Genomic DNA, 97,292 nt, shown 5'->3' with positions numbered 1-97,292 from the left:
AAGCCGATGATCTGTTCTTCGGAAAACCGCTTCTTCACGTCCAATCTCCTTCGGATGGGGGATTGGACTCCAAACCGCGGTGCTACTCAAAAGTGGGGGAACGTCGCAGGCAGAACAGCCCGAGGCGTTGCATGCACGCACGTTGGTCGTATAGCTCGTTCCATGGGCAGTGATCACTATCGAAGTGGATGCCGTATTCACTACCGTGCAGGTAGAGCCACTCAGGCAGTACTGAAAGTCGTAGCTGCCGCTCCCGACGACGCTGACCACGACGCATCCAACTCGTATGAGTAGGGAGGGCGGATGTCAGGGTCGTATGTTTCGTAAATGGTGGCAGACAATCCCGTTGGCGTCGGGGGGATATGGAGCACGTTGACGCTGCCTGTGGTGCTCCAGCCGCTGCAGCCACCGACGTTGCAGGCCTGCACGTGGTAGCCGTAGGTGCCGTTGCCCTTGCCGCTGATCGCCCGACTGGTGGCGCTGCCGGTGTGGATCGTGGCCCAGGCGCCACCATTGATCTGCTCCTGCAGGGTGTAGCTGGTGGCCGTGCTCACGGCCGTCCAGCTCACCGTGTAGCTGCCGGTGGTGCTGCTGGATGGCGCACTTACGCTGGGCGCGGTAGCTGGTGGGAGATTTACCACGACGGTACCGTTGGTACTCCACGAGCCGCAACCGCCCGCATTGCAGGCTTGCGCTCGGTAGCCATACGTCCCGTTGCCCTTGCCGCTGATCGCACGGCTGGTCGCGCCACCGGTCTGGATCGTGGCCCAGGCGCCACCATTGACCTGCTCCTGCAGGGTGTAGCTGGTGGCCGTGCTCACCGCCGTCCAGCTGACTGTGTAGCTCCCCGTATTGCTGCTAGCGGGTACGCTGACGGTGGGGGCACTGGTAGGCGGGAGGGCTACCACCGTGGCAACTGTCGCGCTCCAGGGACCACAGCCGCCCACATTGCAGGCCTGCACGCGGTAGCCGTAGGTCGCATCGGTCTTGCCGCTGAGCGCACGGCTGGTCGCGCTACCGGCCTGGATCGTCGCCCAGGTGCCGCCGTTGACCTGCTCCTGTAGCGTATAGCTGGTGGCTGTGCTCACGGTCGTCCAGCTCACCGTGTAGCTGCCGGTGCTACTGGCCGGTGCGCTGATTGTCGGGGCACTGGCTGGCGGATACGTCACCACCGTGACACTCGTCGCGCTCCAGGGCCCACAGCCAATGCTGTTGCATCCCTGCGCCCTATAGCCATAGGTGCCATTGCCCTTGCCACTGACCGCACGGCTGGTGGCGCTGCCGGTCTGGATCGTCGTCCAGGCGCCCCCGTTGATTTGCTCCTGTAGGGTGTAGCTCGTGGCGGTGGCCACCGCCGTCCAGCTGACCGTGTAGCCACCCGTATTGCTGCTGGCGGGCACGCTGACGGTGGGGGCGCTAGTGGGTGGGAGGGTCACCACCGTCGTGCTCGTGACACTCCACGGCCCACAACCGCCACCGTTGCATGCCTGCACGCGGTGGCCGTACGTGCCGTTGCCCTTGCCGCTGGCCGCCCAGCTCAGGCTGGCGCTCGTTTGCACGGTGCTCCAAGCGCCCCCGTTGAGCTGTTCCTGCAGGGTGTAGCTGGTCGCCCCACTGATACCCGTCCAGCTTACGGCGTAGCTTCCGCTGGTGCTCGTCGCCGGAGCGGTCGGCGTGGCGAAGGCGCCAGTGGTAACGGGGATGGTGCCGAAACGGTCAAACCACGCCACGCCTTCTTGGACAGGCAGATACTGCACCCGCAAGCCCGTGCCCAATACGGCATTGGCGGGGACCGCGATGGCCACCGCCGCACTGCCACCGGGCGGAATATCCGGTATCGCGGCGCGCGTCAGGTCGTTCGTGACGATCTTGCCGGATGCGTCGACCAGGTGGTCACCAAGATGGACCGGATACGATCCGGACGAGGTAAGCGTCACCGTGCCCTGGTTGGTGATCTCAACGGTTGCCTCGATGGCCTGAGCATCGGCCGAGAGCGTGGGTCCTGCTACCAAGCGCAGGGTTACGTTCACTTCGGAAGGCAGAAGAATCCGGGTGTCCCGCACGTTCTTGGCGATGAGCTTGCGGCCGAGGTAGATGAAATCGGTCGCGGCGTACGCCCCAGTGTCGATCTGGTACAGCAACTGCCCAGCCTGGGTGTAGAAGTAGTAGGTCGGGCCACCGCTGGCCGGCGACTTCATCACCCGCCGGCCGGCTGCGTCGTAGCTGTAGCTGGCCAGCCCATCGATCTGGGTCAGCTGGTTCTTCTGGTCGAACTGCAGTGTGCTGCCGTTCTTGCTGGTGACGTTGCCGCGGTTGTCGTAGCCGAAGCTGCTGCTGCCCGCGCCGGTAATGCTGGCCAGGCGATTGAGCGCGTCGTAGTTGTAGGTGAAGGTCGCGCCGTTGCCGATGCGGCTCTTGATATTGTTGAGCGGGTCGTAGCTGTAGCTCTCGGTGCCCCACAGGTTGCTGGCCGTGGCGCTGGTCAGCCGGTTGAGGTCGTCGTAGCCGAAGCTCTTGGTGCGGTGCCCGTCGACCAGGTCGGTGACGCCGGTGATGTTGCCGTTGGCGTCGTAGGCAAAATCCTCGCTGAGGTTGAGCGTGCTGCCCAGGCCATAGCTGAAGTTGCTCAGCAACTGACGGGCGTTCTGTTCGGCCAGGTACGTGGCGCCATTGCCGTAGCTGAAGGACGCCACTTCGCCGTTGGGGAAGTAATCGATGCCGCTGGCGAAGGCGCCCACCCGGGTGGCACGGCCCAGCGCATCGGGGGCGTAGGCGACCGCGGTGCCATCGGGGTAGGTCAGGCTCGCCAGGCTGCCGTAGGCATCGTGGGCGTAGCCGACCGTCCAGGCGTTCTGGCCGGTCAGCTGCAGGGTCTCGCCGGTCAGCTGGCCGAGCTTGTTGCGCGTGGCGCTCCAGGTGCTGATGCCCGACACCGCGCTCTTGAGGTTGCCCAGCGCGTCGTAGCCATAGGTGGTGCTCTGCGTGCCCGAGGGCGGGGTCAGCGTGAGCAGCCGGTTCATGGCGTCGTAACTGCGCACGGTCTTGCCGGCATCGGCCACCTGCTCCAGGCCGCAGCCCGTCCCCGTGAGGCTCAGGCCCGCGGCACTCCAGGCCAGGTTGTTGGCGCCGTCGTAGGCCATCACCTCGCTGCCGCTTTCCGGCTCCGTGGTGCGACACAACCGGTGGTAGCTGTCATAGACCAGCGTCTTGGTGACGTCGCCGCTCAGCCCATTGAACGAACCGTACTGGTGGATCGCGGTCGGGTTGCCGTAGAGGTCGCGGGCGATCGTCTGGGTGACCCCGGCGGGCGCCTGGACCTGGATCACCGCCTCGTAAGCCGGCTGGTCGAACACCTGGTAGCTGGTGGTCGTGACCTTGCCCTTGGGGTCGGTCACCTGCTTGCGGGCACCGGACAAGTAGCTGGTCGTGGTCGTGAGGGTGCCCAGTTCGGAGGTTTGCTGCGTGCGTGTCAGGCGGCCCAGGACGTCGTAGGTGTGGGTGGCGCCGGCCGTGATCGCACTCAGGTCCGGGCTCCCGGCCACCGGGTAGGAACTGAAGGTGGTCAGGCCTCGGAAGTCGTAATCGCTGCGCACGTTGCTGTGCGAGGCGGCATCCCCGTTGATGTAGGTGTCGGTGAGCACCGGCTGCAGCTCGGCGTTGAAATAGGTCACCTGACGCTGGTCACCCTTGGCGATCGTGCGCCGCCAGTGGTTGGCGCCCACGCCACGCTCGGCACCGGTCACGAAGTCGTAGCTGAAGGTCTTCGGATACCAGGCCTGCTCGTCGCCGCTGGGATAGGTGATGCGGGTCAGGCGGCCCACCCCATCGTAGCTGTAGGCGGTGGTCGCACCGGCTTGGTCGGTGATGCTCGCGATCTGGCCGAAATCGTCCACCACCAGGCTTTGCGACCGGCCATCGGGATAGCCGATCGCCTGCGGGATGCCGCGCTTGTAGCTACCCAGGGTGGTGGTGTGGCCATTGCCGTCGGTGAAGCTGGCCAATTGCCCTTGCGCGTTGAAGCTGTAGCTCATGAGCTTCTGGCCGAAGTGCCAGCGCTCGGCCAACGTATCGTTGGTCGTGTTGTAGACGTTCTTGTCCACCACCTCGCCGGTGGTGAGGTTGGTCACCTGGGTCGGTAGGCCCAGCACCCACAGCGTGGGGTCGTTGAGGTAGTCGGTCTGCTCCTCGACCGCACCTTGCCCGGCAATGGAGCTGTAGCGCTTGGCCCGGGTCACCTGCGCATAACTGTTGAACGCTTCCGCCAGCCATGAATAGGTGTCGCCATCTTGGAGAATCTGGCGCTTGTTAAGCGGCGAGTATTTCGTGTTCTGATCAGGATTGACTATCGCTCCCTGCAGGTTTGTACCAGCGATAGGCAAGGGTGAGGTATTCGGCGGCGCATAGCCGCTGATCTCGGATCGCAGAAGCGTCGAACCAACCGCGCCTGTGTAGTAGTCCGTGCGCACCAGCTGGCTTTCGGTGTAGTCGAACTTGTTACTAAAGGTGTAGCGTTGCGTGCTCCCGTCAGGGTTGGCCACATCCGTATAGACCGTACCTACGCAACCAACCGAAAAACAATCAACCCAGCCTTCCTGTGTCGGTGAGTAGCCATAGGACCACGTCCGCGTCGGCGTGCCCGCACCGGACACCGTTTCCTGTGTAATGGAGAGGCCCCACCACAAGTATGGAATGCCCGCATAACTGCCCGGAGTGCTGGGGTCATTGTTTAGGGCGCCACTGCATGCCAGCGGCACATAGGAACGCGCGTGCCGGGTTGGTTGGACCGTGAATGTTCCTGTCAAGCCGGAGGGGTGGATGATCGTGCCGCTAACCGGGCTTAGAACGCCGGGTACCGTCGGCCTCAGGCAGCTCGAACTCCCCGCATCTCCGCTCAACGATGCCCGATCGAGCAAGGCGAAGTCGAAACGCCACTGGCTGGAATCCGGCAGCACGACAGCGGTGAGAGTCGTATTGTCGCTGCTGTAGGCATAAGTCCAGGTCCGTGGTGAGCCCGAGGCCGGCTGCAGGGTCACGCTCTGGACTCGGTGGGTACCCGCGACGTACGTAAGGCTCAACGCGCGCCCATCACTGGCAGTGATGGCGGTCAAGTATCCGTCGGCGTCGTAGCTGTAGTTGAGCGTATTGCCGAACCGATCCTGGACTTTAGTCACCAACAACACGCCCAGGCTTCGAACCATGACATCCGTGGTGGTTGCAGCATGCGCGGTATTCGAACCCGTCAGGACAGTGATGAGCGTCTCGATAACCTCATCCAAGCGCGCCATTTGGGTGTCAGAAGAGCGCCTCACGCTCGCGGTACCGTCATACAGATGCCGGGCCATTTCCGGTGCAGGGCGATAGACCAGCTCGTTGAACCAGTACTTCGTACCGTCGGGCGACTCGCCCAGGAAGCCCTCGCCCGGCTGGCCGTTCGCCGTACTCGGAAGGCAACTGAACCGCCAGTGGCTCTTGGTGACTACCGGATAAGTGCTTTTGGTGCCGGCATCGACGCTGGCGAGCAGGTCCTGGCTCCCTTCACCGGGAAGCACCAAGTGGTATCCCTTCCACCACTCGCTGGGATCCCATTCCACGAGCGCCGGATCGCCAAGGTGTCTGATAACGGTCGGCGGTGCAGTGAAATTCGAGCACCGGGTATTTACGTCGGCGTAAGGGTCGATGCCTTGCGCTAAAGGATCGATCTGCCATCCATTGACCGCCTGCACATGTCCGGTAACCTCGTTGTAGTACCACATCGATACGCCCGGATCAGTGGCCGTCGGAGGGGTTCCCGCCGTGAAACTTTCCAAATGCGGAACGAGCAGCTCCCAGTCGGCAAACACTCCTTCCGCATGGGGAATGACCGGTCGGTTGCCATCGGCGTTGAACTGACGCACCAACTGCAGCAGCGGACCATTGCCCGGCAGGCTGATGTCAGTCTGCGTAAAGGACAGGGAGCCGTCGTACAGACTGATGTTTTCGCCAAAGGGATGCTCGCCAAGAGGTTGGATGTCCTCATTGACGTGGATGAGCTTCCTGTATTCGTCTTCTGGCATATCGGTGGCATGCAGAATGCCGATGCCAAGTACGATCCAGGCAAAACACACACAGTGGGACCCACCGTCCCTGTGGCAAACGCGACATATCCCTGTTCCCCAAAGGCCGCCGCGTTGCGCGGCGGATAACGCGAGTTCAACGCCGCTCGGGGGAGCTGTCAAGTGTCGTGCGCAAAAGCGAAGGGTGAATTACCCCTTCACGCGGCGCGCGATCGCCTCGCCGAAGCTCTGCGTGTTGCCCTTGCCGCCCAGATCCGGCGTGACGTGATCATGGTCGTGGGCCATCGTCTCGCGGATGGCGTTGCGCAGGCGGGTGCCCTTCTCGACCATGCCCAGGTGGTCGAGCATGTCGGCGGCGGCCAGCAGCAGCGCGCAGGGATTGGCGATGCCCTTGCCGGCGATGTCCGGCGCCGAGCCGTGCACGGCCTCGAAGATGGCCGCGTGCTCGCCGATGTTGTCGCCCGGGGCCAGACCCAGGCCGCCGACCAGGCCGGCGCACAGGTCCGACAGGATGTCCCCGAACAGGTTGGTGGTCACGATCACGTCGAACTGCTCGGGGCGCATCACCAGCTGCATGCAGGCGTTGTCCACGATCATCTCGTTGAACTCGATCTGCGGGTAGTCCTTGGCGATCTCGCGCGCCACGTTGAGGAACATGCCCGAGGCCGTCTTGATGATGTTCGCCTTGTGCACGGCGGTGACCTTCTTGCGGCCCTTCTTCACGGCCATCTCGAAGGCATAGCGCACGATGCGCGCGCTGCCCTTGCGGGTCACGCGGATCATGGAGGTCGCCGTCTCGCCGTCCTCGGACACGCTCTGGCCCTCGGCAAGATAGGCACCCTCGGTGTTCTCGCGCACCGTGATGATGTCGATGTCCTGGTAACGCGCCTTGGTGCCCGGGAAGCTGTGCGCCGGGCGCACGTTGGCGTACAGGTCGAAATGCCGGCGCAGGGTGACGTTGATCGAGGTGAAGCCGCCGCCGATCGGCGTGGTGAGCGGGCCCTTGAGCGCGACCTTGTGCTCGGCGATCCTGTCGAGCGTGGCCTTGGGCAGCAGGTCGCCGTGCTTCTCCAGCGCCACCATGCCCGCGTCGACGAAGTCGTAAGTCAGGCCGCAGTCCAGCGCGTCGAGCACGCGCAGCGTGGCGGTCATGATTTCCGGGCCGATGCCGTCACCCGGGATCACGGCGATGGTGTTGCTCATGTAAAGCTCCTTGGGGACTGGTCGCGCGTGCGGCGGGGGCGGGCGCACGCCAAAGAGCGCCATTATCGCCGATGCGGCCACCGACCCGCAGCAGGCGGCATGCGCCGGGCGTTGCAAATCGTCGCACGGAGCGTTGCGGATCTTCGCACCGACCATGCCGGAGGACTCCGGTGGAACGCTGTAGGAGCGAGCATGCTCGCGATGCCTTTCGCTCCGGAGCGCGGCTGAGCCAGGAGCATCGCGAGCAAGCCCGCTCCCACAGGGGGCGCCAGGTCAGGCGTGGTCGGTGCAGGCAGTGCCGCCGGCCTGGCCGCCCTCCAGCTGGTCCAGAAAGTCGACCGCGCGGCGCAGGTGCGGGATCACGATCGAGCCGCCGACCACCAGGCCCACGCTGAAGGTCTCGAAGAATTCCTCGCGGGTGACGCCGGCTTCCTTGCACTGCGCCACGTGGTAGCTGATGCAGTCGTCGCAGCGCAGCACCATCGAGGCGACCAGGCCGAGCAGCTCCTTGGTCTTCACGTCCAGCGCGCCGGGCTTGTAGGTCTGCGTGTCCAGCGCGAAGAAGCGCCGCACGACCTGGTTGTCCTCGGCCAGGATGCGCTCGTTCATGCGCTGGCGGAACGCGGTGAACTCCGCCACGCGGTCCTTGCTCCCGGTCGCGTCGCTCATGCCGGCTCGCCCAGCAGTTGCTTCAGCTTGCCGCTGCGGTCGGCGGCGACCAGGTCGTCGTAGCCGCCCACGTGCTGGTCGTTGATGAAGATCTGCGGCACGGTGCGGCGACCGCCGCTGCGGCGGAGCATCAGGTCGCGCTGCGCCGGATCGGCATCCACGCGAACCTCGTTCCACTGCAAGCCCTTGGATTTGAGCAGGTTCTTCGCCGCCACGCAGTAGGGACACACCGCCGTGGAATAGACCTCGATCTTGGGCATTGCTGGTACTCCGGAAAACCTCAAGGATGGCCGGTGAGATGGGCGCCCGCGGCCCCATTGCAAGCCAACGGACGATGAACCGACGTCGCCGCCGGCGGTCCTCACTGATGTATTGTCGCCCACCTATGGCCATGGCACCACGACCCGCCCCCCGCCTGCTGACCGCACTGCTCGCCGCCAGCCTCGCCTTCGGCGCCGGCGCGCAGGAGGACATCCGCCTGCCCGACCTGGGCAGCTCGGCCGACGCGCTGATCTCGCCGCAGGATGCCCAGGACTACGGCGCCGCCATGCTGCGCCAGATGCGCTCGATGGACATGGTGGTGGACGATCCCCTGCTGGACGACTACCTGAACGACCTAGGCTACCGTCTGGTCGCGGGCAGCGACCGTCCGAAGGACCATTTCGCCTTCTTCGTGGTGAAGGACGACGAGATCAACGCCTTCGCCGCGCCCGGCGGCTACATCGCGGTCAACTCCGGCCTTATCGCCATCACTCGCAGCGAGAGCGAGCTGGCGGGCGTGATCGCCCACGAGATCGGCCACATCACGCAGAACCACCTGCAGCGCGCGTTCGAGGACTCCAAGAAGGACGCCCCGCTGATGGCGCTGGTGCTGCTGGGCGCCATCGCCGCCGGTGCGGGCTCGCACAGCGGCGACTCGCCGATGGCGGTGCTGGCTGCCGGCCAGGGCCTGATCGCGCAGCGCTCGATCAACTTCACCCGCAAGGACGAGGTCGAGGCCGACCGTGTCGGCATCCAGACCCTGGCCAACGCCGGTTTCGACCCGCGCGCCATGGCCAGCTTCTTCGAGCGCATGCAGGACACGCTGCGCGCGGGCGCCGGCGGCACCGACGTGCCCGAGCTGCTGCAGACCCACCCGGTGACGCTCTCGCGCATCAGCGACGCCAAATCGCGCGCGGATGCCCTGCTGGAGGCGCAGAAGCTGCGCCCGAGCGGCTCCACCCTGGTGCGCAGCCAGTGGGAAAAGACCACCGCGCCGATCCCCTACGTCAAGGACCCGACCGCCCTGCTGGGCACGCAGGTGCAGGGCGGCCTCGACACCTACGCGCTGATGCGCGAACGCACCCGCGTGCTGGCCGGGGACCCGTCCAAGCTGGCGCACTTCTACAGCGCCAGCTTCGGCACGCCCGGCTTCGACACGCCCGCGACCCGTTACGGCTACGCCCTGGCGCTCACCCGCAGCGGCTTCGGCGCGCAGGCGATCGAACAGCTCAAGCCCCTGCTCGCCGCGCATCCGGACAATCTGGTCCTCGGCCTGGCAATGGCCGACGCGCAGCTGCAGGACGGCCAGCGCCCCGCGGCCCTGGCCCGCTACGCCGCGCTCAACGCCCGCTCGCCGGGCAACCGCGCGGTGGCCCTGGCCTACGCCAAGGCGCTCACCGCCGGCGGCGACAAGGACCAGGCGATCGCCGCCGCCGGCCTGCTGCGCCCGTTGCTGGACAAGGCCGACGAGCCGGACATCTACCGCAGCTACGCCCGCGCCAGCGACAAGGCCGGCGACAGCGTCCGCGCGGGCGAGGCCTATGCGGATGCCAGCTACCTCTCCGGCCGTCCGTTCGATGCGATGGAGCAGCTCAAGCGCCTGCTCAGGCGCGACGACCTGGACTACTACGCCCGCGCCCGCATCCAGGCGCGCATCGCCGACCTCACCCCGCTGGTGCTGGAACTGCGCAAGCGCAAGGTGCAGACCGCCGACAATCCGGACGGACGCAGCCAGTAGCCGGGCCACCGGATGCCGGCAGCGGACCGGAAGGGCCGGTAGCGAGCGGATCCCGCGCGTCGACCGGCCGGCTCGGACGGGCTAGGCCGGACGCGCGGCGCCGAGTGTCATCCAGACGTAACATTGCCCCGCTGCAATACGCCCGTCACAGGCCAGGCGCAAACGCGTGCAAAAGCGCATCCTCATCGTCGAAGACGAAGCTTCCATCCGCGACATGGTCGCCTTCGCGCTGCGCAAGGCGGACATGGAGGCGGTCCCGGCGGCCGACGCCCGCGCCGCGCAGATCGCGATCGCCGAACAGGTACCGGACCTGATCCTGCTGGACTGGATGCTGCCGGGCACCAGCGGCCTGGAACTGGCGCGGCGCCTGCGCAAGGAAGAGCTCAGCCGCGAGATCCCGATCATCATGCTCACCGCCCGTGGCGAGGAGATGGACCGGGTCAACGGCCTGGAAGCCGGCGTGGACGACTACGTGGTCAAGCCCTTCTCCACCCGCGAGCTGATCGCGCGGATCAAGGCGGTGCTGCGGCGCAGCCAGGGTGACGACGGTACCGGCGTGGTCGAGCTGGGCGGCCTGCGCATCGACGGCCCCGCGCACCGCGTGTTCGCCGGCGACGAAGCGGTGCCGATCGGCCCCACCGAATACCGCCTGCTGTATTTCTTCATGACCCATCCCGAGCGCGTCTATACCCGCGCGCAGTTGCTCGACCACGTATGGGGCGGCAGCGTGTACGTGGAGGAGCGCACGGTGGACGTGCACATCCGCCGCCTGCGCAAGACCCTGGAACCGTGGCAGCTGGACGGCATGGTGCAGACGGTGCGCGGCTCGGGCTACCGTTTCTCGACGAGCGTGTGAGGCGACTCGACGGCGTCACCTCGCCGCGCCATCCTCAGCGCTCCGCCGTCCGGATCGACCGCATGAACCGCGCCCGCCGCCTCGCCCACGTCCTGCTCGACCTGCGTGCCGCCGCGGACAGCCTGCCCGACGCGGTCGTGCTGCTGGACGAGAGCTGGCGGGTACGCTGGTTCAACCGCGCCGCCGAGGCGCTGCTGGGGCTGCGTCGGCCACGGGACCGCGGCGTGCTGCTGGTGGACCGCCTGCAGGGCTCGGAACTCGCCGGCTGGCTGCGCAGCGGCGCACGCGCACCGTTGCGCGACATCCCGGCGCCCGGCCAGCCGGACGGCCGCCTCGACGTCTCGCTGCAACCCTTCGGCTGGCGCCAGCGGCTGCTGCTGGCGCACGACATCAGCCCGCTGACCCGGCTCGAGCAGATCCGCCGCGACTTCGTGGCGAACGTGTCGCACGAGTTGCGCACGCCGCTGACCGTGATCCACGGCTACCTCGAGCTGCTCGACCCGGAGGACGTGCCGGCGCTGGCGCCGGTGCTCGGCGAGATGCGCGCGCAGTCCAAGCGCATGGGGCAGATCGTGGAGGACCTGCTGACCCTGTCGCGCCTGGAGACGCAGGAGCACGTGGTCGACGAGCGCGTGCCGATGGCCGGCCTGCTGGCCACCCTGCGCAAGGAGGCCGAGGCGCTCAGCCAGGGCCGCCACCGCATCACGCTGGAAGCCACCGCCGGGCTGGACCTGCTCGGCTCGCCGAAGGACCTGCACAGCGCCCTGTCCAACCTGGTCAGCAACGCCGTGCGCTACACCCCAACCGGCGGCAGCATCACCATCCGCTGGCAACGCAGCCCCGAGGGCGCCACCTACGCGGTCAGCGACACCGGCTACGGCATCCCCGCCAATCACCTGGCACGGCTGACCGAGCGGTTCTACCGGGTCTCCTCCAGCCGCTCGCGCGAGACCGGCGGCACCGGGCTGGGCCTGTCCATCGTCAAGCACGTGCTCAACCTGCACCAGGCCCGCCTGAGCGTCGAAAGCACCCCCGGCCGGGGTTCCACCTTCGCCTGCCATTTCGGGCCGGAACGGCTGCTGGCACCCGAGAACTAGGCGCTCCCCGGCCCCGCCGCCCGCCTTTCCCGCCCCGCGTGCGGCCCGCGGGCGGCGGACCGGGGCTGAAGCGGACCCGACCCGCGTGCGACCCTCCCCGCTGTACTCCGCCGCCGCATCGGCCAGAATGGAGCCATGGCCCGCAAACTGCCGCTTCCCGCCACCGCGATCGCCGACCTGTCCGCGCCGGAGCTGTACCTCAACCGCGAGCTGGCCGCACTGGAGTTCAACTTCCGCGTGCTCGCCATGGCGCGCGACGCCCGGGTGCCGTTGCTGGAGCGGTTGCGCTACCTGAGCATCGTGGCCAACAACCTCGACGAGTTCTTCGAGGTGCGCGTGGCAATGCTCAAGCACCACCACAGCTACGGCTCGGCCGCACCGGGTCCGGACGGCCTGCCTTCAGGCGAGGTGCTCACCCGCATCCGCGCCCGCGTGCTGGACCTGGTCGCCGAGCAGTACGCCACCTGGCAGGAGCAGCTCAAGCCGCAGCTGGACGCCGAGGGCATCCGCTTCCTCACCCGCCACCAGTGGAACGCGGTGCAGCGGCACTGGCTGCAAGGCTACTTCGAGCACGAGGTGCTGCCAGTGCTTTCGCCGCTGGGGCTGGACCCGGCGCACCCGTTCCCGCGCATCCTCAACAAGACGCTCAATATCGCCGTGGTGCTGCAGGGCCGCGACGCGTTCGGCCACGAGGGCCACATGGCGCTGGTGCGCGCGCCGCGCTCGCTGCCGCGCATCGTGCGCCTGCCGGACGAGGTCGGCGGCGACGGCCACAACTTCGTGTTCCTGGCCGAGCTGCTGCAGGCCTTCGTCGACCTGATGTTCCCCGGCTTCAAGGTGGCCGGCTCCTACCAGTTCCGGGTCACCCGCAACAGCGAGCTGATCGTGGAGGAGGCCGAGGTGGAGAACCTCGCCCGCGCGCTCAGCGAGGAACTGCTCGGCCGCGGCTACGCGCGGCCGGTACGGCTGGAGATCGCCAACGACTGCCCGAAGGCGATCACCGCCATGCTGGTGGCCAACTTCGAACTGGAGGAATCGGACGTCTACCGCTGCGACGGCCCGGTCAACATCATCCGCGCCGGCAGCATCTACGACCAGGTCGACCGCCCGGAACTCAAGTTCGCGCGCTTCGTGCCCTGCCTGCCCGCCGCGATCGGCCCCGGCACCAACCTGTTCGAGGTGATCGGCGAGCACGACGTGCTGCTGCACCATCCCTACGAGAGCTTCGCCGCGGTGGTCGACCTGCTGCGCCAGGCGGCGGCCGATCCGGGCGTGCTGGCGATCAAGCAGACGCTCTACCGCGCCGGCGAGGACACCCCGCTGGTCGACCTGCTGGTGGAGGCCGCGCGCAACGGCAAGGACGTCACCGTGGTGATCGAGCTGCGCGCGCGCTTCGACGAGGCGGCCAACATCCGCCTGGCCACCAAGCTGCAGGAGGCCGGCGTGCAGGTGGTCTACGGCGTGGTCGGCTACAAGACCCACGCCAAGATGATGCTGATCGTGCGCCGCGAAGCGGGTGCGCTGCGCCGCTACGTGCACCTGTCCACCGGCAACTACCACCAGGCCAACAGCCGGATGTACACCGACATCGGCCTGATGACCGCCAACCCGGAGATCGGCGAGGACCTGCACAAGGTGTTCCAGCAGCTTTCCGGCCTGGGCTCGGTGATCAACCTCAAGCGCCTGCTGCATTCGCCCTTCACGCTGTACAGGAGCGTGGTCGCCAAGATCGAGCGCGAGACGGCACATGCGCTGGCCGGCAAGCCCGCGCGCATCGTCGCCAAGCTCAACGCGCTGAACGAGGCGCACGTGATCGAGGCGCTGTACCGCGCCTCGCAGGCCGGCGTGGAAATCGACCTGATCGTGCGCGGCGCCTGCACGCTGCGCCCCGGCCTGCCCGGCATCTCCGAGCGCATCCGCGTGCGCTCGATCGTGGGCCGTTTCCTCGAGCACAGCCGGGTGTACTGGTTCGCCAATGACGGCCAGCCGGAGACCTACTGCGCCAGCGCGGACTGGATGGAACGCAACCTGATGCGCCGCGTGGAGGTCGCCTTCCCCATCCTCGACCCGGCGCTGGCCCGGCGGGTGTTCGACGAGACGCTGGCCAACGGCCTGGAAGACAACACCGAGGCCTGGCTGCTCGGCGGCGACGGGCGCTACACCCGCGCCACGCCCGGCGAGCGCCCGCCGCACAGCGCGCAGCAGACCCTGCTCCGGAAGATCTGCGGCTGATGCGCTCCCTCCGCCTCCGTTCCTGCCACGCAGCCGCCCGCGTCCGCGCTCCGTCCTGCGGCAGGCAGGGCGCCGCCCGTGGCAGAATCGCCGCCCGCCTGCCTGGAAGCCCCGCGTGACTGCCGAGCCCGTACCGATCAAGGATGGCGAACTGATCGCGGCCGTCGACCTGGGCTCGAACAGCTTCCACATGGTGGTCGCGCGCATGGAGCACGGCGAACCGCGCGTGATCGACCGCCTCCGGGACAGCGTGCGCCTGGCCGCCGGCCTGCGCTCGGACGGCACGCTGGATGCCGCCCACCGTGCACGCGCGCTGGCCTGCCTGGCGCGGTTCGGCCAGCGCATCGAGGGCCTGCCGTCGAGCAACGTGCGCGCGGTGGCCACCAACACCGTGCGGCGCCTGGCTTCGCCGCACAGCTTCCTGGGTGCGGCCGAGGCGGCGCTCGGCCATCCGGTGGAGATCGTCTCCGGCCGCGAGGAAGGCCGCCTGATCTTCCTCGGCGTCGCCCACGACCTGCCGGCCTCGCGCGAGCCGCGGCTGGTGATCGACGTGGGCGGCGGCAGCACCGAATTCATCATCGGCCGGGGCCTGGCACCGCTGCATACCGAAAGCGTGCAGGCCGGCTGCATCGCCTCCACGCTGCGCTTCTTCCCCGGCGGACGGCTCACGCCCAAGCGCTGGCAGCGCGCACGCAGCGAAGTGGGCGTGCTGCTGCAGCAGTTCGCCGAGGACTTCCGCGAATCCGGCTGGCAGGAGGTGTACGGCTCCTCCGGCAGCGCCAAGGCCATCGACGCGGTGGTGCAGGCGATGAGCCTGACCGACGACGGCGTCACCTCCGACGCCCTGGCCGAACTGCGCGAGACGATCCTCGAACAGGGGCAGATCGACCTGCTGCGCCTGCCCGGCCTCACCGAGGAGCGCACGCCAGTGTTCGCCGGTGCCGTGGTGATCTTCGAGGCGGTGTTCGAGGCACTCGGCATCGACCACATGCGGGTGTGCGAAAGCTCGATGCGCGAAGGCCTGCTGTGGGACCTGCTCGGCCGCGCCGGCGGCAGCGACCCGCGCACCGACAGCATCGACGCGCTGGCCACCCGCTACGGCGTCGACCGCGCCCAGGCGCGCCGCGTCGAGCAGACCGCGCTGCTGCTGTTCGACCAGGTCGCCCGCGCATGGAAGCTCGACGCCGAAGCGCGCGAATGGCTGTCCTGGGCCGCGCGCGTACACGAGATCGGCCTGGCAATCGCGCACAGCCAGCACCACCATCACGGCGCCTATATCCTGCGCCACGCGGACCTGGCGGGCTTCTCGCGGCAGGAACAGCAACTGCTGGCCGCGGTGATCGAGGCGCACCGGCGCAAGCCCGCCAAGGCGCTGATCTCGGTGCTGCCGCAACGCTACCGCGCGCTCGCCCGCTACATCACCGCCCTGCTCCGCCTGGGCGTGCTGTTCCGCCGCGGGCGCCGTGCCGAGTCGCTGCCACCCCTGAAACTCGGCGCCACCAGCCACCGCCTGCGCCTGGCCGTTCCCGCCGCCTGGCTGGACCAGCATCCGCTCACCGAGGCGGACCTGGAACAGGAACAGGGGCCGATGGCGGAACTGGGGTTGACGCTGGAGATCCAGCGCGTGTGAGGGTTTCGCCTGTCGGCGCACCGAGGGGCGGTGGATGCCCTGGCGAGCAGTTCTCGCAGTGCTCGCTTGTGGGCTTACCGTTCTCGTGTGGGCTGCCGCAACCGGGCTGGCCCGGTGGCTGTCGCCACCGCGTGCTCGGCAGGAGCGAGCTTGCTCGCGATGCGCTTGCTCTTTTCGCTCCGCTAGGGCGCTTGATGGGGCGTGTCGTTCTTCCGTGGCCTCTCCGCGACCGGGCTCGCCTGCGGCGGGCTTCCGCCGGCCTGCCGGCCGGCGGGTCACTTCTCTTGCGGGCCCAAGGAGAAGTCACCAAGAGAAATGGCCTGGGGCAACTCGATGGGGGACACGAGCTAGGTACCCGTGCGCCTTGCCGGGCGAGGCGGTCGCTTCCAGAGGAGCTACCGCGGCGACCCGCGAGCGCTCGATGACCGAGGCCATGGACCGGCTCGCTGCGCATCGCGCCTGCGCCTTGCCGGGCATGCCGGTCGCTTCAAGAGGAGCTAGCCGCGCCCCCGCGAGCGCTCGGGAACCGAGGCCATGGACCGGCTCGCTGCGCCTCGCCCACCCTCAGCCTCCACGCGGCAGGGCGCCACCCTGGCCCCGGTTCCCGAGCGCCCGCGGTGTAGCCGCTATAGCTCCTCTGAGAGCCGGGCGCACCTTGCTGGCCCCGACGGCCTCTAGCTTTTGCCTCACCCCGGGCTCACCCAGGCCGTCTCTCCTGGTGACGAAAGCCCGCCGCAGGCGAGCCCGCTCGCGCAAGCGCCCCACAAGAACGAAACGCCCGCAAGCAAGCCTCCAGCGAAGCGCAAAGAAGCGAAGCGCAAAGCCACGAGCATCGCGAGCAAGCTCGCTCCTACGGCACGGCGTGCGGCGAGCACGATGGCAAAGCATCGCGAAACCACCGGAGTGGACGAAGCCCGCCGCAGGCCAAACCTGGAAGCCGCCTCGCACCACCCGGGGCCACAACTCACACGCGCCCCGCGTATCATTAAGAGACATCCGACCAGGACCGCCCCATGCCCCGATTCCTGCTGGCCCTCCTGCTCCTCCTGCCGCTCGGCGCCGCGGCCCAGGCGGCAGCGCCGTCGAGTGCCGCCGGAACGCCGCCCGCGCCGGGGCCGAAGGTGCTGCTGCACACGAGCTTGGGGGACATCACGCTCGAGCTGTATCCGGACAAGGCACCCAAGAGCGTGGAGAATTTCCTGCAGTATGTGCGCGAGGGCTTCTACGACGGCACGGTGTTCCACCGCGCGATTCCCGGCTACCTGGTGCAGGGCGGCCTGTACACGCGCGACCTGCAGCCGCGGCGCACGCACCCGGCGATCGCCAGCGAGGCGGACAACGGCCTGTCCAACCTGCGCGGCACCGTGGCGGTGGCGCGGGGCGCGGACCCGAATTCGGGTACGGCGCAGTTCTTCATCAACCTGGTCGACAACCGCCGTCTCGACTACGCCGGCAGCCAGAGCGGGCTGACCTGGGGCTACGCGGTGTTCGGCAAGGTGGTCGACGGCATGGACGTGGTCGACAAGATCGCCGCGCTTCCGACCCGTGCGCAGGGCCCGTTCGCGGCCGACGTACCCAACCCGCTGCCGGTGATCGAGAGTGCCCGCGTGATCGGCGAGGAGACGCCCGCCACCGCGGCCAGCACGGCCGCCCCGGCGCCCGCCGGCTCGGCCAGGCCGGCCAAGGCCGGCAGCGCGACGAAGCCGGCCGTCCGCGCCAAGGGCGGATGATGGCCAGCCTGTTCATCGCCGATCTGCACCTGGACGACAGCCGTCCGCACATCACCGACCTGTTCGAGCGCTACCTGGCCGGCGACGAGGTGCGTGGAGCGGATGCCCTGTACATCCTCGGCGACCTGGTCGAGGCCTGGATCGGCGACGACGACGACGCCGAACTGCCTGCGCGCATCGCCCGCGCAACCCGCGCCGTGCGCGCGGCCGGCGTGCCGGTGTACTTCATGCCGGGCAACCGCGATTTCCTGCTCGGCCAGGACTACGCCGCCCGCGCGCGCTTGACCCTGCTCGAGGACGGCGTGGTGCACGAGCTGTACGGCCAGCCGACCCTGCTGATGCACGGCGACACGCTGTGCACCGACGACGTCGCCTACCAGGCCGTGCGCCGCCAGGTGCGCACGCCGGAATGGAAGGCGAACATCCTGGCGATGCCGCTGCAGGCCCGCCGCGCCTTCGCCGCCAAGGCACGCGCCGACAGCCGCGCGCATACCGGCAGCACCATGGAGTCGATCATGGACGTCAATGCCGAGGCGGTCGCCCGGGCCATGCGCGAAGCCGGGGTCACCCGCCTGATCCACGGCCACACGCACCGTCCGGCCATCCACGACTTCGCGCTCGACGACCGGCCGGCACAGCGCATCGTGCTGGGCGACTGGTACGAGCAGGGATCGGTGCTGCGCGTGGAGCCGGACCGGCTCGAGCTGCGCGGCCTGCCACCGGGATAGCTCGACCGCATGGCTCGTACCATTTCCACCCGGTAGAGCGGACTTGCCCGCGATGCCTTCGCGCTCGCACACGGCACGCCGGAGCAGGGCATCGCGAGTGATGCCCGCTTCGACCCGTACGACGGGCACCGGAAGTGGTTCGAGGGCCACGGGCAGTTCTGCCGCCACGCGATCGCGCCGCGGATAGAATGCGCACGAGCGGATCCCGGCCTGCGCGCCGGCCGCTCCGACGCAGGGAGGGTCCCGCATGCGCCTCCGCCGATCGCTGCCGTTCACGCTCGCCTTGCTGACCGGGTGCGTGAGCACGCCGCGGCATCCGGCGCCGCCGGCGCTGATGGATGCGGCGGTACCGGACGGCCTGTCCACGAACGTGCGCCTGCTCAGCATCGACCGCCGGCATTTCCTGCAGGAATCGCCGGTGCTGCTGCGCGACATCCGGCGCGCTGCGGACGGCAGCCTGGACATCCTGGCGCTGTCCGGCGGTGGCGCGGGCGGCGCCTTCGGTGCCGGTGCGCTGGTGGGGCTGAGCCGCGCCCATGCGCGGCCGACCTTCGAGCTGGTCACCGGCGTCAGCGCCGGCGCGCTGATCGCGCCCTTCGCCTTCCTCGGCCCGGACTGGGACGCCCGGCTGACCGCCGCCTTCACCGGCCAGGCCAGCGCCAGCCTGCAGCGCTCCCCGCTGATGAGCGTGGCCAGTCGCCTGCTGTTCCCGCAGGGCTTCGGCCGGCACGATCCGCTGGCCGCGCTGGTCGATCGCTACGTGAGCGACGCGATGATCGCCGCGGTGGCGCGCGAGCGGGCCCGGGGCCGGCGGCTGATCGTGGCCACCACCGACCTGGACAAGCAGGAGACCGTGCTGTGGGACATGGGCGCGATCGCCGAACAGGGCAGCGAAGCGGCGCGCAAGCTGTTCCGCGACGTGCTGGTGGCCTCGGCCAGCGTGCCGGGCGTGTTTCCACCGGTGCTCGTCCCGGTACACGAGGGCACGCGCCACTACCAGGAGATGCACGTCGACGGCGGCGTCACCACGCCGCTGTTCGCCGTGCCGCTGATCGCGCAGATCCTGCCCGCCGACCTCACGCTGCTGCGCGGCGCGCACCTGTACGTGATCGTCAACGGCCAGCTGGTGGCGGCGCCCGCGACCACGCGCCTTAGCACGGCGGCGATCCTGGAGCGCAGCTTCTCCGCGCAGACCACCTACAAGACGCGCGAGACGCTGGCGCTCACGCTGGGCTTCGCCGATCGCTACGGGCTGGGCCTGCGGATCAGCGAGATCCCGGGCGACTACCCCTTCGGCAGCTTCATCGACTTCCGCCCGCAGCACCTGCGCGCGCTGTTCGACTACGCCGCCGCCTGCGCAGCGCAGGGGCGACTGTGGATGACGCCGGAGCAGTCGCTGCACCGCAACCTGGACGCCCCACCGCCCTCCCCCGGCGGCACCGTCGCCTGCCCCGCGCCCGCGCCCTGAGGCCACGCCTCGGCTACCATTGACGTTTCGCTTCGCACTCGAGGGAAGGACTATGCAGCTCGACCAGGTCAAGGCCGTCATCACCGGCGGCGCCTCCGGACTCGGCCACGCGGTGGCGCAGCATCTCGTCGCGCACGGCGCCAGGGTGGCGCTGTTCGACGTCAACGAGGAGAAGGGCCAGCAGGCCGCGCAGGCGCTGGGCGCCGCTGCCCGCTTCTACCGCACCGACGTGACCTCGGAAGACGGCGTGGTCGCCAACGTGGCTGCCGCGCGCGAGGCGATGGGCGGGCTCAACGTGGTGGTCAATTGCGCCGGCATCCTCGGCTCCGGTCGCGTGCTGGGCAAGGAAGGCCCGATGCCGCTGTCCAGCTTCGCCGGCACCGTCATGGTGAACCTGGTCGGCAGCTTCAACGTGGCCAAGGCCGGTGCGGCGCTGATGCAGTCCAACGAGGCGGGCGAGGACGGCGAGCGCGGCGTGATCGTCAACACCGCCTCGGTCGCCGCCTACGAGGGCCAGATCGGCCAGGCCGCCTACTCGGCCTCCAAGGGTGGCGTGGTCGGCATGACCCTGCCGATGGCGCGCGAGCTGGCCCGCTTCGGCATCCGCGTGGCGACCATCGCCCCCGGCATCTTCTGGACCCCGATGGTGGACGGCATGCCGCCACAGGTGCAGGAGTCGCTCGGCGCCTCGATCCCGTTCCCCTCGCGCCTGGGCAAGCCGGAGGAATTCGCGCAGACGGTCGCCTTCATCCTCGGCAACCGCTACATCAACGGCGAGACCATCCGCCTCGACGGCGCGGTGCGGTTGCAGCCGAAGTAGCCATCGCCATGCCGGCTACGTCGCTCCTGCTGGGCAGCCTGCTGGCCCTGGCCGCTCCCGCGATGCCGCACGCCCATGCCTATCGCGAGGTGACGGCCCATGCGTTGAAGGCCTGCGTGTTCCAGCCGGGTTCCCCCGCCAGCGCCCCGCGCGCGGCGGTGCTGCTGCTGCACCCGGGCGGCTGGCGCGCCGGCGAGGCGGCCTGGGAGTTCGACGAGGCCCGTCGCTTCGCCGCGCTCGGCCTGGTCGCCGTCGCCGTGGATTACCGCTTGGCCGACGGCGGAAGCGGTCCGGTGGACGCACTGGCCCACACCTGTGCCGCCTTCGCCTGGACACGGGCCCACGCCCGCGCGCTGGGCGTCGATCCGTCCCGCATCGCCGGCTACGGCGAATCGGCCGGCGGCCAGCTGGTCCCCGCCGCGGGCGTGGGGCTGTGCCCCGGCCGCACCTCCACCGCGCGGCCGCACCTGATGCTGCTGGCGTCGCCGCTGCTGGACACGACCCAGCCGATCTACGCCTCGCTGCTGTGCACACCCGCCCGGGCGGCCGCCTACTCGCCGCTGGCGCACGCCGGCGCGATGCCGCCGACGCTGGTGGTGCAGGGCGAGGCGGACAACGTCGCGCCCGCCGCGGCCGCCAAGGCCTTCTGCGCCAAGGCCAGCCACGCGGGGGGCACCTGCCGGCTGGCGCTCTATCCGAAGCTCGGCCATCTGCTGACGCGCGATCTGCTGCGCCAGGAAGCCGACATCGATCCGGACCCGCAGGCACTCGCCGACGCCGGACGCCGCCAGCGCCGTTTCCTGGCCGAACACCGATTACTCACCAACGATCCAGCCGCCAAGGCGACTTCCCCATGAAAGCTTCCGACGTCAAGAAAGGCAACGTGGTCGAACACGACGGTACCGTCTACCAGGTGCGCGACATCGAGCGCAGCGCGCCCACCGCGCGCGGCGGCAACGTCACCTACCGCTTCACCATGTATTCGATTCCGGGCGGCCGCAAGTTCGATCTCAGCCTGCGCGCCGATGACGACCTCAAGGAGATGGACCTGGTCCGTCGCGCGGCCCACTTCTCCTACATGGACGGCGAGACGTTCGTGTTCATGGATGCCGAGGACTACACCCAGTACCCGCTCGGCCCCGAGCTGGTGGGCGACAACGCCGGCTACGTGGTCGAGGGCGTGGAGGGCTACTACGTGCAGCTGATCGACGACGCGCCAGTCGGCCTGCAGGTGCCCACCAGCGTGATGCTGACCGTGGTCGACACCGCGCCGGAGCTCAAGGGGGCGAGCGCCACCAAGCGCACCAAGCCGGCGCGCCTCAACACCGGGGTCGAGATCCAGGTGCCCGAGTACATCACCAACGACGAAAAGGTCTGGGTCAACACCCTGACCGGCGAGTTCGCCGGCCGCGCCTGAGGCCGCACGCGCGTCCCTGCGCCCGACGGCAGGCAGCCGCTACGTCCTGCCTGATCAAGCGGGCGTAAATTTCGGGCGGGCGCACCGGCAAGCGGACGCGGCCCGTCGCGTTGCGTTCAACTGGGCTCGGGCAGAATCACGGCTCCCCAACCCTGCGATACGGCCATGCCCGCCGCCAGCGTCTATTCGCTACGCGCCAACGTCCTGGAGAGTCTGACCCGGACCAAGCGCCCGGACGTTCCGCTGAGGGTGGTGCTGCGCAACACGCTGGCGGTGGTGCTGCCGCTGGCGATCGGCATGGCCAGCGGCCACACCGCGATCGGCCTGGGCATCGCCGTCGGTGCGCTGGACACGATGTTCTCGGACCAGCCCGGCCCGTACCGCCAGCGCGTGTGGCAGCTGCTGCTGGCCTCGCTCGCGGCGGGCCTGGCCGCGTTGACCGGCTTCCTGATCGGCGGGCACCTCCCCTCGATCCTGCTGGCAAGCGCGATCGTAGGCTTCGGCGGCGGCCTGCTGGTCGTGTTCGGCACCGACATCGCACGCGTGGGCATGACCAGCATGATCCTGCTGGTGGTGACCGCTGCCACGCCCACCTCGCTCGCGGGCGCTGCGGCCGGGGCGGCGCTGATCTTCGCCGGCGGCCTGCTGATGATGCTGTTCTCGGTGGCGGCCTGGCCGCTGCAGCGCTACCGGCCGGAGCGGCACGCGCTGGCCACGGTCTACCGCGGCCTGGCCGCGCTGGCCCGCCAGCGGGGCCAGGACGACGAGGACGAGCCCGCCCTGAGTGGCGCGATGACCACCCTGCAGCAGACCCTGCTCGGGCGCCACCATGCCCGCGGCCGCGCCATGGAGGCGTTCGGCGTGTTGCTGGAACTGGCCGAACGAATCCGGCTGGAGCTCACTGCGCTCGCGGGCGGCGCACCGGACGCCGGCATCTCGCCGCGCTTCCGCAACCGCACCGCGCGCGTGCTCGACCAGATCGCCGAAGCGCTGGAGGAAGGTTCCTCGCCGCGCGGCGCCGAGCGTGCGCTGCGCGCATTGCAGGCTGCCGAGCCGCAGGCCGCACAGGCCCACGCGCAGCATGCGCTGCACGTCCACGCCCTGGCCGGCCAGCTCGCCGCCGCCGTGCGCAACGCCAACTGGGCCGGCGCGCGCGGCGAACAGCGCGCCGAGGCGGCCGACCTGCGGCTGCCGGCGTCGTTGCGGCAGAGCTCGGCGCGTGCCGTGCTGCTGGCCAACCTCACCCCGCATTCGGTGGCGTTCCGCCACGCGGTACGTTCGGCGATCGCGCTGAGCCTGGCGCTGGGCCTCTCGCGCGCACTGCACCTGCCGCACGGCTACTGGCTGCCGATGACGGTGGCGATCGTGCTGCGGCCGGACTTCGCGGCCACCTTCAATTTCGGCCTGCTGCGCGTGGTCGGTACCGTGCTCGGCCTGCTGCTCACCACCGCGCTGCTGTGGGTGATTCCCGACCAGGCGTGGGCGCACCTCGCCCTGATGGGCGTGCTGTGCCTCGCGTTCCGCTACCTCGCCACCGCGCACTACGGCATCGCGGTGGCGGCGCTGACCGGTACCGTGGTGGTGCTGCTCTCGTTCGAGGGCGTGGACCCGGGCGCCGCGGTGATGGATCGCGTGGTCAACACGGCGCTCGGCAGCGGGATGGCGCTGCTGGCCTACGTGCTGTGGCCCACCTGGGAGCGGGGCCGCGCGCGCGCCGCGCTGGCCGACATGCTGGAAGCCTACGCCGACTACCTGCGCGCGCTCGGGCGTCCACAGCGACGCGACGCGCACCGGGAAACGCGCACCGCCGCCCGCACCGCGCGCACCAATGCACTGGCCTCGATCGAACGCATGCGCGCGGAACCGGCCACGCCGCCCGCGCTGCTCGACCTGGCGCAGGCGCTGTTCGCCAACGGCAATCGCCTCGCGCGCACGGCGATGACGCTGGAGGCGCTGCTGCAGGACCGCAGCAGCCTGCCGGAGCAGAGCGAGGTGAGCGCCTTCATCGACCACGCCGCGACCGCGCTGCACACGGTCGCCGGTGCCCTGCGCGAGCAGCATGCCGCCGCCGGCCTGCCGGACCTGCGTACGCTCCAGCGTACGCTCGCCACCCTGCTGGCGATGTCCGAGGACCTGGCGGGCGCCGACCAGGTCGCCCGCCTCACCGACCGCCTGGTGGACAACATCAACACCCTGGCCCACGTGGTCGGCCGCTGCCCGCAGGACGCGGCCGCCCAATCGGCGGGGCGGCACGTGCACCCGTAGGCGCCCCCCGCAAGGCCGCACGGTATTTTCCGCTGCCCCCTCCCGCCTTCGGTGTCGAGGAGCCCGGTCACGGGGCAGTCATCGCGGCGGGACGCACGCGGTGATACATCGCCCGCCCACCGCAGGGACCGTGTCGATCCCCACAACCCACCGCATCGGGGTGCGGAGGCGTCCCTGCCTGGCCCACTGGCACCGAACCGGGAGGTCCGCGGCGTCCAGCGGAACCTGCAGCGGGCTTCCGAGGAGGTTGGGGATGAAACGGTTGGCAAAGACGCTCCTTTACCTGGTCGCCAGCACGCTGGCCATGCCGGCCTTCGGCGCGCACTGGCGCGCCAGCGTCGGGGCCCAGGGCGAGAACATGGGACGGCAGGCGATGGCGTTCCTGCCCAACGAGATGTGGATCCATGCGGGCGACACGATCACCTGGACGTTCGACAGCAACGAGATCCACACAGTCACCTTCCTGGTGTCCGGCCAGATGCGTCCGCCCTTCCCGGTCGGCTGCCCGCCGGGACCGCCGCCGGGCATCACCCCCAGCGGATCGAGCGTCGACGGCGCCCACTGCGTCAACACCGGCCCGCAGGTGGCAGGCCAGAGCTACACCGTACGGTTCCCGGTCGCCGGCAACTTCAAGCTGGTCTGCCTGGTGCACAGCGACATGACCGGCGTGGTGCACGTGCTGCCTCCGGGGATGCCGCTGCCGTACGACCAGGCGTACTACGACCGCCTCGCCAACGACATGCGCCACGCGCTGCTCGCAGGCATGGATCGCAGCCTCAACGACCCGGATGCCCAGCAGCTGTTCGACATGCGCGACCACGAGGCCGGCAGCCCCCGTGGCTTCCGGCACCGCGTGATCGCCGGCTGGGGCGTGATCGGGGCGACGCCCGGCGGCCACGTGAACCTCGCGGTCATGCGCTTCCATCACCCGGTGATCTACGTGCGCGCGGGACAGACCGTGGAATGGGACAACGCCGACCCGACCACCCCGCACACGATCACCTTCGGCGCCGAGCCCCTCGACCCGACCGTCCCGTCCGGCAACGTGAGCACCGACGCGGACGGGGCGCTGCACGCGGTAATGCATTCGCGTTCGGACAACGTGAGCTCGGGCTTCATCGTGGCCGAGCCGCAGGAGCGGACGGGGCTGGCGCAGACGCCACCCGGCACCACGCGTTTCCGCGTCACCTTCACGCAACCGGGCCTCTACCCCTACGTCTGCGCACTGCACGAGGAGCTGGGGATGCACGGCGAGGTGATCGTGACCAAGTAGGCCGTCCGGCAACGCGTCCAGGGACGGACTCGTCGGCGGATGCGCGCGGCAGGGCAGCAGCCTGGGCATCCGCCGGGCGCGATCCGCCGCGGAGACGCCGTGCCGCCGGATAAACCTAGCTGGTGTGGTCGAGGATGATCTTCCAGCCGGCGGCCGTCTTTTCCCACAGCAGCGAGAACACGCCGTCGTCCCCTGGCGCCGTGCCGTGTTCCTTGCGATCGAGGTGGAAACGGCCGGTCACCACCGCGTAGCGCACCTCGCCGTCATGCCCGGGCAACAACCGCACCTCGAGGACGGCATAGGTGAGATGGCCCATCTGCGCCGGCGACGCGTAGTGCTTGCGGTAGCTGGCGAGGATGGCGCGGTAGCCCTTGCGTACGCTGGAACCGATGAAGGTGGTGTCGGGCGAGTCGGCGTACGCGCGCATGAAGGCCGCCACGTCGCCCCGGTTCCAGGCGGCCTGCTGGTCGGCCAGCACCTGCCGGATCGCCGCCTCGTCCCGGTCGTGCACCGGCCGGGCCGCGGCGGGCCCGGCGAAAGCGAGCAGCAGCGAAACGACCCACGCGAAGCGATTCCCGGCCATCGCACACCCTCCCGTTCATGGAACAGGTGGCGAGCGTACGCCAGGCTCAGGCGCGGTGATAGGGATGGCCGGCCACGATCGCGGCGGCCCGGTAGAGCTGCTCGACCAGCACCAGCCGCACCAGCATGTGCGGCAGCGTGAGCGGGCCGAGCGACCAGCGCTGGTCGGCGCGCGCCAGCACCTCAGGAGCGTGGCCGTCGGGACCGCCGATCAGGAAGGCCAGGTCGCGCCCGGCCATGCGCCAGTTCGCCAGTTGCCCGGCCAGCTCCTCGCTGGACCAGACCTTGCCGCGCCCGTCCAGTGCGACCACGTGCATATCGCGCGGCACGGCGGCGAGGATGGCCGCGCCCTCCTCCTGCATCGCGCGCGCGTCGTCGCGGCCCTTGCCCCGTGTACCCGGCCTGAGTTCGACCAGTTCCAGCGGCAGCTCGTGCGCGAGTCGCTTGCGGTATTCGGCGAAGCCCTCGGCCACCCAGCCGGGCATGCGTTCACCGATGGCGATCACGCGCGCGCGCATGATCAGACGATGGAAGCGGCGCGCAGCGCCGTGTTCGCCGCCTCTCCCCCGTCCTTGATCGAACGGGAGCGAAAGGGCTGAGGGGCGGGGCTCGCCGCGGGATTCATCCGGAGAATGCTTCCACAAACATCACGCGCTTCGTAGGGGGCAGGTCGCAAGAACGGCTCCTCCCCCTCGCCCCGCCGGGGGAGGTAGCAAAGCTTCGCGCTTCGTGGTGAGTGGATCGCACGGCCCCCCTCACCCGGCCCTCCCGAAAGGGAGGGGAACAACAGCGTGCGCAGGGCGTCAGCCGGCGTTCGCCGCATCCATGCCCGGCTCGCGGTCGCCCACCGTCCACAGCCGCTCCAGGCCGTAGAACTCGCGGATGCGCGGCAGCATGACGTGGACGACCACGTCGCCCAGGTCGACCAGCACCCACTCGGCTTCCTGCTCGCCCTCGACGCCCAGCGGCATCACGCCCGCCTTCTTGGCGAACTTCACCACCTCGTCGGCGATCGACTTGACGTGGCGGGCGGAGGTGCCCGAGGCGATCACCAGCAGGTCGGTGACCGAGGTCTTGCCGCGGACGTCGATCTCGCGGATGTCCTTTGCCTTGAGTTCTTCCAGCGCATCGATCACGTGCTTGCGCAGTTGGTTGGCATCGACCGCTTTCCTGGCGGCGGCGGAAGACGGACTACGAAGGGGCGTACTCAAGTGGAAGTGCCTCGGACGGACGTAGGGCGCGACATGGCGCCAGCGCAGTATAACCGCCTCGCCTCAAAGGCACGTCAAGCCAGCGCGTGGCGGGCCTCGACGTACTCGTCCATCAGCACGCGTACGAGCTCGGCGGCCGGCATCGGGCGCACCCGCCCGGCGGCCTGCCCGCACCACTCCGACAGCAGGTCGCCGCGGCCGGCGGCCGCGGCGGCGCGGCGCAGGGGCGCGGTAAGCGCGTTCAGCACCGGATAGGGCGGCAGCTCGCCCGCGAACGGCGCCATCGCTTCCACGAAGCGGTTGCGCAGGCCGCGGGCGGCGCGCCCGGAAAAGCTGTAGATAGTGCCCACGCGATGGTCCTCGGCCTGCGCCAGGTCACGTTTCCAGGCCTCTGCAGCGGCCGACTCCGGACAGGCGAGGAAGGCAGTGCCGAGCTGGCTGGCATCCGCGCCCAGTATTTCGGCGGCGAGCATGCCGCGGCCGTCCATGATTCCGCCGGCGGCGATCACCGGGATGTCCAGCGCCGCCACCGTCGCCGGCAGCAGCGCGAACAGGCCGACCAGCGCCTCCTCGGGCGCGTGCAGGAAGGTGCCGCGGTGCCCGCCCGCCTCGGCGCCCTGCACGCATACCGCGTCGGCGCCCTGCTCGGCCCAGGCGCGCGCTTCGGCCACGGTGGTGGCAGTGCCCACCACGCGGATGCCCAGGGCCTTCAGTTCGCGCACCCGCGTGCGGTCCAGCAGGTCGAAGGCGAAGCTCGCCACCGCGGGGCGCGCCTCGCGCAGCGCAGCCAGCTGCTCGGAGAACACCGGCGCCCAGCGCGCGGGACGCTGCGTGCGCACGTCGAGGCCCTCGCGTTCCATCAGCGCGTCGAGGCGTGCGCGGACCGCATCCACGCGGGCCTCGTCCACCTCGAAGGCATCCGGCAGCACGAACAGGTTGATCGCGAACGGCCGGTCGGTGGCCGCCCGGATCTGCGCGGCCTGGTCGAGCAGTGCCTGCGGTTCGAGGTAGCCGGCCCCCAGCGACCCCAGTCCACCGGCACCGCTCACCGCAGCGACCAGTGCGGGGGTGTTCGATCCGGACATGGGCGCCTGGATCAACGGATGCGCGACGCCCAGCGGGTGCAGGAAGGTGGACGGCATGTGCGGCCTCCGGCAGCGTGGACCGCCATTGTGCCGCGATGGCGCGTGGACGTCCCGAGGACGCGGAGGGAGCGGGAGGCCCCTCCGCGCCCAGCGTGCTCAGTGGCCTTCGGCGTCCGTCGTCTTGTCCTGCATGTCCTTGGCGCCGGCAGACATCGCCGCGTGTCCGCCCGACTTGCCGGGGGCCATCGCTTCGCCCGGCTTCATGCTTTCGTGATGCATGCCCTGCTGCTTCATGGCCGCGTGCTTCATGGCCCCGTGCTCCATGGCCTGAGGTTGCATGGCGTCCTTGTGCATGGCGTCCGTGGCCATGGCCTGACCGGCAGGCATCGCATCCTGCGCGAAAGCCGGCGCAAGGCCGGTGAGGGCGAGCGCGGCGGCGAAGGCCAGGGCGGCGTGGGTGCGTACGTTCATGGGCTGATCCTCGAATGGAAAGGGGCGGATGCATCGCGCATCCACCCCTTCCTTCGCCGGACCGGACCGGCGGGTTACGCGGCGCGCGAAAGCAGGCGGCCGCCCATCGCGGCATTGGCCGCCACTACCAGGCCGACCGCCAGGGCGTGCATCAGCAGGTCGGTGGCCGCCGCGTCGAAGGCGTGGCAGATCTCCAGCAGGCTGGCCGAGGCGGCCGCGCTGGCCAGGCCCACCAGCACGGCGGTCAGCACCGGCCGCAACGGGCAGGCGCGGCGCAGCAGGACGATCAGCAGCGCGGACAGGGGGATCGAGAAGCCGAGGATGAAATACAGGCATTCGCCGGCCTCGTGCGCCGTAGCCACGTGGGTGGCCGGGGCGACCCACTGGCGCAGGCAGCCCAGGCCGCTGGCGCCGATCCACAGCAGCGCCGGCGGCAACGGCAGCCACGCCCAGGCGGTACGGCGCCCGGGCACGCCCAGCGCGAACGCAGCCCAGGCCGCCGCCACCGCGGTGAGCACGGCGCCGAGCCCGGCCCAGCCCAGGTCCGGCGCGCCGGCCCAGCGCGCGAGCATCGGTGCCGCGCCGTAGCGGGCGAACAGGGCCAGGGCGATGGCCGCCACCACCGCGAGCCAACCCAGCGTGCGCAGCCACGGCGGCCACAGCCGGCGCACCGGCGCCAGCTCGGCGCCGAGCGTGGCGATCAGGCGGTCGTGGGCGTGCGGGTCGGCCATCGGTCTAGTCGTCTCCGTGGAAATGGCCGCGCAGGGCCCTGAGCGCGCGGTGCAGGTTGACCTTGAGCGCGCCCGTGGAACGGCCGGTGCGGGCGGCCGCCTCGTCCAGCGACAGCTCCTTCAGCCCCAGTTGCTCGACCGCCTCGCGCTGGCCCGGCGGCAGCGCCGCGACCGCCGCGCGCAGCCGTCGCGCCTGCTGGGTGCGCTCGCTTGCGGTGCTGGCGTCGCCGGCCTCGGCGTGCGCGGCCAGCGCCACCTCGTCGCCGATCTCCCGCTGCGCCTGGCGCCCGCTGCGACGCAGGCCGTCGATCGCACGCCGGCTCGCCAGCGCGGCCAGCCAGGCATCATAGGAACGCGCCGGGTCGTAGGTGTGGCGCACACGGTGCACGGTCAGCAGGGTCTCCTGCACCACGTCGTCGAGCTGGTCGTAGGCCACCCCCTGGCGGCGCGCGACGGTGCGGATCAGGGCCACCGAGTCGGCGAGCACGCGCTCGTAGGCCCGCCGGTCGCCAGCCTGTGCGGCAGCCATCCATGCCGCGCGGCGGCGTTCGGGTGCGTCGCTGGCGCTGGCAGGTTCGGCTGGCACGGCCGGGTCGACGCTCGCCCAGGGAAAGGAGCGATCATCTAGAACCATCGGCCCGGTGGCGGTCAAGCCCGGCATGGCGGCGGCGTCGGTCATGCCGGGTATTCGCCGCATCGGGCGGCGGGGTTACGGAGCAAGCTCGCGGCAACTCGCCCGCGCCCGCATGCCCGCGTAACCGGCGGCCATCCCGCGTCGAATACCTGGCCACATGCCTGCGGAATCGCCCCAATGCTGCTGCTGATCCTTGCCTACCTGGGTGGCGTCCTGACCATCCTCAGCCCCTGCATCCTGCCGGTGCTGCCGTTCGTGTTCGCCCGCGCCGACCGCCCGTTCGCGCGTAACGGCCTGCCCATGCTGCTGGGCATGGCGCTCACCTTCGCACTGGTCGCCACGCTGGCGGCGGTCGGCGGCGGCTGGGCGGTGCGCGCCAACCAGTACGGCCGTGCCATCGCGCTGGTGGTGCTGGCGCTGCTCGGCCTGACCCTGCTTTCCACGCGGCTGGCCGAATGGCTGACGCGGCCGTTCGTGGCGCTGGGCAACCGCCTGTCGCAACGGTCGGAGGGTGAGGGTTCGGTATGGTCGGCCGCCGGCCTGGGAGTCGCCACCGGCCTGCTGTGGGCGCCCTGCGCCGGCCCGATCCTCGGCCTGCTGCTGACCGGCGCCGCGCTCAACGGCGCCAGCGTGCAGACCACGCTGCTGCTGCTCACCTACGCCGCGGGCGCCGCCACCTCGCTGACGCTGGCGCTGCTGATCGGCGGCCAGGTGTTCACCCTGATGAAGCGCTCGCTGGGCGCCGGCGAGTGGGTGCGCCGCGCGCTCGGCGCGCTGGTGCTCGCCGGCGTGGCGGCGATCGCGCTGGGCCTGGATACCGGGCTGCTGACGCGCGTGGCGCTGGCGAACACCGGGGGGCTGGAGCAGAAGCTGGTCGACGCGGTGCGCCCGAAGCCCGCACCGCAGCCGGCGCATCGTGCCGGCACGCCGCTGCCGGTGGAAGGCGAGCTGCCGTCGCTGGCCGGCGCCACCGGCTGGCTCAACTCGGCGCCGCTCACCGCGCAGGCGCTGCGCGGCAAGGTGGTGCTGGTCGACTTCTGGACCTACTCCTGCATCAACTGCCTGCGCTCGCTGCCCTACGTGCGCGCCTGGTACGACAAGTACCGCGACCACGGCCTGGTGGTGATCGGCGTGCACGCGCCGGAGTTCGCCTTCGAGAAGGAACCGGCCAACGTGGCGCGCGCCGTGAAGGAACTGGGCGTGGACTACCCGGTCGCGCTCGACAACGACTACGCCATCTGGCAGGGCTTCGACAACGAGTACTGGCCGGCGCACTACTTCATCGACGCGCAGGGCCGCATCCGTTCGCACCACTTCGGCGAGGGCGACTACGCGCAAAGCGAGGACATCCTGCGCCAGCTGCTCACCGAGGCCGGGCAGACCGCCCTGCCTAGCGGCTACGTGCAACCCGGCGCCGGCGGTGCGCAGGCAGCCGCGTCGGACGACGCCACGCGCTCGCCCGAAACCTACGTGGGCTACGCCCGTAGCACCCATTTCGCGGGGGGCGATGTGGCCCACGACGACGCCTGGGACTACCGCGCGCCGGCGGCGTTGCCGCCCGGCCAGTGGTCGCTCGACGGCCGCTGGAGCGTGCACGCGGAGAACGCCGCCCTCGAGCGCGCCGGCGGGCGCATCGTCTACCGCTTCCGGGGTCGTGACCTGCACCTGGTGCTCGGCCCGGGCCCGGACGGCAGGCCGGTGCGCTTCCGCGTCACCCTGGACGGCAAGGCGCCGGGCGACGACCGCGGCATGGACATCGACGCGGACGGCAACGGCACGGTGACCGAGCAGCGCCTGTACCAGCTCGTGCGGCAACGGCACGGCAGCGGCGAGCACGTGTTCGAGATCACCTTCCTCGACCCGGGCGTACGCGCCTACGCCTTCACCTTCGGCTGATCTTCGGAGGTTCCCATGACTCGCATCGACGAGCTGATCGCGCTGGAACGCCGTCGCTTCCTGCGCGCCACGTTGGCCGGCGGCGCTGCGATGGCGCTCGGTGGCCTGCTGATCCCGCGCCTGGCGGCGCGCGGTACGCCGCCGGCGCGCCCGGCCGCAGCCGCCGGCGCCGACGTGCTGCTGGCGTGCTTCGCCGACGACGGCCGTCGCCTGGGCCCCTGCCACGTGCGCAAGCTGGTGCTCAGCGACGCCCAGTGGCGCCAGCGCCTGTCGGCAGCGGCGTACCAGGTCATGCGCCACGACGGCACCGAGCTCGCCTTCAGCGGTCCGCACGAGAAGCCGGCGATGCCCGGCCTGTACCGCTGCGTGGCGTGCGACACCGCGCTCTACGATGCCGCCACGCAGTTCGACTCCGGCACCGGCTGGCCGAGCTTCTGGCAACCCATCGCGAAGGAGAACATCGTCGAGAGCATCGACCACATGTTCGGCTGGGTCCGCACTGCCGTCAGTTGCGCCGGCTGCGACGGCCACCTCGGGCACGTGTTCGACGACGGCCCGGCGCCCACCGGCCTGCGTTACTGCATGAATTCGGTGGCCCTGCGCTTCGTGCCGCGTACCGGCTGAGCCTGGCCGACGCGCGCTACAGTTCCTTGCGGTAGACGACGAAGCCGGAACGATCGGCCACCTTGTCGTAGAGGGCCATGGCGGCGGCGTTGCTCTCGTGCGTCTGCCAGTAGGTGCGCGAGCACCCCGCCGCACGGGCACGCTGGTAGACCGCTTCGATCAGCGCCCGCCCCACGCCCCGCCCGCGGGCGGACGGCACGGTGAAGAGGTCCTGCAGGTAGCAGCTCGGTTCGATGCGGATGGTGCTGCGGTGGAACAGGTAGTGAGCCAGGCCCAGCAGTTCGCCGTCGGCGTCGGCCACCAGCGCGTGTACCGGCTCGTACGCGTCGAAGAAGCGCGACCAGGTCATGGCGGTGACCTGCTCGGGCAACGCCGTGGCGCCCGTGCGACCGTAGAAGGCGTTGTAGCCTTCCCACAAGGCCAGCCAGGCCGCATGGTCGCCGCGGACCAGTTCGCGCACCACGACCGGTGGGCTCATCGCGGCTCCTGTGGATGGCGCTGGCGGTACGGGGCCAGCAGCGCCGGGGCATCGAACAAGCCATCCGGCAGCAGGTAGCGCGGCTCGCGGCCCGCCGCCAGCAGGTCGCGGATGCGGGTGGCCGAGATCTCCAGCGGCGTCACCTCCAGTTCGATCACCTGGCCCGCCGGCCGAGCATGCAGTTGGCGAGGGTCGGCGACATGCCGGCCGGCGATCTCCGCGGCCAGCTCTGCCGGCCAGCCGCGCGTGACGCCCGGACGCGAGAGCACGCCGATGTGCGCCGTCTCGAACAGGGCGCGCCAACGATGCCAGCCCGGCAGGCCGGCGAAGGCATCGGCGCCGAGCAGCAGGACGATCGGCCGATCGCCCTCCTCCGCACGCAGATCCGCCAGCGTGTCGACGGTGTAGGACGGGCCGCCGCGCGCCAGCTCGCGCGTATCGAGCGTGAGCCGGGGCTGGCCGCGCAAGGCCGCGCGCAGCATGGCGACGCGCGTGGTGGCGTCGGCGATCGGCGGCGGCCGGTGCGGCGGGATGCTGGCAGGGACCAGGCGCACCTCGGCGTCCAGCAGCTCGGCCGCCTCCCACGCCACGGCCAGGTGGGCGACGTGAACCGGGTCGAAGGTGCCGCCGAGGATGGCTAGCGGGCGCATGCTCTGGCTCCCCCGCCCCTGCGTGGAGAGGGCCGGGACGAGGAAACGCGCCGCGTCGGGGCTGCGCGGCTGTTGCGGGCAGGATGGGAGGCTGTCGCGAGCTCCCGCTCCATGGCCCGCCCCTCCTCCCGCGAGGGAGCGGGAGCCCGGGCTGCCGCGCTCATGCAAGCGCCCCGGCGGCGCGCGGCTCGGCGATGGCAGCGACCAGCCGCTCGGCTTCCCGCCAGGGATCGCCCTGCTCACGGCCCTTGGCCATGCGGTCGATGCGCGAAGCGCGTGCCAGGCAGGCGAGCCAGTGCTCGCGCGGTGCACGGCGCAAGGCCTTGCGGAAGAGCTGCTCGCGCGCCGGCCACAGCCGCTCGGCGCGCGCCTGCGCCGCGAAGTCGCGCGCATTGGCCAGACGCAACGCGAGCTGCAACTGGTTGACCAGCCAGCCCATCAGCGGGATCAGGTCCTCGCCTTCGCCACGCAGGCCGGCGAGGATGCGCAGCGCGCGGCCGCCGTCGCCCCCGAAGGCGGCATCGGTCAGCTTGAAGGCGTCGTAGCGGGCGCTGTCGGCCACCAGGCTCTCCATCTCGGCCGCGTCGATCCGGCCGCTGCCGTGCAGCACCGCCAGCTTGTCGATCTCCTGCGCCGCCGCGAGCAGGTTGCCCTCGACCCGCTCGGCCAGCAGGGCGGCCGCGTCGGGCGTGGCCGCCAGGCCCCGGGAGGCCAGCCGCGCGCCGATCCACGACGCCCACTCCTGCGGCCTGGGGGCGTTGAACACCACCATCGTGCCGGCGGCATCCACCTGCTTGGTCCACGCGCCTTCGTGCTTGCTGCTCCATTCGACCGCGGTGATCAGCAGGGTCACGTCCGGCGGCGGGTCGGCGCAGAACGCGCCGATCGCCTTGGCGCCCTCGACGCCGGGTCGCCCGGTCGGCAGGCGCAGGTCGAGCAGGCGGCGGCTGGCGAACAGCGACATGCCGGCGGCGGAGCGGGCCAGGTCGTCCCAGTCGAAGTGCTGGCCGGCCTCGAGCACCTCGCGCTCGGCATAGCCCAGTTCGCGGGCGCGGGCACGCAGCGCGTCGGCCGCCTCGAGTACCAGCAGTTCCTCGCCGGCCAGCAGATACACCGGCGCCAGGCGATCGGACGCCAGCACCTTGCTCCACTGGGCCGGGGACAGCAGCATGTCAGCCGGCGCTGGACGCCGCGGCCGGGGCAGCCTGCGGATGCTGCGCCGCCGCCTGCAGGCGGAACAGGATCGCCTGCACCATGTCGTCGTTGAGGCTGCGGCGGATCTCCTCCACCTGCGCCTCGTTGCCGACGGTATTTCTGGCGTCGTAGCTGTAGGAGCGTGACATGTCGATGCGCTGCTGCGGCACCAGCGGCTGGCCGGCGCCGTCGTCCACCTCGAAGCGCACCTGGTAGTTCACCGCGTACTCGGTCACGCGGGCGCCACCGCTGACGCTCAGCATGTCGGTGCTGAACTGCGCCACCGGGATCTTGAGCTCCGCGATGCCGGGTCCGCCCTCGTCCTCCAGGGTGACGCCCGAGCTCTCCAGCGCCCGCGCCAGGTTGCGCTGCAGGTCGCCGCCGCCGTTGACCGACAGGTGCATGCGCTGCATCGAGGCCGGCAGCGCGGCGCTCTGGCGCAGGTGGAAACCGCAGGCCGACAGCACCAGGACGGCGGCGAGCAGCGGGGCGCGGAGCAGACGGTTCATGGGCTCATCCTGCGACGATGTTGACGATCTTGCCGGGTACCACGATCACCTTGCGCACGGTCTGGCCTTCCAGGTGCGCCTGCACCTGCGGTTGCGCGCGAGCCAGCGCCTCGGCCTCTTCCCTGGACGCGTTGGCCGGCAGCTCGATGGTAGCGCGCAACTTGCCGTTGACCTGCACGGCCAGGGTCACCGAGTCGCGCACCAGCGCGGCCGGGTCCGGCTGCGGCCAGGGTACGTCCTCGAGCACCGTCTGCGGATGGCCCAGCACCTGCCACAGGGCATGGCAGACGTGCGGCACCACCGGGTTGAGCAGCAGCACCATGGTCTCCAGCGCCTCGTGGCGCACGGCCCGACCCTGCTCGCTCATATCGCCGAACCTGCCGACCGCGTTGAGCAGCTCCATCAGGGCGGCGATGGCGGTGTTGAAGGAATGGCGGCGGCCGAGGTCGTCGCCGACTTTCTGGATGGTCTCGTGCACCTGCCGGCGCAGCGCCTTCTGGCCGGCGTCCAGCGCGGCCGGATCCACCACCGGATGGTCGGGCTGCGCCGCGTGCGTGGTCACCTCGCGCCAGAAGCGGCGCAGGAAGCGGGCCATGCCTTCGACGCCCGCCTCGCTCCATTCCAGCGACTGCTCCGGCGGGGCGGCGAACATGGAGAACAGGCGCACCGTGTCGGCGCCGAACTTCTCCACCATCGCCTGCGGGTCGACACCGTTGTTCTTGGACTTGGACATCTTCTCGGTGCCGCCGATCTGCACCGGCTGGCCGTCCGATTTGAGCCGCGCGCCGATCACGCGCGCGCGCTCGTCGCGCTCGATCTCCACGTCCGCGGGATTGATCCAGTCCTTCGAGCCGTCCGCGTTCTCGCGATAGAACGTCTCGGCGATCACCATGCCCTGGCACAGCAGGTTGGTCGCCGGTTCGTCCGAGCGCACCAGGCCCGCGTCGCGCAGCAGCTTGTGATAGAAGCGGAAGTACAGCAGGTGCAGGATCGCGTGCTCGATGCCGCCGATGTACTGGTCCACCGGCAGCCAGTAGTCGGCGCGGGCGTCGACCATGCCGTTCGCGCCCGGGCTGGTGTAGCGCGCGTAGTACCAGCTCGACTCCATGAAGGTGTCGAAGGTGTCGGTCTCACGCTCGGCCGGGCCACCGCACTGCGGACAGGTGCACTTGCGCCACTGCGGATCGGCCTTGATCGGCGACTGCACGCCCGAGAATTCCACGTCCTCGGGCAGCACCACTGGCAGCTGGTCCTCCGGTACCGGCAGCGCGCCGCAGCTGTCGCAGTAGATCACCGGGATCGGGCAGCCCCAGTAGCGCTGGCGGCTGACGCCCCAGTCGCGCAGGCGCCAGTTGACGCGGCGCTGGCCCTTGCCCTCGCGTTCCAGCCGGTCGGCGATGGCCTCGAAGGCCTGCGCGAAATCGAGCCCGTCGTAGTCGCCGGAATTCACCAGCGTGCCGCGCTCGGTATACGCCTCGTCTTCCTGGATGCGCCGCTCGAATTCCTGCACCGTGCGCAGCGCCGCCGACATCGCGACCGCATCGGTCCGCGCGCCTTCCAGCGCATCGCGCATGGCGTCGGCGCGCACGCCGGCCTTGAGGTCGTGGCCGATCTCGGCCAGCGCATCGACCACGCCACGATCGACGATCACCATGCGGATCGGCAGCGAGTACTTCTGCGCGAACTCCCAGTCGCGCTGGTCGTGGCCGGGCACCGCCATTACCGCGCCGGTGCCGTAACCCATCAGCACGAAGTTGGCCACCCAGACCGGGATCGGTTCGCCGGTGATCGGATGGATCGCGCGCAGGCCGGTGTCCATGCCGCGCTTTTCCTGGGTCTCCAGCTCGGCCTCGGAGACGCCGCCGTGCTTGAGTTCCTCCAGGAACGCGGCCAACCGATCGTTGCCCTGCGCCGCCTTCAGCGCCAGCGGGTGCTCGCCGGCGATGGACACGAAGGTGACGCCCATCAGCGTGTCCGGCCGCGTGGTGAACACGCTCAGCGGCTCGGCCTCGCCTTCCACGTCGAAGTGGATCTCCAGCCCCTCGGAGCGGCCGATCCAGTTGCGCTGCATGGTCTTGACCGCGTCCGGCCAGCCCGGCAGCGTGTCCAGGCCGTCCAGCAGTTCCTGCGCGTAGTCGGTGATCTTCAGGAACCATTGCGGGATCTCGCGCTTCTCCACCAGCGCGCCGGAGCGCCAGCCGCGGCCGTCGATCACCTGCTCGTTGGCCAGCACGGTCTGGTCGACCGGGTCCCAGTTCACCACCGCGTTCTTGCGGTACGCCAGGCCCTTCTTCATCAGCCGCGTGAACATCAGCTGTTCCCAGCGGTAGTACTCCGGGCGGCAGGTGGCGAACTCGCGCGTCCAGTCGTAGGCGAAGCCCATGCGTTTCAACTGCTCGCGCATGTGCTCGATGTTGCGGTAGGTCCACTTCGCCGGCGCGGTGCGGTTCTTGATCGCGGCGTTCTCGGCGGGCAGGCCGAACGCGTCCCAACCCATCGGCTGCAGCACGTTCCTGCCGTTCATGCGCTGGAAACGGCTGATCACATCGCCAATGGTGTAGTTGCGCACGTGCCCCATGTGCAGCGCGCCGGAGGGGTACGGCAGCATCGAAAGGCAGTAGAACTTGGGCCGCGAGGGGTCCTCCTTCACCTCGTAGGCGCGCTGCGCGCTCCAGTACTGCTGCGCGGCGGCTTCCACCGCCTGCGGCTGGTAGCCCTGCTCGTTCGAAGCCTGTTCGTGGGAGTCCTGCATCTGTCGGTGCCGTTGCTGTGGGGGATTCGCGAGGCGACCTGGGACCGTCGCGGCGATGAACCCGTCAGCCTAGCCGAGCGTCCGGCTGGCGCCAAGACGGGGAGCGGAAACGCCTGCCCCGTAGGAGCGAGCTTGCTCGCGATGCCTATGGACGATCCCCAGGCAAAAAGCATCGCGAGCAAGCTCGCTTCTACATGAGGCGGATCATGGGGGAGGCGGGGTCATGGGGGGCAGGCGTGGGCCTGCCCGGCAGCCACCGGGCCGGCCACCTGGGCGATCTGCTGCGCCAGGCGCGCCAGCGCGTGCTGATGGCCCTCGACCAGCGCGTCGTAGCCGGCACCCACCGGTTCGCGGATCTGGCTGGTGCAGGCGAGGGTCGCATCGCCCTGCAGCAGGCGCAGGCTCCAGGCCGCATCGATCAGGGCATAGTCGCCCGGGGCGGAATCGAAGCGGCGCAGGTCGACCTTGATGCGCAGCCGCGGCCTGCCGTCCATCGGCAGGCCGGTCACGTCCCGCGCGTGCAGCGCCTGCGCCAGGTCGGCGGACAGCGCGCCGCGCACCTCGTCGGCCAGCGGCGCGATCCAGCGCTCGGCACCCAGCGGTGCCGCGCCCTGCCCGCCCTGGCGGATCACCAGTTGCGGCTGGTCCGCCTGGGCCGGGATGCCGACCGGCATCAGCTCGAACCCGAACGGCGCCGGGGCCACGCCGTCTGCCGGCGAGGCCGGCGCCGGCGCGATCAGCGTGTAGTAGTGCACCGGCGCGGAGGCGCAGGCGGCCAGCCCCAGCGCCAGTGCGCCGGCGAGCAGGTGTGGCGTGCGGATCATGGCTTGCTCCCTTGCCTGGCGGGCGGCGGCGTCTCACGGGCGGGCGGCGCATCGTCCGGCCGGCCGCGGATCAGCGCCTCCGGATGCACGCCCAGGTAATCGGTCAGCGCGCGCAGCGAACGGGCCATGCGCTGCAGTTCCTGCAGGGTGCTGCCCAGGTTCTGCTGCAACGGCGAGTCGGCCGAAAGCGCATGGTCGGCGTTGCCCAACGTGCGCTGCGCACCCTTGAGCGTGCCACGCAGTTCCGGCAGCACGCCGGCATTGACCTGCTCGAGGGTGCGATCCAGCTGGCCCAGCGTGGCATCCAGGTTGCGGCCGATGCTGTCGAACGGGATCTTCTGCACCTTGGTCACGATGTCGGCCAGTTGCTCCTGCAGCTTGTCGAAGCTGCCCGGGGCGGTGGGCACGTCGACCGGCGTGGCATGCACGTCGAAGGCAGCCTTCGGCGCCTTGGGCACGAAGTCCAGGGCGATGTAGAGCTGGCCGGTCAGCAGGTTGCCGGTCCGCGCCTGCGCGCGCAGGCCGTGCGCCACCAGCGGGCCGAACATGCGGCCCAGGTCGACCCGGCCCTCCCTGGTGCCGGCCTGCGCGGCGAGCTTGTCGTAGGCGCGCCCGAGCCGCTGCGGGTAGATCACGGCACCGACGGTGACCGGGAAGTGCTCGTCCTTCGCCTCGTAATCCATGTTGATCGACACCACGCTGCCGATGTTGACGCCGAGGAACTCCACCGGCGCGTCCACCGTCAGACCGCGCAGCGACTGGTTGAAGCGCATGCGGATGTAGCGCGGCGGGCCGTCCGGCGGCGCCATCGCCGTGGTCTCGTCCTTGAACAGGGTGAAGTCGGCGTCTTCCGGCGCGGGCGTGGCGTCGTGCGGCCCGCGCGGCTCCTCGAAGGCCACGCCGCCGGCGATCACCGTGGCGAGCGACTGCGTATTGAGCTTGAGCCCGTTGGCGCCCAGCGACACGTCCACGCCGCTGGCATTCCAGAACCGCGTCGAGCGGGTGACGAAGCGGTCGTTCGGCCCGTCGATGAAGATGTGCAGCGAGACGCCCTTGCCGTCCCTGTCCAGTGCGTAGGACACCACCCGGCCCACCTGGATGCGCCGGTAGTACACCGGCGAACCGGTGTCCAGCGAACCGAGGTCGTCGGTGTGCAGCACGAAGCTCTTGCCCGGCTCCCCGTGCAGCACCGCCGGCGGGGTTTCCAGGCCCTTGAAGTCGTACTTCTCCTCCCTGGAGTCGCCCACGTCGGCGCCGATGAAGGCACCCGAGAGCAGCGTGTCCACGCCCGACACGCCGCCCAGGCCGATGCGCGGGCGCACCACCCAGTAGCGCGTGCCGCGGGTGGCGAAGCTCTCGGCGCTCTTGTTCAGCGCCACCGTGACACGCACGCGGCGACGGTCCTCGGAGAGCTCCAGATTGGTGACCTTGCCGATCACCACGTTCTTGTACTTGACCGGCGTCTTGCCCGCTTCCAGGCCCTCGGCGGTCTGGAAGGTGATGGTGATCTCCGGCCCCGCCTGCAGCCAGGCATGCACCACCAGCGACAGGCCCACCAGCGCCGCCAGCACCGGCACCAGCCAGATCAGCGACAGGCTGAAGCGCCGCCGGCGCACCACCGGTTCGGGCAGGTCCTCGCGCGGAGGCGGGGTTTGCTCAGTCATCGTCGGGGCCATCCCACATCAGTCGGGGGTCGAAGCTCATCGAGGCGAACATCGTAAGTATCACGGTCAGGCCGAAGAACACCACGCCCGGCAGCGGCTCCACCTGACTGAAGAAGCCGAACCGCACCAGCGCGGTGAGCAGCGCCACCACGAACACGTCCAGCATCGACCAGTAGCCGATGAACTCCACCGCGCGATAGAGCTTGGCGCGCTGGCGCAGCGCCCAGGTACTGCCGCGCTGCGTGGTGATCAGCAGCGTGCCGAGCACCAGGAACTTCATCATCGGCACCACGATCGAGGCGCTGAACACGATCACCGCCAGGCTCGGGGAACCCTTCACCCACAGCTCCACCACTCCGCTGATGATGGTGTTGTCGTCCACGTCGCCCAGGCTCACCGTGCGCATGATCGGCAGCACGTTGGCCGGGATGTACAGCATGAACGCCGCCAGCAGCAGCGCCCAGGTGCGCCCGATGCTGTCGCGCTTGCGCCGGTGCAGCGCCGAGCCGCAACGCGGACAGCTCGCCTCGGCTGCCGCCGGCTCGTGGGATACCAGGCCGCACACGTGACAGCCGATGACGCCCAGTTCGTGCGCACGCGGCGCCCGGCTCATGCCTTGCGCTCCGTCATGTCCCACAGCGTGCGCAGGTCGATGCCGGAGAACACGGTGATCAGGAACGTGAGCGCGCCGTAGGCCCAGATGCCGGGATCCGGCTGCACCTCGAAATACGCGCGTGCCTTGACGATCGACACCATCGCGCCGAGCACGAACACCTCGGTCATGGTCCACGGCTGCAGGTGATAGAGGGTGCGCATGATGAAGGCGAAACCGGGCGCGCGCCGGCGGCTGCGCGCGAACAGCAGCACCCAGCCGAGCATCAGCATCTTGTTCAGCGGAAAGAAGAACAGCGTGGCCGCAGCGAGCACGGCCACCACCTGCGCGTCCTGCCGCCACATCATGATGATCGTGCCCCACAGCGTGGCGCTGCTCTGCCGTGCGCCCAGGCCCAGGGTCACCACCGGCCACACGTTGGCGATCAGGAACACGATCAGCGCGGTCAGCACCAGCGCCAGCATGCCCTCCGCGTTCAGCACGCGGTAACGCGCCAGCACGGCGCCGCAGCGCACGCAGCGCACCTCCTCGCCGCGCGCCAGCGGGCGGCAGCGGTGGACGGTATCGCATTCCTCGCACACCAGCAGGCGCCCGGCCGTCGCGCACGCCTGCGCCTGCGCCGCAGGCGACTGCGGCGGCCTGCGGGCCATGCCCTGCTGTGCCGTGCTCATCGGGCCATTCTCTCAAATCGCGCGCTGGCGCGGGCGCGTCGCAGGCCACTTGATATGCTGCGGGGCGCCCCGATGTGAAACGTCCCTGCCAGGAGAGCTCCACGTGACTGCTGCCGCCCAAGCCCATGTGTTCGACGTCGACACGGCCAACTTCGAAGCCGAGGTGCTGCGCGCCTCGCTGACCACGCCGGTGCTGATCGATTTCTGGGCCACCTGGTGCGGGCCCTGCAAGACGCTCGGCCCGATGCTGGAGAAGCTGGCCGCCGAGTACAACGGCGCGTTCCGCCTGGCCAAGGTCGACGTCGACAAGAACCAGGAGCTGGCCGCCATGTTCGGCATCCGCTCCATTCCCACCGTCATGCTGGTCAGGGACGGGCAGCTGGTCGACGGCTTCGCCGGTGCCCTGCCCGAAGGGCAACTGCGCGAGTTCCTGTCCCGCTACGTTCAGCCCGCGGAAGACGCTCCTGCGCAGGAGGAACCCGAGTCGATGGCGTGGGAGGACCCGGCGCAGGCGATCAACCGCCTGCAGCAGGAGATCGCGGCCCAGCCCGACCACGCCGAGCTCAAGCTCGACCTCGCGCTGGCGCTGATGCGCAACGGCCAGGCCGAGGCGGCCGAAGCCGAGCTCGATGCCCTGCCGGCCAACCTGGCCACCGACGCCCGGGCCGTGCGCCTGCGCAGCCAGCTGGACCTGGCCCGCGCGCTGGACGGCGCGCCGGCGCTGGCCGAACTGCGCCAGCGCGTGCAGGCCGACCCGGCCGACTGGGCCGCGCGCGACCTGCTCGGTGTGCGCCTGCTGCTGGAGGACGACCCGGCGGCCGGTCTGGAACAGTTCCTCACCATCCTGGAAAAGGCCCGCGACTGGAACGAAGGCCAGGCGAAGAAGCGCCTGCTCGCCGCCTTCGCGACGCTGGAGGACGCCGAGCTGGTCGGTCGCTACCGGCGCCGCATGGCCTCGCTGCTGTTCTGAACCCGCCGCGGCTCAGCCCACGCGCCACAGCCGGCGCGCCTCCGCCGCCACCAGTTCGGGGAACTCCTCGGGGAAGAACAGCCGCGCGCCCGCGACCTGGCGCACGCCCAGCGACCGGCCGAGGTGGCGGTCCAGGTAGGCGGCCCCGGCCGGCGAGAATATGTCGTCGCCGGTACCCCAGAGGATGCAGGCCGGCGCCCTGCACCGCTGCAGTTGCGGCGCGATGCCGGCCAGCCCGTGCCGCTCCAGCCCGATCAGATGGGCGTGGTCCGCTCGGGATGGCGCACCAGCGGCGCGAGATAGGTGTCGCTGGTGGCGTCGGCGAGCCGCTCGGGAAAGGTATAGGTGAGGCCGCCCAGCCCGTCCGGCGCGCGGGCCAGCGCCTTGTCGGCCAGCCAGCGGGCGAGCCGGCGCCGTACGAACACCCCCTCGTGGGCCATGCGGATCACCGGCCGCATCGCTGCCGGCGGGCATTCTCCCGGTATCGCAGTGGGTGAGCAGCAGCGTGCGCACGCGCCCGGGATGCCGCGCCGCCAGCAACTGGGCCACGGCCCCGCCGCTGTCGCTGGCCACGAGGTCGAAGCGCTCGACACCCAGGCGCTCGAGCAGCGCCAGCAGCATCGTCACCTGCGCGTCGGGCGTGACGGCCTGCCCTGGCCGCACGCGGGTGTACCCCGGCCCCAGCAGGTCCGGCGCGATGCAGCGCCGCCTCGCCCCGTCCCCGCTCGACGCAGGCGATCTCGCCCTGCGAGGTGGGCACGAACCGGCGTTCCGCATGGAACACCGCCGCGTCGAGCGGGCGCGCGGCCGGCGCCGAGTCCGCCCGCGGCAATCACGGCCGTCCACCGGAGAAAGGTCCCGCGCTGCATGCCGGTGGCCTCCGTCGGAAAGCCGCATCCTCGCTGCCGCACATCATCCACTCAGTGACCCGCCGCATCACGCCGCGATGACCTTCGGGGTCATCGCCGCGGGTATCGCATGTGCCTATCATCCGGTGCCCGTCGACTCACGCGCGCACCATGACCTTGCCAAGCCCCTCTCCCACCCCGGCCGGCATGCTGCTGCGCGAATGGCGTACGGCACGCCGGCTGAGCCAGCTCGCGCTCGCCCTGGACGCCGGCCTCTCCCCGCGGCACCTGAGCTGCATCGAGACCGGCAAGGCACAGCCCAGCCGCGGCATGCTGGCGCGCCTGGCCGACGCGCTGGACATGCCGCTGCGCGAACGCAATGCGCTGCTGGTGGCCGCCGGCTACGCGCCCAGCTATCCGGAAACGGCGCTGGGTACGCCCGCTCTGGCGCAGATCCGCCGCGCCATCGAATTCACGCTGGCGCAACAGGAACCCTATCCGGCCTTCCTGCTCGACCGTCACTGGGACGTGCTGGCGGCCAACGACGCCGCGCAGCGGGTGAACCGCTTCGTGATGCACGGACGGGCGAGCGCCCACGCCAACATGCTGCGCCAGTTCTTCGATCCCGCGGACCTGCGCCCCGCCGTCGCCAACTGGGAGGAGGTGGCCGGCGAGCTGATCCGCCACCTGCACAACGCGGTCGCCGCCGCACCCTCCGATGCCAAGGCGCGCGCGCTGCTGGAGGAGGTGCTGGCCTACCCCGAGGTGCCGCCGCGCTGGCGCAGCCGCGAGCCGGGCGCCGCGGCCTCGCCGCTGCTCACCACGGTACTGCGTCGCGACGGGCACGAGCTGCGCTTCTTCTCCACCATCACCACCTTCGGCACGCCACGCGACGTCACCCTGGACGAACTGCACATCGAGTGCTGCTTCCCGGTGGACGACGCCACCGCCCGCCTGTGCCGGCAGCTCGCGCAGGAGGACGCCGAGGCCCCCGCCGCCTGACGCCCGCGCGGGCCCTTGTCCAGAACATACGCATGCGTATGCTTTACCGGCCCCCGCCCGGAATCCCCGCATGCGCGCCCGCACCTTCCGCCACCTCCTCAACTTCTGGCCGCCCTTCCTCTGCAACGGCATCCGCGTGCTGGAGCTGAGCGACGACTGGAGCCGCGCCCACGTGGTGCTGCGCCTGCGCCCGTGGAACCGCAACTACGTGCGCAGCCAGTTCGGCGGGAACCTGTTCGCCATGACCGATCCGTTCTGGATGCTGCTGGCGATGCACCGGCTGGGCAGCGACTACTACGTGTGGGACAAGGCCGCGGCGATCGACTTCGTGGCGCCCGGGCGCGAGGACGTCCATGCGTCCTTCCACCTGACCGAGGCCTTGGTGGACGAACTGCGCACGGCCGCAGCCGACGGCGGCAAGGTGCTGCGCTGGTTCGAAACCGACGTGGCTACCGCGTCCGGCGAGGTCGTCGCACGCGTGCGCAAGCAGCTCTACGTGCGCCTGAAACCCCAGGCGCGCCAATCCTGAGCGTCGCTGCCGCCCCACCACCCTCCTACAGTTAGGGGGAGCCACGCCTACAATGGTCCTTTCGCCCTACGGACGATGGCCATGCCCCGCCTGCGCCTCAGACGCTACCTGCTCACCGGCCTGCTCACCTTCATTCCGCTGTGGGTGACCTGGACCGTATTCAAGTTCGTACTGGGCTTCCTGGCCGGCATCGGCGCGCCGCTGGTGGCCGCAGCGCTCGGTGTGCTGGCGCTGGTGGCGCCGGATACCGCCAGCGCATTGGGCAGCGCCTGGTTCACCTCGCTGCTGGCGCTGCTGATCACGTTGCTGGCACTGTACCTGCTCGGCTTCCTGGCCAGCCGCATGATCGGCCAGCGGCTGCTGGACGCCTTCGATGCGCTGCTGCAGCGCATCCCGCTGGTGCAGACCATCTACGGCGGCACCAAGAAGCTGATGACGGTGCTGCAGCAGAAGCCCTCGGGCGTGCAGCGCGTGGTGCTGGTGGACTTCCCGCACGCAGGCACCAAGGCGATGGGCTTCGTCACCCGGCTGATGACCGAGGACGGCACCGGCCGCGAGATGGCCGCGGTGTTCGTGCCGACCACGCCCAATCCCACCGGCGGCTTCCTGCTGACCCTGCCGGTGACGGCGCTCACCCCCACGGACTGGACCATGGACCAGGCGATGGCCTTCATCATTTCCGGCGGCGCGGTCTCGCCCGACACGCTGCCCGCCGCCCTGCCCCGCGACGAGAACCGCGCATGAACCTGCGTTGCCTGCTGCCCGCCCTGCTGCTGGGTGCAATCCTTCCGACCCGCGCCGCAGCCGGCCAGTGGACCACGCCCGCCGAGGCGGCGCAGTTCCGCACCACGCCGAGCTACGCCGACACGCTGGCCTACCTGCAGCGCCTGCAGGCCGCCGCGCCGGGCAAGCTGCGCCTGGAAACCTTCGGCACCACGCCGGAGGGCCGTCCGATGACCGTGGTGATCGCCAGCGCCAACGGCACCTTCTCGCCCGAGGCCGCGCGCGCCGCACACAAGCCGGTGGTGCTGGTGCAGGCCGGCATCCATCCGGGCGAGATCGAGGGCAAGGACGCCGGGCTGATGCTGCTTCGCGACTACGCCGTCAGCGGCAAGCGACCGCACCTGCTCGACCACGCCGTGCTGGTGTTCATCCCCGTGTTCAGCGTGGACGGCCACGAGAACACCAGCCCGTACCATCGCATCAACCAGGACGGCCCGCAGGAACAGGGCTTCCGCGGCCAGTCGCAGTACCTCAACCTCAACCGCGACTACGTCAAGGCGGACGCGCCGGAGATGCGCGCGTGGCTGAAGCTCTGGCAGCGCTGGCTGCCGGACTTCCTGGTGGACGTGCACACCACCGACGGCGCCGACTACCCCTACGACCTCACCTGGTACACCGAGGACCCGCACAAGCTCGACCCCGGCGTCGCCGCGTGGCAGCGCGCGCTGATGGACGCGACGATCCCCGCCTACGAGGCGCGTGGCCATCTCGCCTCGATCTACCTGGAGTTCAAGGACGGTCGCGACCCGCGCAAGGGGATCGTCAACTTCGGCTCCGGTCCGCGCTTCTCCACCGGCTACGCGGCGCTGCAGAACCGCCCGGCGCTGCTGATCGAGACCCACATGCTCAAGCCCTACGGGGTGCGCGTGCGCGCAGTCCACGACCTGGTCGGGATCCTGCTGCAGCAGATCGGCCGGCACCCGCAGGCGCTGCTGGATGCAACCAGGGCCGCCGACGCCCGCGTGGTAGCGCGCGCGCAGGAACCGTCGGCGCAGGTCCCGCTGACCTTCAAGCCGGACCCGGTTTCCACGCCGTACGCGCTCAAGGGCTACGCGTTCACGCTGAGCCCCAGCGAGGTGTCCGGCGCGGACTGGATCCGCTACGACCGGACGCGGCCCCGTACCTACACCATCCCGAACTGGAACGGGTTGCTGCCGGAGATCTCGATACAGCCGCCGGCTGCCTACGCGATTCCCGCCCAGTGGACCGTGCTGATCGACCGGCTCGATGCCCATGGCATCCGCTACCGGCGCCTCGCACATGCGGCGACGATCCGCGCGCAGGGCTACCAGCTCGACCAGCCGCAATGGGCGCAGCGGCCCTTCGAGGGCCACCTCTTGCTGCGCAGCTTCGAAAGCCGCGCCGTGACGCGCGAGGCCACGCTGCCGGCCGGCTCGGTGATCGTGCCGCTGGACCAGCGTGCCGCCAACGTGGCGATCGAACTGCTGGAGCCGCAGGCGCCCGACTCGATGCTGCGCTGGGGTTACCTCGACGCCATCTTCGAGCCCAAGGAATACGGCGAGCCGCGGGTGCTCGAGAAGCTGGCCCGCGAGATGCTGGCAGCCGACCCGGCGCTCGCGGCCGACTTCCAGCGCCGGCTGCACGACGACCCGGCCTTCGCCGCCGACCCCGGCGCGCGGCTGATGTTCTTCTTCCAGCGTTCGCCCTGGTACGCCGCCCAGGGCGTCGGCGCCTACCCGGTGCTGCGCCTCGATGCCGCGACATGGAAGACGCTGGCCACGGAGCCGGCCCGCCCGTGAGGCACGGGGTCAGCCGCCCAGGTACTTGGCCAGCTTGGTCAGCAGCGCGCCCGGGTTGATCGGCTTGGCCAGGAAATCCACCGCACCGGCGGCGAGGCTGCGGATGACCGTCTCGCGATCGCTCTGCCCGGTGAGCATGATGATGGGGATGGTGTCGAACTCGCCCGGCTGCTTGAGCCGGCGGGTGGTCTCCACGCCGTCCTGGTCGGGCAGCATGTAGTCCATCAGGATCAGCGACGGCCGGATCTTGCGCAGCAGGTTGAGCGCCTCGGTTCCCGAGCCGGCCAGCACCACCTCGTACCCCTCCCGCTCAAGGATCCTGGCCACCACCTTCTGGCTGAACTCGTCGTCGTCGACCACCAGCACCCGCCGGCTGGGCCCCGCCACCTGCCTGAGGAGCGTCTGCGCCTGCCCGAGCTGCGAGGAGGATTCGCGCTGCAACTGGCTGGTCCAGCGGCGCAGCGGCTCGATGGCCACGCGGCCGGACTCCACCAGCGGGCCGATCTCGGCCGACACGAACGCCTTGAATTCCTTTTCCAGCTTCTGCACGTCGCGCACGGCCATCGCGTCGCTCAGCTCCCCGCGCGAGATCCGCCCGAGCAGTTGCTCGATCGCCGCGCCCAGCCGCTCGCCGTTGCGCGCCAGTTGTTCGGCGGCCGATTCCACCTGCCGGCCACCCTGGGTGAGGTGCTGGTCCAGCGTGCGGCCGAACTCGTCGAGCTGGCGCGCATAGTCGCCGAGCTGGCGTTCGCTGAAGGACATCCCGCGTGACTGCTTGAGTTCGCGCAGCGCCACGTGGATGGACATCGGCAGGCGGCTGCCGTCATAGGGGGAGGGCCAGAACAGCACGTAGTCGTCGAAGTACTGCTTGCGGCACAGGTCGAACGCGGTCTTCACCTGCTCGCGGGTGCAGAACACGATCGTGCGGTGGCTGTGCTGCTGCGCGGTCGCGCCGAAGCGGTACAGGCCCAGGTAGTAGCTCTGTGCGTTCTCGATGCGGTTGAAGACCAGCAGCAGCACGTCGGGGCGCACCCGCTCGAAGTCCTCCACGTAGCGGTCGGGGTCGAAGGAGACGGTGATGTTCGGATAGTCGGCGGCCAGTTGCGAACGCAACGCTTCGGCTTCGGCGCGCTGGTCCGAGGCGATCAGGATCTTGCCGTCGACCTCGACGTTGCTCATGGCACGGCCTCCGCGTCGTGGTTGAGCGTGCGGTAGTCCGCCGGCCACCGCTCCAGCCAGGAGGAGATGGCCGACGCCGGCAATGGCCGGGCGACCGCCCAGCCCTGGGCGTGGCTGCAACCGGCCTTGCGCACGAAGGCCCAGTCCTGCGGGCTCTCCACGCCCTCGGCGATGCAGTTCATGCCCAGCCGGGCGGCCATGCTCGCGCTCGCCTCCACGATGGCGGCGTGCACCTGGTCGCGCGCGGCGTCGTGCACGAAGCTGCGGTCGATCTTCAGCTCCACGAACGGCAAGTCGCGCAGTTGCGCGAACGAGGCGTGTCCGGTGCCGAAATCGTCGATGGACACGGCGAACTTCTTGAGCTGCAGCCGGGTGAGCGCGCTCAGCGTGGCGGTGAGGTCGCGCATGAAGCGGCTCTCGGTGACTTCCCAGACGATGTCCGAGGCGGTCAGCCCGCTGGCCTTGACCAGCTCCAGCAGGCGCTCGACCACCGCCGGCTCCTGCAGCGTCTCCATCGAGAGATTGATCGCCAGCGGCAGGCGGATGCCCTGCCTGCGCCAGGAGCGCAGCTGCTCGGTGGCGAGCAGGATCACGCGGTCGGTCAGCGCGTCGATCAGGCCGTAGTCCTCGGCCAGCGAGACGAACCGCTCCGGGTAGATCAGCCCCTCGGCGGGATGCCGCCACCGGACCAGGCATTCCATGCCCGTCGGCTCGCCATCGGCGATGCGCACCTGCGGCTGGTAGTGCAGGATCAACTGGCCCTGCTCGATCGCCTGCGCGAGTTCGGCGTGACTGTAGGTCGGCGGCGAGGACGGCGCGCGCTGCTCCGCGCCGCCGCCGGCGCGGCCCGTCTGGCCGCTGGCCAGCAGCGTGGCGAGCCGACTCGCATCGACCGGCTTTGGGAGGCTGCCCAGGATGTTGAGCTTCAACGCGCGCGCCAGCTTGGTGGCCGCCTGCAACAGGCGTGCGCCCTCGCCGGTGACCAGCACCAGCCCACCCTTCCAGCGGGCGTTGCCCAGCGCCTCGATGAACTGGATGCCGTCCATGTCCGGCATGGCGAGGTCGCAGACGATCACCTGCGGCGCCGTCTCGCCGAGCACCTCGGAGAGCGCGTCGCGGGCATGCGCCGTGCCGGTGGCCTGGAAGCCGTGGCGCGCGATCGCTTCCACCAGCAACCGGCGGCTGAAAGCGTCGTCGTCGACGACCAGAATGCGTGATGTGGTCGCGGCCGCCGTCATGGCTGCCGGTCCAGGCTGAGCGCGATGTCCTCGCTGACGAGCTTCCATTCCTCCTCCAACTGGTCGAGCACCGACACCATCTCCATTCGCGTCGCCTGATCGGCGCCGCACAGGCCTTCGATTTCTTCGCACAGTGCACCCATGCGCGCCGCGCCCACCGAGCGGGCGGACGACTTCAGCCGATGGGCCAGGGAACGTGCATCACGCCACGCGTCTGTAGGCGCCAGCGCGTGCAGGGAGTGCATAAGCCGCGCCGCGCCCTGGCTGAACTCGTTCAGGAAATCGGCGACCACCTCGGGCTCGTCGCCCACCAGCTGTTGCAGCACGCGGACGTCCAGATGCCCGGACGCGGCCTCGTCGTCGCGCACGGATGGCTCGTGGCCGGAGGCGGCCCGCGCGGGTGAGGCAGACAGCAGCCAGCGGGTCAGGACCTCGCGCAGGCGCTCCAGCTCGACCGGCTTGGTTACCACGTCGTCCATGCCCGCCTCGAAGCATTTGGCTTCGTCGCCGATGATCGCGTTGGCGGTGAAGGCGATGATCGGGATGCGCGCCAATCCCCTGCCCGCCTCCTCGCTGCGGATCGCACGCGCCAGCGTGTAGCCGTCCATCCGCGGCATGTGCAGGTCGGCCAGGATCGCGTCGTAGCCGCCGCGCCGCCACGCCGCCAGTGCCTGCTCGCCGTCCCCGACCAGGTCGCCGTGGACGCCCAGGCGGTGCAACTGGCGCTGGATCACCCGCTGGTTGATCTCGTGGTCCTCGGCGATCAGCAGCCGGATGCTCTCGCCGACGAAACAGGCCTCGCTTTCCGGCGCCAGTGGCGCGGGCGCGGCCGGCCGCTGGCCCAGGGCGGCGGCCATCGCTTCCTCCAGGCCGCGCATGTTGAACACCGCGCGGCCGAGCAGCACCACGCCGGCATCGACGAGCCCGCCCGCCTTTCGCTCGCCCGGCGACCAGACCACCTGGGGCAGTTCGCGTTCGCAGGCGACCGCCGCCATGCGCCGAAGCTGCCGCCAGTCGTCCGCCCCCGGCCCGCTGAGGATGAGGGGCTGCGCATCGGCCGTGGCGGCGTCGGGATCCCGCGCTTCGTCCAGCCAGCGCGCCATGTCCTCGCCGCACGGGAAGGTCTCGTACGGCAGTTGCATGGCCTGCAGGCAGGCCGCGGCGTCGGCGCAGAACGCCACATCGGACGAGACCACCAACGCACGCGAGAGGCCCTCGCGGCGGGCAACCGCCGCCGGCGGATTCCACCGTCCCCGGCCGAACCGCAGCGCGATCGTGAACACCGTGCCCTGTCCGGGCAGGCTGTGGCAGACGATCTCGCCCTCCATCAGCTCCACCAGGCGCTTGCAGATCGACAGGCCGAGCCCGGTGCCGCCGAAGCGCCGCGTCGTGGCACCCTCGCCCTGGGTGAACGGATGGAACACCCGCCCCAGCACCTCCTGGGTCATGCCGATGCCGTTGTCGCGGATCTCGAGCATGACCTCCGCGCTCGCGTCCGGGTGCAGGTGCGCATCCACCCGCACGTCGACGCGGCCGGCGACGCCCGAACGCCCGGCGGAGAACTTGATCGCGTTGCCGATCAGGTTGTGCAGGATCTGCCTGACCCGGACCGGGTCCGCGAGCACCGTGGCGGGCGTGCTCGGCGCCACGAAGGCGCGCAGCTCGACCCCCTTCGCCTCGGCGACCGCGACGTGCGTGGCGCACACGGCCTCGACCATCCGGTCCAGGTCCACCGGCTGCATTTCCAGGTCGAGCTTGCCCGCCTCTATCTTGGAGAAGTCGAGGATGTCGTCCAGCAGGTCCAGCAGCGTGGAGGCGGACTGCTGGATGGTTTCGACCATCTCGCGGTCGCCACGCGGCAGGGAGCTCTGCAGCAACAGCTCGGACATGCCCAGCACGCCGTTCATGGGCGTGCGGATCTCGTGGCTCATGGTCGCCAGGAACGCCGACTTGGCGCGGCTGGCCTGCTCGGCCTCCATGCGCGCGCGCAGCAGTTCGTGCTTGGCGGCGAGTTCCTCGCGGACGTCGCGGATGATGGCCGCGTAGTGGGTTTCGCCGCGCAGCTCGTACGAGCCGACCGACACCTCCAGTGCGCGCGGCTCGCCGTCGACGGCCAGGCCTTCGAACGCGCCCTTCAGCAGCAGCGGTTCGCCGGTGGCGCTGGCCACCCCGTCCCGCCACAGGTCGGCACGGCAGATCTGCTCGAACAGGCCCGGGATGAGTTCGTTGAGGTCACGGCCGATCGCGCCGCTCACCGGCATGCTGAAGACCGCGGCGACCGCCGCATTGGCGCTGGTGATGATGCCGTCGCGGTCGATGGTGATCACGCAACTGGGAATGTTCTCCACGATCGCGCGGATCTGCTCTTCCTTGTTGCGCAGGAGGAGGTTGGTGGCGTAGAGCGCATCGGTGCGCTGCTCGACCCGCTCCTCCAGCTCCGCGTTCAGCTCCTCCAGCCGCAGCCGCGCCTCGCGGCGTTCGGTGATGTCGCGCGTCACCGCCACGTAGAACGGCGCCTGGTCGGCGGAATGGATGTACTGCACCGCCATCTCGACCGGCAACCGCGAACCGTCCCGGCGCAGCAGCTCGGTCTCCAGCCGGTGGCCCTTCTCCGGGCGGGCGGCGGCCGCGGCCAGCAGAGCGGTCGCCTGCGGCCGGGCCGCGGCGTCCTGCAGGTCCAGCAAGGTCATCGAGAGCAGTTGGGTGCGCGTGTAGGCGCTTTGCCGCAAGGCGCCCTCGTTGACGTAGAAGATCTGCAGCGAGTCCGGGTCGAAGCTGAAGGTCGCCTCGGCGATCGCATCCAGGGTGCTCAATGCCTGGTTGGCGGCGCCCTGGATGCGCCGACGCTCGGAGGTGTCCTCCACCACCGTGAAGATGCGCGGGGGATGCTCGCCGTCGGGGTCGATCACCGAATAGGTCACGTGCACCCAGAAATCGCCGCCGTCGGCGCGGCGCAGGCGCTTGTCCAGGGAGCCGGCCGCGGCCTCGCCGCGCAACAGCCGCTGCAGCAGCGCGCCGTCGCGCTCGCGGTCCTCCGGATGGGTCCAGTCCGACCAGGACTGCGGGGCGTGGACGTGGTCGACGCCGCAGCCGACCATCTCCAGCAGGCGCCGGTTCGGCAGCGTGACCCTGCCGCCCTCCAGATGGGCCATGCCCACCGCGGCCTGCTCGAAGGCCACGCGCAGCCGCGCCTCGCTCTCGCGGAACGCCGCTTCGGCGGCGTAACGGTCGGTCACGTCGATGATGCTTCCGATCAGTTCGACCAGCTCCCCTTGCTCGTCGCGGACGGCGTGCAGGTGATCGGCGACCCAGGCGTAGCTGCCGTCGGCACGACGCAGGCGGTACTCGTAGGACCAGCGGTCGTCCGCGCGCAGCCTTTCGTTGAACTCGGCGAACACGCGCTCGGCGTCGTCGGGATGCACGTGTTCGGCCCACCACGTGCTGCCGGGAAGCCCGTCGTCGAACCGATGGCCGAACGGATCCACGGTGGAGGACAGCCACACCGGCTCGAGCACCGCGTCGGGCGAGGGTCGCAGCACGTAAACGAACACCGGCAGCGACTCCAGAACCTCGCGCTGCCGCTGCTCGACGCGCGCCAGCTCGCGCGTGGCCGCCTTGACCCGCGTGAGGTCGGTGATGGTGCCCACCCAGCCGGGCTCGTCGCCCCGCTCGTCCATCGAGCGCAAGCGCACCGCCTGGATCAGCGCGTGGATCTCGCTGCCGTCCGCATGCCGCATCCGGCACTCGGCGACGAAGCTGTCGCTGCTGTCGCGGGCGGTGAACCACGCTTCGCGGAAGCGCTGGTAGTCCTGCGGATCGATGGCATGCAGCCAGCCGTAGGTGAGGTCTTCCGAAGCATGCCGACCGGTCAGCACGTCCCAGTGACTGCTGATGTAGCGGCACGCGCCTTCGCCGTCGGTCTGGAAGATCACCACCGGCGCGGCCATGCAAAGCGTCTCGAACAGGCGCCGGCTGCGGGCCAGTGCGAACTGGATCCGCTTGTGCCGGGAAATGTCCTCGATCGACACCACCACGCGCAGGTCGGAACCGCTGCCGAAGCGTGCCGCCCGCAACTGCATCCAGATCGGATCGGGCTCGTCCTCGCTGGTGTAGACGTACTCCAGTTCGAAGGTCTGCTCCTGCCCCTGGATCACGCCGAGCAACCCGGCATGGATGTCGCGCGCCGCCGGATGGGTCGACAGCGCGATCTTCTCCAGCCAGTTGGATCCCACCACGGCGCGTGGCCGGTCCCGGGTCGCCGGGTGGCCCTGCTCCCACGCGCGGTTGGTCGCCAGCACCATGCCCGTGCGGTCGAGGATCGCGATGCGCGAGGACAGTGCGCCGAGCGCCGCGCGGCTCAGCAGGTCGCTGTCGCGTCGCGCCTGCCGGTCCTCGATCTGCCGCGACTCGTCGCTGGCGAAGCCGACGTAGATCTCGCGTCCCTCGAACGGCACCGAGGTGATGAACACGAACACCGGCAGTTCCCTGCCGTCGCGCCGCCGCAGCCTTACGTGCAACTGCTGCGGCCCCTGGGTCCGGATGGCCTGCCGCAGGCGCTGCCACCGCTCGCCGCTGAGGTCGGGGTGGATGCGCGTGAGATCGAGTCGCTCCAGCTCGTCGCTGCTGTAGCCCAGCAGCCTGGCCGTGGCCCGGTTGGCGCGCAGGCCGCGGCCGTGCTCGTCCAGCCAGAACACCGAGACCAGGGATTCCTCCAGGGTGTGGTTGGCCAGCGTGAGCGCGCGCAGCATGTCGCGCCGCTCGGTCACGTCGGTGAGCATGGCATCCACGCAGTTGGTGGCGCGGCCGCCGGTATGGACCACGCACAGGCGCTCGTGGATCCAGCGCTCGCGACCGGACACATCGACGATGCGGAACTCGTGCTGATGCACGCCGGTTTCGGCGACGGTCTCCCAGGCGTTGCCGACGCGCTCGCGGTCCGCTTCGTGCACGAAGCGGAGCACGTCGTCGGCCGACCGGATCGCGCCGGGCTCCACGCCCAGCAGCGCATGGGCCCCCTGGCTGACGAAGAACACCGGCCGGCCCTCGTCCGCCTGCCAGCGGTAGGCCATGCCGTCGAGGTTGGAAAGGATCGAGCGCAGCCGCGACTCGTTGTCGCGAATTTCGGCGGTCTGCCGCTGCACCAGCTCTTCCATGGTGCCGGTGATGCGGCGCAGCTCCTCCTCCGTCTGCACCTGCTCGCTGATGTCGCGCGAGGTCACCAGCGCGCGCCGCACCGAGCCGTCGGCATCGCGCAACGGGGCAGCATACACGTCGCGCCAGCGCCGCTCGCCGGCCAGGGTGATCGCACCCCGGAACCGGCTGGCGTGGCCGGCGATCACGCTGGCCAGCGCCTGCTCGGCCAGCTCGCGGTACGGCGGCGACCAGCGCTCGAGCCAGCGCGTCCCGAGGACCTCCTCGCGCGACGTCGCGCCCAGCAAGCGCAGGGCAGCGGGTGAGACGTCCTGGATCACGCTGTCCAGCCCCACTACCGTGATCGCGTCCGGGCTGGAGTCGAACAGGCTGCGCGCATAGGCCTCGCTCTCGCTCAACGCCAAGCGCGAGGTCTTCTGCGCGTGGATGTCCTGGTGCGTACCGGCGACCATGCGCGGGCTGCCGTCGGGCCAGCGGCTGACCACGTCCCCGAGCGAGAGCGTCCAGCGCCACTCGCCCGAGCGGTGCCGCAGGCGGTATTCGACACGCAGCCGCATGGGCTCGGACGCCTCGACGAACGCCCGCAGGGCGGCCTCGGCGCCCGGCAGGTCGTCGGGGTGCACCAGCGAGGCCCAGCCGGCGTAGCTCATCTCCACGTCGCCCGGGCCGTAGCCGAGCAGGGACGGCCAGTTGTTTTCCGAATAGGCGCGCCCGCTGCGTACCTCCCATTCCCACAGGCCGACGTTGGCCGCCCGCACGGCCCGCTCGACGCGGCGCAACTTCTGCGCGAGCTGGTCGCGTTCCGCCTGCATGGCCAGCGTGTGGGCGAACAGCTCCGCGACCTCGCGCAGTCCGGCCACGTCCGTGCCGTCGGCCGGGGCCCACAGTCGCCCGGCTGCGCAGCCGTTCGCCAGCAAGGGACAGGACACCCACCGCGAGGCCTCCACGGTGCCCGGCTCGGGCCATGCCTCGGGTGCCGAGGTGTCGCCCAGCACGGCGATGCGCCTGCCCTCCCAGTCGACCGCCAGGCAGGGAGCCTGCACACGGTGCAACGCGAACCGTTCGAGCGGCGCCAACGCGCTCTGTTCCTGCTGCACGTCAGAAGGCATCGGAGTGGGGTGAAGCATAGAAAGCCGTGGCGGGAGAAGAGGCACGCATGCCGATGCGGTGGATCCGGTTTCCAGGCCGGACAGCGGGAGCTTGATCGCTTGCACACACTATCGGCACCGTCTGGTGAAGACTTGAACAAGCGCGGCGGTTCGAAGACGCCGCGACAGCCGCGCCGCCGTGGCGTTTTCTCAAGGCCGGTGCGGTTGCGCCGATACCCTCCGTACAGGTCCGGTCGCCCGAGCGCCAATGACGAGAACAACCAGCGGACTCCTCCTCGAGCGGTGCTACGCGTATGCCGACGCACCCCTGATCGCCCTCGAAGCCGCGCCCGAGGGCCTGCGCGTGGCCGCGGTCAACCCGGCATACGAACGGTTCTTCGGCCGGGATGCGGCTGCGGTGACGGGTATCCGATGGGACCGTGCGCTGGGCCACGCCGGTTGGCTCGAAGGCGTGGAGGCGGCCCTGCATGCCGGCGAGGTGGTGGAGCGTACGGGCGTGCTCGACGCCGCCGGCAAAGCACGCTGGTGCAGGCTGGTCGCCTGTCCATCCGTCGACACCGGCGGCCGGGTCGTGCAGGCGGTGCTCACCGTGCACGACGTCGACGACCGTGTCGCCGCCGAACAGGCACGCGAGTTCCTGGCCAGCCACGACGTGGTGTCCGGCCTGTTGCGGCCGGGGCAGGTCAAGGACAACCTCGCCGCCCAACTGGTACGCGCGGTCACCCAGTGCCACCGGCTGTTCGTCTGCTACATCGACATCGACAAGTTCGGCGCCTTCAACCAGACCGACGGCTTCGAGGCCGGCGACCGGCTGCTGCAGCAGGTCGCCGATCGCCTGGTGGCCGCGGGCCGGGACGCCTCGCTGGTGAGCCGCATCGCCGGCGACGAGTTCATCGTCGGCGGCGTGGATGCGACCGGCGACCTCGACATGCTCGAAGTCGGCCAGCAGTTGCTCGACGAGTTGAGCCAGCCGATCGCCTTCGGCGCCTTCGAGCTGCGCCTGGGCGCCAGCATCGGCATCGCCTGCTTCCCGGACACGGCCGCCAGCGTGGACGACCTGCTGCAGCAGTCGGCGCTGGCGGCGCGCACCGCCAAGGAGCGCGGCGGCAACCGCGTGCACGTGTTCAACACCCAGCAGCGCACGCTGCTCCGCGACCGCATGGACATGGGCGTGCACCTGCGCGGCGCGGTGGCACGGGGCGAACTCGAGCTGGCCTACCAGCCGGTGGTGAGCGTGGCCAAGCGCGAGATCACCGGCATGGAGGCGCTGGTCCGCTGGCGCAGCCCGCAACTCGGCCTGGTGACGCCGGACCGCTTCATTCCCCTGGCCGAGGACCTGGGCCTGATCCCGGACATCGGCCAGTGGGTGCTGGTGCAGGCGTGCCAGCAGGCGCGCCGCTGGCTCGACTGCGGCGTGGGCGACTTCGTGCTGTCGGTCAACGTGTCCGGCCTGCAGATGCGCGGGCAGCAGGTGATCGAGGACGTCAGCCGCGCCCTGGACGGCGCCCGCCTGCCGGCGCGCTACCTGGAGCTGGAACTGACCGAAAAGGCGATCATGGGCGATCCCGACCACGTCGCCTCGCTGATGCGCGAGCTGCGCAAGATCGGCGTGAGCCTGTCCATGGACGACTTCGGCATCGGGCACTCCAGCCTGGGGCTGATGCAGCGCTTCCCGGTCAACCGGCTCAAGATCGACCGCTCCTTCGTCTCGGCGGTGCCGAACGACGTCGGCGCGGCGCGGATCTGCCGCGCGATTCTGGGGCTGGCGCACGAGTTCGGCTGCACCGTGGTGGCCGAGGGCGTGGAGACGCCACTGCAGCTGGGATTCCTCGAACGCAACGGCTGCGAGTACATCCAGGGCCACTACCTGGGCGAGCCGGTGAGCGCCGACGGCATGCTGGCACGGCTGCGCAATCCCTCGCTGCGGACCGCCGACCAGGGCAATCGCGGCGACGCCGGCTCGATCCTGCTGGTGGACGACGAGCAGAACGTCCTGCGCGCGCTGGCGCGCCTGCTGCGCAGGGACGGCTATGCGATCCATACCGCGGGCACCTTCCAGCAGGCCTTCGACATCCTGGGCACCACCGAGGTCGACGTGGTGGTCTCCGACCACCGCATGCCGGAAGGGCGCGGCACCGAATTTCTCGGCAAGGTCAAGGAGACCCACCCGCGCACCATCCGCATGATCCTCAGCGGATACGCCGACATCGGCGCGGTGACCGAGGCGATCAACGGCGGCGCCGTGTACCGGTTCCTGACCAAGCCCTGGGTGGACGACGAACTGCGCAAGGTGATCAAGGAGGCGATGGCCCGGGCCCGCCGCGACCAGGTGCAGCGCGGCGCCACGGGTCCGGTCGCAGATGCCTAGTCGTCCAGGTCCAGGTAGATCGCGCCGTTCTCGTCACGCTCGACGCGCGTGATGCCGGGGCACTCGGATTCCAGCTGACGCAGCGCGGCCTCCTGGCGCGAGATGGTGCCCTGCTGCACGCGCACCAGGTCGGCCAGCCGCTGGTTCTCCCGGCTCAGCGCATAGACGTGCAGCGCCTGCACCACGGCCAGCTGCAGCTCGCCGTCGTCCCACGGCTTGTTGACGAAGCGGAACACCTGGGTGTCGTTGATCGCCGCCACCACCGTGGGCAGGTCGGCCTGGCCGCTGATGATGATGCGCGCGACGTCGGGCTGGTGCCTGATCGCCTCGCGCAGGAACTCCAGGCCGGTCATGGCCGGCATCCGGAAATCGGTGATGATGAGGTCGACCGGCTCCTGCCGGACGCAGGCGAGCGCCTCGGTCGCGCTGGTGAAGGTCTTGATCTGGCAGGGCCCGCCGAACCGGTCCGAGTCGATACGCTTGATCACGCGGGTGAGCGCGTTGAGGATGGCCTGCTCGTCGTCCAGGAGCAGCAGTTTGTAGGTCATCGTCGGTTTACTCGGTAGGGGCTGGCACGCTGCGGGCCTGCTTGACCGGAAGCGTGATGAGGAAAACGGTGCCGGCGCCGACGCGCGAGCGGACGGTCAGGTCACCCCCGTGCTTCTTGATGATGCCGTAGCTGATGGAGAGCCCGAGGCCGGTGCCGCGCCCGACCTCCTTGGTGGTGAAGAACGGCTCGAAGATGCGGGGCAGGACATGCTCCTCGATGCCGCACCCGTTGTCCTTGATCTCGATCCACACGTGATGGGGTCCCCTGCCCGTGTGCACCTCGATCAGGCCGTTCTGCCCCACCGCCTGCGTCGCGTTGACCAGGATGTTCATCAGCACCTGGTTGAGCTCCGTGGGGTTGCATTCGACCAGCGGCAGTTCCTCGAAATACGTGGTGAAGCAGATCGAGCTGCCGCTGAGGCTGCGCACGATGCCCAGCGTGGTATCGATTGCGCGGTGCACGTCGAACAGGCGGAAGCCCTCGGTCGCGTCGATGCGCGAGAAGTCGCGCAGGTTCTGCACGATCTGCCGGATCCGCTCCACGCCCTCGCGCGATTCGGCCAGCAGCAGCGGCAGGTCCTCCACGATCAGCGGAAAGTCGATCGCCTGCTTGCGTGCATCGAGGGAGGCGAGCTTGGCGCGGAGCGGGGTGTCCTCGTCGCGGATCACCTCCTCGCACACTTCCACCAGGCCGAACAGCTTGTTCATGTAATCCTGCAAGGAGCCCAGGTTGGACTGCACGTAGCAGATCGGATTGTTGATCTCGTGCGCCATGCCCGCGGCCAGTTGCCCTACCGTCGCCAGCTTCTCGGCGTGCACCAGGCTCTGTTGCTCCTGCAGTTGCTTCTCGCGGTCCGGCGGCGTCATGCCGTTCGCCTGAGGCAGCGCGGCGGCCGGGCGGATGGTCACGCTGGTCATGCCTGAGCCTTCGGCGCACCGCCGCCACTGGCGCACGATCGCCAGCGAGCCGCCACCCTCGATCGCGCAGGCACGGCGGTCTTCCCAGCCGTCGCCCGCCTGCGCGTCGTTCCTGACCTCGGCCGGCGGATTCGCCACCAGGCTCGAGAGGCCTTTGTCGGGATCGGCATGGATGACCGACGCCAGCCGCCGCGCCGCGGCGTTGGCATACCTCACGCCGCCCTCGCCCGCGAGGATGACCACCGAGACCGGCAGGGAATCGAGGACGATTTCGGCATCGAGCGGTGTTGCGGTGACGGACATGGCCTGGCGTGGTCTGGCGGACGGAGCCTGCGGTGCGGCGGCAACGGATCGTTCCGCGTCGACGGAGGGCGCGCGAGGCTCGCGCGTTCGACTCCATTATCGGCGCACGCGCCGGCTGCTTGAACACGTGTGACGCGATCCCGGCGCCGCGGAGCGGCGACACCTGCCATGACGTGACGTGGATCACATGCCCGCCGCGTGACCCAGTTCACAGGTTGACCTTCAGTTCAATTGACCGGGGTCAATGAACGTCAAGTTTCTGTCTTCTTCGTCGCTTTCCTCTTCCGTGGCGCGCACGTCAGTCGGCTGCTCGGCGGCCGCGCTTCGCGAAGGCGGTCACAGAACAGCGCTTGCATCGGCGGGTGTGAAAGGATGGCGTCCCGGGGGTGGCATATCGCTTGCCTTGCCTAGTCACGAGATCCCAAGGGGAGATCCGAACGCACAGCTTTTGCTCGTCGACGTAAGCAACCCGCGCAAATCCTGCGCATTTGTCAGGACACAATTCATGCAAGCGAAAACCAAGAACTTCCTCAAGCTCAATCTCGTCGTGGCCACCCTGATCGGCCTGTCGGCACTGAGCGGAACGGCCTACGCCGGCACCGCGACCTCCAACCTGCCGGTGTCCGCCACGGTGTCCGCCAACTGCACGATCGACGCCAGCAGCGGCGTCTCGTTCGGCGCGTACGACCCGGTGGTCACCAACGCCAGCACCGGTGCCGACCTCACCGCCACCGGCACGATCAGCACCACCTGCACCAACGGTGCCTCCGTGACCGTGACGCTCGGCCAGGGTTCCAACGCCGACACGGGTTCGACCGACGCGGCGCCGCTGCGCCGCATGCTGGCCAACACTTCCGACTACCTGTCGTACCAGCTGTACACTGACTCGGCCCACACCACCGTTTGGGACAATACGACCGGCGCATCGGTCACCGGCACCGGTGCGGCCGTGAGCACCACCGTCTACGGCCTCGTCACGAAGGGACAGAATGTTCCGTCCGGCAACTACTCCGACACTGTCGTTGCAACCGTCACGTTCTGACATGAAGCGTTCACGCGCACGCCAGGCCGCCTGCGGCCTGGCGTTTCTTTTTCTGGCGATCGGCCCGGCGTTGGCCGGCTCCTTCCAGGTCGGCCCGGTGACCGCGACGCTCTCGGCCGATCACCGGGTGGCCGCCCTCACCGTGCGCAACACCGGCGCCGAGGCAACCACCATCCAGCTCCAGGCGAAGGCCTGGTCGCAATCGGACGGCAAGGATGTCTTCGCACCCGCGGACGACATCCTGGCGACACCGCCCATCTTCACCATCCCCGCCGGCGGCTCGCAGGTGATCCGCGTGGGCTCACGGCGTGCGCCCGATGCGCAGCACGAACGGGCCTACCGGCTGTTCCTGCGTGAAGTGCCTCCCGCACCGAATGCGGGCCAGCAGGGCCTGCGCATGGTGCTGGAGATCAGCCTGCCGGTGTTCGTCCAGCCGACCGCGGCGATCGCGCCGGACGTGCACTGGCGCGCCACCCGGATCGACGGCAGCCACGTGCGGCTCACGGCGAGCAACACCGGCACGGCGCACGCGCGGCTGAGCCATTTCGTGCTGTCCGGCGCCGACGGCAAGCGGCTGCCGATGTCCACGAATCCGGTCTACATCCTGCCCGGCAACAGCCATACCTGGGTGGTCGATGCCGCCGTGGCCGAAGGCACCCACCTCCAGCTCGCGATGGATTCGAACGACCAGACCGCGCAAGCCGATGTGGCGGTCGCCGGCCCCTGACGGACGTGCGGCGACGACGCGCAAACGGCAGGCGTGCACGGCGGTGCGGGGCGGCCCCGGCACGGCGGGCCCCGGCTTGCGCCCGCCATGACGTGCCGTTCCCTCCCGCACCCGATCCGCCGGCGCGCCGCCGGTTCCGCCCCAGCTCGGTACGCTGCGCGCTGCTGTTGCTGGCCCTGTCGCCCGGCCCGCTGCTGGCGGCCGTGCATGTGCGCGCCGTGCGCGTGGGCATGGATCCCGACCACACCCGCCTGGTGCTGGAATCGGACAAGCCCATCCGCGCGCACCTGACACGCCGGGGCGCCGGCGCCCTGCAGCTGGACCTGGACGGCGTGGACGCCGACCGCGTCCTGGCCGGACTGGAACGGGCCATCGGCGCGAACAACCCGTTCCTGCTCGGCGCCACGGTCGAGGACAGCGCCACCGGTTCGCGGCTGGTGCTGCCGACGCGGTCGCCGGTGCGCACCCGGCTGTTCAACCTCGAGGCCGGCAGCGGCTTCGGCGAGCGGCTGGTGCTGGACGTCTTTCCCGCGCCACCGCCCTCGGGTCAGGCACCCGCGGTCGCCAGGCCCTCGCCGGTCGCGCCGGTGCCGGCGCGGATCGCGGTGACGGCCGATACCCTGGCATCGCTCGCGCAGCAGGCGTCCAGCGGCAACGTGCACGTCAGCAGCACCCGCGTGGGCATCGCCGCCAACCGGGTGCGGCTGGTGCTCGAATCGGACCGCCCCATCCACGCACGCGTGGTGCACCCGACGACGCCAGGCCCCCTGTCCGTCGAACTGGGTGACGTGCCGCTAGACGGGGCTCTGCTCGAGCTGCCGGAGAAGATCCGGCCCAACCCCTACCTCACCAGCGTGCGCCTCGAGCACGACGCATCGGGCACGCGGATACGGCTGCTGGCGCCGGCGCCGGTCGAGCCGCAGATCTTCAACCTCGCCCCCGGCGACGGGCACGGCGACCGCCTGGTGGTCGACGTCTTTCCCGAGCGCATCGTACCGTCCGCGCCACCGGCCGCCGCCCCCACGGCACCGAGCGAAGTGCTCAGGGCCACACCTGCACCGGTCGCACCGGCACCGTCACCCGTACCGGCACCGGCCGCACCCGCCGCACCGCCCGCGCCTGCGCAGCCCGCGGTCGCCGAGGCCTGGTTCGAGGTGCACGTGAACGGCGCGGCGCAGGACACCACGCTGGTGCTGCAGGGCAACGACGGCGCCATCTACGTGCGCCCGGACGACCTGCAGCAATGGCATCTGGATGTCGGCTGCGCGGGAGCGCTCCGCCACGGCAGCGACACCTACTGCGCGCTCGCCGCGATCAAGGGCCTCACCTATCAGGTCGACCAGGCGCGCGGAATGCTGGCGATCAGCGTGCCCCCCACGCTGATGGCTGAAAGCCATCTCAGCGGCATGTCCCTGGGCATCGACCGGCCCACACCCTCCCCACCGGGGGCCTACCTCAACTACGACGTCTTCGCCGGCCACGAGAGCGCAGGGTCCACGACGACCAGCGCCTTGCTCGAGACCGGCCTGTTCGGCCGCATGGGCAGCGGCACCAGTACCCTGCTGTCGCGCCGCACCGACGATGCCACGCGCACGATCCGCCTCGACACCACCTGGACGCACGACGATCCGGATCGGATGGCGAGCCTTCGCCTCGGCGACACCATCAGTGGCGCCAGCGCGTGGGGCCGCTCGGTCCGCATGGGCGGTGTGCAATGGGCCACCAACTTCGCCACCCGGCCGACCTTCGTGACCTTTCCCCTGCCTACCGTGGACGGCGTCGCGGCGGCTCCCTCCACCGTGGACTACTACGTCAACGACGCGTTGCGCCTGCGGCGCGAGGTGCCGGGCGGCCCCTTCACCATCCAGGACCTCCCGGTGGTCACCGGCGCCGGTGAGATCCGCATGGTCGTGCGCGACATGCTCGGCCGCGAGCAGGTGATCTCGCAACCGTTCTATGCCAGCAGCGGCATCCTCGCCAGGGGATTGCGCGATTACTCCTACGAGCTCGGTTTCGAGCGCAGGAATTACGGCCTGGCGAGCAACGACTACGGCAAGCCGGTGCTGGTGGGCACCGAGCGACGCGGCCTGACCGATCATGTCACCGGGGAGATCCACGCCGAGCTGCTGCAGGACCAGCAGACGCTCGGCCTGAACGGCAACGTGCTGGTGGGCGACCTGGGCGTACTCACCCTCTCCGCCGCCGGCAGCCACGACCGGGACGGCCGGGGCGGGCTGCTCGAGCTGGGGTTCCAGCGGCAGTCCACCGACCTGAGCTGGGGCGCGCGCTCGCAGGTCACCACTCCCGGCTTCAGCCAGCTGGGCTACGAAGCCCCCGCGCGCCCGCCCAAGCAGATGACGTCCGCGTACGTGAGCGTGGGCACCCAGGGATTCGGCTCGTTCGGACTGAACTACACACGCCAGAGCTTCCGTGAAAGCAACCGCGAGGACATCGAACTGCTGGGCGCAAGCTACAGCCGGGCCCTGGGCAGGCTCGGCTACCTGGGCCTTTCCGCCCTGCGCTTCCTCGGCGGCGACGGCTCGACGCTTGTCTCCATGACGTTCACGATGCCCCTGGGCAGCGTCGACAGCCTCAGCCTCAACGGCCAGACCCGGGGCGGCTCGTCCGGCGGCACGCTGCAGTACCAGCACAATCTTCCCGCCGGCAGCGGTGCCGGCTGGCGCATGCAGGCGGGGCTGTCGCCCGACGATCCCAGCCTGGCCGAACTCGCCCTGCAGAACGACGTGGGCACCTACACCATCGGCGCGGCAGAGAGCCAGGGACGGCAGGCCTACCAGGCCTCCGTGCAGGGCGGCATTGCGCTGCTCGCCGGCCGCGTCTTCCCCAGCCGTCACATCGACGACAGTTTCGCGGTCGTGCGCGTCCCTGGCTTTCCCGGCGTGCGGGTCTACGCGGACAACCAGCCGGTGGCGGTCACCGACGAGAGGGGCTATGCACTGGTGCCCCGGCTGCGGCCCTACCAGCGCAACCCGATCCGCATCGAACAGGCGGACCTGCCGCTGGATGCCGAGATCCAGGGCCTGCAACTGGACGCCGTCCCCTACAGCCACAGTGCGGTCGCGCTGACCTTCCCGGTCAGGGCCGCGCGCGGTGCCGTGGTGGTGGTAAAGCTGGAAGACGGCAGTTTCCTCCCCGCCGGCGCTACCATCACCGTGGAGGGCAGCACCGCGACCTTCCCGGTCGGCTACCAGGGCGAGGCCTACCTCACCGGACTGGAAGCCACCAACACGCTCCGTGCGAACTGGCGCGGACAGTCCTGCGACATGACGGTGGCGTTTCCGGCAACCGGCGACCCGCTACCCCGTATCGGCCCCGTGATATGCAAAGGCCTGCGCCCATGAGACGACCCGATCACCGCCGAGGCGCCCGCAACAGCCGCCGCCCCCGCGCCTGGGCGCTGGGTGTGGTCGCCCTGACTCTGGCGATGCCGCTGGCGGCGGCCACCTGCGGGCTCAACGTGCAGGGCATTAGCTTCGGCAACTACGACTTCCAGAGCAGCCAGAACCTGGACAGCGTGGGCCGCATCACCGTGACCTGCGACGTGAGCACCAGCTACACCCTCGCCCTGAGCCCTGGCCTCGCCGGCAGCTTCGCCTCCCGGACCATGCAGAACGGCTCCCACCGGCTTGCCTACAACCTCTACACCGACCCGGCCCACGTCAGCATCTGGGGCGACGGCACCGGTGGCAGCACTACGGTGGGCGGAAGCGGCACCAGCGTCGACTACACGGTGTACGGGAGCGTCCCGGCCGGCCAGAACCCCTACGTGGGCTCCTACAGTGACGCCGTGACCGTCACGCTCACCTTCTGATCGCCGCGGATCCGCTCGCGCCGCCGGCGTGCGCCGACCCCTGACCTTTGACACTGTCTGGCCCATGACTGATGGCCTAGCTTGGCCGGTCACGGCCGGGTCCGGGGGGACGTGGCCGGCAGTCACGCAAAACCGCCCATGGGCGAACCACACAGAGGGAAATCCATGTCCAAGCAGTATCTGAAGCCGCTGGCGCTCGCGGTGAGCCTGGCGCTGTCGCTGTCCGCGTGCGGCAAGCACGAGGCCGACCAGCAGAAGCCGGCTGCCAGCAGCAGCGCGCCGGCCAGCGCGGGCACCACCGCGATGGCGGGGGCCAGCAAGACCGTGTTCGACGTCAGCGAGCTGGGCCCGATGGACGAGGCCTGCAAGGACTTCGACCAGTTCGTCAACGCCAAGTGGGTCGCCGCCAACCCGATCCCCGCCGACCGCACGCGCTGGGGCGCCTTCGACAAGCTGGCCGAGGACAGCCTCAACACCCAGCACGAGATCGTGGAGAACGCTGCCAGGAACGCCGCCAGCGCCGAGGCCGGCTCGATCCAGCAGAAGATCGGCTACCTCTACGCCTCCGGCATGGACGAGGCCGCGATCGAGAAGGCCGGTTTCGATCCGATCAAGCCGAAGCTCGAGGCCATCGCCGCGCTGAAGAACGGCAAGGACGTGGCCGACTACCTCAACAAGAGCTTCGCCGACGGCGACATGCAGGTGTTCTCGTTCGGCTCGGGCGCGGACTTCAAGCACGCCGAGATGCAGATCGGCTACGCCTTCCAGAGCGGCCTGGGGCTGCCGACCAAGGATTACTACACCGATCCCAAGCACGCCGACGAGCGCAAGGCCTACCTCGCCTACGTCGCCAAGACGCTGGAGCTGACCGGCGTGCCGGCGGCCGAGGCCAGCAAGCAGGCGGACCAGGTACTGGCGTTCGAAACCAAGCTCGCCGAGGCGTCCTTCGCGCCGGTCGAGCTGCGCGAGCCGGAGCACCAGTACCACTTCGTCAGCGTCAAGGAAGCGGACAGGATCACCCCGCACTTCAGTTGGGAGAAGTTCTTCGCCGCGCAGGGCGTGACCATCGACAAGGGCTTCTCGCTGTCGCAGCCGAAGTTCTTCGCCGAGTTCGACAAGCTGCTGGCCACTGCGCCGGTCGCGCAGTGGCAGGCCTACCTGCGCTTCCACGTCGCCGACGACGCCTCGCCGCTGCTCAGCAAGGCGTTCCAGGACAACAAGTTCGACTTCTACGGCAAGACGCTGTCCGGCCAGCCGGAGCAGAAGCCGCGCTGGAAGCGCGTGCTCGGTGCGGTCAACGGCTCGATGGGCATGGCACTGGGCCAGCTCTACGTCGACAAGATGTTCAAGCCCGAGGCCAAGGAGCGCGCGCAGGAGCTGGTGGACAACGTGCGCAACGCGCTCAAGGCGCGCATCGAGAACCTCGACTGGATGAGCCCGGAGACCAAGGCCAAGGCGATCGCCAAGTGGAACACCTTCCTGCCCAAGATCGGCTATCCCGAGAAGTGGCGTGACTGGTCGGGCCTGCAGATCAAGCCGGGCGACTACTACGGCAACGTGATGGCGGCGGCCAAGTACAACTACGAGTACGACATCCACAAGATCGGCAAGCCGACCGACCGCAAGGAATGGGGCATGACTCCGCAGACGGTCAACGCCTACTACAACCCGTCCGACAACACGATCAACTTCCCGGCCGCGATCCTGCAGCCGCCGTTCTTCTACGCCAACGGCGACGACGCGATCAACTACGGCGGCATCGGCGCCGTGATCGGCCACGAGGCCAGCCACGGCTTCGACGACGAGGGCAGCCAGTTCGACGGCGCCGGCAACAACGTGAACTGGTGGACCAAGGAGGATCGCGCCAAGTTCGACGCGCGTGCCGACAAGCTGGTCGAGCAGTTCAACGAGTACACGCCGATCAAGGACAAGCCGGACGTGCACGTCAACGGCCGCCTGACCCTCGGCGAGAACATCGGCGACCTGGGCGGCCTGAACGCGGCCTACGACGCGCTGCAGGCGGCGCTGAAGAAGAACCCGCAGGAAGCCAACTCGAAGATCGACGGCTACACCCAGGACCAGCGCTTCTTCCTCAACTGGGCCCGTGTGTGGCGCGGCAACATCCGCGAGAAGCAGGCGCTGCTGCAGCTCAACGCCGACCCGCACGCCCCCGCATCGCTGCGCGCGATCGGCGCGCCGTCCAACATGGAGGCCTTCGCCGCCGCGTTCCAGTGCAAGCCGGGCGATCCGATGGTCCGCTCGGGCGACAAGCAGGTGAAGATCTGGTAACCCACGCCGGTTGCCGCTTCACCCCGGAGGCCCCGCTTCGGCGGGGCCTTTCCTTTTGTCGCTCGCGAGTCCGAGACTTGATATTGATAACCATTCTCATCTAGAGTCCGCGCCTGGCTTTTCCAGACAAGGACTCCCATGGCCGGCATCACCAGCCGCAAGCATCCGACCCCGCCCTCGCTGACCCGCAGCGTGGCCGCCGCCAGCCTGCTCGCCCTCGCCCTGCCCGTCCATGCCGGCACCGACGCCGCCGATCCGCAGGTGCGCGACGCCAGGCGCCTGCCCAGCGTCGAGGTGAACGCGACGCGCGGCGCGGACTACCGCGCCGACGTGGTCGATACGCCCAAGTTCACCCAGCCGCTGCTGGACACGCCGCAGACCGTCAGCGTCATCACCCGCGACCTGATCGACCAGCAGGCCGCCACCACGCTCACCGAGGCACTGCGCAACAGTCCCGGCGTGGGTACCTTCTACGCCGGCGAGAACGGCAGCACGACCACCGGCGACGGCATCTACATGCGCGGCTTCGACACCTCCGGCAGCATCTTCGTCGACGGCGTGCGCGATCTGGGCTCGATTTCGCGCGACCTGTTCAACATCGAGCAGGTGGAAGTGACCAAGGGACCGGACGGTACCGTGTACGGACGCACCGCCCCGACCGGTGCGGTGAACCTGGTGAGCCGCCAGCCGGTGCTCGCCGACGGCGGATCCGCCTCGGTGTCCTACGGCAGCGGCCAGCAGCGCCGCGTCACCGCCGACCTGAACCATCGCTTGGCGCCGCACGCGGCCTTCCGCCTCGACGTGGTCGGCCAGGACAGCGGCGTACCCGGGCGTGATCGCGTGCAGCACCGCCGCTGGGGCGTGGCCCCGTCGCTGGCCTTCGGCCTGGGCACGCCGACACGGGTCTATCTGGACGCGCTGCACGTCAGGCAGAACGACGTGCCCGACGGCGGCGTGCCGACCGTCGGCCTGCCCGGCTACGGCAGCCCCGACCCCGCGCGCCCGCAGATCGGCGACGCGCCCCGCGTGGACAGCGAGAACTTCTACGGCACGGCGCAGGACCACGACCACGTCGTCGCGGACATGCTCACCCTGATCGTGCAGCACGATTTCGACCTGGACCTGGCGATGCGCAACACCACGCGCTGGGGACGCACGCACCAGGATTACCTGCTGACCTCCTTCGTGGCCAACGCCGCCAACCTCGTGACGCCCGACCCCGACGATCCGGCCACCTGGACGCTTGCGCGCAGCACGCCCAACTTCAAGCGTCAATCCAACCGCATCCTCACCAACCAGACCAACCTCAGCGCCGGCTTCGTCACCGGCCGCGTGATCCACGACCTCAGCGCCGGCGTGGAGCTGACCGAGGAGAAGGCCACCAGCGTCGGCGTGGCCGCGCTGGACGGAAGCGCCTGGCCGGCGGCCGGTCTCTACCATCCCGACCCGCGCGTGGGCGGCCTGGTCTACGGCGAATCCGGCGCCTGGGGCCGCGGCACCACGGACACCGCCACGGCCTACGCCTTTGACACGCTGAAGTTCGGCGAGCGCTGGCAGGTGACCGCCGGCCTGCGCCTGGACCGCTACACCACCCGCTTCACCAGCATGGTCCTGTGCGGCACCCGCAATGCGCCCGCCTGCGGCACCTTGCCGGCGGGCACGCCGGTGCCCGGCCTTGCCGCGCGCATCGTGGACACCCTCCCCAACGGCAAGCTCGGCGTGCTGTACAAGCCCGCGCCCAACGGCAGCGTCTACGCCAATTACGCCACGTCGCAGGAACCGCCGGGCGGCAACACGCTGCTGCTCAGCAGCTCGGCGAGCAGCGCCGACAACCCCGCGCTCGATCCACAGAAGGCCGGCACCATGGAACTGGGCACCAAGTGGGACCTGCTCGACCAGCGCCTGCTGTTCACCGCCGCCTTGTACCGCACCGAGGTGCGCAACGAGCTGGCCCAGGACCCGGTCGACCTGCAGTACTACCAGACCGGCCGCAAGCGCGTGCAGGGCATCGAGGTGAGCGCGGTCGGCCGGCTCACCGAGAACTGGGCGGTGAGCGCGGGTTACACCACCCTGGAGGCCAGGGTGATCTCGGGCAAGGCAGTGAGCAACGACGGCTCGCGCGATCTGGCCTACACCCCGCGCAACGCGTTCACCGCGTGGACGTCCTACCGCCTGCCGTCGGGCCTCACGATCGCGGGCGGTGCGCGCCACGCCGGCGCCATGAAGCGCGGCACCGACGGCGCGGTCGGCACGCCGGCCGCCACCGGCGCGTACTGGGTGTTCGACGCGATGGCGAGCTACCCGGTCGACCGTCACGTCGATCTGCAGCTCAACCTCTACAACCTGCTCGATCGCCGCTACGTGGCGGCGATCAACAAGAGCGGCTACCGCTACATGCCGGGCATCCCGCGCGCCGCGATGCTCACGGCGAACGTCCGCTTCTGACCGGGCGGGGCGACCGGGCAGCCCCGCCACCCTGTGCCCGTCCGCCGGAGACCGCCATGCTCGTGCACCTGCCCAGCGTCCTCGACCACGCCACGCTCGCCCGCCTGCGCGAAGCGCTCGCCACCGCCGGCTGGACCGATGGCCGCGAGACCGTCGGCGCGCAGGGAGCCCAGGTCAAGCGCAACCTGCAGTTGCCGGACGCCTCGCCGCTGCGCGAAGCGCTCGGCCGCGACGTGCTCGCCGCGCTCGCGCGCCATCCGCTCTACCACGCGGCGGCACTGCCGCTGCGCGTGCTGCCGCCGCGCTTCAACCGCTACCAGGGTGGCGGCGAGTACGGCTTCCACGTCGACGGCGCGGTGATGGCGCTGGAGGACGGACGGCAGCTGCGCAGCGACCTTGCCTGCACGCTGTTCCTCAGCGCCCCGCACGAGTACGACGGCGGCGAGCTGGTGGTCAGCGACACCTACGGCGAGCACGCGGTCAAGCTCGCCGCGGGCGATGCCGTGCTCTATCCGGCCGGCAGCCTGCATCGCGTGACGGCGGTGACGCGCGGCGCCCGCCTCGCGGCGTTCTTCTGGATCCAGAGCCTGGTGCGCGACGAGACCAGGCGCCGCACGCTGCTCGAACTGGACACCGCGATCCAGCGGCTCGTCGCCGGTGACGCGGACACCACGGCCGTGCTGCAGTTGACCGGGGTCTATCACAACCTGCTGCGCGCCTGGTCGGAAACCTGAGGACCGATCGTTCGAGTGCGGGGCGCCCGGGCGTCTTCGCCCTGCGGCGGTTCCCTCCGTACCGCCGGGAGCGGATAATCGGCGCCCCTTCATGCAACACGCGGCAGCACGATGTTCGTACCCGGTCAACGCTGGATCTCCACCGCCGAACCCGAGCTTGGACTGGGCACCGTCCTGCGCGTGGAGGGCCGCGGCGTGCAGGTGCTGTTCGCCAAGGCCGGCGTCCTGCGTCCCTACGCGATCGACTCGGCACCACTGGTGCGCGCGGAGTTCCGGCCGGGCCAGCGCGTCGCCGGCAAGGGCGTGGCGTTCCTGGTCGAGCGCGTGGAGATCAAGGACGACCTGCTGATCTACCGCGGCGAAGGCCGCGAGCTGCACGAGGGCCAGCTTGACGACGAGCAGAGCGTGAGCCAGGCCGACGACCGCCTGGTCGGCGGGCGCACCGACACCGTGGCGCAGTTCGAGCTGCGCCTGGAGGGCCTCAAGCGCCGTGCCGAGGCACGCCGCTCGCCGGCCTGGGGCCTGGGTGCTGCCCGCATCGGCCTGGTGCCGCACCAGCTGCGCGTGGCCGGCATCGCCTCCGCACGCCGTCCGCCGCGCGTGCTGCTGGCCGACGAGGTAGGCCTGGGCAAGACCATCGAGGCGGGCATGATCCTCGCCCGCCAGCTCGCCACCGGCCGTGCCTCGCGCGCACTGGTGCTGCTGCCCGACACGCTGGTCTACCAGTGGTTCGTGGAACTGCTGCGTCGCTTCAACCTCAGCTTCGCGATCTACGACGAGGAGCGCTGCGAGGCGCTGGAACAGGCCGGCGACGGGCGCAATCCGTTCGAGGACGAGCAGTTGGTGGTCGCCGACTTCCGCTTCCTGGAAGAAAACCCCCGGCGCGCCGCGCAACTGGCCGAGGCGCCATGGGACCTGCTCGTGGTCGACGAGGCCCACCACCTGGCCTGGACACCCGAGGCGGCCAGCGCCCGCTACACGCTGGTCGAGCAGCTCGCCGCGAGGACGCCGGGCGTGATCCTGCTCACCGCCACGCCCGAACAGCTCGGCCGCAGCGGCCACTTCGCCCGCCTGCGCCTGCTCGACCCGCAGCGCTACCACGACCTGGACGTCTATCTGGCGGAAGCCGAGCGCTTTCAGGCGCTCTCGCCGATCGCCGACCGCCTGCAATCCGGCGAGCCGCTGGACGAGGCCCACCGCGCCAGCCTGCGCGAGATCTTCGCCGGCGACGCCGCCCTGCTCGCGCGACTGGACGAGCCCGCGCAACCGGCCGCCGCGCGCGAGCTGCTCGACGCGCTGATCGATCGCCACGGCACCGGTCGCGCCATGTTCCGCAACCGTCGTACCGGCATCGGCGGGTTTCCCACGCGCATCCCGCAGTGGCAGCTGATCGAGGCCGAGGCGCTGGACGAGAACGCGCGCCAGGCGCTGCTGGCCGAGTTCCACGCCGACATCCAGCAGCCGCCACCCGCGCTGGCGCTGGACTACGCGGCCGATCCGCGCATCGACGCGCTGGTCGCCCTGCTGGAGGCGCATCCGCAGGACAAGTTCCTGCTGATCTGCCGCAGCCAGGCCAAGGTGCTGGCACTGGAGGAGGCGCTGCGCACGCGCACCGGCGCCGGCGTCGCGCGCTTCCACGAAGGCCTGGGGATCGTGCAGCGCGACCGCAACGCCGCCTATTTCGCCCAGCCCGACGGCGCGCGTCTGCTGCTGTGCTCCGAGATCGGCTCGGAAGGCCGCAACTTCCAGTTCGCGCACCGCCTGGTGCTGTGGGACCTGCCGCTGGACCCGGACCTGCTCGAACAGCGCATCGGCCGCCTGGACCGCATCGGCCAGACCCACGACATCGCCATCCACATCCTCGCCGTGCAGGACAGCGCACAGCACGTGCTGGCGCGCTGGTACGACGAAGGCGTGGACGCGTTCCGCTCCAGCCCCGCCGACGGGCGCGAGTTGCTGCGCCGCTACGGCGAGCCGCTGGTGCGCCTGGCCGAGGAGCACGCGCGCAACCCGGACGGCCGCGACCAGGAACTGGACGCGCTGATCGCCGAGACCCGTGCCACGCACGAGGAACTGGCCGCGCTGATCCGCGCCGGGCGCGACCACCTGCTGGAGCTCGCCGCCAGCCGCGACCCGCACGCCGACGATTTGGGCCGCGCGTTCCGCCGCGAGGACGTCGATCCTTCGCGCGACGCCTTCGTGCAGCGCCTGCTCGAGGCCTTCGGCATCCACGCCGAGGAGCTGGGCGGCCAGGTGCTGCTGCTCGATCCGCAGTACCTTTCCACCGATGCCCTGCCCGGCTTCGCCGAGGGTCCGCTGTCGGCGACCTTCGCTCGCGAGGTGGCGCTGGCGCGCGAGGAGCTGCCGCTGCTGCGCCTGGACCATCCGCTGGTGATGGGCGCGCTGGACCTGGCGCTGTCGGGCGAACAGGGCAATGCCGCGTTCATGGTCGACGACGCGCTGCCGCCTCGCAGCGCGCTGCTGCAGGCAGTGTTCCTGCTCGAATGCGTGGCCGACCGCAGGCTCGATGCCGAGCGCTTCCTGCCCACGCTGCCGCTGGTGGTGACGGTGGACACGCGCCTGGCCGAGCGCGCGGGCTTCCAGCCCAGCGAGGCGGCGGTGCGCAAGGCCGCCGACCGCACCATCGAGGTGCCGCGCTACCGCAAGTTCCTCGCCAAGCTGGTACCGCCGATGCTGGAGAAGGCCGAGGCGATCGCCGGCCAGCGCGCGCAGGAGCACGTCGCCGAAGCGGTGGCCCGCGCGACCGGCGAACTGGATGCCGAGCTCGCGCGGCTGCGCGCGCTGCGCGAGGTCAACCCGTCCATCAGCCCGGGGGAGATCGCCACGCTGGAGGCCGAACGTGCCGCGCTGCTCGAGGCGCTGCCGCAATCGCGCCTGCGCCTGGACGCGGTGCGCTTCGTCGCCAGCCCGGACTTCCTCGCGCTGCGTTGAGCCGGCTCAGTCGCGCAACGCCCGGGCGTGCCAGGCCAGGTGCTCGCCGATGAAGCTGGCGACGAAGTAGTAGCTGTGGTCGTAGCCGCGCTGCAGGCGCAGCGTGAGCGGATGTCCCGCTGCCGTGCAGGCCTCGCGCAGCAGTTCCGGCCGCAGCTGGCCGGCGAGGAATTCGTCCGCCTCGCCCTGGTCCACGAGCAGCGGCAGCCGTCCGGACGCGACCCGCACCAGCTCAACCGCGTCCCAGGCCGCCCACGCCGTACGGTCCGGCCCCAGGTAGGCGCCGAGCGCCTTCTCGCCCCACGGCACCTGCGACGGCGCCACGACGGGGGCGAAGGCCGAGACGCTGCGGTAACGGCCCGGGTGGCGCAGTGCCGCCACCAGCGCGCCGTGGCCACCCATCGAGTGACCGCTGATGCCGCGCGCGCCGGTGGCGGGGAACGCCGCCTCGACCAGCGCCGGCAACTCGTTCACCACATAGTCGTGCATGCGGTAGTGGGTGGCCCACGGCGCCTGCGTCGCGTCGAGATAGAAGCCCGCGCCCTGGCCCAGGTCGTAGGACGGATCGTCGGGCACGCCCTCGCCGCGCGGGCTGGTGTCGGGCGCGACCAGGATCAGGCCGTGCTCGGCCGCGTACCGTTGCGCACCCGCCTTGGTGATGAAGTTCTGTTCCGTGCAGGTCAGGCCGCTCAGCCAGTACAGCACCGGGCAGCGCCCGTGCGCAGCCTGCGGTGGCAGGTACACGCCCACGTTCATGGCGCAGCCGAGCGCGGCCGAGCGATGCCGGTAGACGTCCTGCCAGCCGCCGAAGCAGGCGCGGTGTTCGATGCGTTCCGGCCCGTCCATGGCGCGCTCAGAAATGGATCACGGTGCGGATCGACTCGCCCCGGTGCATCAGGTCGAAGGCCTCGTTGATGCGCTCCAGCGGCAGCGTGTGGGTGATGAACGGGTCGAGCCGGATCTCCCCGCGCATCGCCTGCTGCACCATGCCTGGCAACTGGCTGCGGCCCTTGACCCCGCCGAAGGCCGAACCGCGCCACACGCGGCCGGTCACCAGCTGGAACGGCCGCGTGCGGATCTCCTGCCCGGCGCCGGCCACGCCGATGATGGTGCTCTCGCCCCAGCCCTTGTGGCAGCACTCCAGCGCCGCGCGCATCACCTCCACGTTGCCGATGCACTCGAAGCTGTAGTCCACGCCGCCGTCGGTCATGTCCACGATGACCTCCTGGATGGGCTTGTCGTAGTCCTTGGGATTGACGCAGTCGGTGGCGCCCATCTCGCGCGCCAGCGCGAACTTGCCCGGGTTGAGGTCGACGCCGATGATGCGCGCGGCCCGGGCCTGCACCGCGCCCTGGATCACCGCCAGGCCGATGCCGCCCAGGCCGAACACCGCCACGGTCGAGCCGGGCTGCACCCTGGCCGTGTTGTGCACCGCGCCGATGCCGGTGGTGACGCCGCAGCCGAGCAGGCAGACCTTCTCCAGCGGCGCCGCCGGGTCGATCTTCGCCAGCGAGATCTCCGGCACCACGGTGTATTCGCTGAAGGTGCTGGTGCCCATGTAGTGGTAGACCGGCTTGCCGTCATGGGAGAAACGCGTGGTGCCGTCGGGCATCAATCCCTTGCCCTGGGTGGCGCGCACCGCCTGGCACAGGTTGGTCTTGCCGGACAGGCAGAACTTGCACCTGCCGCACTCGGCCGTGTACAGCGGAATGACGTGATCGCCCGGCGCCAGGCTGGTCACGCCCTCGCCCACTTCGACCACGATGCCGCCGCCCTCGTGGCCGAGCACGGCTGGGAACACGCCCTCCGGATCGTCGCCGCTCAGGGTGAACGCATCGGTGTGGCACACGCCGGTGTGGGTGATCCTGACCAGCACCTCGCCCGCGCGCGGCGGCGCGACGTCGATCTCGACGATCTCCAGGGGCTTGCCGGGGGCGAAGGCGACGGCGGCGCGCGATTTCATGGCGTTCTCCGGGGGAAGGGGCTCACTTGAGGTAGGCGCGGACCAGCGCCAGGGTGTGCTCGACCGCATCGTCCGGGGCAGCCTCGCCGTTGCCGAACGAGGCGCGCAGGTGGCTTTCCAGCACATCGGCCATCAGGCCGTTGACCGCGCCGCGGACGGCGGCGATCTGCTGCAGCACGGCGGGGCAGTCGGCCTCGCGCTCGAGCGCTTGCGCGAGTGCCTCGAGCTGCCCGCCGATACGCCGCACACGCACCAGCGCGCGCTTTTTTTCCTGTGACGAGTACGGCATGCGTGTGTCCGCTGTATACCCATGGGGAGTATACGGCCGAGGGCGCACGCGAGCCAACCTGCGCACATGGCGCGCGCGATCAGGGGCGGAAGTTTCGCGGGACGCCCGCGGGCGACGTCAGGCGCCGGCGACCGCGGCGCGCAGGCGGCGGTCGATGCCGAACAGCTTGTAGGCGACGGTCAGCAGGGCCAGCCAGACCACGCCCACGTACAGCGCCACGCGCGTGTCCGCGCTGTAGCCGAGCATCACCAGCACGAAGGCGAGGAAGGCCAGGCACAGCACGCTGCTCGCCGGCCACAGTCGCAGCCGGAACGGCAGCGGTTCGGCCTGGCGACGGCGGAAGCGCCAGTGCGCCACCAGCACCGTGCCCCAGGTCCACACCGTGTTGAAGGCGAGGATCGACATGATCATGCCGAAGATGCGCTCGGGCACCAGGTAGTTGAGCAGCACGCCCAGCAGCAGGCAGCCGATCGTCACCAGCACGCCGCGCACCGGCACGCCGTGCGAATTCAGCCGGCGCATCGACACGGGCGCCTGGCCCTGCGTCGCCAGGCTGTAGAGCATGCGGCTGCCGCTGAAGGTGGTCGAGTTGAAGCTGGACAGCGCGGCGGTGATCACCACGAAGTTGATCAGCGCCGCGGCGCGCGGAATGCCGAGCTTGTCGAAGGTGCTGACGAACGGGCTGCCCTGCGTGCCCAGCTCGTTCCACGGGTAGATCGCCATGATCACGAACAGCGAGCCGATGTAGAAGATCAGGATGCGCCAGATCACCGAGTTGACCGCGCGCGGGATGGTGCGCTCCGGCTGCGCCGCCTCGGCCGCCGCCATGCCGATCGTCTCGATGCCGCCGAAGGAGAACACCAGCACCGGCAGCGCCAGCACCATGCCGACCACGCCGTTGGGGAACCAGCCGCCATGCGTCCACAGGTTGGACAGCCCGACCGGGTGACCGCCGTTGCCCCAGCCCAGCGCGATGATGGCCAGGCCGCCCAGGATCATCAGCACCACCGTCAGCACCTTGATCAACGCGAACCAGAACTCGAGCTCGCCGTAGACCTTGACCGCCATCAGGTTGAGCCCGCCGATCATCGCCACGCTGGCGAAGGCCCAGATCCACTGCGGCAGTTCGGGGAACCACTCCTTCATGTAGATGCCCACCGCCGTGCTCTCGGCGATGCCCACGCCCATCATCAGGATCCAGTAGTTCCAGCCGGTCAGGTAGCCGGCAAACGGGCCCAGGTACTTGTGCGCGTAGGCACTGAAGGAGCCGGCGATCGGCTCGTAGGCGGCCATCTCGCCCAGCGCGCGCATGATCACGAAGATCATCGCGCCGCCGAACACGTAGGCGAACAGCACCGACGGACCGGCCAGCTTGATCGTGCTGGCCGAGCCCAGGAACAGGCCGGCGCCGATGCACATGCCCAGCGCCATGAAGGTGATGTGTCGCGGCGTCAGCCGCCGCTGCAGTTGCTCGCTCATGTATCGCCTGTCGGTGTGGTCAGCGCATCAGCCGGCGCCGGGGTTTGATGGGAAGCCGCCCGCGCCAGTACTGGATCAGCACGTAGCCGCCCAGCATGCCGCCCAGGTGGGCGAAGTGGGCCACGCCCGCCTGCGTGCCGGTGACGCCCAGCAGCAGTTCGACGGCGGCATAGCCGATCACGAACAGCCAGGCGGGCATCGGGATGGGCAGGAAGATCAGCATGACCTTCTCGTGCGGATACATCATGCCGAACGCCAGCAGCAGGCCGAAGATCGCGCCGGAGGCGCCGAGCGTGGGATAGAAGCCGTGGGTGAACCACTGCACCACCATCAGCTGCGCCAGCGCCGCCACGATCAGGCAGACGAAGTAGTAGAGCAGGAACTCGCGCCCGCCGAACAGGCGTTCGATCGGCCCGCCGAACATGTACAGCGCCAGCATGTTGAAGGCGATGTGCTCCAGGCCGCCGTGCATGAAGGCGTAGCTCACCAACTGCCATGGCCGGAAGCCGACCGCGACCAGCCCGTCGGCGGTCTGTGCCCACTGGTCCGGCCCCCACGGCCATAACGCGAAGTGCAGCACGAGCGTATCGCCCAGCAGCAGCTGCAACAGGTAGACGGCGACGTTGGCGATAAGCAGGTTGCGGGTGACGGGCGGCAGCTGGAAAGGCATGAGCGATCCGGTGGTGATTCGGGAAGGGTAACCGATCAGCCGACGGCAGGGGCCGCACGTGGTGCGGCCGCGACCCCGTGGCAACCCCGTAGGAGCGAGCTCCGACAGAGGCAGACAACGCCCCGCGCTGCGGGCCAACCGCCCGGCGAGGCGAACGTCCCGAGCGGCGGCGGGCCCCGCCGCCACGCGCCGTGCAGCCGGGCGCGAAAGAGCCCACGAAAAAAGGCCGCCTGCTGGCGGCCCGACTGCGGAAACCCCCAATGGTGTTTCCTACTCAACCGTTTTGTGCAATGCCTTCGGGACGGCGCGCGCCGGCGAAGCGCTTGGCCCAGTAGGCGTCGTCGAGGCTGGAGACCTCCACCGACTTGCCGGCCGAAGGCGAATGGATGAAGCGGCCGTTGTCCAGGTAGATGCCCACGTGCGAGATGCGCTTGCGGCCGCGGGTGTGGAAGAACACCAGGTCTCCCGGCTGCATGTCGGCGCGCTTGACCTTGATGCCAGCCAGGAACTGCGCCGCGGAGTTGGCCGGCAGGCGCAGCCCGACCGCGTGCGCGAACACGTAACGCACGAAGCCGCTGCAGTCGAAGCCGGTGGACGGCGAGCGGCCGCCGCGCACGTAGCGCACGTCGCGCAGCTTCATGGCGAGGGAAACCAGCGCCTGGCGCAGGTCGGCAGCCTCGTCGCCCTGGCTGCCGTCCGCGGTCTCCGTCGGCGCCGGCCGCAGCGCGGCCGCGTCGGTCGGCAACGTGGACTGCGCCACCGCGGGGGCCAGATTGGCCAGCGGCATCGGCAGCGGCGCCAGGACGGGCGTGGCCACCGGAGCCTCGACTGCATGCGCCGGTGCCGTCGCGAACAGCGCGACGAGCAGGGCGGCGGACACGGTCAGTCGCTGGATCGGCATGCGGGAAAAATCCCTTTTGCTGTTCGTGGGCTAGGCCGCAGGCCGCCGGGGCGACCGCGAGAGCGTCGAACTTAGCAAAGGCCTCCCGCCGGGATGTTCGATTGACGTTAACTGAACTCCGCCGTTTCGGAAAATTCACACAGGCGCGTGATTGTCTGCACATCAGGCGACAGGCGCCTGGCGACACGGAACGGGCAGGCACACGAAAGCCGGGCGATGCCGCCAGGCCGCGACCGGCCGGAACGGGAGGCCCGGCGTCAGGCGGCGCCAACCGAGGCCCCGAGGCGTTATTCGGAGTTCTTCGACCGACGCCTGGGCTTCGCCTGCCTTTCGGCGATCAGCCCCTGCAGGTAGGCAATCCCCTCCTCCTCCGGGAAGAAGGCAACCACGTCGGCCACGGTCAGGCCGTAGCGTTCGCGTAGCGCCGTGAACTCCGCCTTGGCCTGGAGCAGGCGAGCGTCGACTGATTCTTTCTTCGGCATGGGCCTCTCCTTGCCCTGGCTGTCGTTCTTGCGGTCCAGCGCCGCCAGTTCTTGCTGGAATCGACGAAAGTCGTAGGTACTGGGTTTCATGGAAAGGGTAGCCAGGAGGTGTCCCATCTTGGCACGCCCATGTCCATCTGCCCCTGATACGGCCTTCGCCGCTCCTGCGGCCCGTCCGTCACGGGCAGTATCGTTACCTGCAACGCCATGCCACAAGCAAGCGGGAGCAAGGACCTCCGCTTTCGGTTCGGGCATTCCGGGCGCCGGAGGGCGTCAGCGACGACCGAAGATCGCGGTACCGATGCGCACCTCGGTCGCGCCCTCGGCGATGGCCAGCGGGAAGTCGCCGCTCATGCCCATGGACAGCCGCGGCAGCTCGTGCCCGCGCGCCGCGGCGGCGTCGCGCAGCTCGCGCAACTGGCGGAAGCAGGCGCGTACGGCCTGGTCGTCCTCGGACTGCACGGCGAGCGTCATCAGGCCGCGCACGCGCAGGGTGGCGTAGCCTCGCAGCCGGTCGAGGAAGCCCGGCAGCTCGGCGGGCGGCAGGCCGTGCTTGCTCTCCTCGGGCGAGGTCTTGACCTGCACCAGCACGTCCAGCAGCCGCCCCTCGGCCTGCAGGCGCCGGTGCAGCGCCTCGGCCAGCTCCAGCCGGTCGAGCGACTGCACCTCGCAGGCCAGCCGCGCCACGTCCCTGGCCTTGTTGGTCTGCAGGTGGCCGATCAGCACCCAGTCGAGCCCTAGCCCGGCGAGCGCGGCAGACTTGTCGCGCAGCTCCTGCACCTTGTTCTCGCCGAAGCGGCGCAGGCCCAGGGCGGCCGCCTCGCGCACCACTTCCGGGCCGAAGGTCTTGCTCACCGGCAGGATCGCCACCTCGGCCGGATCGCGACCGGCCGCGCGGCAGGCCGCATCCACCCGCCCGCGCACGGCGGCCCAGCGCTCGGCAAGCGAGTCGGCCGGCACGTTCATGGCTAGCCGCGGCCGGCCTGCGCCGCGTGCCGGGCGATCACCTCGGCCACCACCATGCTCACCTTCTTGCCGGTGGGGATGTGCAGGAACTCGTTCGGCCCGTGGGCATTGGAATGCGGGCCGAGCACGCCGGTGATCAGGAACTGCGCCTGCGGGAACTTCTCGCCCAGCATGCCCATGAACGGGATCGAGCCGCCTTCGCCCATGTAGGCGGCCGGCGCGCCGAAGTAGTGCTCGGAGGCCTCGGCCACCGCCTGCGCCAGCCACGGCGAAAGCTGCGGCGCGTTCCAGCCGCTGCCGTCCTTTTCCAGCTTGAAGGTCACCTTGGCGCCGTAGGGCGGATCCTTCTCCAGCAGCTGCTTGAGGAACTGCCCGGCCTTGGCTCCGTTGACCGTAGGCGGCAGACGGAGGCTGAGCTTCACCGCCGTGAACGGGCGCAGCACGTTGCCGGCGCTCTCCAGCGGCGGCATGCCGCCGATGCCGGTCACTGCCAGCTGCGGCCGCCAGGTGCGGTTGAGTACCAACTCGAGCAGGTCCCGGGTGACCGGCTGCATGCCCTCGACGAAGGGGAACTTGTCGTACACCGCCGGGCCCAGCACCTCGGTGGCATGGCGGGCCTGCTCGATGCGCTGCGGCGGGATCTCCGCGTACAGCTCCTGCGGCAGGATGCGGCCGGTGGCCGGGTCCTCCAGCCGCGAGAGGATCTCGCGCAGGATGCGGAAGCTGGAGGGCACCACGCCGGAGGCATCGCCCGAATGCACGCCCTCTTCCAGCACCTGCACGGTGAGCTCGCCGCCGGTCATGCCGCGCAGCGAGGTGGTCAGCCACAGCTGGTCGTAGTTGCCGCAACCGGAATCCAGGCAGACCACCAGCGAGGGATTGCCGATGCGCGCGGCCAGGTGGTCGACGTAGTGCGGCAGGTCGTAGCTGCCGGATTCCTCGCAGGCCTCGATCAGGATCACGCAACGCGCACGCGGCACGCCCTGCTCGGCCAGCGCCAGCAGCGCGGCCAGCGAGCCGAACATCGCGTAGCCGTCGTCGGCGCCGCCGCGTCCGTAGAGCCTGTCGCCCTTGAGCACCGGCGTCCACGGCCCCAGGCCCTCCGCCCAGCCGGTCATCTCCGGCTGCTTGTCCAGGTGGCCGTAGAGGACCACGGTATCCTGGCAGCCGGGCAGCGTCGCGGGCACGTCGATGTAGATCAGCGGCGTGCGACCGGCCAGGCGCACCACCTCGAGCGTCGCTCCCGGCAGCGCAGCCAGCTTGCCGCGCGCCCAGCCCTCCAGCAGGGCCACGGCCTGCTCCATGTAGCCGTGCTCCACCCACTGCGCGTCGAACATCGGCGACTTGTTGGGGATGCGGATGTACTCGACCAGCTTGGGTACGATCTCGTCGTCCCACAGTCCACCAATGAAGCCGGACAGGCGGGCGGTATCCATGGGGGAGCTCCTTCGCGAACGGGGGAAACCCCGAAGTGTACCAGTGCGGCCGGCAGCGCCCGTCTGCGCCGACAGCGCGTCGGAGATCGCCCACAGCAGCGCGGGACCGATCGGGGCACTCGCCAAGCCACCGGCCGACGGCATGCGTACCGCGCCACGGCCACACTGGCAGGGCGGCAACGGTGCCGCCATCCACCCCAGGGAGGGAATCCAATGCACTCCAAGCTCCGCCATCTGCTCGCGACGCTGAGCCTCGCGGCCACGCTCGCCCTGCCCGCCTTCGCCGCCACGCCGGTGAACGTCAACAAGGCCGACGCGAAGACGATCGCCCAGGCCCTGGACGGCATCGGTCCGTCCAAGGCGCAGGCCATCGTGGCCTGGCGCGAGGCGCACGGCCCGTTCAAGCGGGTCGAGGACCTGGCCCAGATCAAGGGCATCGGCAAGAGCACCCTCGAGCGCAACCGCGAGGCCATCCGCTTCAGCGGTGACCTGCCGGCGCCGCGCGCCGAAGCACCGCGCAAGGCCGCCCACCACGCGGCCGGCGCCGCGGCCAAGGGCTGAGCCCAAGGGCTCCCGCCGGGAGCCCTCGTTTGTCCCCGGGGCGCGGAGGCGCCCCTCCAGCCATGGCAGTGGCAGGACCGCCGCCCAGGGACGGGCATCAGGCGGCAGGGGCCGATGCAAGGCCGGGCCGGCGCTTCCTCGACCCCCGGCACGATCGGCAGCTGCGCTACACTCGCGCGCTTTCCAACCTGCCACGCCCCATGATCCTTCCGCGCTACCGCATTGCTCCCTCCACCATCCAGGGGGCCGGCAAAGGCCTGTTCCTGGAGGAAGCCGTTGCCGTGGGCCGGATCATCACGGCGCCGGACGCCATCGAGCGCACCTACCGCCCCGAGGAGCTGGCGGCGCGGCCCGAGCTCGCCTACGCGAGTGCGCGCTGGTTCGAGGACCGCTACACGCTCTCCCCGGACTGGCCGGACGAGTGCTACATCAACCACAGCTTCCAGCCGAACGGGCTGTGGCACCTGGGTTTCGTGTTCGCCCTGGCCGACCTGCCGGCCGGCACCGAGCTGACCGTCGACTACCGGCACCTGCTGCCGCCAGGGCAGGCCGAGGACTTTATCGACGCGGCAACTGGTGAGAAAATCATCGGGTTCGACTGGGCGGAGAGCCTGGCCTCAAGTACGCATGCGCTGAGCCGATTGCTGAAGTAACGGCCTGGCAGACCACCGACGATGTCCGAGATTCCCACCCTCGAAACCCCGCGCCTGCGCCTGACCGCGCTCGCCGCGCGCCACTTCGACGACTACGCCGCCATGCTCGCCGACCCCGACAGCACACGCTGGATCGGCGACGGGCAGCCACTGGACCGTACCGGCGCCTGGCGCTCGCTGGCGATGCTGCTGGGCCACTGGCAACTGCGCGGCTGCGGCATGTGGGCGCTCGAGCTGAAGGAGACCGGCGCCTTCGTCGGCCGCGCCGGCCTGATGTACCCGGAAGGTTGGCCGGACCTGGAACTGGGCTGGATGCTCAAGCGCGAGTACCGCCACCACGGTTACGCCACCGAGGCGGGCCGGGCGATCCTCGAGTTCGCCTGGAACGTGCTGCACGCGCCGCGCGTGATCAGCCTGGTGCGCATCGGCAACGAGGCGTCCGACCGCCTGGCCGAGCGGCTGGGCGGCGAGCACATCGAGGACATGGACTTCTACGGCAGCCACAACCACGTGTTCGCCTACTACCCGCCCTTCCGCGAGCCGCGGCGGGCCTGGGCCTAGGCAGGCCGCTCCGGGCGAAGGCGCTTCCGTACGACGTCGCCGGTGCCGGCGGGTGTGCCGGGCGCGAGGCCGGCGCGTCGCCCCGGGGACCGCCACCCCCGGCTGGCTGATCTTTCCCGCCCCCGGGCGGACGAGGCCGCCATCATGTCCGTGCACGGCGCCTGCCTTGCCGTCATCCGCCGGCGCGCGGGCCCGAATCCGGGACGGCCCGCCGCGGGCCGCTACAGCGGTAGCCCGCCACGCCGCGGCGCCAGCGCACGCCCTATTTCGGCCAGGGCGAACAGCCGGGCGACGCGGGTCCAGCCGATCGCCAGCACCGCCGCTTCCGCCAGCAGCAACGCCAGCAGGAAACCGCCCGTCCCCACCGCCGGCGTGCGCAGACGGGCCACGCCCACGGCCAGTGCGAGGGCATAGCCGATGGCGCCCATCACCACGTAGACCAGCAGCGTGCCCAGCGGCCGGCGCAGCAGTTGCATGAAGCCGCGCCCGAGCGCGCGCGTGGCCGAGCGCAGGCCGGCATCGGCGATGAAGGCCGCGCGGGCGGACTCCACGATCGCGTGGGCGAGCGCGAACAGCACGAGCGTGACCCACAGCGCGGTGTGCTGGGCGCGGTCCGCCACGCTCTCCAGCACGGCCCGCTCGGCCTGCTTGTGTGCCACGCCGAAAGCCGCGGCACCCAGGCCGATCGCGGCCGCGTACGGCAGCAGCGACCACAGCAGCACGCGGAACATGCGGCCGTATTCGATCACGCCGCTCTGCAGCAGCTGGCCGAAGCCCAGCACCCGTCCCGCGCGGCCGGCGGCCACCGTCATGCCGGCCAGGAACGGCCCGAGCAGCACCGCCAGCGCCACCGAGACCACCAGCGAGCCGTGCAACCAGGCGCCGTCGCGTCCCAGCGCGGCGGCGGCGTCGCCGAACATGAGCGGGTCGAACTGCCGTGCCCATGCCGCCGCGTGCACGGACGAGTCGAGCAGGTCCGACAGGGCCCGCCACAGCGGCAGTGCGGCGACCGCCGTCGGCAGCAGCAGGAACACCATCCACAACAGCAGCAGGCGCCACTGCAGGGCGGCGATGGGGGCGCGCAGTACGGCGCCGAGATCGGTACGGCGGTTGTGTGTGCTCGTCATCACAGCGACACCAGCAGTGAAAGGAAGGCCTGTACCAGTGCGGCGAAGTCGGCGCTCCAGCGCCGCGAGGCGGCACCGTCGGGCCTGGCCGCGAGGCTGTCGTTCAACTTGTCCGCGTCGAGGAACACCCGGCGCTGCGGGTCGAGCTCGGCCGAAACGACCTTGCTCGGCCCGGTGAACTCGAACCGGGCCCAGCGACGGTCGTCGTTCCACTTGAGCTCCTGGTGGCTGCCGTCGGCGAAGGTCACCCGCAACACCTGAGGTACCTGCGCACCATCGCGCACCACGCTCACCGTGCTGTGCCAGGGAAACGGTCCGCTGCCCGGCTTCGCCTTCGGATGGGTCTTGGCCCAGTCCTCGCGCTGCCTGGCGATGCGCTTGTCCAACGCCTCGGTGTCGCCCTCGGTGTGCTTGCCGTCGACGCGCATGCTGCCGGCCAGCGGCAGCACTTCCTCGCTGTCGATGCTCGCCACGCGGTCGTCGATGTGCGCGGTGCCGTAGACGTACTGGTCGAACACCTCGTTGACGGTTTTCGCGTCGCCCGAGACGTCGATCAGCGCCTGCCGCAGGTCGGCCGCGGAAGGATGGCGGAAGTGCCAGCGCCGGTAGTACTCGCGGAAGGCGCGCTCGGTGACTGCCTTGCCCAGGCGCTCTTCCAGGTCGTGCATGGCGGTGGCGGTACGCGAGTAGACCGTGCCATAGCTGCCGCTGGAATAGCGGTCCCAGGCGTTCTCGCCCAGCGGATCGTAGGGATGGCGCAGGTCGGCGCCCAGGCGCTCGGCGACGAAGCCCGGCACCGCCGGCGCGATGCCCAGCCGCTTCAGACCCGCGGTGGTGGCGACGATGTCCTGGCCGCGCTCGCGCAGCATGCGCTGGTCCCAGTACTCGTTCATGCCCTCGTCCAGCATCGGCTCCTCGAACTCGTTCGAGGCGAGCAGGCCGTAGAAGTAGCCGTGGCCGAACTCGTGGATGGTGACGAAGTCGATCGCGTACTGGCTGAGCGTGCCGGGCGTGACCTCCTTGTAGCCCTCGGCGGTGAAGAAGGTGGGGTACTCCATGCCGCCCGCTTCGGAAGCGTTGTACGGCGGCACCACCGCGGTGAGCGTGCGGTACGGGTACGGCCCCAGCGTGTCGGAGAAATACGTCAGCGCGTCGGTGCTGGCCTTGAGTACCGGCTGCGCGCTGGCGGCGTATTCGGGCGGATAGAGCACCCGCACGGCGACCTTCGGGCTGCCCGGCCCCTGCCAGCTGCCGTCCAGCACCTTGTAGCCCTTGGCCGCGACCCAGGCGAAATCGTGCACGTCGCCCTGCACGAAGTGGTAGGTGGTCCTGCCGTTCGCCGTCACCGGGGCGCCCTGCGGCTCGCCCACCGCACCCACGGTGTAGTCGCTGGGCACGCTCAGGGTCACGTCGAAGCGCCCGAAGTCCGCGTAGAACTCGCTGTTGAAATGGAACTCGTGCACGTTCCAGCGCACCTGGGTCGCCCCACGCTCGCCGGGCAGTTCCAGCACGCCGATCTTGGGGAACCACTGCGCCACCAGGTTGAAATCGCCCCACCAGCCGGTGCGCTCGACCACGCGCGGCAGCTGGCTCAGGAACTCGATGTCCAGCGTCAGCGTGCCGCCCGCCGGCACCGGCCGGGCCAGGTCGATGCGCGCGACGGTCTGGTCGGTGGCCGGGCCGCCGTCCGGGTGCACGAAGGCCCATTTGAGTGCGGCACCGTCCTGGCTGACCTGCTGGAGGTCGATCCAGCCCCACTGCCCCTTCTCGAGCTTGGCGGCGCCGCGCGAACCGCTGTGCGCGGTGAGCACTTCGCGCTCGGTGAAGAAGGTACTGCCTTCGTTCTGGAAGGCGTTGAGGTAGAGGTGCACGTAGATGCTGCGCACCTCGCGGTCGCTGCGGTTGCGCCAGGTCAGCTGCTCCTTGCCGCTGACCGCGTGCCGCGCGGCGTCGAGCGAGGCATCGATGCGGTAGTCCACCACGCGGTCGGACAGCGTCGGCTCCTGCCCGGTGCGCGGCCCGCCCCAGGCATCCGGCGCGCTCGGCACGGACGGCGCGGCCGCGTGCGCCGGCGCGAACGGAATCGGCATGTAGGCGGTGCTGGCCGCCGCGGGTGCGGTGGGGGCGGCTGCCGCCTGTGCATGGACCAGGCCCGGCGTCGCCGACGCCCACAGCGCGGCGGCACCCAGCCATCCGGCAAAGATCGATCTCATCGAAACGCTCCCCTGCTGCTGTCGATGGCCCGGACACGGGCCCGTCTGCGCCCGCGGCATCTCCCCCGTCGCACGCCGGCCGCCGGCAAGCATCCAGCGTGCGGCATCACCGGGGAGGCCACATAGGCCATAGGTCATGGTACTGGCCTGTTCAGGCCCGCCACAGCCGCCGCTCGTCGCGGCGCGTGGGCGGCAGCGCAAGCACGACCAGGGCCAGCCCCAGGTGGGCCAGCGCGGACAGCGCCGATCCACGGCGCGGGTCGAGCGTGTCGATGGCGAGCAACCCGTTGGCGAGGTTCCAGCCCCAGTGCAGGCCCACCGCCGCCCACAGGCTGCCGCTGCGCCACAGCGCAGTCGCATAGGCGAGGCCGTAGCAGAAGAGCATGGTCCATTCGAGCAGCCCGCGCTCCAGCCGGTAGATGTGGTTGAGCACGTAGACGACGCTGGAAAGCAGCACGAACGCCCATCCGCTGCGCCAGCGGATGCCGGCGGCGCGGTACCAGAAACCGCGCGTGAGAATGTCCTCGGCCAGCGAGGGCACGAAGGTGACGACCAGCAGCATGGCCAGGGTGCCGACGCTGGCCGGCAGCTGCCAGGCGAGCATGCCGGTGGCGGAGGTATAGACGCCCAGGCGCAGCCCCGCCGCCACGGCGATCGCCTTGGCGAGAACCGCCAGCAGCACGCCACCGGCCAACCAGCCCAGGCCGCGCGGCGGCGCCTGCAGCGCGTAGGCGCCGTAGCCGCGCCAGCCCAGCCAGCGCGACAGTGGCCAGGCCATGGCCAGACAGGCGCACATGAGGACGCCCTGCACCGCAAAGCTGTGCAGCCAGCGCTCACCCACGCCTTCGGCGGACTGGTACAGCAGGAACAGCGCCGCGAAAGCCAGCGGCGCACGCCAACGGTGCTGCATCGGTCGTCTCCGGATTTCCCCGCCGCCAGCGTAGCACCGCCGCCGGCGCGGGAGCCACGCCGCTCAGCGGTCGTCGCGGGTCCAGAGCGCCGCGTCCTCCTCGCGCACCGGGAAGCTGGCGATCGGCTCGTAGGCCGGCGGGCGGGTCACCGCGCCGGTGCGCAGGTCGAAGCGCGCACCGTGGCGCGGGCATTCCACCTCGAAGCCGAACACCTCCCCCCCGGCAAGGTCGCCGCCGTCGTGGGTGCAGGTGTCCTCCACCGCGTAGAACCGGCCGTCGACGTTGTACACGGCGATCGGCGTGTCGCCGTCGTAGACCACCCGGAACTCGCCCGGCAGCAGTTCGTCCTTCGCGCAGACGCGGATCCAGCCCTGCTGCGCCAGGCTCATGCGGCGATTCCGGCCAGTGGCTTGACCAGCAGCTCGAAGCGCAGGTCGTCGCGACGCGGGATGCCGAAGCGCTCGTCGCCGTAGGGGAACGGCTTGTAGCTGCCGGTGCGCCGGTAGCCGCGGCGCTCGTACCAGGCGATCAGTTCCGCGCGCTGCACGATCACCGTCATCTCCATCGCGCGGCAGCCCCACTCCTCGCGCGCGACACGCTCGGCCTCGCCCAGCAGGCGCTTGCCGAGACCCGCGGCCTGCTCCGCCGGGTCGACCGCGAACATGCCGAAGTAGGCGGCCTCGCCGTGCCGTTCGAGGTGGCAGCTGGCCAGCAGGCGGACGTCCCGCTCCAGCAGCAGGATCCGGCTGTCGGGCCGGGCGATCGCGGCGCCGACGTCGGCCGCATCGGTGCGCTGGCCGTCGAGCAGGTCCGATTCGGTCGTCCAGCCGCGGCGGCCGGAGTCGCCGCGATAGGCCGATTCGACCAGCGCCACGACGGCGGGGACGTCCACGGGCGTGGCCGTGCGGAAGGTGAAGGCGGGGGCGGTATCCATTCGCGCATGATAGCGAGCGCCTCCGCGGTGCGGGATGGCCGGTCGCATGGCGGGACGTCCACGCAGGGTTCACGCCTGCTTCCTGCCGGGGCGGGTCCACTGGGTCCTTCCACGGGTGTTCCGATGCCGACCACGCGCGCGTACCGCCTGCTCGCCTGCATGCTGGCCCTGGCCGGCTGCGGGCGCGCGCACCTGCCGGTGTCGGCCGGCGTCGGCCCCGAGCCTGCGCTGCCGCCGCCGGATCCCTCACTGATCCCGACCGTGCACGTCGCACCCGCCGTCGGCTGGGCGCCCGGCGCGGGCCCCGTCGCCGCGCCGGGGTTGAAGGTGCAGGCCTTCGCGCGCGGGCTGGACCACCCGCGCTGGCTCTACGTACTGCCCGACGGCGACGTGCTGGTCGCCGAGACCAACGGGCCGCCGCGACCGCAGGATGCGAAGGGTCCCCGGGGCTGGATGATGCGCTGGATGCAGAAGCGCGCCGGCGCCGGTGTGCCGAGCGCAGACCGCATCACGCTGCTGCGCGACGCCGACGGCGACGGCGTGGCCGAGGCCCGCAGCGTGTTCCTGGAACACCTGCACTCGCCGTTCGGCATGGCGCTGGTGGGCGACGCGTTCTACGTGGCCGACACCGACGCGCTGCTGCGTTTCCCCTACCGCGACGGCGCCCTGCGCATCACCGCCGGCGGAAGCCGGATCGCCGGGTTGCCGGCCGGGCCGATCAACCACCACTGGACCAAGAACCTGCTCGCCAGCCGAGACGGCGCGCGGCTGTTCGTCACCGTGGGTTCCAACAGCAACGCCGGCGAGAACGGCCTGGCGGTGGAGCGCGATCGCGCGCGCATCCTGCAGATCGACCCGTCGACCGGCGCCACCCGCGCCTACGCGACCGGCCTGCGCAACCCGGTGGGCATGGCCTGGCAACCGCAGAGCGGCGCGTTGTGGGTGGTGGTCAACGAGCGCGACGAGCTGGGCAGCGACCTGGTGCCCGACTACCTCACCGAGGTGCACGAGGGTGCCTTCTACGGCTGGCCGTACAGTTACTACGGCCAGCATGTCGACCAGCGCGTCGCGCCACAGGATCCGGCGCTCGTGGCGCGCGCGACGGTGCCCGATTACGCGCTGGGCGCGCACACCGCCTCGCTGGGCCTGGCGTTCTACACGGCGGACCTGATGCCGCGCTTTCGCAACGGCGCCTTCGTCGGCCAGCACGGCTCGTGGAACCGGCGCCCGTTCAGCGGCTACAAGGTGGTCTTCGTGCCGTTCGCCGACGGCCGGCCCGCAGGGCCGCCGCAGGACGTGCTCACCGGCTTCCTCGATGCGGACGGGCGGGCGCAGGGCCGGCCGGTCGGTGTGGCGGTGGACCGGCACGGCGCGCTGCTGGTGGCGGACGACGTGGGCAACACCGTGTGGCGCGTGACCCCGGCGCCGGTGCGCTGACGTCCGCACCCGCGTAGGAGCGCTTGCTCGCGATGCCCTCCTCCCGGCGGCACCTCAAGCAAAAGGCATCGCGAGCGAAGCTCGCTCCTACAGCAGCAGCTTGCGCACCTTGAGCAGTGCGGCGACGAAGGCGTCGACCTCCTCCATCGTGTTGTAGAAGGCCAGCGAGGCGCGCAGCGTGGCCGGCACGCCGAAGTGCTGCATCAGCGGGTGCGCGCAGTGATGGCCCGAACGCACGGCGACGCCTTCCAGGTCGAGCAGCGTCGCCAGGTCGGTCGCCTGCGCGCCCTCGAGCAGGAACGAGATCACCGGCTCCTTCTCCGCCGCCTCGCCGATCAGGCGCAGGCCGGGCAGCTCGCGCAGGCGCGCGGTGGCATGGGCCAGCAACTGCTGCTCCCAGGCGTGGATCGCGTCGAGATCGAGCGTCTCGTAGTAGTCGACCGCCGCGCCGAGGCCGACGAAACCGGCGATGTTCGGCGTGCCGGCCTCGAACTTGTGCGGCGGATCGGCGAAGGTGGTGCCGTCCACGCGCACCTGGCGGATCATCTCGCCGCCGCCGAAGAACGGCGGCATCGCCTCCAGGTGGGAGCGGCGGGCCCACAGCGCACCGGTCCCGGTGGGGCCGAGCATCTTGTGCCCGGTGAAGGCGTAGAAATCGCAGCCCAGCGCCTGCACGTCGACCGGCCGGTGCGGTACCGCCTGCGAGCCGTCGACCAGCAGCGGGATGCCGCGGCGGGCGCACTCGCGGGCGATCTCCCGTACCGGGTTGACCGTGCCCAGCACGTTGGACACGTGCGCCACGCAGGCGAGCTTCACCTCCGGCGTGAGCATCTCGAGGTAGCGCTCCACGATCAGCTCGCCGCGCTCGTTGATCGGCGCGAACTTCACCGAGGCGCCGCTGCGCTGGGCGACGAGTTGCCACGGCACGATATTGGCGTGGTGCTCCATCAGCGTGGTCAGGATCGCGTCGCCGGGGCCCAGCCGCGGCAGCGCGTAGCTGTAGGCCACCAGGTTGATCGCCTGGGTGGTACCCGAGGTCAGCACCAGCTCGTCGCGCGGCGCATTGACGAAACGCGCCAGCTTGTCCCGTGCGCCCTCGTAGGCGAGCGTGGCCTCCTCGCCCAGCTGGTGCACCGCGCGTGACACGTTGGCGTTGTGCCGTCGGTAGTGCTCGTCCACCGTCGCGATCACGGAAGCGGGCTTCTGGCTGGTATTGGCGTTGTCCAGATAGACCAGCGGCTTGCCGTGGACGCTGCGCGCGAGCAAGGGGAAGTCGGCGCGGACGCGCGCGACGTCGAAGGCGGCGGGCGCCGCATGAGCCTGGGCGGCGATGGCGGACATGGACGTCTCGCGTTGTGAAGAATGGGTCACGACCTTAGCCTGCCGAATGTGAAGAAAAGCTGGGCCCGCTTGAACGGATGCCGACGCCCGGAGGGGCTCCGCCCGCCCCGCCCTGCTGCACGCGGCCGTCAGCCCGGCAGCTGCGCCAGCAGCAGCTGCTCGACATGCGCACGCAAGGCCTCGTGCTCCAGCGATTCGAACGGTGCACGGGCGAACGCCGCCGTGAGCAGGCTGCGCGCCTGCGCCCCGGGGATGCCGCGCGAGCGCAGGTAGAACAGCGCACGCTCGTCCAGTTGGCCGACCGTGGCGCCGTGGGCGGCCTTCACCTCGTCGGCGTAGATCTCCAGTTCGGGTTTGGTGTCGATCTCGGCCTGCGGTGAGAGCAGCAGGTTCTTGTTGCCGAGCGAGGCGTCGGCGCCGTCGGCGCCGGCGTTCACCACGATCGCGCCGCGGAATACGCCGCGCCCCCGGCCGCTGGCCACGCCGCGCCAGAGCGAGGAGGATACGGTGTCGCGCGCCCGATGGTGGATCGCCAGCTGCGTGTCGGCGTGCTGGCGCCCTCCCGGCAGGAACGCACCACGGGTATGGAACGCCGCCGCATCGCCGACCAGCTCCGCCCACACGTCGTGGCGTGCCAGCCCGCCGCCCAGCTCCAGCGCATGCAGGTAGACCTGTGCGCGCGCATCCAGCCGGTAGTGGCTGCGGCGCACCAGGCTGCTGGCCGCACCCGCCTGCTGCAGCACGGCGTGACGCAGGATCGCCCCGGCATGCAGCGTGTGGTCGGTGAGCACGGTGCCCAGGTGTGCCTGCTCGCCGGTGCCCAGGTGCTGTTCGACCAGGCTCAGCTCGGCGTCCTCCTCCAGCTCGACGACGTTGCGCAGGTGCCACGCCACGTCGCCGTCGGCGGGCGCGCCGACGAACAGCAGGCGCAGCGGCGCCGCGACCCGGGCCCCGGCCGCCACGCGCAGCACCGCGCCGTCGCGAGCGAAGGCGGCGTTCAGCCGCGCGAACGCCTCGCCGGCCTCGCGGTAATGGCGCGACAGCGCGAAACGCAGCGGTTCCGGCTCGCTGGCCAGCGCCTGCGACAACGGCCGCAGGCCGATCCCCTCCGGCAGCGCATCGAGCGAGGACAGGTCCGCGCGGAACGCGCCGTTGACGAAGACCAGCGCCGGTCCCTCGACACCCGGCAGCGCCAGCGCCGCCGGGTCGACCACCCGGTCTGCAGCCTGCGCATCGCCCGCGGCGAAGCTGCGCTGCGCCAGCGCGCGCAGCGCGGTGTACTTCCACGCCTCCACGCGCGTGTCCGGCAGGCCGGCGGCGAGGAAGGCGTCGAGGTTCTCCCGTCGCGCCCGATCCAGCCAGGCGATGCCACTGGCCGGCAGCGAAGCATCGGCCAGCGCGGCGACGAACGGCGTGCGGGCCGGCTGGTTCATGCGTCCGCCCCCGCCGGCTCGCCGTGCTCGGCGAGCCAGGCGTAGCCGCGCTCCTCCAGCTTGAGCGCCAGGCTGCGATCGCCGCTCTCGACGATGCGCCCGCCGGCCAGCACGTGCACGAAGTCCGGCACGATGTAGTCGAGCAGGCGCTGGTAGTGCGTCACCACGATGAACGAGCGCTCCGGCGAGCGCAGCGCGTTGACGCCCTCGGCGACCTGCTTGAGCGCGTCGATGTCCAGGCCCGAGTCGGTCTCGTCCAGGATCGCCAGCTTCGGTTCCAGCAGCGCCATCTGGAAGATCTCGTTGCGCTTCTTCTCGCCGCCGGAGAAGCCCTCGTTGACCGCGCGGTTCAGCAGCTCCGGCGAAAGCTGCATGACCTTCAGCTTCTCGCGTACCCGCTTGAGGAACTGCATCGAATCGAGTTCGGCCTCGCCGCGCGCCTTGCGCTGGGCGTTGTAGGCCGCACGCAGGAAGTAGGTATTGTTCACGCCGGGGATCTCCACCGGGTACTGGAAGGCCAGGAACACGCCGGCGGCGGCGCGTTCCTCGGGCTCCAGCTCCAGCAGGTTGCGGCCCTCGAACACCACCGAGCCTTCGGTCACCTCGTAGCCCTCGCGCCCGGACAGCACGTTGCCCAGGGTGGACTTGCCGGCGCCGTTGGGGCCCATGATGGCGTGCACCTCGCCCGGCTTCACCTCGAGCGAAAGGCCCTTGAGGATGTCCTTGCCCTCGACGCGGGCGTGCAGGTTGTCGATCTTCAGCATGGTCTTTCCATCAGGCAGAGAGGTGCGCGAGCGCGTCGAGCGCGTCCTCGCGGCGGTCCCAGGGCACGAACACGTGGTCGTGCAGGAACGCGGAAACCGGGTTGCAGGAAATGCCGCGCGCGGCGAGCGCGGCGGACACGGCGGCCATCAGGCCCACCGCGTCCAGGCTGGACTGCACGCCGAGGGTGATCTGCGCCCACAGCAGCCGGTCGGCGACCAGTTCGGCGCCTTCCAGGTCGTGGTCGACGATCAGCGTCACACCCTCGTCCTCGCGGAACATCATCAGCGCGTCGGGAAGGCGCGCGGCGGCCTTGTCGTGCGAGACGAACAGGAAGCGGCGCGGCATCGGGTGCAGGCGCGGGCTCAGCCCGGCGAGCAGGGCATGCAGGTCGGTGCCGCCCGGGTGCGTGCTGGTGGCCGCCGTGCTCATCCGACCGCGCCCTCCAGCGATACCTCCAGCAACTTCTTGGCCTCCACCGCGAACTCCATCGGCAGCTCGCGGAACACCTGCTTGCAGAAGCCGTCGACGATCATCGATACGGCGTCTTCCTCGCCGATGCCGCGGCTGCGGCAGTAGAACAGCTGGTCGTCGGATATCTTCGAGGTGGTCGCCTCGTGCTCGACGATCGCGGTGGGGTTCTTCACTTCCATGTACGGGAAAGTGTGCGCGCCACACTTCTTGCCGATCAGCAGCGAATCGCACTGGGTGTAGTTGCGTGCGCGCTCGGCGCCCTTCTCCACCTTCACCAGGCCGCGGTAGCTGTTGGAGCTGCGCCCGGCCGAGATGCCCTTGGAGACGATCTTCGACTTGGTGTCGCGGCCTATGTGGATCATCTTGGTGCCGGTATCGGCCTGCTGGAAGTGGTGCGTCAGCGCCACCGAGTAGAATTCGCCCACCGAGCGGTCGCCGCGCAGTACCACCGAAGGGTACTTCCAGGTGATCGCCGAGCCGGTCTCGACCTGCGTCCAGCTGATCTTGCTGTCGGCGCCACGGCAGTCGCCGCGCTTGGTCACGAAGTTGTAGATGCCGCCGACCCCGTTCTCGTCGCCGGGATACCAGTTCTGCACGGTGGAATACTTGATGTTCGCGCCTTCCAGCGCGACCAGCTCGACCACCGCCGCGTGCAGCTGGTTCTCGTCGCGCCGCGGGGCCGTGCATCCTTCCAGGTAGGACACCTGCGCGCGGTCCTCGCAGACGATCAGGGTGCGCTCGAACTGGCCGGTGTTCTGCGCATTGATGCGGAAGTAGGTGGACAGTTCCATCGGGCAGCGCACGCCGGCCGGCACGAACACGAAGCTGCCGTCGGAGAACACCGCCGAGTTGAGCGCGGCGAAGTAGTTGTCGCCCGGCGGCACCACGCTGCCCAGGTACTTGCGCACCAGTTCGGGATTCTCGCGGATCGCCTCGCTCATCGAGCAGAAGATCACGCCGGCTTCGGCCAGCTTGGCACGAAAGGTGGTGCCGACCGACACCGAGTCGAACACCGCGTCCACCGCCACGCCGGCCAGCGCCGCGCGCTCGTGCAGCGGCACGCCAAGCTTCTCGTAGGTTTCCAGCAGCTTGGGATCGACCTCGTCCAGCGACCTGGGGCCTTTCTTGGGCGCGGAGTAGTAGCTGATCGCCTGGTAGTCGATCGGGTCGATCTTGAGCTTGGCCCAGTCCGGCTGCGGCATGTTCCGCCAGTGGCGGAAGGCGGCCAGGCGCCACTCGGTCATCCACTCCGGCTCGCGCTTGATCGCCGAGAGCTGGCGGATGATGTCCTCGTCGAGGCCCGGCGGCAGGCTCTCGCTTTCGATGTCGGTGACGAAGCCGGCCGCGTAGTTGCGGCCGAGCGCCTCGGCGACCTCGGCGTTCTCGCGCAGCACGGCGTTGTCGGCGCGGCTTTCGATCGATTCGGCTGTCATGCGTGGGTCCTGCCCTTCAGTTCGCTCAGCGCCACGGTGGCCTCCGCCGGGCGCGGCGGTTGCAGCATGTCGGCCAGGCTCACCGCGCGCAGTGCGTTGTCCAGCACGTTGCTGATGTGCCGCCAGCTGCCGCGCACGCCACATTGCGATTCGCGACCGCACTGGCCCTCGACGCTGCATTCGGTCATGCCGATCGGCCCCTCCATCGCCTCGACGATCTGCGCCAGGCTGATCTCGGTCGCCGGCCGCGCGAGGCGGTAGCCGCCGTTGACGCCGCGGAACGACTCGACCAGCCCGGCGTGCCCCAGCGACTTGAGCAGCTTGCTCACGGTCGGCAGCTCCAGCCGCGCCTCGTCGGCGATCTGCGCCGTGCTCAGCACGTCGTGCGGGTGGGCGGCGATGCAGGTCATCACCACCGTGGCGTAGTCGGTAAGACGGCTGACGCGCAGCATGGAATCGGCCTCTTAATCCAGACCAAAATGGTACGGATTAAACGTTCCGCGGTCAAC

At 70.3% G+C, this 97,292-nt stretch carries 79 protein-coding genes and 1 pseudogene; 33 read left to right on the top strand and 47 right to left on the bottom strand.

Annotation, left to right across the window (positions count from 1 at the left end; genetic code table 11):
• Nucleotides 1-221 precede the first annotated feature (221 nt).
• From WAT24_RS11300 to grxC, 4 genes are all read right to left on the bottom strand, one after another.
• Entirely contained in the window at nucleotides 222-6,053 is a 5,832-nt protein-coding gene (locus WAT24_RS11300; RefSeq protein WP_336807971.1) for a hypothetical protein, read from the bottom strand.
• 189 nt (nucleotides 6,054-6,242) lie between these two features.
• Complete coding sequence (locus tag WAT24_RS11295; protein ID WP_336807970.1) at nucleotides 6,243-7,256, bottom strand: isocitrate dehydrogenase; 1,014 nt, start codon at nucleotides 7,254-7,256, stop codon at nucleotides 6,243-6,245.
• Between the two features lie 273 nt (nucleotides 7,257-7,529).
• Entirely contained in the window at nucleotides 7,530-7,925 is a 396-nt protein-coding gene (locus tag WAT24_RS11290) for a carboxymuconolactone decarboxylase family protein (protein WP_336807969.1), read from the bottom strand.
• The gene (grxC, locus tag WAT24_RS11285) at nucleotides 7,922-8,185 is read right to left on the bottom strand and encodes a glutaredoxin 3 (protein WP_336807967.1); all 264 of its coding nucleotides are present in this window, start codon (nucleotides 8,183-8,185) and stop codon (nucleotides 7,922-7,924) included. Before grxC ends, WAT24_RS11290 begins: the two co-directional genes overlap by 4 nt.
• 125 nt (nucleotides 8,186-8,310) lie before the next feature.
• Here grxC and WAT24_RS11280 point away from each other — a divergent pair, with 125 nt between their 5' ends.
• The 13 genes from WAT24_RS11280 to WAT24_RS11220 all read left to right on the top strand — a co-directional run bounded on the left by WAT24_RS11280 (nucleotide 8,311) and on the right by WAT24_RS11220 (nucleotide 25,440).
• The gene (locus WAT24_RS11280) at nucleotides 8,311-9,924 is read left to right on the top strand and encodes a M48 family metalloprotease (protein WP_425605296.1); all 1,614 of its coding nucleotides are present in this window, start codon (nucleotides 8,311-8,313) and stop codon (nucleotides 9,922-9,924) included.
• Between the two features lie 166 nt (nucleotides 9,925-10,090).
• Nucleotides 10,091-10,780 carry a phosphate regulon transcriptional regulator PhoB gene (gene phoB, locus WAT24_RS11275; protein ID WP_336807965.1) on the top strand — a complete coding sequence of 230 codons (690 nt, stop codon included), beginning with the start codon at nucleotides 10,091-10,093 and terminating at the stop codon, nucleotides 10,778-10,780.
• Between the two features lie 62 nt (nucleotides 10,781-10,842).
• The gene (phoR, locus tag WAT24_RS11270; protein ID WP_336807964.1) at nucleotides 10,843-11,877 is read left to right on the top strand and encodes a phosphate regulon sensor histidine kinase PhoR; all 1,035 of its coding nucleotides are present in this window, start codon (nucleotides 10,843-10,845) and stop codon (nucleotides 11,875-11,877) included.
• A gap of 135 nt (nucleotides 11,878-12,012) precedes the next feature.
• Nucleotides 12,013-14,109: a polyphosphate kinase 1 gene (ppk1, locus tag WAT24_RS11265; RefSeq protein WP_336807963.1), complete on the top strand. Its 2,097-nt coding sequence runs from the start codon at nucleotides 12,013-12,015 to the stop codon at nucleotides 14,107-14,109.
• A 115-nt stretch (nucleotides 14,110-14,224) separates the two neighbouring features.
• Nucleotides 14,225-15,739: a Ppx/GppA phosphatase family protein gene (locus WAT24_RS11260; RefSeq protein ID WP_336807962.1), complete on the top strand. Its 1,515-nt coding sequence runs from the start codon at nucleotides 14,225-14,227 to the stop codon at nucleotides 15,737-15,739.
• Nucleotides 15,740-16,752: 1,013 nt separating this feature from the next.
• Nucleotides 16,753-17,469 carry a peptidylprolyl isomerase gene (locus tag WAT24_RS11255; protein ID WP_336807961.1) on the top strand — a complete coding sequence of 239 codons (717 nt, stop codon included), beginning with the start codon at nucleotides 16,753-16,755 and terminating at the stop codon, nucleotides 17,467-17,469.
• The gene (gene lpxH / locus WAT24_RS11250) at nucleotides 17,469-18,197 is read left to right on the top strand and encodes a UDP-2,3-diacylglucosamine diphosphatase (protein ID WP_336807975.1); all 729 of its coding nucleotides are present in this window, start codon (nucleotides 17,469-17,471) and stop codon (nucleotides 18,195-18,197) included. Before WAT24_RS11255 ends, lpxH begins: the two co-directional genes overlap by 1 nt.
• Nucleotides 18,198-18,444: 247 nt before the next feature.
• Nucleotides 18,445-19,665, top strand: a complete 1,221-nt coding sequence (locus WAT24_RS11245) for a patatin-like phospholipase family protein (RefSeq protein ID WP_336807960.1) — start codon at nucleotides 18,445-18,447, stop codon at nucleotides 19,663-19,665.
• 52 nt (nucleotides 19,666-19,717) lie between these two features.
• Nucleotides 19,718-20,485 carry an SDR family NAD(P)-dependent oxidoreductase gene (locus tag WAT24_RS11240; RefSeq protein ID WP_336807959.1) on the top strand — a complete coding sequence of 256 codons (768 nt, stop codon included), beginning with the start codon at nucleotides 19,718-19,720 and terminating at the stop codon, nucleotides 20,483-20,485.
• Nucleotides 20,486-20,493: 8 nt separating this feature from the next.
• Nucleotides 20,494-21,342 carry an alpha/beta hydrolase gene (locus WAT24_RS11235; RefSeq protein WP_336807958.1) on the top strand — a complete coding sequence of 283 codons (849 nt, stop codon included), beginning with the start codon at nucleotides 20,494-20,496 and terminating at the stop codon, nucleotides 21,340-21,342.
• Entirely contained in the window at nucleotides 21,339-21,902 is a 564-nt protein-coding gene (gene efpL, locus WAT24_RS11230) for an elongation factor P-like protein EfpL (RefSeq protein ID WP_336807957.1), read from the top strand. Before WAT24_RS11235 ends, efpL begins: the two co-directional genes overlap by 4 nt.
• Nucleotides 21,903-22,067: 165 nt before the next feature.
• On the top strand, nucleotides 22,068-24,167 hold the full coding sequence (locus WAT24_RS11225; RefSeq protein WP_336807956.1) for an FUSC family protein: 2,100 nt from the start codon (nucleotides 22,068-22,070) through the stop codon (nucleotides 24,165-24,167).
• Between the two features lie 253 nt (nucleotides 24,168-24,420).
• The gene (locus WAT24_RS11220) at nucleotides 24,421-25,440 is read left to right on the top strand and encodes a cupredoxin domain-containing protein (protein WP_336807955.1); all 1,020 of its coding nucleotides are present in this window, start codon (nucleotides 24,421-24,423) and stop codon (nucleotides 25,438-25,440) included.
• A 115-nt stretch (nucleotides 25,441-25,555) separates the two neighbouring features.
• Here the strand turns inward: WAT24_RS11220 and WAT24_RS11215 are convergent, their stop codons facing one another.
• The 7 genes from WAT24_RS11215 to WAT24_RS11185 form a co-directional block, all read right to left on the bottom strand.
• Nucleotides 25,556-26,023, bottom strand: a complete 468-nt coding sequence (locus WAT24_RS11215; RefSeq protein ID WP_336807954.1) for a YybH family protein — start codon at nucleotides 26,021-26,023, stop codon at nucleotides 25,556-25,558.
• A 46-nt stretch (nucleotides 26,024-26,069) separates the two neighbouring features.
• Nucleotides 26,070-26,540 carry a 23S rRNA (pseudouridine(1915)-N(3))-methyltransferase RlmH gene (rlmH, locus tag WAT24_RS11210; RefSeq protein ID WP_336807953.1) on the bottom strand — a complete coding sequence of 157 codons (471 nt, stop codon included), beginning with the start codon at nucleotides 26,538-26,540 and terminating at the stop codon, nucleotides 26,070-26,072.
• Nucleotides 26,541-26,825: 285 nt separating this feature from the next.
• The gene (gene rsfS, locus WAT24_RS11205; RefSeq protein ID WP_336807974.1) at nucleotides 26,826-27,170 is read right to left on the bottom strand and encodes a ribosome silencing factor; all 345 of its coding nucleotides are present in this window, start codon (nucleotides 27,168-27,170) and stop codon (nucleotides 26,826-26,828) included.
• Between the two features lie 137 nt (nucleotides 27,171-27,307).
• A complete protein-coding gene (locus WAT24_RS11200; RefSeq protein WP_336807952.1) occupies nucleotides 27,308-28,375 on the bottom strand; it encodes an NAD(P)H-dependent flavin oxidoreductase in 1,068 nt (355 codons plus the stop codon).
• Between the two features lie 99 nt (nucleotides 28,376-28,474).
• Nucleotides 28,475-28,789 (bottom strand): pentapeptide MXKDX repeat protein, encoded by a 315-nt coding sequence (locus tag WAT24_RS11195; RefSeq protein ID WP_336807951.1) that lies wholly within the window; start codon nucleotides 28,787-28,789, stop codon nucleotides 28,475-28,477.
• Nucleotides 28,790-28,863: 74 nt separating this feature from the next.
• Nucleotides 28,864-29,520: an NrsF family protein gene (locus WAT24_RS11190; RefSeq protein WP_336807950.1), complete on the bottom strand. Its 657-nt coding sequence runs from the start codon at nucleotides 29,518-29,520 to the stop codon at nucleotides 28,864-28,866.
• Nucleotides 29,521-29,524: 4 nt separating this feature from the next.
• Entirely contained in the window at nucleotides 29,525-30,199 is a 675-nt protein-coding gene (locus WAT24_RS11185; protein WP_336807949.1) for a sigma-70 family RNA polymerase sigma factor, read from the bottom strand.
• 132 nt (nucleotides 30,200-30,331) lie between these two features.
• Between WAT24_RS11185 and WAT24_RS11180 the strand changes: the two genes are divergently transcribed.
• A complete protein-coding gene (locus WAT24_RS11180; protein ID WP_336807948.1) occupies nucleotides 30,332-32,050 on the top strand; it encodes a cytochrome c biogenesis protein DipZ in 1,719 nt (572 codons plus the stop codon).
• Nucleotides 32,051-32,065: 15 nt separating this feature from the next.
• Nucleotides 32,066-32,674 (top strand): peptide-methionine (R)-S-oxide reductase MsrB, encoded by a 609-nt coding sequence (msrB, locus tag WAT24_RS11175; protein WP_336807947.1) that lies wholly within the window; start codon nucleotides 32,066-32,068, stop codon nucleotides 32,672-32,674.
• A gap of 16 nt (nucleotides 32,675-32,690) precedes the next feature.
• Here msrB and WAT24_RS11170 read toward each other — a convergent pair whose 3' ends face one another.
• The 9 genes from WAT24_RS11170 to WAT24_RS11130 form a co-directional block, all read right to left on the bottom strand.
• Nucleotides 32,691-33,152 carry a GNAT family N-acetyltransferase gene (locus WAT24_RS11170; RefSeq protein WP_336807946.1) on the bottom strand — a complete coding sequence of 154 codons (462 nt, stop codon included), beginning with the start codon at nucleotides 33,150-33,152 and terminating at the stop codon, nucleotides 32,691-32,693.
• Nucleotides 33,149-33,802: a nicotinate-nucleotide adenylyltransferase gene (nadD, locus tag WAT24_RS11165; protein WP_336807945.1), complete on the bottom strand. Its 654-nt coding sequence runs from the start codon at nucleotides 33,800-33,802 to the stop codon at nucleotides 33,149-33,151. The genes WAT24_RS11170 and nadD overlap by 4 nt, the downstream gene beginning before the upstream one ends.
• A 160-nt stretch (nucleotides 33,803-33,962) precedes the next feature.
• Nucleotides 33,963-34,973 (bottom strand): DNA polymerase III subunit delta, encoded by a 1,011-nt coding sequence (holA, locus tag WAT24_RS11160; RefSeq protein ID WP_336807944.1) that lies wholly within the window; start codon nucleotides 34,971-34,973, stop codon nucleotides 33,963-33,965.
• Nucleotide 34,974: 1 nt separating this feature from the next.
• Entirely contained in the window at nucleotides 34,975-35,505 is a 531-nt protein-coding gene (locus tag WAT24_RS11155; protein WP_336807943.1) for an LPS-assembly lipoprotein LptE, read from the bottom strand.
• A gap of 4 nt (nucleotides 35,506-35,509) precedes the next feature.
• On the bottom strand, nucleotides 35,510-38,257 hold the full coding sequence (gene leuS / locus WAT24_RS11150) for a leucine--tRNA ligase (protein ID WP_336807942.1): 2,748 nt from the start codon (nucleotides 38,255-38,257) through the stop codon (nucleotides 35,510-35,512).
• Nucleotides 38,258-38,478: 221 nt separating this feature from the next.
• Nucleotides 38,479-39,081, bottom strand: a complete 603-nt coding sequence (locus WAT24_RS11145; RefSeq protein WP_336807941.1) for a PqiC family protein — start codon at nucleotides 39,079-39,081, stop codon at nucleotides 38,479-38,481.
• A complete protein-coding gene (locus tag WAT24_RS11140) occupies nucleotides 39,078-40,745 on the bottom strand; it encodes a PqiB family protein (protein ID WP_336807940.1) in 1,668 nt (555 codons plus the stop codon). The genes WAT24_RS11145 and WAT24_RS11140 overlap by 4 nt, the downstream gene beginning before the upstream one ends.
• On the bottom strand, nucleotides 40,738-41,358 hold the full coding sequence (locus WAT24_RS11135) for a paraquat-inducible protein A (protein ID WP_336807939.1): 621 nt from the start codon (nucleotides 41,356-41,358) through the stop codon (nucleotides 40,738-40,740). The genes WAT24_RS11140 and WAT24_RS11135 overlap by 8 nt, the downstream gene beginning before the upstream one ends.
• Nucleotides 41,355-42,029, bottom strand: coding sequence for a paraquat-inducible protein A (locus WAT24_RS11130; protein WP_336807938.1), 675 nt, complete (start codon nucleotides 42,027-42,029; stop codon nucleotides 41,355-41,357). The genes WAT24_RS11135 and WAT24_RS11130 overlap by 4 nt, the downstream gene beginning before the upstream one ends.
• A gap of 103 nt (nucleotides 42,030-42,132) precedes the next feature.
• On the opposite strand from WAT24_RS11130, the gene trxA reads away from it, so the two are divergent.
• Nucleotides 42,133-42,999 carry a thioredoxin gene (gene trxA / locus WAT24_RS11125; RefSeq protein ID WP_336807937.1) on the top strand — a complete coding sequence of 289 codons (867 nt, stop codon included), beginning with the start codon at nucleotides 42,133-42,135 and terminating at the stop codon, nucleotides 42,997-42,999.
• A 254-nt stretch (nucleotides 43,000-43,253) separates the two neighbouring features.
• Here trxA and WAT24_RS11120 read toward each other — a convergent pair whose 3' ends face one another.
• Nucleotides 43,254-43,439 (bottom strand): hypothetical protein, encoded by a 186-nt coding sequence (locus tag WAT24_RS11120; RefSeq protein WP_336807976.1) that lies wholly within the window; start codon nucleotides 43,437-43,439, stop codon nucleotides 43,254-43,256.
• A gap of 115 nt (nucleotides 43,440-43,554) precedes the next feature.
• Nucleotides 43,555-43,776 (bottom strand): annotated as a pseudogene (locus WAT24_RS11115) (alpha/beta fold hydrolase); the annotation flags it as partial.
• 242 nt (nucleotides 43,777-44,018) lie between these two features.
• Between WAT24_RS11115 and WAT24_RS11110 the strand changes: the two are divergent.
• The 4 genes from WAT24_RS11110 (at nucleotide 44,019) to WAT24_RS11095 (ending at nucleotide 47,921) form a co-directional block, all read left to right on the top strand.
• A complete protein-coding gene (locus tag WAT24_RS11110; protein WP_336807936.1) occupies nucleotides 44,019-44,849 on the top strand; it encodes a helix-turn-helix domain-containing protein in 831 nt (276 codons plus the stop codon).
• 70 nt (nucleotides 44,850-44,919) lie between these two features.
• Nucleotides 44,920-45,378 carry a DUF4442 domain-containing protein gene (locus WAT24_RS11105; RefSeq protein WP_336807935.1) on the top strand — a complete coding sequence of 153 codons (459 nt, stop codon included), beginning with the start codon at nucleotides 44,920-44,922 and terminating at the stop codon, nucleotides 45,376-45,378.
• Between the two features lie 81 nt (nucleotides 45,379-45,459).
• Complete coding sequence (locus WAT24_RS11100; RefSeq protein ID WP_336807934.1) at nucleotides 45,460-46,122, top strand: DUF502 domain-containing protein; 663 nt, start codon at nucleotides 45,460-45,462, stop codon at nucleotides 46,120-46,122.
• Entirely contained in the window at nucleotides 46,119-47,921 is a 1,803-nt protein-coding gene (locus tag WAT24_RS11095; RefSeq protein ID WP_336807933.1) for a M14 family metallopeptidase, read from the top strand. Before WAT24_RS11100 ends, WAT24_RS11095 begins: the two co-directional genes overlap by 4 nt.
• A 9-nt stretch (nucleotides 47,922-47,930) precedes the next feature.
• Here WAT24_RS11095 and WAT24_RS11090 read toward each other — a convergent pair whose 3' ends face one another.
• Genes WAT24_RS11090 through WAT24_RS11080 form a run of 3 tightly spaced genes read right to left on the bottom strand, consistent with a single transcriptional unit; the run spans nucleotide 47,931 to nucleotide 56,598 of the window.
• Nucleotides 47,931-49,100, bottom strand: coding sequence for a response regulator (locus WAT24_RS11090; RefSeq protein ID WP_336807932.1), 1,170 nt, complete (start codon nucleotides 49,098-49,100; stop codon nucleotides 47,931-47,933).
• A complete protein-coding gene (locus tag WAT24_RS11085) occupies nucleotides 49,097-50,338 on the bottom strand; it encodes an EAL domain-containing response regulator (protein ID WP_336807931.1) in 1,242 nt (413 codons plus the stop codon). Before WAT24_RS11085 ends, WAT24_RS11090 begins: the two co-directional genes overlap by 4 nt.
• On the bottom strand, nucleotides 50,335-56,598 hold the full coding sequence (locus WAT24_RS11080; protein ID WP_336807930.1) for a PAS domain S-box protein: 6,264 nt from the start codon (nucleotides 56,596-56,598) through the stop codon (nucleotides 50,335-50,337). Before WAT24_RS11080 ends, WAT24_RS11085 begins: the two co-directional genes overlap by 4 nt.
• Before the next feature lie 247 nt (nucleotides 56,599-56,845).
• Between WAT24_RS11080 and WAT24_RS11075 the strand changes: the two genes are divergently transcribed.
• Nucleotides 56,846-58,966: an EAL domain-containing protein gene (locus WAT24_RS11075; protein WP_336807929.1), complete on the top strand. Its 2,121-nt coding sequence runs from the start codon at nucleotides 56,846-56,848 to the stop codon at nucleotides 58,964-58,966.
• On the opposite strand, the gene WAT24_RS11070 is transcribed toward WAT24_RS11075, so the two are convergent.
• Nucleotides 58,963-59,514 carry a response regulator gene (locus WAT24_RS11070; protein WP_336807928.1) on the bottom strand — a complete coding sequence of 184 codons (552 nt, stop codon included), beginning with the start codon at nucleotides 59,512-59,514 and terminating at the stop codon, nucleotides 58,963-58,965. The two genes, WAT24_RS11075 and WAT24_RS11070, sit on opposite strands and share 4 nt — an antisense overlap.
• Nucleotides 59,515-59,521: 7 nt before the next feature.
• A complete protein-coding gene (locus tag WAT24_RS11065) occupies nucleotides 59,522-60,736 on the bottom strand; it encodes a sensor histidine kinase (protein ID WP_336807927.1) in 1,215 nt (404 codons plus the stop codon).
• A gap of 505 nt (nucleotides 60,737-61,241) precedes the next feature.
• Between WAT24_RS11065 and WAT24_RS11060 the strand changes: the two genes are divergently transcribed.
• The 8 genes from WAT24_RS11060 to rapA all read left to right on the top strand — a co-directional run bounded on the left by WAT24_RS11060 (nucleotide 61,242) and on the right by rapA (nucleotide 74,757).
• On the top strand, nucleotides 61,242-61,778 hold the full coding sequence (locus tag WAT24_RS11060; RefSeq protein ID WP_336807926.1) for a Csu type fimbrial protein: 537 nt from the start codon (nucleotides 61,242-61,244) through the stop codon (nucleotides 61,776-61,778).
• A gap of 1 nt (nucleotide 61,779) precedes the next feature.
• Complete coding sequence (locus WAT24_RS11055) at nucleotides 61,780-62,505, top strand: fimbrial biogenesis chaperone (RefSeq protein ID WP_336807925.1); 726 nt, start codon at nucleotides 61,780-61,782, stop codon at nucleotides 62,503-62,505.
• A gap of 92 nt (nucleotides 62,506-62,597) precedes the next feature.
• Nucleotides 62,598-65,867: a fimbria/pilus outer membrane usher protein gene (locus WAT24_RS11050; RefSeq protein WP_336807924.1), complete on the top strand. Its 3,270-nt coding sequence runs from the start codon at nucleotides 62,598-62,600 to the stop codon at nucleotides 65,865-65,867.
• A complete protein-coding gene (locus WAT24_RS11045; RefSeq protein WP_336807923.1) occupies nucleotides 65,864-66,337 on the top strand; it encodes a Csu type fimbrial protein in 474 nt (157 codons plus the stop codon). The genes WAT24_RS11050 and WAT24_RS11045 overlap by 4 nt, the downstream gene beginning before the upstream one ends.
• A 165-nt stretch (nucleotides 66,338-66,502) precedes the next feature.
• On the top strand, nucleotides 66,503-68,626 hold the full coding sequence (locus WAT24_RS11040) for a M13 family metallopeptidase (protein ID WP_336807922.1): 2,124 nt from the start codon (nucleotides 66,503-66,505) through the stop codon (nucleotides 68,624-68,626).
• A 138-nt stretch (nucleotides 68,627-68,764) separates the two neighbouring features.
• Nucleotides 68,765-71,071, top strand: a complete 2,307-nt coding sequence (locus WAT24_RS11035; RefSeq protein WP_336807921.1) for a catecholate siderophore receptor Fiu — start codon at nucleotides 68,765-68,767, stop codon at nucleotides 71,069-71,071.
• Between the two features lie 56 nt (nucleotides 71,072-71,127).
• Nucleotides 71,128-71,805, top strand: a complete 678-nt coding sequence (locus WAT24_RS11030) for a Fe2+-dependent dioxygenase (protein WP_336807920.1) — start codon at nucleotides 71,128-71,130, stop codon at nucleotides 71,803-71,805.
• Nucleotides 71,806-71,916: 111 nt separating this feature from the next.
• Nucleotides 71,917-74,757 carry an RNA polymerase-associated protein RapA gene (gene rapA / locus WAT24_RS11025; RefSeq protein WP_336807919.1) on the top strand — a complete coding sequence of 947 codons (2,841 nt, stop codon included), beginning with the start codon at nucleotides 71,917-71,919 and terminating at the stop codon, nucleotides 74,755-74,757.
• A 6-nt stretch (nucleotides 74,758-74,763) separates the two neighbouring features.
• Here the strand turns inward: rapA and fghA are convergent, their stop codons facing one another.
• The 9 genes from fghA to WAT24_RS10980 all read right to left on the bottom strand — a co-directional run bounded on the left by fghA (nucleotide 74,764) and on the right by WAT24_RS10980 (nucleotide 82,943).
• Nucleotides 74,764-75,603 (bottom strand): S-formylglutathione hydrolase, encoded by an 840-nt coding sequence (gene fghA / locus WAT24_RS11020; protein WP_336807918.1) that lies wholly within the window; start codon nucleotides 75,601-75,603, stop codon nucleotides 74,764-74,766.
• A 7-nt stretch (nucleotides 75,604-75,610) separates the two neighbouring features.
• The gene (locus WAT24_RS11015; RefSeq protein ID WP_336807916.1) at nucleotides 75,611-76,720 is read right to left on the bottom strand and encodes an S-(hydroxymethyl)glutathione dehydrogenase/class III alcohol dehydrogenase; all 1,110 of its coding nucleotides are present in this window, start codon (nucleotides 76,718-76,720) and stop codon (nucleotides 75,611-75,613) included.
• 22 nt (nucleotides 76,721-76,742) lie between these two features.
• Nucleotides 76,743-77,009: a metal-sensing transcriptional repressor gene (locus tag WAT24_RS11010; RefSeq protein WP_336807915.1), complete on the bottom strand. Its 267-nt coding sequence runs from the start codon at nucleotides 77,007-77,009 to the stop codon at nucleotides 76,743-76,745.
• Nucleotides 77,010-77,126: 117 nt separating this feature from the next.
• Nucleotides 77,127-78,488, bottom strand: coding sequence for an amino acid permease (locus WAT24_RS11005; RefSeq protein ID WP_336807914.1), 1,362 nt, complete (start codon nucleotides 78,486-78,488; stop codon nucleotides 77,127-77,129).
• A 19-nt stretch (nucleotides 78,489-78,507) separates the two neighbouring features.
• On the bottom strand, nucleotides 78,508-79,158 hold the full coding sequence (locus WAT24_RS11000) for a rhomboid family intramembrane serine protease (protein ID WP_336807913.1): 651 nt from the start codon (nucleotides 79,156-79,158) through the stop codon (nucleotides 78,508-78,510).
• Between the two features lie 274 nt (nucleotides 79,159-79,432).
• Complete coding sequence (locus WAT24_RS10995) at nucleotides 79,433-80,059, bottom strand: C40 family peptidase (RefSeq protein WP_336807912.1); 627 nt, start codon at nucleotides 80,057-80,059, stop codon at nucleotides 79,433-79,435.
• A 287-nt stretch (nucleotides 80,060-80,346) separates the two neighbouring features.
• A complete protein-coding gene (locus tag WAT24_RS10990; RefSeq protein ID WP_336807911.1) occupies nucleotides 80,347-80,631 on the bottom strand; it encodes a 2-hydroxyacyl-CoA dehydratase in 285 nt (94 codons plus the stop codon).
• A gap of 183 nt (nucleotides 80,632-80,814) precedes the next feature.
• Nucleotides 80,815-81,507, bottom strand: a complete 693-nt coding sequence (locus WAT24_RS10985) for a YggS family pyridoxal phosphate-dependent enzyme (RefSeq protein ID WP_336807910.1) — start codon at nucleotides 81,505-81,507, stop codon at nucleotides 80,815-80,817.
• Nucleotides 81,508-81,509: 2 nt separating this feature from the next.
• Nucleotides 81,510-82,943 (bottom strand): M20 family metallopeptidase, encoded by a 1,434-nt coding sequence (locus WAT24_RS10980; RefSeq protein ID WP_336807909.1) that lies wholly within the window; start codon nucleotides 82,941-82,943, stop codon nucleotides 81,510-81,512.
• A 213-nt stretch (nucleotides 82,944-83,156) separates the two neighbouring features.
• On the opposite strand from WAT24_RS10980, the gene WAT24_RS10975 reads away from it, so the two are divergent.
• From WAT24_RS10975 to WAT24_RS10965, 3 genes are all read left to right on the top strand, one after another.
• Nucleotides 83,157-83,504: a ComEA family DNA-binding protein gene (locus WAT24_RS10975; protein ID WP_336807908.1), complete on the top strand. Its 348-nt coding sequence runs from the start codon at nucleotides 83,157-83,159 to the stop codon at nucleotides 83,502-83,504.
• Between the two features lie 200 nt (nucleotides 83,505-83,704).
• Complete coding sequence (locus WAT24_RS10970; RefSeq protein WP_336807907.1) at nucleotides 83,705-84,157, top strand: SET domain-containing protein-lysine N-methyltransferase; 453 nt, start codon at nucleotides 83,705-83,707, stop codon at nucleotides 84,155-84,157.
• Between the two features lie 21 nt (nucleotides 84,158-84,178).
• Nucleotides 84,179-84,718 (top strand): GNAT family N-acetyltransferase, encoded by a 540-nt coding sequence (locus WAT24_RS10965; protein ID WP_336807906.1) that lies wholly within the window; start codon nucleotides 84,179-84,181, stop codon nucleotides 84,716-84,718.
• 221 nt (nucleotides 84,719-84,939) lie between these two features.
• Here WAT24_RS10965 and WAT24_RS10960 read toward each other — a convergent pair whose 3' ends face one another.
• From WAT24_RS10960 to WAT24_RS10940, 5 genes are all read right to left on the bottom strand, one after another.
• Nucleotides 84,940-85,845 (bottom strand): hypothetical protein, encoded by a 906-nt coding sequence (locus WAT24_RS10960; RefSeq protein WP_336807905.1) that lies wholly within the window; start codon nucleotides 85,843-85,845, stop codon nucleotides 84,940-84,942.
• Nucleotides 85,845-88,058 (bottom strand): M1 family metallopeptidase, encoded by a 2,214-nt coding sequence (locus WAT24_RS10955; protein ID WP_336807904.1) that lies wholly within the window; start codon nucleotides 88,056-88,058, stop codon nucleotides 85,845-85,847. Before WAT24_RS10955 ends, WAT24_RS10960 begins: the two co-directional genes overlap by 1 nt.
• 151 nt (nucleotides 88,059-88,209) lie before the next feature.
• The gene (locus WAT24_RS10950) at nucleotides 88,210-88,968 is read right to left on the bottom strand and encodes a CPBP family intramembrane glutamic endopeptidase (RefSeq protein ID WP_336807903.1); all 759 of its coding nucleotides are present in this window, start codon (nucleotides 88,966-88,968) and stop codon (nucleotides 88,210-88,212) included.
• Between the two features lie 63 nt (nucleotides 88,969-89,031).
• Entirely contained in the window at nucleotides 89,032-89,358 is a 327-nt protein-coding gene (locus WAT24_RS10945) for a non-heme iron oxygenase ferredoxin subunit (RefSeq protein ID WP_336807902.1), read from the bottom strand.
• Nucleotides 89,355-89,903, bottom strand: coding sequence for a GNAT family N-acetyltransferase (locus WAT24_RS10940; protein ID WP_336807901.1), 549 nt, complete (start codon nucleotides 89,901-89,903; stop codon nucleotides 89,355-89,357). Before WAT24_RS10940 ends, WAT24_RS10945 begins: the two co-directional genes overlap by 4 nt.
• Before the next feature lie 123 nt (nucleotides 89,904-90,026).
• On the opposite strand from WAT24_RS10940, the gene WAT24_RS10935 reads away from it, so the two are divergent.
• Entirely contained in the window at nucleotides 90,027-91,340 is a 1,314-nt protein-coding gene (locus WAT24_RS10935) for a PQQ-dependent sugar dehydrogenase (protein ID WP_336807900.1), read from the top strand.
• 87 nt (nucleotides 91,341-91,427) lie between these two features.
• Here WAT24_RS10935 and WAT24_RS10930 read toward each other — a convergent pair whose 3' ends face one another.
• The 6 genes from WAT24_RS10930 to WAT24_RS10905 all read right to left on the bottom strand — a co-directional run bounded on the left by WAT24_RS10930 (nucleotide 91,428) and on the right by WAT24_RS10905 (nucleotide 97,235).
• Entirely contained in the window at nucleotides 91,428-92,681 is a 1,254-nt protein-coding gene (locus tag WAT24_RS10930) for a cysteine desulfurase (RefSeq protein WP_336807899.1), read from the bottom strand.
• A 128-nt stretch (nucleotides 92,682-92,809) separates the two neighbouring features.
• Nucleotides 92,810-94,114 (bottom strand): Fe-S cluster assembly protein SufD, encoded by a 1,305-nt coding sequence (gene sufD / locus WAT24_RS10925; RefSeq protein ID WP_336807898.1) that lies wholly within the window; start codon nucleotides 94,112-94,114, stop codon nucleotides 92,810-92,812.
• Nucleotides 94,111-94,878: a Fe-S cluster assembly ATPase SufC gene (sufC, locus tag WAT24_RS10920; protein ID WP_336807897.1), complete on the bottom strand. Its 768-nt coding sequence runs from the start codon at nucleotides 94,876-94,878 to the stop codon at nucleotides 94,111-94,113. The genes sufD and sufC overlap by 4 nt, the downstream gene beginning before the upstream one ends.
• Nucleotides 94,879-94,888: 10 nt before the next feature.
• Nucleotides 94,889-95,308: an ACT domain-containing protein gene (locus WAT24_RS10915; RefSeq protein WP_336807896.1), complete on the bottom strand. Its 420-nt coding sequence runs from the start codon at nucleotides 95,306-95,308 to the stop codon at nucleotides 94,889-94,891.
• Nucleotides 95,305-96,783 carry a Fe-S cluster assembly protein SufB gene (sufB, locus tag WAT24_RS10910; RefSeq protein ID WP_336807895.1) on the bottom strand — a complete coding sequence of 493 codons (1,479 nt, stop codon included), beginning with the start codon at nucleotides 96,781-96,783 and terminating at the stop codon, nucleotides 95,305-95,307. Before sufB ends, WAT24_RS10915 begins: the two co-directional genes overlap by 4 nt.
• On the bottom strand, nucleotides 96,780-97,235 hold the full coding sequence (locus WAT24_RS10905) for an SUF system Fe-S cluster assembly regulator (RefSeq protein ID WP_336807894.1): 456 nt from the start codon (nucleotides 97,233-97,235) through the stop codon (nucleotides 96,780-96,782). Before WAT24_RS10905 ends, sufB begins: the two co-directional genes overlap by 4 nt.
• Nucleotides 97,236-97,292 lie beyond the last annotated feature (57 nt).

The sequence above is a fragment of the Fulvimonas yonginensis genome, assembly GCF_037137055.1.
GTDB classification, from domain to species: Bacteria; Pseudomonadota; Gammaproteobacteria; order Xanthomonadales; family Rhodanobacteraceae; genus Frateuria_A; species Frateuria_A yonginensis.
This window is presented reverse-complemented; position numbering and strand designations above follow the sequence as displayed.

Bases quoted from the DNA above. Each gene is read 5' to 3' on its own strand.
- msrB (WP_336807947.1), top strand. From the start codon at position 32,066: ATGACTCGCATCGACGAGCTGATCGCGCTGGAACGCCGTCGCTTCCTG.
- WAT24_RS10990 (WP_336807911.1), bottom strand. From the start codon at position 80,631: ATGAAACCCAGTACCTACGACTTTCGTCGATTCCAGCAAGAACTGGCG.
- WAT24_RS11290 (WP_336807969.1), bottom strand. From the start codon at position 7,925: ATGAGCGACGCGACCGGGAGCAAGGACCGCGTGGCGGAGTTCACCGCG.
- WAT24_RS10915 (WP_336807896.1), bottom strand. From the start codon at position 95,308: ATGAGCACGGCGGCCACCAGCACGCACCCGGGCGGCACCGACCTGCAT.
- WAT24_RS11145 (WP_336807941.1), bottom strand. From the start codon at position 39,081: ATGATCCGCACGCCACACCTGCTCGCCGGCGCACTGGCGCTGGGGCTG.
- WAT24_RS11170 (WP_336807946.1), bottom strand. From the start codon at position 33,152: ATGAGCCCACCGGTCGTGGTGCGCGAACTGGTCCGCGGCGACCATGCG.
- WAT24_RS11295 (WP_336807970.1), bottom strand. From the start codon at position 7,256: ATGAGCAACACCATCGCCGTGATCCCGGGTGACGGCATCGGCCCGGAA.
- WAT24_RS11055 (WP_336807925.1), top strand. From the start codon at position 61,780: ATGAAGCGTTCACGCGCACGCCAGGCCGCCTGCGGCCTGGCGTTTCTT.
- WAT24_RS11065 (WP_336807927.1), bottom strand. From the start codon at position 60,736: ATGTCCGTCACCGCAACACCGCTCGATGCCGAAATCGTCCTCGATTCC.
- WAT24_RS11035 (WP_336807921.1), top strand. From the start codon at position 68,765: ATGGCCGGCATCACCAGCCGCAAGCATCCGACCCCGCCCTCGCTGACC.
- WAT24_RS11140 (WP_336807940.1), bottom strand. From the start codon at position 40,745: ATGACTGAGCAAACCCCGCCTCCGCGCGAGGACCTGCCCGAACCGGTG.
- WAT24_RS10995 (WP_336807912.1), bottom strand. From the start codon at position 80,059: ATGCCGATCCAGCGACTGACCGTGTCCGCCGCCCTGCTCGTCGCGCTG.
- lpxH (WP_336807975.1), top strand. From the start codon at position 17,469: ATGGCCAGCCTGTTCATCGCCGATCTGCACCTGGACGACAGCCGTCCG.
- WAT24_RS11030 (WP_336807920.1), top strand. From the start codon at position 71,128: ATGCTCGTGCACCTGCCCAGCGTCCTCGACCACGCCACGCTCGCCCGC.
- nadD (WP_336807945.1), bottom strand. From the start codon at position 33,802: ATGCGCCCGCTAGCCATCCTCGGCGGCACCTTCGACCCGGTTCACGTC.
- WAT24_RS10970 (WP_336807907.1), top strand. From the start codon at position 83,705: ATGATCCTTCCGCGCTACCGCATTGCTCCCTCCACCATCCAGGGGGCC.
- WAT24_RS10905 (WP_336807894.1), bottom strand. From the start codon at position 97,235: ATGCTGCGCGTCAGCCGTCTTACCGACTACGCCACGGTGGTGATGACC.
- WAT24_RS10955 (WP_336807904.1), bottom strand. From the start codon at position 88,058: ATGAGATCGATCTTTGCCGGATGGCTGGGTGCCGCCGCGCTGTGGGCG.
- WAT24_RS11045 (WP_336807923.1), top strand. From the start codon at position 65,864: ATGAGACGACCCGATCACCGCCGAGGCGCCCGCAACAGCCGCCGCCCC.
- holA (WP_336807944.1), bottom strand. From the start codon at position 34,973: ATGCTGCTGTCCCCGGCCCAGTGGAGCAAGGTGCTGGCGTCCGATCGC.
- WAT24_RS11245 (WP_336807960.1), top strand. From the start codon at position 18,445: ATGCGCCTCCGCCGATCGCTGCCGTTCACGCTCGCCTTGCTGACCGGG.
- WAT24_RS11220 (WP_336807955.1), top strand. From the start codon at position 24,421: ATGAAACGGTTGGCAAAGACGCTCCTTTACCTGGTCGCCAGCACGCTG.
- WAT24_RS11015 (WP_336807916.1), bottom strand. From the start codon at position 76,720: ATGAAATCGCGCGCCGCCGTCGCCTTCGCCCCCGGCAAGCCCCTGGAG.
- WAT24_RS11280 (WP_425605296.1), top strand. From the start codon at position 8,311: ATGGCCATGGCACCACGACCCGCCCCCCGCCTGCTGACCGCACTGCTC.
- grxC (WP_336807967.1), bottom strand. From the start codon at position 8,185: ATGCCCAAGATCGAGGTCTATTCCACGGCGGTGTGTCCCTACTGCGTG.
- WAT24_RS11010 (WP_336807915.1), bottom strand. From the start codon at position 77,009: ATGCCGTACTCGTCACAGGAAAAAAAGCGCGCGCTGGTGCGTGTGCGG.
- WAT24_RS11300 (WP_336807971.1), bottom strand. From the start codon at position 6,053: ATGCCAGAAGACGAATACAGGAAGCTCATCCACGTCAATGAGGACATC.
- WAT24_RS11120 (WP_336807976.1), bottom strand. From the start codon at position 43,439: ATGGCCCACGAGGGGGTGTTCGTACGGCGCCGGCTCGCCCGCTGGCTG.
- fghA (WP_336807918.1), bottom strand. From the start codon at position 75,603: ATGGACGGGCCGGAACGCATCGAACACCGCGCCTGCTTCGGCGGCTGG.
- phoR (WP_336807964.1), top strand. From the start codon at position 10,843: ATGAACCGCGCCCGCCGCCTCGCCCACGTCCTGCTCGACCTGCGTGCC.
- WAT24_RS11215 (WP_336807954.1), bottom strand. From the start codon at position 26,023: ATGGCCGGGAATCGCTTCGCGTGGGTCGTTTCGCTGCTGCTCGCTTTC.
- WAT24_RS11190 (WP_336807950.1), bottom strand. From the start codon at position 29,520: ATGGCCGACCCGCACGCCCACGACCGCCTGATCGCCACGCTCGGCGCC.
- WAT24_RS10985 (WP_336807910.1), bottom strand. From the start codon at position 81,507: ATGAACGTGCCGGCCGACTCGCTTGCCGAGCGCTGGGCCGCCGTGCGC.
- WAT24_RS11185 (WP_336807949.1), bottom strand. From the start codon at position 30,199: ATGACCGACGCCGCCGCCATGCCGGGCTTGACCGCCACCGGGCCGATG.
- sufD (WP_336807898.1), bottom strand. From the start codon at position 94,114: ATGAACCAGCCGGCCCGCACGCCGTTCGTCGCCGCGCTGGCCGATGCT.
- WAT24_RS11255 (WP_336807961.1), top strand. From the start codon at position 16,753: ATGCCCCGATTCCTGCTGGCCCTCCTGCTCCTCCTGCCGCTCGGCGCC.
- WAT24_RS11110 (WP_336807936.1), top strand. From the start codon at position 44,019: ATGACCTTGCCAAGCCCCTCTCCCACCCCGGCCGGCATGCTGCTGCGC.
- WAT24_RS11060 (WP_336807926.1), top strand. From the start codon at position 61,242: ATGCAAGCGAAAACCAAGAACTTCCTCAAGCTCAATCTCGTCGTGGCC.
- sufC (WP_336807897.1), bottom strand. From the start codon at position 94,878: ATGCTGAAGATCGACAACCTGCACGCCCGCGTCGAGGGCAAGGACATC.
- WAT24_RS11105 (WP_336807935.1), top strand. From the start codon at position 44,920: ATGCGCGCCCGCACCTTCCGCCACCTCCTCAACTTCTGGCCGCCCTTC.
- WAT24_RS11100 (WP_336807934.1), top strand. From the start codon at position 45,460: ATGCCCCGCCTGCGCCTCAGACGCTACCTGCTCACCGGCCTGCTCACC.
- WAT24_RS10945 (WP_336807902.1), bottom strand. From the start codon at position 89,358: ATGAGCCTGGCGCAGCAGGGCTGGATCCGCGTCTGCGCGAAGGACGAA.
- WAT24_RS11080 (WP_336807930.1), bottom strand. From the start codon at position 56,598: ATGCCTTCTGACGTGCAGCAGGAACAGAGCGCGTTGGCGCCGCTCGAA.
- WAT24_RS11155 (WP_336807943.1), bottom strand. From the start codon at position 35,505: ATGAACCGTCTGCTCCGCGCCCCGCTGCTCGCCGCCGTCCTGGTGCTG.
- WAT24_RS10930 (WP_336807899.1), bottom strand. From the start codon at position 92,681: ATGTCCGCCATCGCCGCCCAGGCTCATGCGGCGCCCGCCGCCTTCGAC.
- WAT24_RS11240 (WP_336807959.1), top strand. From the start codon at position 19,718: ATGCAGCTCGACCAGGTCAAGGCCGTCATCACCGGCGGCGCCTCCGGA.
- WAT24_RS10950 (WP_336807903.1), bottom strand. From the start codon at position 88,968: ATGCAGCACCGTTGGCGTGCGCCGCTGGCTTTCGCGGCGCTGTTCCTG.
- WAT24_RS11040 (WP_336807922.1), top strand. From the start codon at position 66,503: ATGTCCAAGCAGTATCTGAAGCCGCTGGCGCTCGCGGTGAGCCTGGCG.
- WAT24_RS11235 (WP_336807958.1), top strand. From the start codon at position 20,494: ATGCCGGCTACGTCGCTCCTGCTGGGCAGCCTGCTGGCCCTGGCCGCT.
- WAT24_RS10965 (WP_336807906.1), top strand. From the start codon at position 84,179: ATGTCCGAGATTCCCACCCTCGAAACCCCGCGCCTGCGCCTGACCGCG.
- WAT24_RS11090 (WP_336807932.1), bottom strand. From the start codon at position 49,100: ATGAGCAACGTCGAGGTCGACGGCAAGATCCTGATCGCCTCGGACCAG.
- rapA (WP_336807919.1), top strand. From the start codon at position 71,917: ATGTTCGTACCCGGTCAACGCTGGATCTCCACCGCCGAACCCGAGCTT.
- WAT24_RS11130 (WP_336807938.1), bottom strand. From the start codon at position 42,029: ATGAGCACGGCACAGCAGGGCATGGCCCGCAGGCCGCCGCAGTCGCCT.
- WAT24_RS11180 (WP_336807948.1), top strand. From the start codon at position 30,332: ATGCTGCTGCTGATCCTTGCCTACCTGGGTGGCGTCCTGACCATCCTC.
- WAT24_RS10935 (WP_336807900.1), top strand. From the start codon at position 90,027: ATGCCGACCACGCGCGCGTACCGCCTGCTCGCCTGCATGCTGGCCCTG.
- WAT24_RS11095 (WP_336807933.1), top strand. From the start codon at position 46,119: ATGAACCTGCGTTGCCTGCTGCCCGCCCTGCTGCTGGGTGCAATCCTT.
- WAT24_RS10975 (WP_336807908.1), top strand. From the start codon at position 83,157: ATGCACTCCAAGCTCCGCCATCTGCTCGCGACGCTGAGCCTCGCGGCC.
- WAT24_RS11085 (WP_336807931.1), bottom strand. From the start codon at position 50,338: ATGACGGCGGCCGCGACCACATCACGCATTCTGGTCGTCGACGACGAC.
- WAT24_RS11070 (WP_336807928.1), bottom strand. From the start codon at position 59,514: ATGACCTACAAACTGCTGCTCCTGGACGACGAGCAGGCCATCCTCAAC.
- rlmH (WP_336807953.1), bottom strand. From the start codon at position 26,540: ATGCGCGCGCGCGTGATCGCCATCGGTGAACGCATGCCCGGCTGGGTG.
- WAT24_RS11005 (WP_336807914.1), bottom strand. From the start codon at position 78,488: ATGAGCGAGCAACTGCAGCGGCGGCTGACGCCGCGACACATCACCTTC.
- efpL (WP_336807957.1), top strand. From the start codon at position 21,339: ATGAAAGCTTCCGACGTCAAGAAAGGCAACGTGGTCGAACACGACGGT.
- WAT24_RS11225 (WP_336807956.1), top strand. From the start codon at position 22,068: ATGCCCGCCGCCAGCGTCTATTCGCTACGCGCCAACGTCCTGGAGAGT.
- leuS (WP_336807942.1), bottom strand. From the start codon at position 38,257: ATGCAGGACTCCCACGAACAGGCTTCGAACGAGCAGGGCTACCAGCCG.
- WAT24_RS10960 (WP_336807905.1), bottom strand. From the start codon at position 85,845: ATGACGAGCACACACAACCGCCGTACCGATCTCGGCGCCGTACTGCGC.
- WAT24_RS11200 (WP_336807952.1), bottom strand. From the start codon at position 28,375: ATGCCGTCCACCTTCCTGCACCCGCTGGGCGTCGCGCATCCGTTGATC.
- sufB (WP_336807895.1), bottom strand. From the start codon at position 96,783: ATGACAGCCGAATCGATCGAAAGCCGCGCCGACAACGCCGTGCTGCGC.
- WAT24_RS11000 (WP_336807913.1), bottom strand. From the start codon at position 79,158: ATGCCTTTCCAGCTGCCGCCCGTCACCCGCAACCTGCTTATCGCCAAC.
- ppk1 (WP_336807963.1), top strand. From the start codon at position 12,013: ATGGCCCGCAAACTGCCGCTTCCCGCCACCGCGATCGCCGACCTGTCC.
- WAT24_RS10940 (WP_336807901.1), bottom strand. From the start codon at position 89,903: ATGGATACCGCCCCCGCCTTCACCTTCCGCACGGCCACGCCCGTGGAC.
- WAT24_RS10980 (WP_336807909.1), bottom strand. From the start codon at position 82,943: ATGGATACCGCCCGCCTGTCCGGCTTCATTGGTGGACTGTGGGACGAC.
- WAT24_RS11075 (WP_336807929.1), top strand. From the start codon at position 56,846: ATGACGAGAACAACCAGCGGACTCCTCCTCGAGCGGTGCTACGCGTAT.
- WAT24_RS11195 (WP_336807951.1), bottom strand. From the start codon at position 28,789: ATGAACGTACGCACCCACGCCGCCCTGGCCTTCGCCGCCGCGCTCGCC.
- WAT24_RS11135 (WP_336807939.1), bottom strand. From the start codon at position 41,358: ATGAGCCGGGCGCCGCGTGCGCACGAACTGGGCGTCATCGGCTGTCAC.